At 58.5% G+C, this 112,092-nt stretch carries 115 protein-coding genes, 3 tRNA genes and 1 pseudogene (1 of these 119 only partly in view); 33 read left to right on the top strand and 86 right to left on the bottom strand.

Annotated elements, in window-relative coordinates; all coding sequences use genetic code 11:
* Positions 1 to 1,380, bottom strand: partial view of a PDZ domain-containing protein gene (locus tag K1X75_00595; protein MBX7056529.1) — the 5' portion only. Its footprint begins 468 nt before the window's first position; 1,380 of the gene's 1,848 nt are visible here — the first part of the coding sequence; the start codon lies at positions 1,378 to 1,380; its stop codon lies off the left edge, out of view.
* Between the two features lie 194 nt (positions 1,381 to 1,574).
* Between K1X75_00595 and K1X75_00590 the strand changes: the two genes are divergently transcribed.
* A complete protein-coding gene (locus K1X75_00590; GenBank protein MBX7056528.1) occupies positions 1,575 to 2,276 on the top strand; it encodes a FecR family protein in 702 nt (233 codons plus the stop codon).
* 61 nt (positions 2,277 to 2,337) lie between these two features.
* Here K1X75_00590 and K1X75_00585 read toward each other — a convergent pair whose 3' ends face one another.
* The 4 genes from K1X75_00585 to K1X75_00570 form a co-directional block, all read right to left on the bottom strand.
* Entirely contained in the window at positions 2,338 to 3,372 is a 1,035-nt protein-coding gene (locus tag K1X75_00585) for a hypothetical protein (GenBank protein ID MBX7056527.1), read from the bottom strand.
* Between the two features lie 139 nt (positions 3,373 to 3,511).
* A complete protein-coding gene (locus K1X75_00580; protein ID MBX7056526.1) occupies positions 3,512 to 4,516 on the bottom strand; it encodes a 2-hydroxyacid dehydrogenase in 1,005 nt (334 codons plus the stop codon).
* 40 nt (positions 4,517 to 4,556) lie between these two features.
* Positions 4,557 to 5,375, bottom strand: a complete 819-nt coding sequence (gene murI, locus K1X75_00575; protein MBX7056525.1) for a glutamate racemase — start codon at positions 5,373 to 5,375, stop codon at positions 4,557 to 4,559.
* Entirely contained in the window at positions 5,376 to 6,596 is a 1,221-nt protein-coding gene (locus K1X75_00570) for an aspartate kinase (GenBank protein ID MBX7056524.1), read from the bottom strand.
* Between the two features lie 224 nt (positions 6,597 to 6,820).
* On the opposite strand from K1X75_00570, the gene K1X75_00565 reads away from it, so the two are divergent.
* Both K1X75_00565 and K1X75_00560 read left to right on the top strand, forming a co-directional pair.
* Positions 6,821 to 6,931 carry a macro domain-containing protein gene (locus tag K1X75_00565; protein MBX7056523.1) on the top strand — a complete coding sequence of 37 codons (111 nt, stop codon included), beginning with the start codon at positions 6,821 to 6,823 and terminating at the stop codon, positions 6,929 to 6,931.
* Positions 6,932 to 7,113: 182 nt separating this feature from the next.
* Complete coding sequence (locus tag K1X75_00560; protein MBX7056522.1) at positions 7,114 to 8,271, top strand: hypothetical protein; 1,158 nt, start codon at positions 7,114 to 7,116, stop codon at positions 8,269 to 8,271.
* 94 nt (positions 8,272 to 8,365) lie between these two features.
* Here the strand turns inward: K1X75_00560 and icd are convergent, their stop codons facing one another.
* Positions 8,366 to 9,646, bottom strand: coding sequence for an NADP-dependent isocitrate dehydrogenase (icd, locus tag K1X75_00555; GenBank protein MBX7056521.1), 1,281 nt, complete (start codon positions 9,644 to 9,646; stop codon positions 8,366 to 8,368).
* Positions 9,647 to 9,827: 181 nt separating this feature from the next.
* Here icd and K1X75_00550 point away from each other — a divergent pair, with 181 nt between their 5' ends.
* The 4 genes from K1X75_00550 (at position 9,828) to K1X75_00535 (ending at position 15,366) form a co-directional block, all read left to right on the top strand.
* Positions 9,828 to 10,586, top strand: a complete 759-nt coding sequence (locus K1X75_00550; GenBank protein ID MBX7056520.1) for a hypothetical protein — start codon at positions 9,828 to 9,830, stop codon at positions 10,584 to 10,586.
* A 3-nt stretch (positions 10,587 to 10,589) separates the two neighbouring features.
* Positions 10,590 to 13,211 carry a cation-translocating P-type ATPase gene (locus K1X75_00545; protein ID MBX7056519.1) on the top strand — a complete coding sequence of 874 codons (2,622 nt, stop codon included), beginning with the start codon at positions 10,590 to 10,592 and terminating at the stop codon, positions 13,209 to 13,211.
* Positions 13,212 to 13,413: 202 nt separating this feature from the next.
* Positions 13,414 to 14,247: a universal stress protein gene (locus tag K1X75_00540; GenBank protein MBX7056518.1), complete on the top strand. Its 834-nt coding sequence runs from the start codon at positions 13,414 to 13,416 to the stop codon at positions 14,245 to 14,247.
* Positions 14,248 to 14,442: 195 nt separating this feature from the next.
* Positions 14,443 to 15,366, top strand: coding sequence for a fatty acid desaturase (locus K1X75_00535; protein ID MBX7056517.1), 924 nt, complete (start codon positions 14,443 to 14,445; stop codon positions 15,364 to 15,366).
* Positions 15,367 to 15,385: 19 nt separating this feature from the next.
* Here the strand turns inward: K1X75_00535 and K1X75_00530 are convergent.
* The 5 genes from K1X75_00530 to K1X75_00510 all read right to left on the bottom strand — a co-directional run bounded on the left by K1X75_00530 (position 15,386) and on the right by K1X75_00510 (position 19,070).
* Positions 15,386 to 15,459: transfer RNA gene (locus tag K1X75_00530), tRNA-Val, on the bottom strand.
* Between the two features lie 64 nt (positions 15,460 to 15,523).
* Positions 15,524 to 16,267, bottom strand: a complete 744-nt coding sequence (locus tag K1X75_00525; protein ID MBX7056516.1) for an NAD-dependent deacylase — start codon at positions 16,265 to 16,267, stop codon at positions 15,524 to 15,526.
* Between the two features lie 54 nt (positions 16,268 to 16,321).
* The gene (locus K1X75_00520; GenBank protein MBX7056515.1) at positions 16,322 to 16,981 is read right to left on the bottom strand and encodes a DedA family protein; all 660 of its coding nucleotides are present in this window, start codon (positions 16,979 to 16,981) and stop codon (positions 16,322 to 16,324) included.
* A complete protein-coding gene (locus tag K1X75_00515; GenBank protein ID MBX7056514.1) occupies positions 16,981 to 18,063 on the bottom strand; it encodes a glycosyltransferase family 4 protein in 1,083 nt (360 codons plus the stop codon). The genes K1X75_00520 and K1X75_00515 overlap by 1 nt, the downstream gene beginning before the upstream one ends.
* Before the next feature lie 11 nt (positions 18,064 to 18,074).
* Positions 18,075 to 19,070 carry a hypothetical protein gene (locus K1X75_00510; protein ID MBX7056513.1) on the bottom strand — a complete coding sequence of 332 codons (996 nt, stop codon included), beginning with the start codon at positions 19,068 to 19,070 and terminating at the stop codon, positions 18,075 to 18,077.
* Positions 19,071 to 19,188: 118 nt separating this feature from the next.
* On the opposite strand from K1X75_00510, the gene gmd reads away from it, so the two are divergent.
* Positions 19,189 to 20,166: a GDP-mannose 4,6-dehydratase gene (gmd, locus tag K1X75_00505; protein ID MBX7056512.1), complete on the top strand. Its 978-nt coding sequence runs from the start codon at positions 19,189 to 19,191 to the stop codon at positions 20,164 to 20,166.
* Positions 20,167 to 20,200: 34 nt separating this feature from the next.
* Positions 20,201 to 20,620: an Rrf2 family transcriptional regulator gene (locus K1X75_00500; protein MBX7056511.1), complete on the top strand. Its 420-nt coding sequence runs from the start codon at positions 20,201 to 20,203 to the stop codon at positions 20,618 to 20,620.
* Here the strand turns inward: K1X75_00500 and K1X75_00495 are convergent.
* The 41 genes from K1X75_00495 to rplK form a co-directional block, all read right to left on the bottom strand.
* Positions 20,617 to 21,135 (bottom strand): YdcF family protein, encoded by a 519-nt coding sequence (locus K1X75_00495; protein ID MBX7056510.1) that lies wholly within the window; start codon positions 21,133 to 21,135, stop codon positions 20,617 to 20,619. The two genes, K1X75_00500 and K1X75_00495, sit on opposite strands and share 4 nt — an antisense overlap.
* Positions 21,095 to 21,256 (bottom strand): hypothetical protein, encoded by a 162-nt coding sequence (locus tag K1X75_00490; protein ID MBX7056509.1) that lies wholly within the window; start codon positions 21,254 to 21,256, stop codon positions 21,095 to 21,097. Before K1X75_00490 ends, K1X75_00495 begins: the two co-directional genes overlap by 41 nt.
* 204 nt (positions 21,257 to 21,460) lie before the next feature.
* The gene (gene rplQ, locus K1X75_00485; protein ID MBX7056508.1) at positions 21,461 to 21,985 is read right to left on the bottom strand and encodes a 50S ribosomal protein L17; all 525 of its coding nucleotides are present in this window, start codon (positions 21,983 to 21,985) and stop codon (positions 21,461 to 21,463) included.
* A 33-nt stretch (positions 21,986 to 22,018) separates the two neighbouring features.
* Positions 22,019 to 23,011: a DNA-directed RNA polymerase subunit alpha gene (locus K1X75_00480; GenBank protein MBX7056507.1), complete on the bottom strand. Its 993-nt coding sequence runs from the start codon at positions 23,009 to 23,011 to the stop codon at positions 22,019 to 22,021.
* A 57-nt stretch (positions 23,012 to 23,068) separates the two neighbouring features.
* Positions 23,069 to 23,461, bottom strand: coding sequence for a 30S ribosomal protein S11 (gene rpsK, locus K1X75_00475; protein MBX7056506.1), 393 nt, complete (start codon positions 23,459 to 23,461; stop codon positions 23,069 to 23,071).
* A gap of 17 nt (positions 23,462 to 23,478) precedes the next feature.
* A complete protein-coding gene (rpsM, locus tag K1X75_00470; protein MBX7056505.1) occupies positions 23,479 to 23,862 on the bottom strand; it encodes a 30S ribosomal protein S13 in 384 nt (127 codons plus the stop codon).
* Positions 23,863 to 23,875: 13 nt separating this feature from the next.
* Positions 23,876 to 23,989 carry a 50S ribosomal protein L36 gene (gene rpmJ / locus K1X75_00465; protein MBX7056504.1) on the bottom strand — a complete coding sequence of 38 codons (114 nt, stop codon included), beginning with the start codon at positions 23,987 to 23,989 and terminating at the stop codon, positions 23,876 to 23,878.
* A gap of 26 nt (positions 23,990 to 24,015) precedes the next feature.
* Positions 24,016 to 24,234, bottom strand: a complete 219-nt coding sequence (infA, locus tag K1X75_00460; GenBank protein MBX7056503.1) for a translation initiation factor IF-1 — start codon at positions 24,232 to 24,234, stop codon at positions 24,016 to 24,018.
* 102 nt (positions 24,235 to 24,336) lie between these two features.
* A complete protein-coding gene (locus K1X75_00455) occupies positions 24,337 to 24,909 on the bottom strand; it encodes an adenylate kinase (protein ID MBX7056502.1) in 573 nt (190 codons plus the stop codon).
* Positions 24,910 to 24,942: 33 nt separating this feature from the next.
* A complete protein-coding gene (gene secY, locus K1X75_00450) occupies positions 24,943 to 26,313 on the bottom strand; it encodes a preprotein translocase subunit SecY (GenBank protein MBX7056501.1) in 1,371 nt (456 codons plus the stop codon).
* A 49-nt stretch (positions 26,314 to 26,362) separates the two neighbouring features.
* Entirely contained in the window at positions 26,363 to 26,926 is a 564-nt protein-coding gene (rplO, locus tag K1X75_00445; GenBank protein ID MBX7056500.1) for a 50S ribosomal protein L15, read from the bottom strand.
* Between the two features lies 1 nt (position 26,927).
* Positions 26,928 to 27,110 (bottom strand): 50S ribosomal protein L30, encoded by a 183-nt coding sequence (rpmD, locus tag K1X75_00440; GenBank protein MBX7056499.1) that lies wholly within the window; start codon positions 27,108 to 27,110, stop codon positions 26,928 to 26,930.
* Positions 27,111 to 27,133: 23 nt separating this feature from the next.
* The gene (rpsE, locus tag K1X75_00435; protein MBX7056498.1) at positions 27,134 to 27,649 is read right to left on the bottom strand and encodes a 30S ribosomal protein S5; all 516 of its coding nucleotides are present in this window, start codon (positions 27,647 to 27,649) and stop codon (positions 27,134 to 27,136) included.
* Positions 27,650 to 27,653: 4 nt separating this feature from the next.
* Positions 27,654 to 28,013 carry a 50S ribosomal protein L18 gene (rplR, locus tag K1X75_00430; protein ID MBX7056497.1) on the bottom strand — a complete coding sequence of 120 codons (360 nt, stop codon included), beginning with the start codon at positions 28,011 to 28,013 and terminating at the stop codon, positions 27,654 to 27,656.
* Positions 28,014 to 28,039: 26 nt separating this feature from the next.
* Positions 28,040 to 28,588: a 50S ribosomal protein L6 gene (gene rplF / locus K1X75_00425; GenBank protein MBX7056496.1), complete on the bottom strand. Its 549-nt coding sequence runs from the start codon at positions 28,586 to 28,588 to the stop codon at positions 28,040 to 28,042.
* Positions 28,589 to 28,608: 20 nt separating this feature from the next.
* Positions 28,609 to 29,004, bottom strand: coding sequence for a 30S ribosomal protein S8 (gene rpsH / locus K1X75_00420; protein MBX7056495.1), 396 nt, complete (start codon positions 29,002 to 29,004; stop codon positions 28,609 to 28,611).
* 10 nt (positions 29,005 to 29,014) lie between these two features.
* Positions 29,015 to 29,200, bottom strand: a complete 186-nt coding sequence (locus K1X75_00415; protein ID MBX7056494.1) for a type Z 30S ribosomal protein S14 — start codon at positions 29,198 to 29,200, stop codon at positions 29,015 to 29,017.
* 35 nt (positions 29,201 to 29,235) lie between these two features.
* The gene (rplE, locus tag K1X75_00410) at positions 29,236 to 29,778 is read right to left on the bottom strand and encodes a 50S ribosomal protein L5 (GenBank protein ID MBX7056493.1); all 543 of its coding nucleotides are present in this window, start codon (positions 29,776 to 29,778) and stop codon (positions 29,236 to 29,238) included.
* Positions 29,778 to 30,152 (bottom strand): 50S ribosomal protein L24, encoded by a 375-nt coding sequence (gene rplX, locus K1X75_00405; GenBank protein ID MBX7056492.1) that lies wholly within the window; start codon positions 30,150 to 30,152, stop codon positions 29,778 to 29,780. Before rplX ends, rplE begins: the two co-directional genes overlap by 1 nt.
* Before the next feature lie 21 nt (positions 30,153 to 30,173).
* Positions 30,174 to 30,566 (bottom strand): 50S ribosomal protein L14, encoded by a 393-nt coding sequence (gene rplN, locus K1X75_00400; protein MBX7056491.1) that lies wholly within the window; start codon positions 30,564 to 30,566, stop codon positions 30,174 to 30,176.
* Positions 30,563 to 30,835 carry a 30S ribosomal protein S17 gene (rpsQ, locus tag K1X75_00395; GenBank protein ID MBX7056490.1) on the bottom strand — a complete coding sequence of 91 codons (273 nt, stop codon included), beginning with the start codon at positions 30,833 to 30,835 and terminating at the stop codon, positions 30,563 to 30,565. The genes rplN and rpsQ overlap by 4 nt, the downstream gene beginning before the upstream one ends.
* Positions 30,836 to 30,860: 25 nt before the next feature.
* Positions 30,861 to 31,073 carry a 50S ribosomal protein L29 gene (rpmC, locus tag K1X75_00390; protein MBX7056489.1) on the bottom strand — a complete coding sequence of 71 codons (213 nt, stop codon included), beginning with the start codon at positions 31,071 to 31,073 and terminating at the stop codon, positions 30,861 to 30,863.
* Between the two features lie 47 nt (positions 31,074 to 31,120).
* Entirely contained in the window at positions 31,121 to 31,534 is a 414-nt protein-coding gene (gene rplP / locus K1X75_00385) for a 50S ribosomal protein L16 (protein MBX7056488.1), read from the bottom strand.
* A gap of 30 nt (positions 31,535 to 31,564) precedes the next feature.
* Positions 31,565 to 32,242, bottom strand: a complete 678-nt coding sequence (gene rpsC / locus K1X75_00380; GenBank protein ID MBX7056487.1) for a 30S ribosomal protein S3 — start codon at positions 32,240 to 32,242, stop codon at positions 31,565 to 31,567.
* Between the two features lie 17 nt (positions 32,243 to 32,259).
* Positions 32,260 to 32,595 carry a 50S ribosomal protein L22 gene (gene rplV, locus K1X75_00375; protein ID MBX7056486.1) on the bottom strand — a complete coding sequence of 112 codons (336 nt, stop codon included), beginning with the start codon at positions 32,593 to 32,595 and terminating at the stop codon, positions 32,260 to 32,262.
* The gene (rpsS, locus tag K1X75_00370; protein ID MBX7056485.1) at positions 32,595 to 32,873 is read right to left on the bottom strand and encodes a 30S ribosomal protein S19; all 279 of its coding nucleotides are present in this window, start codon (positions 32,871 to 32,873) and stop codon (positions 32,595 to 32,597) included. Before rpsS ends, rplV begins: the two co-directional genes overlap by 1 nt.
* 24 nt (positions 32,874 to 32,897) lie before the next feature.
* Entirely contained in the window at positions 32,898 to 33,740 is an 843-nt protein-coding gene (gene rplB / locus K1X75_00365) for a 50S ribosomal protein L2 (GenBank protein MBX7056484.1), read from the bottom strand.
* A 13-nt stretch (positions 33,741 to 33,753) separates the two neighbouring features.
* The gene (gene rplW, locus K1X75_00360; GenBank protein MBX7056483.1) at positions 33,754 to 34,050 is read right to left on the bottom strand and encodes a 50S ribosomal protein L23; all 297 of its coding nucleotides are present in this window, start codon (positions 34,048 to 34,050) and stop codon (positions 33,754 to 33,756) included.
* Positions 34,050 to 34,700 (bottom strand): 50S ribosomal protein L4, encoded by a 651-nt coding sequence (gene rplD, locus K1X75_00355; GenBank protein MBX7056482.1) that lies wholly within the window; start codon positions 34,698 to 34,700, stop codon positions 34,050 to 34,052. Before rplD ends, rplW begins: the two co-directional genes overlap by 1 nt.
* Positions 34,701 to 34,702: 2 nt before the next feature.
* Positions 34,703 to 35,314: a 50S ribosomal protein L3 gene (gene rplC, locus K1X75_00350; protein MBX7056481.1), complete on the bottom strand. Its 612-nt coding sequence runs from the start codon at positions 35,312 to 35,314 to the stop codon at positions 34,703 to 34,705.
* Between the two features lie 32 nt (positions 35,315 to 35,346).
* Positions 35,347 to 35,652, bottom strand: coding sequence for a 30S ribosomal protein S10 (gene rpsJ, locus K1X75_00345; GenBank protein ID MBX7056480.1), 306 nt, complete (start codon positions 35,650 to 35,652; stop codon positions 35,347 to 35,349).
* Positions 35,653 to 35,701: 49 nt separating this feature from the next.
* A complete protein-coding gene (gene tuf / locus K1X75_00340; protein ID MBX7056479.1) occupies positions 35,702 to 36,904 on the bottom strand; it encodes an elongation factor Tu in 1,203 nt (400 codons plus the stop codon).
* A 142-nt stretch (positions 36,905 to 37,046) separates the two neighbouring features.
* Positions 37,047 to 39,149 (bottom strand): elongation factor G, encoded by a 2,103-nt coding sequence (gene fusA, locus K1X75_00335; protein MBX7056478.1) that lies wholly within the window; start codon positions 39,147 to 39,149, stop codon positions 37,047 to 37,049.
* A gap of 24 nt (positions 39,150 to 39,173) precedes the next feature.
* Entirely contained in the window at positions 39,174 to 39,647 is a 474-nt protein-coding gene (rpsG, locus tag K1X75_00330; protein ID MBX7056477.1) for a 30S ribosomal protein S7, read from the bottom strand.
* 9 nt (positions 39,648 to 39,656) lie between these two features.
* Positions 39,657 to 40,031 (bottom strand): 30S ribosomal protein S12, encoded by a 375-nt coding sequence (gene rpsL, locus K1X75_00325; GenBank protein MBX7056476.1) that lies wholly within the window; start codon positions 40,029 to 40,031, stop codon positions 39,657 to 39,659.
* 437 nt (positions 40,032 to 40,468) lie between these two features.
* A complete protein-coding gene (gene rpoC / locus K1X75_00320; GenBank protein MBX7056475.1) occupies positions 40,469 to 44,677 on the bottom strand; it encodes a DNA-directed RNA polymerase subunit beta' in 4,209 nt (1,402 codons plus the stop codon).
* 47 nt (positions 44,678 to 44,724) lie between these two features.
* Positions 44,725 to 48,411 (bottom strand): DNA-directed RNA polymerase subunit beta, encoded by a 3,687-nt coding sequence (rpoB, locus tag K1X75_00315; GenBank protein ID MBX7056474.1) that lies wholly within the window; start codon positions 48,409 to 48,411, stop codon positions 44,725 to 44,727.
* Between the two features lie 167 nt (positions 48,412 to 48,578).
* Positions 48,579 to 48,959: a 50S ribosomal protein L7/L12 gene (gene rplL, locus K1X75_00310; GenBank protein ID MBX7056473.1), complete on the bottom strand. Its 381-nt coding sequence runs from the start codon at positions 48,957 to 48,959 to the stop codon at positions 48,579 to 48,581.
* A 119-nt stretch (positions 48,960 to 49,078) separates the two neighbouring features.
* Positions 49,079 to 49,540: a 50S ribosomal protein L10 gene (gene rplJ, locus K1X75_00305; protein ID MBX7056472.1), complete on the bottom strand. Its 462-nt coding sequence runs from the start codon at positions 49,538 to 49,540 to the stop codon at positions 49,079 to 49,081.
* 80 nt (positions 49,541 to 49,620) lie between these two features.
* Positions 49,621 to 50,307 carry a 50S ribosomal protein L1 gene (rplA, locus tag K1X75_00300; protein ID MBX7056471.1) on the bottom strand — a complete coding sequence of 229 codons (687 nt, stop codon included), beginning with the start codon at positions 50,305 to 50,307 and terminating at the stop codon, positions 49,621 to 49,623.
* Positions 50,304 to 50,732 (bottom strand): 50S ribosomal protein L11, encoded by a 429-nt coding sequence (rplK, locus tag K1X75_00295; GenBank protein ID MBX7056470.1) that lies wholly within the window; start codon positions 50,730 to 50,732, stop codon positions 50,304 to 50,306. Before rplK ends, rplA begins: the two co-directional genes overlap by 4 nt.
* Positions 50,733 to 50,958: 226 nt before the next feature.
* Between rplK and K1X75_00290 the strand changes: the two genes are divergently transcribed.
* Positions 50,959 to 52,338 carry a hypothetical protein gene (locus K1X75_00290; GenBank protein ID MBX7056469.1) on the top strand — a complete coding sequence of 460 codons (1,380 nt, stop codon included), beginning with the start codon at positions 50,959 to 50,961 and terminating at the stop codon, positions 52,336 to 52,338.
* A gap of 29 nt (positions 52,339 to 52,367) precedes the next feature.
* Here K1X75_00290 and nusG read toward each other — a convergent pair whose 3' ends face one another.
* The 14 genes and pseudogenes from nusG to K1X75_00220 all read right to left on the bottom strand — a co-directional run bounded on the left by nusG (position 52,368) and on the right by K1X75_00220 (position 63,673).
* A complete protein-coding gene (gene nusG / locus K1X75_00285; protein ID MBX7056468.1) occupies positions 52,368 to 52,910 on the bottom strand; it encodes a transcription termination/antitermination protein NusG in 543 nt (180 codons plus the stop codon).
* A gap of 11 nt (positions 52,911 to 52,921) precedes the next feature.
* Complete coding sequence (secE, locus tag K1X75_00280; GenBank protein ID MBX7056467.1) at positions 52,922 to 53,119, bottom strand: preprotein translocase subunit SecE; 198 nt, start codon at positions 53,117 to 53,119, stop codon at positions 52,922 to 52,924.
* 27 nt (positions 53,120 to 53,146) lie between these two features.
* Positions 53,147 to 53,218, bottom strand: a tRNA-Trp gene (locus K1X75_00275).
* 8 nt (positions 53,219 to 53,226) lie between these two features.
* Positions 53,227 to 53,299: transfer RNA gene (locus K1X75_00270), tRNA-Thr, on the bottom strand.
* Between the two features lie 104 nt (positions 53,300 to 53,403).
* Positions 53,404 to 54,951, bottom strand: a complete 1,548-nt coding sequence (locus K1X75_00265; GenBank protein MBX7056466.1) for a hypothetical protein — start codon at positions 54,949 to 54,951, stop codon at positions 53,404 to 53,406.
* A gap of 174 nt (positions 54,952 to 55,125) precedes the next feature.
* Positions 55,126 to 55,383: pseudogene (locus K1X75_00260) on the bottom strand (hypothetical protein).
* Between the two features lie 112 nt (positions 55,384 to 55,495).
* Entirely contained in the window at positions 55,496 to 56,164 is a 669-nt protein-coding gene (locus tag K1X75_00255) for a hypothetical protein (GenBank protein MBX7056465.1), read from the bottom strand.
* Positions 56,165 to 56,168: 4 nt separating this feature from the next.
* A complete protein-coding gene (locus K1X75_00250) occupies positions 56,169 to 57,278 on the bottom strand; it encodes a DUF1574 domain-containing protein (GenBank protein ID MBX7056464.1) in 1,110 nt (369 codons plus the stop codon).
* Between the two features lie 20 nt (positions 57,279 to 57,298).
* Positions 57,299 to 58,765, bottom strand: coding sequence for an MBOAT family protein (locus K1X75_00245; protein MBX7056463.1), 1,467 nt, complete (start codon positions 58,763 to 58,765; stop codon positions 57,299 to 57,301).
* Positions 58,766 to 58,771: 6 nt separating this feature from the next.
* Entirely contained in the window at positions 58,772 to 59,581 is an 810-nt protein-coding gene (locus K1X75_00240; GenBank protein ID MBX7056462.1) for an MlaD family protein, read from the bottom strand.
* Between the two features lie 54 nt (positions 59,582 to 59,635).
* The gene (locus K1X75_00235) at positions 59,636 to 60,445 is read right to left on the bottom strand and encodes an ATP-binding cassette domain-containing protein (GenBank protein MBX7056461.1); all 810 of its coding nucleotides are present in this window, start codon (positions 60,443 to 60,445) and stop codon (positions 59,636 to 59,638) included.
* A gap of 1 nt (position 60,446) precedes the next feature.
* Entirely contained in the window at positions 60,447 to 61,283 is an 837-nt protein-coding gene (locus K1X75_00230) for an MlaD family protein (protein ID MBX7056460.1), read from the bottom strand.
* Between the two features lie 6 nt (positions 61,284 to 61,289).
* Positions 61,290 to 62,039 (bottom strand): ABC transporter permease, encoded by a 750-nt coding sequence (locus tag K1X75_00225; GenBank protein MBX7056459.1) that lies wholly within the window; start codon positions 62,037 to 62,039, stop codon positions 61,290 to 61,292.
* Between the two features lie 29 nt (positions 62,040 to 62,068).
* On the bottom strand, positions 62,069 to 63,673 hold the full coding sequence (locus K1X75_00220) for a hypothetical protein (GenBank protein MBX7056458.1): 1,605 nt from the start codon (positions 63,671 to 63,673) through the stop codon (positions 62,069 to 62,071).
* Between the two features lie 143 nt (positions 63,674 to 63,816).
* Here K1X75_00220 and K1X75_00215 point away from each other — a divergent pair, with 143 nt between their 5' ends.
* Positions 63,817 to 65,460 (top strand): acetyl-CoA carboxylase carboxyltransferase subunit, encoded by a 1,644-nt coding sequence (locus K1X75_00215; protein ID MBX7056457.1) that lies wholly within the window; start codon positions 63,817 to 63,819, stop codon positions 65,458 to 65,460.
* Between the two features lie 56 nt (positions 65,461 to 65,516).
* Here K1X75_00215 and K1X75_00210 read toward each other — a convergent pair whose 3' ends face one another.
* Positions 65,517 to 66,932 (bottom strand): hypothetical protein, encoded by a 1,416-nt coding sequence (locus tag K1X75_00210; GenBank protein MBX7056456.1) that lies wholly within the window; start codon positions 66,930 to 66,932, stop codon positions 65,517 to 65,519.
* Positions 66,933 to 67,400: 468 nt separating this feature from the next.
* Here K1X75_00210 and K1X75_00205 point away from each other — a divergent pair, with 468 nt between their 5' ends.
* Complete coding sequence (locus K1X75_00205; GenBank protein MBX7056455.1) at positions 67,401 to 67,730, top strand: hypothetical protein; 330 nt, start codon at positions 67,401 to 67,403, stop codon at positions 67,728 to 67,730.
* Positions 67,731 to 67,785: 55 nt separating this feature from the next.
* On the opposite strand, the gene K1X75_00200 is transcribed toward K1X75_00205, so the two are convergent.
* Positions 67,786 to 69,144 (bottom strand): sodium:alanine symporter family protein, encoded by a 1,359-nt coding sequence (locus tag K1X75_00200; GenBank protein ID MBX7056454.1) that lies wholly within the window; start codon positions 69,142 to 69,144, stop codon positions 67,786 to 67,788.
* An 82-nt stretch (positions 69,145 to 69,226) separates the two neighbouring features.
* Here K1X75_00200 and K1X75_00195 point away from each other — a divergent pair, with 82 nt between their 5' ends.
* Both K1X75_00195 and K1X75_00190 read left to right on the top strand, forming a co-directional pair.
* Positions 69,227 to 69,535: a hypothetical protein gene (locus tag K1X75_00195; GenBank protein ID MBX7056453.1), complete on the top strand. Its 309-nt coding sequence runs from the start codon at positions 69,227 to 69,229 to the stop codon at positions 69,533 to 69,535.
* Between the two features lie 53 nt (positions 69,536 to 69,588).
* Positions 69,589 to 70,344 (top strand): keratin, encoded by a 756-nt coding sequence (locus K1X75_00190; protein MBX7056452.1) that lies wholly within the window; start codon positions 69,589 to 69,591, stop codon positions 70,342 to 70,344.
* Positions 70,345 to 70,378: 34 nt separating this feature from the next.
* Here K1X75_00190 and K1X75_00185 read toward each other — a convergent pair whose 3' ends face one another.
* From K1X75_00185 to K1X75_00175, 3 genes are all read right to left on the bottom strand, one after another.
* Positions 70,379 to 71,293, bottom strand: coding sequence for a TPM domain-containing protein (locus K1X75_00185; protein ID MBX7056451.1), 915 nt, complete (start codon positions 71,291 to 71,293; stop codon positions 70,379 to 70,381).
* A gap of 70 nt (positions 71,294 to 71,363) precedes the next feature.
* A complete protein-coding gene (locus K1X75_00180) occupies positions 71,364 to 72,671 on the bottom strand; it encodes a 3-hydroxyacyl-CoA dehydrogenase family protein (GenBank protein MBX7056450.1) in 1,308 nt (435 codons plus the stop codon).
* A gap of 131 nt (positions 72,672 to 72,802) precedes the next feature.
* Complete coding sequence (locus K1X75_00175; GenBank protein MBX7056449.1) at positions 72,803 to 73,945, bottom strand: lactonase family protein; 1,143 nt, start codon at positions 73,943 to 73,945, stop codon at positions 72,803 to 72,805.
* 135 nt (positions 73,946 to 74,080) lie between these two features.
* On the opposite strand from K1X75_00175, the gene K1X75_00170 reads away from it, so the two are divergent.
* The gene (locus tag K1X75_00170) at positions 74,081 to 77,701 is read left to right on the top strand and encodes a hydantoinase B/oxoprolinase family protein (protein MBX7056448.1); all 3,621 of its coding nucleotides are present in this window, start codon (positions 74,081 to 74,083) and stop codon (positions 77,699 to 77,701) included.
* Here K1X75_00170 and K1X75_00165 read toward each other — a convergent pair.
* Positions 77,685 to 78,506 (bottom strand): NRDE family protein, encoded by an 822-nt coding sequence (locus tag K1X75_00165; GenBank protein ID MBX7056447.1) that lies wholly within the window; start codon positions 78,504 to 78,506, stop codon positions 77,685 to 77,687. The two genes, K1X75_00170 and K1X75_00165, sit on opposite strands and share 17 nt — an antisense overlap.
* Before the next feature lie 130 nt (positions 78,507 to 78,636).
* Here K1X75_00165 and K1X75_00160 point away from each other — a divergent pair, with 130 nt between their 5' ends.
* On the top strand, positions 78,637 to 79,005 hold the full coding sequence (locus K1X75_00160; GenBank protein ID MBX7056446.1) for a hypothetical protein: 369 nt from the start codon (positions 78,637 to 78,639) through the stop codon (positions 79,003 to 79,005).
* Between the two features lie 62 nt (positions 79,006 to 79,067).
* Here K1X75_00160 and K1X75_00155 read toward each other — a convergent pair whose 3' ends face one another.
* Both K1X75_00155 and K1X75_00150 read right to left on the bottom strand, forming a co-directional pair.
* Positions 79,068 to 80,069 carry a hypothetical protein gene (locus tag K1X75_00155; GenBank protein ID MBX7056445.1) on the bottom strand — a complete coding sequence of 334 codons (1,002 nt, stop codon included), beginning with the start codon at positions 80,067 to 80,069 and terminating at the stop codon, positions 79,068 to 79,070.
* 11 nt (positions 80,070 to 80,080) lie between these two features.
* Entirely contained in the window at positions 80,081 to 80,761 is a 681-nt protein-coding gene (locus K1X75_00150; GenBank protein ID MBX7056444.1) for a hypothetical protein, read from the bottom strand.
* A gap of 99 nt (positions 80,762 to 80,860) precedes the next feature.
* On the opposite strand from K1X75_00150, the gene K1X75_00145 reads away from it, so the two are divergent.
* Entirely contained in the window at positions 80,861 to 81,886 is a 1,026-nt protein-coding gene (locus tag K1X75_00145; GenBank protein MBX7056443.1) for a tetratricopeptide repeat protein, read from the top strand.
* Positions 81,887 to 81,897: 11 nt separating this feature from the next.
* On the opposite strand, the gene K1X75_00140 is transcribed toward K1X75_00145, so the two are convergent.
* Positions 81,898 to 84,282, bottom strand: a complete 2,385-nt coding sequence (locus K1X75_00140) for a response regulator (protein MBX7056442.1) — start codon at positions 84,280 to 84,282, stop codon at positions 81,898 to 81,900.
* Between the two features lie 97 nt (positions 84,283 to 84,379).
* Positions 84,380 to 85,279: a polysaccharide deacetylase family protein gene (locus tag K1X75_00135; protein ID MBX7056441.1), complete on the bottom strand. Its 900-nt coding sequence runs from the start codon at positions 85,277 to 85,279 to the stop codon at positions 84,380 to 84,382.
* A gap of 183 nt (positions 85,280 to 85,462) precedes the next feature.
* Between K1X75_00135 and K1X75_00130 the strand changes: the two genes are divergently transcribed.
* Both K1X75_00130 and K1X75_00125 read left to right on the top strand, forming a co-directional pair.
* Entirely contained in the window at positions 85,463 to 87,007 is a 1,545-nt protein-coding gene (locus K1X75_00130; GenBank protein MBX7056440.1) for a 2-isopropylmalate synthase, read from the top strand.
* The gene (locus tag K1X75_00125) at positions 87,008 to 87,820 is read left to right on the top strand and encodes a sulfite exporter TauE/SafE family protein (GenBank protein ID MBX7056439.1); all 813 of its coding nucleotides are present in this window, start codon (positions 87,008 to 87,010) and stop codon (positions 87,818 to 87,820) included. It begins immediately after the preceding gene.
* An 18-nt stretch (positions 87,821 to 87,838) separates the two neighbouring features.
* Here K1X75_00125 and K1X75_00120 read toward each other — a convergent pair whose 3' ends face one another.
* Entirely contained in the window at positions 87,839 to 88,651 is an 813-nt protein-coding gene (locus tag K1X75_00120; protein ID MBX7056438.1) for a hypothetical protein, read from the bottom strand.
* Between the two features lie 80 nt (positions 88,652 to 88,731).
* Between K1X75_00120 and K1X75_00115 the strand changes: the two genes are divergently transcribed.
* The 3 genes from K1X75_00115 to dusA are packed head-to-tail and all read left to right on the top strand — an operon-like array spanning position 88,732 to position 92,862.
* Positions 88,732 to 90,051: an MFS transporter gene (locus tag K1X75_00115; GenBank protein ID MBX7056437.1), complete on the top strand. Its 1,320-nt coding sequence runs from the start codon at positions 88,732 to 88,734 to the stop codon at positions 90,049 to 90,051.
* Entirely contained in the window at positions 90,041 to 91,831 is a 1,791-nt protein-coding gene (locus tag K1X75_00110; protein ID MBX7056436.1) for a M28 family peptidase, read from the top strand. Before K1X75_00115 ends, K1X75_00110 begins: the two co-directional genes overlap by 11 nt.
* A gap of 2 nt (positions 91,832 to 91,833) precedes the next feature.
* Positions 91,834 to 92,862, top strand: a complete 1,029-nt coding sequence (dusA, locus tag K1X75_00105) for a tRNA dihydrouridine(20/20a) synthase DusA (protein MBX7056435.1) — start codon at positions 91,834 to 91,836, stop codon at positions 92,860 to 92,862.
* Positions 92,863 to 92,865: 3 nt separating this feature from the next.
* Here dusA and K1X75_00100 read toward each other — a convergent pair whose 3' ends face one another.
* The 3 genes from K1X75_00100 to K1X75_00090 form a co-directional block, all read right to left on the bottom strand.
* On the bottom strand, positions 92,866 to 93,201 hold the full coding sequence (locus K1X75_00100) for a polymer-forming cytoskeletal protein (protein ID MBX7056434.1): 336 nt from the start codon (positions 93,199 to 93,201) through the stop codon (positions 92,866 to 92,868).
* Between the two features lie 89 nt (positions 93,202 to 93,290).
* Positions 93,291 to 93,689: an HU family DNA-binding protein gene (locus K1X75_00095; GenBank protein ID MBX7056433.1), complete on the bottom strand. Its 399-nt coding sequence runs from the start codon at positions 93,687 to 93,689 to the stop codon at positions 93,291 to 93,293.
* A gap of 87 nt (positions 93,690 to 93,776) precedes the next feature.
* Positions 93,777 to 94,424 carry a hypothetical protein gene (locus K1X75_00090; GenBank protein MBX7056432.1) on the bottom strand — a complete coding sequence of 216 codons (648 nt, stop codon included), beginning with the start codon at positions 94,422 to 94,424 and terminating at the stop codon, positions 93,777 to 93,779.
* Between the two features lie 930 nt (positions 94,425 to 95,354).
* Between K1X75_00090 and K1X75_00085 the strand changes: the two genes are divergently transcribed.
* Positions 95,355 to 95,567, top strand: coding sequence for a hypothetical protein (locus K1X75_00085; protein MBX7056431.1), 213 nt, complete (start codon positions 95,355 to 95,357; stop codon positions 95,565 to 95,567).
* A gap of 12 nt (positions 95,568 to 95,579) precedes the next feature.
* Here the strand turns inward: K1X75_00085 and K1X75_00080 are convergent, their stop codons facing one another.
* Positions 95,580 to 96,266, bottom strand: coding sequence for a queuosine precursor transporter (locus tag K1X75_00080; protein ID MBX7056430.1), 687 nt, complete (start codon positions 96,264 to 96,266; stop codon positions 95,580 to 95,582).
* Between the two features lie 134 nt (positions 96,267 to 96,400).
* Between K1X75_00080 and hflX the strand changes: the two genes are divergently transcribed.
* The 9 genes from hflX to K1X75_00035 all read left to right on the top strand — a co-directional run bounded on the left by hflX (position 96,401) and on the right by K1X75_00035 (position 106,235).
* A complete protein-coding gene (hflX, locus tag K1X75_00075; protein ID MBX7056429.1) occupies positions 96,401 to 98,131 on the top strand; it encodes a GTPase HflX in 1,731 nt (576 codons plus the stop codon).
* Complete coding sequence (locus tag K1X75_00070) at positions 98,106 to 98,966, top strand: hypothetical protein (protein ID MBX7056428.1); 861 nt, start codon at positions 98,106 to 98,108, stop codon at positions 98,964 to 98,966. The genes hflX and K1X75_00070 overlap by 26 nt, the downstream gene beginning before the upstream one ends.
* Positions 98,967 to 99,128: 162 nt before the next feature.
* Positions 99,129 to 99,989: a thioredoxin family protein gene (locus K1X75_00065; protein MBX7056427.1), complete on the top strand. Its 861-nt coding sequence runs from the start codon at positions 99,129 to 99,131 to the stop codon at positions 99,987 to 99,989.
* Positions 99,990 to 100,007: 18 nt separating this feature from the next.
* Complete coding sequence (locus tag K1X75_00060; GenBank protein MBX7056426.1) at positions 100,008 to 101,144, top strand: aminotransferase class I/II-fold pyridoxal phosphate-dependent enzyme; 1,137 nt, start codon at positions 100,008 to 100,010, stop codon at positions 101,142 to 101,144.
* A 108-nt stretch (positions 101,145 to 101,252) separates the two neighbouring features.
* Positions 101,253 to 102,464 carry a bifunctional 3,4-dihydroxy-2-butanone-4-phosphate synthase/GTP cyclohydrolase II gene (locus K1X75_00055; protein MBX7056425.1) on the top strand — a complete coding sequence of 404 codons (1,212 nt, stop codon included), beginning with the start codon at positions 101,253 to 101,255 and terminating at the stop codon, positions 102,462 to 102,464.
* A 225-nt stretch (positions 102,465 to 102,689) separates the two neighbouring features.
* Entirely contained in the window at positions 102,690 to 103,052 is a 363-nt protein-coding gene (locus tag K1X75_00050) for a response regulator (protein ID MBX7056424.1), read from the top strand.
* Positions 103,052 to 103,501 (top strand): chemotaxis protein CheX, encoded by a 450-nt coding sequence (locus K1X75_00045; GenBank protein ID MBX7056423.1) that lies wholly within the window; start codon positions 103,052 to 103,054, stop codon positions 103,499 to 103,501. The genes K1X75_00050 and K1X75_00045 overlap by 1 nt, the downstream gene beginning before the upstream one ends.
* Positions 103,501 to 104,274, top strand: a complete 774-nt coding sequence (locus tag K1X75_00040) for an MBL fold metallo-hydrolase (protein ID MBX7056422.1) — start codon at positions 103,501 to 103,503, stop codon at positions 104,272 to 104,274. The genes K1X75_00045 and K1X75_00040 overlap by 1 nt, the downstream gene beginning before the upstream one ends.
* Positions 104,275 to 104,276: 2 nt before the next feature.
* Positions 104,277 to 106,235, top strand: coding sequence for a PAS domain S-box protein (locus K1X75_00035; GenBank protein MBX7056421.1), 1,959 nt, complete (start codon positions 104,277 to 104,279; stop codon positions 106,233 to 106,235).
* On the opposite strand, the gene K1X75_00030 is transcribed toward K1X75_00035, so the two are convergent.
* The 3 genes from K1X75_00030 to K1X75_00020 form a co-directional block, all read right to left on the bottom strand.
* Positions 106,174 to 107,742 carry a PAS domain S-box protein gene (locus tag K1X75_00030; GenBank protein ID MBX7056420.1) on the bottom strand — a complete coding sequence of 523 codons (1,569 nt, stop codon included), beginning with the start codon at positions 107,740 to 107,742 and terminating at the stop codon, positions 106,174 to 106,176. The genes K1X75_00035 and K1X75_00030 overlap by 62 nt on opposite strands.
* Positions 107,743 to 107,827: 85 nt before the next feature.
* On the bottom strand, positions 107,828 to 108,229 hold the full coding sequence (locus tag K1X75_00025) for a hypothetical protein (GenBank protein MBX7056419.1): 402 nt from the start codon (positions 108,227 to 108,229) through the stop codon (positions 107,828 to 107,830).
* 43 nt (positions 108,230 to 108,272) lie between these two features.
* A complete protein-coding gene (locus tag K1X75_00020) occupies positions 108,273 to 109,220 on the bottom strand; it encodes a hypothetical protein (protein MBX7056418.1) in 948 nt (315 codons plus the stop codon).
* A 97-nt stretch (positions 109,221 to 109,317) separates the two neighbouring features.
* On the opposite strand from K1X75_00020, the gene K1X75_00015 reads away from it, so the two are divergent.
* Positions 109,318 to 110,007 carry an aminopeptidase P family protein gene (locus K1X75_00015; GenBank protein MBX7056417.1) on the top strand — a complete coding sequence of 230 codons (690 nt, stop codon included), beginning with the start codon at positions 109,318 to 109,320 and terminating at the stop codon, positions 110,005 to 110,007.
* On the opposite strand, the gene K1X75_00010 is transcribed toward K1X75_00015, so the two are convergent.
* Together K1X75_00010 and K1X75_00005 are read right to left on the bottom strand one after the other, a co-directional pair.
* Positions 110,004 to 111,635: a bacteriohemerythrin gene (locus K1X75_00010; GenBank protein MBX7056416.1), complete on the bottom strand. Its 1,632-nt coding sequence runs from the start codon at positions 111,633 to 111,635 to the stop codon at positions 110,004 to 110,006. The genes K1X75_00015 and K1X75_00010 overlap by 4 nt on opposite strands.
* Positions 111,636 to 111,734: 99 nt before the next feature.
* On the bottom strand, positions 111,735 to 112,092 hold a 358-nt coding region (locus tag K1X75_00005; GenBank protein MBX7056415.1), incomplete at its 5' end, for a PaaI family thioesterase.

Genomic DNA, 112,092 nt, shown 5'->3' with positions numbered 1-112,092 from the left:
CGCCGATGCGAAGATTTCGCTGGCGCTGGCAGACTGCGAATTGATCAACACAATCAAGGGCCAGCGGTCCACGCGCGGATCGCGCAGCGGTCGATTGACCGGGCTGCCATGGGTTTCCGCGCGACCGTCGCCTGTGCGTACCGTAACGACAGCAGCGTGCGGCGGAATAAAAAGCCCCGCCAGACGCACCGCCTGAATCAGATGACCGCCCGAGTTCCCGCGCAGATCGATGACCAGCGCTTTGAGTTTGCCCTCCGCCTGGGCGCGCAGCCGCTGAAACTCCTCCAGCACCATATCATCGGTGTTGCGATCTTTGTAGAGGAATGAGGTAACGCGAATCACTCCGACTTTTCGTTCGGACAGATACTCCGAACTTACTGCGCGCTGCTCAATGAGGCCGCGCTTGATTCGCAGAACAGTTGGCGTCGCCTCGCCCAACCGCTCCACTTCCAATTCGACTATGGAATCGCGCGGCCCGCGAATCATTCGAACAATATCATCCAGCTGCAGGTTAGCGACGGAACGTCCATCGACCTTGCGCACGATGTCGCCAGCGCGGACGCCGGCGGCCAGCGCCGGCGAGTTTGCCAGGGGCGTTTCAATCACTACGTCCTCTGAGCCGCCTCCGCGAAGCAGGGCGCCAATTCCTTCAAAAGAGGAGTTAGCCGCTTCGGAGATGATCTTTTCCCAATCGGCGCGAGTGACGACAGAGCTATGAGGATCCAGCGAGGAAAGGTAACCGTTGATCGCCGCAAAGTAGAGGCGGTGCATGCCAAAGCCACGAAAGGATTCTAGTTGCGCAGCGCCCACGCCTGGCGGGGGCGTAGCGTAGTCCGACCAGCGATTGGAAAGCCATTGCATGATCGCCAGGTACTGGTCGCGTCCGAAAGCCGACTCCTTCCAGCTCTGGTCAATGAATTGCAGAGCTTCTCTCCGCCGCTGTCGCAGTCGATCAGTCTCCTGAAGTCGTTCGGCGGGCGTCATGCGCTCCAAACGCGCCTTGTTGTTGAGCCGGTAAGCGTTCAGTTGCTCTTGCCAGGCGGCATGATCCGGTCGAAAGATCACAAAGTCGCCAGCAATGCCGCTTTCCACCGGCCGGCCCGGGATATCGACGTCGTCGCGAAACTCGCTGCGCCGATCGTAGAAGCGCCGGGGCCACAGCAGAAGCGGATAGGGCAGCGAGCGCAGGGCCGTGTCGGCTGCGCTGGAATAGGCCAGCGAGGGCTGCAAGCGGTCGGGATCGATGTACTTCTGGCTGGCCAGCTCGGCCAGGCGGTCAAACTCCGCCTGGTCGAAGTCGACTGCCACCGTCTGGGCAAAGAGCGGCGCAAAGGCCAGTGCAAAGGCCGCCAGTATCAGGTATCGAAAATTGCGGATCAAGTACCCACCTCTGCAGCGATCATCGGATTGCGCGGCCACAACACTGAGTAACGCCGATGCTCGATATCATTGGACGCAGACAGGCAGCGCAGAGATCGGCGTTGCCAGCACGGACAGTAGAAATTGACGCTTGCCACGGGCTAGAATTTCTTCGCTTGCCCGGGGACTGCGGCCGCCGGAACGATTGCCTGCTGATGCTTTTTTCGCAAAGAATTCCAATCGCGGCGATGCTGGCCGCCGTGCTGGCTTCGGCGTGCCTGTCCTGCGCACGCAACAGCGGCCCCGCCGGGCTCCTCTCGCAGGTGTTCGGACAGGTACGATTGACGCGCGGCGCTGAGACCGCACCGGCGCAGGCCGGCGCCCAGCTGCAGGCCAATGACGCCATCGAAACCGGACCGGCTTCGGGATGTGAGATTGTGCTGCATACCGGGGCCCGCCTGCGTCTGGGACCCGGCGCCCGGCTGCAGACTCTCAGCGACGCCAGTAAGAATGCCAGCAGGCTGCAGCTGGATCGGGGCGCCGTTTCGGCAGAGATCGCTCGCCTATCGGCAGGCAGCGATTTTTCGCTGCGGACCCCGACAACCATTGCCGCAGTACGTGGAACGCGGTTCTTGATGCGCGAATCATCCGCGGGGACCCTGACCGCTTTGTTTGATGGCAAGCTGCTTGTTGCCGATCCAGGCGGACGAAGTATTGCGCTCGATGGGCCCTCCGAGCTTCGGCTGGCGCAGGGCGACAGTCTGGATGGAATGCAGCCGTCGCCCTTGAGCGCGGAAGCGAAGGCCTTGATGGAATCCCTGGCTACTTTCCCGCCCATCCATGCCGCGCCAGCGCCGGCGGCGCCGCCCATTCCAGACCGTTCCGCTGCCGGACTGGAAGCGCCCACGCCCCCCTAGCTCATCAATCTTTTGCGCGTACTGGAAAGCGCATCAGACTTCTGGCATTGCAACTCGACGCTCAAGGCGCGGACGGCGTAACGCTTTCTTGGGGCTTGACCAGCTGACCATTTTGGAATTCACCTCTGACCACCTCGCCGTTGGCGCGCGTTAGCGTACCCTGACCTTGAAAGCGGCCGCCAGCAAATTGACCTTCATAAACGGCGCCGCCTGGAAAGCGGTACATCCCCTGGCCCTGTGGCGCTCCGCTGACGAACTCCCCGCGGTAGAGTGCGCCATCCTGCGTCTTCAGCTCGCCCTGTCCGTGGTAGCGTCCTTCGCGAAATTGGCCCTGATACTCAAACTTCCCCTGCTGAACCAAACGCCCGTGTCCGTGCATTTTTCCGTGCAGCAATCCGCCGCGGTAGACCTGCTCTGCGCTGAATCGCAATTCGCCTTCGCCGCTCAGGTCCACCATGCCGGCGCCATTTGTAGCGTGCAGCTGACCTGTGAATTGGATGCCGCTGGAATACTGGATTTGCACCTGCCCTGCCGGACGTCCGTCAATGAACTGGCCGCGCAAGACTGCGCCATCAGCGAAGCGCATCTCTCCTTGCCCGTGCGGCTTGTTGTTGCGCAGTGCGCCGCGATAGACGACGCCGTCGGCAAATTGCAGTAGAGCATCGGCCACCGCCTGACCGTTGCGAAATTGCGCGCGCAGTACGGCGCCGCCGCGAAAAGTCAGCTGGCCGCGCCCCTGCATCCTTCCCTGACGCCATTGGCCGCGATAGACCAGTCCCGAGGGCCAGTGCATTTCACCCTGACCCTCCGGCAGTCCGGCGCGCAGTTCGCCGTTGTAGCGCCGGCCGCCTGGCCAGATGCGCAATCCGCGGCCGCTCATTTCACCGTTGGCAAACTGCCCGCGGTACTCGTTGCCCGCTCCAAGATGCAGCGTTCCCTGACCATGAAATCGACCATCGCGGAAGCCGCCTCGATAACTGCGGCCGGCCCCCAGGTCCAGAAGCCCTTCGCCGTGCTGGCAGTCGCCGCTACAGCGCGCGACCTGCGGGGTCTGTGCATGCAGCGCCAGCGGCGATGCAAACAACAAAGCGGCCATTACCAGCGGCGAGATTCTGAAAGCTCGCTGCGCATGCCTGGAGCAGGAGCACATACTGCAAGATTGAGGAAGGCGCGGCGCTGTCCAGCATTCGAACGGATCATGCGCCATTGCGAGCGATTCAATGGTATTGGGAAATTTAGCCGGCGGGCGCCGGCGCTTGATGCTGAAGGGGACGACCTGCTTCAAAATCCGCCAGGCTTTGCAGGCTGGTGGCGGCAATTGCACCCAGAGCCTCGCGTGTCAAAAAAGCCTGATGAGCGGTAATGATCACATTGGGAAAAGTCAGCAAGCGCGCCAGAACATCGTCTTGAATTACCTGATTGGACATGTCGCGGAAGAAGAGTCCCTCCTCCTCTTCATATACATCCAGGCCCGCGCCTCCGACGCGACCGCCCTTTAAGGCGACTACCAGGGCCCGACTGTCAATCAGCGCTCCGCGACCGGTGTTGATCACCAGCGCACCCGGCTTCATCCTGGCAAACGCATCCGCATCAAGAATGTGACGGGTCTCCGGGCTAAGCGGCAGGTGAAGCGAAATCACGTCCGCGGCGCGCAGCGCCTCATCCAGGGAAACGTAGCTGAGGATGCCGGCGGCGCTCAGCGCCTGGTCTGGATAGGCATCGTAAGCCAGAATCTGGCAGCCAAATCCCCGGAAAATACGGGCCGCCGTAGCCCCGATATTGCCAGTTCCCAGTACGGCAATGGTCTTACCATAGAGGTCGAATCCTACCAATCCATCGAGCGAGAAGTTGCCTTCGCGCACTCGAGCATGCGAGCGGTGGATGCGGCGATTCAGCGAAAGCAAGAGAGCCGCCGCGTGCTCGGCCACAGCATGCGGCGAATAGGCAGGGACGCGAACCACTGGCAGGCCGAGACGGGCAGCGGCAGCCAGATCTACATGGTTGAATCCGGCACAGCGCAAGGCTATAATGCGAACGCCAATCTCTTTGAGTTTTTCCAGCGCACGCTGATCAAGGCGATCGTTGACAAAAGAACAGACTGCGTCATAGCCCGCAGCCAGCGGCGCAGTATCTGCGTCGAGCCTTGGTTCCAGATAACTGATGGAATGTGCAAAGCCTTGATTTGCGATTTCAAAGGATTCACGATCGTAGTGACGCGCGCCAAAGAGTGCCAAACGCATGCTTGCCTCCTGCCGTGATCGGCGGGTTGAATCCAATCGGTCAATGCGGCGCTGCGGCGGACAACTGGATTTCTTCTACTGAGCTTACAGGTAAGCCGGAAAGTAGTCGTTCCAGATCATTCATCTGCTCGGTCAAATCAGTCAACTCGATGCGCACCTGAGGTCTGGAGTTTGTGCCGGCTGCCAGGCCGGGAGTACTTGCCAGCAAGGATGCAGCCTGGCGCGCGATTTCTTCGCTGGAGTCCACCAGACGCAGCGCTGGATACACGTTGTGGATTGCCTTTTTCAGCAGCGGATAGTGGGTGCAGCCAAGGGCTACGGCGTCCACCTCTTCGCGCACCATTTCAGACAGATACTCTTCGATGACCAGCTGTGTGATGCGCTTTTCGATCCAGCCCTCCTCTACCAGCGGCACAAAAAGCGGACAGGCCTTGCTGAAAATCTGCGCCTCTGGTTTGCGGGCGCGAATGCGCTGTTCATAGACGCCGGACTTGATGGTAGAGCGCGTTCCGATCACTCCAACACGATTGTGCAGGCTGGCCGCCAGCAAAGCGTCCACCCCGGGCTGGATCACGCCCAGAACAGGAATGGCAAGTTCGCTGCGCAGTAAGGACTCGGCGTGAGCGGACGCGGTATTGCAGGCAATCACCAACAGTTTGATATTCTGTTCCAGCAAACGCGCCGCAACTTCCTGGCTGTAACGCTGAATCGTTCGCGAGGACTTGGCGCCATAGGGCAGACGCGCCGTGTCGCCCAGATAAATGTAGGATTCCGCCGGAAGCGCGCGCACCAGCTCGGTCAGGACTGTCAGACCGCCAAGGCCAGAGTCAAAAACGCCGATTGGCCGCGGATCCGCCACTCAGCCCGCCCGGGCGCCCAGTTGAAAGGCGTCGTGCACAGCCTGCAAAGCGGCGCGACCCTGCTCCGGTTTCACAACCACCGACAGCTTGATTTCTGACGTCGAAATCATTTCGATATTTGCGCCGATGCGCGCCAACGCCTGGAACATGGTCGCTGCCACGCCGCTGTGCGATTGCATTCCAACGCCGACGGCGCTGACAATGGCAATCTTTTCTTCCACGGACACGGAGCCGCCGTTCTCAGCGCAGAAGGCATGAACTGTCTCGCGCGCCAGATTGAGCTGTGACTGACCGGCGGTGAAAGAGATCGAGTTCAGATTGTCGTAGCCTGCACTCTGTACAATCATATCGACATTGACGCTGCTATCCGCCAGGCGAGCAAAAAGATCGGCGGCCAGACCCGGCCGATCGGGAATATCCTCCACTGAGATACGGGCCTCGTCGCTCTTCAGCGTAACCCCGCGGACTACAACCTGTTCCATGACTTGATCCTCCGGGACGACCAGCGTGCCGCTGGAATTGTTGAAGCTGGAACGCACGTGGATCACCACGCCAAATTTAGAAGCAAGTTCCACGCTACGACTGTGCAGGACGCCGGCGCCCAGTCGCGCCAGTTCCAGCATTTCTTCATACGCAAGGCGCTCGATTTTGCGCGCTGATGCTACCTTGTTCGGATCGGTGGTATAGACGCCATCGACATCCGTATAGATTTCGCATTCTCTGGCCTTCAAAGCGACGGCCAGAGCCACGGCGCTGGTATCGCTGCCCCCGCGACCCAGCGTATAGATCGTATGCTGATCGTCGACCCCTTGAAAGCCGGCAACAATGCATACCTTGCGCAGCAGCAGTTCTTGCTGCAGTCGAGTGGTATCGATGTCCGTGATGCGCGCGGTGCTGTGCTGGGCGTCCGTTCGGATGCGCACCTGACCGCCCGTAAAGGAGATGGCCGGAACGCCAATGGCTTCCAGGGCCATGGCCACCAGCGCAATGGACACCTGCTCCCCTGTGGACAGGAGCATATCCATCTCGCGGCGACTGGGCGACGCAGTGACCGACGCCGCCAGCTCAATCAGGCGGTCGGTCGTATGACCCATCGCCGATACAACTACGACAACATCGTCGCCGTCATCGTGGTATCGTTTGATACGACTGGCCACATTCTTGATGCGCTCGGCGTCCATCACCGAGGTTCCGCCGTACTTTTGCACAATCAGCGCCATGAGATGGCGGTCAGGGTTGGCAGGCGGGCGCGACCGGCAAACAAAATAGAAAAGCCAGGCCCGGGCGCCAGAGCGGAAAGAGGCTGCGCGCCCTGCCGCTTATGTCGGTCTGCGTGGCATGAGTCAAACGCTGATCGAAATTCGCTTTGGCGACATTTGCACGGCGCCAGTAGATGCCATCGTCAATGCGGCCAACAGCAGACTGCTATCGGTCTAGCTTACAATTGGGGCGCAGTCTGGGGGCGCGCACCATTGCCTTTCCGGCAATTTCCACCGGCGCCTACGGCTTCCCCCCTGGAAGCTGCAACCTCCATTGCGATCGCAGCCGTCCGTAAGGAGCTATCTGTCCCCGGACCGGAGTTGGATCGGCTCATTTTTTCCGTCTACAGTCAGGAGGCAAAGAAATGCTACGAACGTAAGCTTTCTGCCGAATAATAAGACAGTGCCGGTACAGTTTGTCCGGCCATTTGTTTGGTTCGCCGCAGATTTGCACTACAGGCGGATCAGAGGGGGTAGAATGAGCAGAATAGCCAAGCTTGCGACGGCCGTGGCCATCGCCTTTCCGGCGGCTTTGTTCGCCGAAGACGAGCTCCCGCCAGCCAGCGTGGATGTAAGCCTTCAGTTTGTATCCAACTACGTCTGGCGGGGCTACGACCTGTACCAGAACTATGCCTCGCAGCAGGGCCGCGCCTACGGCAGCGCCAGCGGGGCTCTTGCCTTTCAGCCATCGATCACGGTGAATACTCCGGTCGAGGGTCTATACGCCAATGCGTGGATGAGCATTGCCATGCAGGGTCGCCAGGATACAGACACCGACCAGCTCTTGCAGATCGGTCCTGGCCTTAGCGGCAACGATGCCAACGGCAATTTGCAGGGCGCCAATCTCGTAACCCTGAGCCGCGAGGCCGGCGGCGCTTATGGTTTGCCGGAGCTCCAGGCGACCTACGACTCCTTGCTGACGACTGCCGGATTGAATGCCACCGGAGCAACGCTGCTTGAGCAGACTGCCAATGGCGGCCGAGCGCCTGGCTTCCACAAAGAGCAAAACGGCTTGCGCCGCCTCGACGAGATTGACCTTACGCTGGGTTACCAGCGCGAAACCAATGCCGGAACGTTGGGCTTTGGTTTGGTGGCCTACCTCAAACCTAACCCGGTCAACACAACGCCGACGCCTTCCAGCGAGCTGTTCCTTACTTACAGCTTTCCCGATGCGCTGTCCTTCCTTAGCACCGGCATCTATGGCGATATCCAGGCCAATACGCTTTACGTTCCCGTAACGATCGAGTTTGCCCCGGAGCCGTTCTTTTTCAGCCTGAGCGCCGGCTATGGCGTCGCGCCCGGCGTCAACAACTGGCAGGATTTGACCGGCGGCATTGGATTTGCGCTGAGCGGATTCAATGTGGGACTTTACGTAGTTTACCGTCCGACCCTGGCTTTCTTTGACACGGATACTGCAGGCCGCGATGTCCCTGCCTGGATGGTAGGCGGCTCGACGAAGTATGATGGTCTGGTTGCCGATCCTTCGAAAACCAACGGCGCGGTGAATAGCGATCTGAACAATCTGTACAAGAGCTTCCTGACGCCGCAGATAGGCAGCGTCTACAACTACACGCCGCGCCAGAAGTTACCGCGCGTTCTTTACTACCTGAACGTGGGCTACAGCTTCAGCGTTTGATCGCCGTGGCAACGGGGCCAGCCCGGACCGTCTGCTTACAAAAAAGGCAGGACCTTTCGGTCCTGCCTTGCTTTCGGCCGTTGTCGCAGCAACGTTACATGTTCTTGATCAGCGCGTCGCCAAATTCGGAGCACTTCACTTCTTTTGCGCCTGGCATCAAACGAGCAAAGTCGTAGGTTACTGTCTTTTGCGTGATCGCTTTATCCATTGCTCCAATCAATCGATCCGCGGCCTCAACCCAGCCCATATAGCGAAGCATCATTTCTCCGGATAGAATGACTGAACCCGGATTCACCTTGTCCTGGTCGGCATACTTCGGCGCCGTTCCGTGTGTGGCTTCGAAGATCGCATGCCCCGTTTTGTAGTTGATGTTCCCGCCTGGCGCTATCCCGATTCCGCCGACCTGCGCCGCCAGGGCGTCGGAGATATAGTCGCCGTTCAGGTTGAGCGTTGCGATCACATCGTATTCGGCCGGACGCGTTAGAATCTGCTGCAGGAAAGCGTCTGCGATCACATCCTTGACCATGATCTCCTTTCCGCCGGTCTTGATTTTTGTCCACGGCCCGCCGTCGACCAGTTCGCCTTTGTAAGCGCTTTTAGCCAGCCCGTAGCCCCAATCACGGAAGCCGCCTTCGGTGAACTTCATGATATTGCCTTTGTGCACCAGGGTTACTGATTTGCGATCATTGGCGATGGCGTAGTCGATGGCCGCCTGAACCAGGCGCTCCGTTCCTTCGCGACTGACTGGCTTGATGCCAATGCCAGCGCTTCCCGGAAAACGAATCTTCTTGTGCATGGCGGGGAAAGTCTGTGCAAACCATTCGATGAACTTCCTGGCGTCCGCCGTACCTTCCTGGAATTCAATGCCGGCATAAATGTCCTCGGTGTTCTCGCGAAAGATCACCATATCAATCAACTCCGGCTGCTTCACTGGACTGGGCACCCCTTGAAACCAGCGAACCGGGCGGAGGCAAACATAGAGGTCCAGTATCTGTCGCAATGCGACGTTGAGACTGCGAATTCCGCCGCCAACCGGCGTGGTCAAAGGACCCTTGATACCCACCAGGTAATCCTGGAAGGCTTTGATGGTATCGTCGGGCAGCCAGGCCTTGCCGAGATCGGAGGGATAGGTATCTTTGAACTTGTTAAAGGATTTCTCGCCGGCATATACCTCAAACCAGTGGATCTTTCGTTTTCCGCCATATGCCTTCTCGACAGCTGCATCCAGCACTCGCACAGAGGCGCGCCAGATATCAGGTCCCGTGCCGTCGCCTTCGATGAATGGAATCACCGGCTGGTCTGGAACCTGAAGCTTTCCGTTCTGAATCGAGATTTTTTCGCCGCTGGACGGCGCCTTAATGTGTTCGAATGCCATAGGTCGCACTGCCTGCTGGCAATGAACCAGTCAACCAAGAGTCGCAGCAGTCCGGACCTCGCTGTGCACAGAAAGTTGGTTGCCTGCCGCGCAAATGGGGCTGCCGTGCATTACCGGCGCCGCTTCTGAACCGGGCGCTCCATCGATTTGGGCCTGGAAAAGCGTCCTTGGGGTTTGTCCTATGCAGTGGCAGCGTTTTATGGGATTGACGCGACTGTGCGCAGCGCTGGCGGCAGTCATCTGGTTCGCTGTCGCCGAGGTCCGCAGGCTTACGCCGGAGATTGAGTTGGTGCAGGGGCGCTGGAATTTTATTCCCGGGTCGGTCCGGAGCGGCGACACAACACTGGAATGGAACGGCGCTTCACTGGCCAATGCTCGTTTTGCGATTCGCCATCTGGCAGGGTCCTCGCCGGAACTCTGGAGCAGCTTGCCAGGCGGGGGCTTTGTCGCCGCGGCAAGAGAGGGTCGGCTGCCTGGATATCATTCCGGAATTGCGGCAATTGCCGCGAGGCCCATGGCGCTTTGCTTTCGTCAAAAGGTCGACGGCATTGACCTGGCTGACGGGATTACTATTTTTGGCCGGCTGGAATGCTCTGATGGAGAAACAGGCTATCGCCTGCGGTTCTGGACCGCGTCGGATCATCGCCTGAGTTTGCAATTGCGCCTGGAAAACTCGCGATACAATCGTTCCTACCTTGCCTTCGCTTCCCGCGTGACGACCGGTCCGATCAACGGCGCCTCGCCTCCAGTCAACAAGTGGCTGCCGTCACTTTTAATTGAGAACCACGAATCTTTTTTCATTGAGCGGACGGAAAATGGCCGAGGGATCGTCGCTGTATCCTCCAACGAGCTGCGCGCCGGCATTTTGCTCGAACGAGCAGCGGGCAATCAAGCCGCCAATCCGGGCGCGGCGCGACCCAGTCGGAGTCTGATGAACTGAACTATGAACTGGCACCAGTGTAGCACCGAGCAAGCTCTGCAGGAGCTGCAGAGCAATCGCGATGGCCTGAGCAACAGCGAGGCGGCGACCAGGCTTTTGCGTGACGGTCCCAATCGGCTGCGCGGCAAGGGCAGGCGAACACGCCTTGCCATTCTTGCCGATCAGTTCAAGGATGTAATGATTCTGATACTGCTGGCGGCCGCCGTAATTTCCAGTCTGATCGGCGATCACAAGGACACGATTGTTATTCTGGTCATCGTCTTGTTGAATGCAGCGTTGGGCTTTGCACAGGAATTTCGTGCGGAATCTGCACTGGAGGCGCTGAAAAGGCTGGCGGCGCCGGCGGCGCGCGTATGGCGCGATCGGCAGCTGCAAATTGTTCCAGCGGACCAGGTGGTAGCGGGCGACGTCGTCGCCGTTGAAGCAGGCGACATGATACCTGCTGATTTGCGGCTGATTGAATCGCACTCGCTCTTGATGGAGGAGGCCGCTCTGACTGGCGAGTCGCAACCGGTGGAAAAGAGCATCGCCGTCATCAGCGGCGCGGCCCTTTCGCCAGGCGATCGTCTGAACATGGTCTTCAAGGGTTCGACGGTAGCTTATGGTCGCGGGCTGGGCCTGACGGTTGCCACTGGCATGAACACGGAGCTGGGCCGAATTGCGTTGCTGTTGCAAGAAAAGAGCGGCCCAACGCCGCTGCAGCAGCGCCTCGCTGATTTTGGCAAACGGCTCTCGCTTGCTGTCCTGGGAATTTGCGCGCTGCTTTTTGTAGTCGGTTTGATGCGCGGAGAGGCGCCGCTGCAGATGCTGCTGGTTTCTATTTCCCTGGCGGTCGCTGCCATTCCCGAGGCGCTGCCGGCAGTTGTTTCCATAGCGCTGGCGCTGGGCGCCCGCCGCCTTGCATCCAGACAAGCTTTGATCCGTAAACTGCCGGCAGTGGAAACGCTTGGTTCTGTCACCTACATCTGTTCCGACAAGACCGGTACTCTGACGCAGAATCGAATGACGGTTGTGGAAACGTATGCTGCGCAGGGCGATTGGCAGGGATTGCCATGTTCCAGCTGGCTGACCCTGGCGATGCTTCTGAATCAAGATGTTCGCCAGAGCGGCGACGAAGAGATAGGCGATCCTACAGAACTCGCCCTGTTGCGCTACGCCAGAGATCAACGATTGGAAAGCGCCGCAGAATTGCAGCGACATTTGCGCATCGACGAGCTGCCCTTTGATTCTGAACGCAAGCGGATGACCACCGTTCATCGCTACGGCGAGCGCTTCCTCTGCGTAACCAAGGGCGGCGTGGAATCCTTGCTCGCAGCATGTGCAGATGACGCGGGCGCTGCGCTGCTGCCTCTGGCGGAAGATATGGCAAATCGCGGAATGCGCGTGCTGGCCTTCGGCCTGCGTCTGCTGGACCAAGCGCCGGACGATGAGCAGCGCCTGCGACTGGAGAGCGAGCTCAGGCCGGTGGGCCTCGCGGGTATGATCGATCCGCCGCGCGATGAGGCCAGACAGGCAATTGCCGATTGTTTCACTGCTGGCATCACGCCGGTCATGATAACTGGCGACCATCCCCTGACCGCTTCCGCAATTGCTGTCAAACTCGGGATCATGCGCGATCCGGAGACAGAGCTGATCCATGGCCCGCAACTGGCGGCTTTGGATGAAACCAGTTTCGAACAGCTTGTGGAGCGTATTCGCGTTTATGCGCGAGTGGCGCCGGAACAGAAGCTACGCATTGTGCGGGCCCTGCAAAAGAAGGGTCACTATGTAGCCATGACGGGAGATGGCGTCAACGATGCGCCTGCCTTGCGTCGCGCAAATATCGGCGTCGCCATGGGGCGAACTGGAACTGACGTTTCCCGAGAAGCTGCGCATATGGTGTTGCTCGACGACAACTTCGCCACGATTTCCAGCGCCGTGCGCGAGGGTCGCCGAATCTTCGACAACATTCGAAAGTTCATCAAGTATACGATGACCAGCAACAGCGGCGAAATCTGGACCATTTTTCTGGCGCCAGTTCTGGGCTTGCCTATTCCGCTCCTACCGATTCATATTCTCTGGATCAATCTGGTAACGGACGGACTGCCAGGCCTTGCCTTTTCCAGCGAGCCGGCCGAGCCCGATGTGATGCGTCGCCCGCCGCGAAAACCGACGGAGAGCATTTTTGCTGACGGAATGGCCTGGCATATCCTGTGGGTCGGATTGCTGATGGGCGGCGTCTGCCTTGTGTTGCAGGCGTTGTCCATTTACTTCCACGTTGGACACTGGCGAACCATGGTTTTCACCGTGCTCTGTCTCTCACAGATGGGACATGCCCTGGCCATTCGCAGCGATACGCTGTCGCTGTTTCAAATGGGGCTCTCCACCAATCGTTTCTTGCTTGGCGCGATCAGCCTGACGCTCGCCCTGCAACTGGCGCTGATCTACTTTACACCTTTACATTTTGTGTTCAATACACAAAGTTTAAGTCCAACCGAACTAGCGCTTTGCCTTGCACTATCCAGCGTCGTTTTCTGGGGCGTCGAGGCAGAAAAGGCGCTGAAGCGGCGGCGCCGCCGGACGCCGCCTGTGGCATCGGGACAACAACGTCGCGACCTAAGAGCCGGTCCCAAAACCGGCTCTTAGCGAAAGGAAGTCGCGCCATTCGTAAAGCGAATGTGAGGAACGGTTGAAAAATTCGTGCGAATTCTCCAGGGAATTCGCCATTGCCGAAGGCAATGCAGCGAATTTTGAAAACCGTTCCGTTTGTCCCAAAACTCCACGGATGGAGTTTTGGGACGCGCTCTTATTTGATTGACGCGCGACATACAGGGGTCGAAGCTCCGGTATGCTCAAGCGGATTCTTGTCGCTCTGGATCCTTCCACGGAGGCGCACCACGCTCAGCAGCGCGCTCTTGCGCTGGCCGCGGAATTTAAGGCGGAAATCCTTGCCCTTGGCATTGTCGATGAACCGGGCATTACTGAGCCCGAACTTGTGCCGCCGGGCGCAGCCGAATTCCATCAGCAAAAAGTGCATACCCTCCTGCAGCGCGGCGAGGAAAGAGCGCAGCAGCTGATCAAGAACTTCAGCGATCAATGTCAGCAGGCTGGCGTACGCTGCACAGCTCACAAGCTGCACGGCAAGCCGGCGGAAGTCATAGAGGAAGAGGCATTTCGTTGCGACCTATTTGTATCGGCGCAGCATCCGCACTTGAAGCACATTACTCAGGATGAAGCCTGCGACACATTGCCCGCGGCGCTGCGAAAACTGGCTCGCCCGACGCTGATTGTTCCTTCCGTGCAGCACCCCGGGAACGGAGTCATGATTGCAACGGACGGCAGCCCTCAGGCTGCGCGCACCATTCAGCTCTTTGCCCTGTTAGGCTTGGCTAACGGCAGGCAGGCGACGGTCGTATCCATCCACGATGATCAGAGCCGCGCCAGCGCCCAATGCACAGCGGCGGCAGAATACCTGCGTTCTCATGGAGTAGCCGTAACGGAATCGCCCACTGCTTCCAGGGAGCCGCCGATGGACGTGCTTCTGGATCTGGCAAATGCCGCCAGGCCCGAAGCCGTGGTGATGGGCGCCTTTGGCGTGTCCGGCCTGCGCGAATTTTTCTTTGGTTCGGTTACCCAGAAGATGCTGGAAAAATGCCCATCGCCCATCTTTGTTTACCATTGATAGCGAAGGAATGACCGGCGACCGCGCGTAGCCCGGAGGCGAGCGAGCTTATGTCGCCCATCCAGAGCGCCTTTTTTTCAGGAAGCGCTTGCCCCTTGCATCTTCCCTGGGTCATCCTGAAAAAGTAGCGCGGCTTTTTCCGTCTCACATAAAGACGGCTTCGCATTTGTGCGTCGGCCGGCGCGGCGCATGACTATGGCAAAGCCGGGAAGTGAATCGATGCGAGCGTTGATGCGGCCCCAGGGGGCCCTTTCGCTGCTTTACCTTGCGCTGCAATACGCAATCTGGGCCGCCGCTGCCGCCTTGAGCTTCTGGCTCGACCACTGGCTGGCCTACATTCTCGCCTGCTGGATCATTGGCGGACGCATGGTGGCGCTGGCCGAAGTTCTTGGACACGACTCTGTGCATTACAACCTCTTTCGCAAACGGGAATGGAATCGCTGGCTGGAATTCCTGTGGTTTGCGCCAGTTTTTGAAAATTGGAACAGTTATCGTGAGGTGCACAACAATCATCACCGCGGCCTGCTTTCACCCATTGATCCGGCGTGGCAGGATTATCGCCGCTGGGGTTTGCACGAACGCTCGTGGAATCCCGTTTGGGTTTGGTTTATCCGACCGTGGCTTTTCTTTGATACGCTCTACCTGATTCAAGAAGTCATTCGCGGCCTCTTACAGGACAGCGCCTATCGCTGGCGAACACTGGGCTACTGGCTTATTGTGGGAATTGTCTGCTGGTCGATGGGCGCCCTGGACCTTCTCGTTTACTACTGGATTATTCCCGCTTTGTGGACCTATCCGGCGCTGATCTTTTATGGAGAGGTGGGCGAGCACTTCGGCGTGCGCCGCGGACAATCACGCATCACGCTCGGGTTACTGGAGTATTTATTCATCAGTCCACACAACGATCGCTACCATGCGATCCATCACCAGTACCCGCGGATTCCCTGTTATCGGCTGAGGCAGGCGGCGGCGCTGCTGGGCAATCCCAAGGATGCGGAGATCAGCAACGGTTTTCTTGACCTCTACAGGAAGGTTTCAGCCCAGGCGCGCCGGCAGTCCGCCGCGCCAATCGACCGACCGCCGCCATTGGGCGTTGCCGAGCCGGCAAACGGACGTTGAGTTTCAGGGCTCGGAAGTGTGGGAGCTACTGGAATCGAACCAGTGACCTCTTGCATGTCAAGCAAGCGCTCTAACCAGCTGAGCTAAGCCCCCGTTGCAGAATCTCGGTCATCTCTTTTGCCAGAGAACCATGGTCAATTCCCTTTTCAGCGACCAGCTAGCGCAGCTGAAGACCGCTGGCTTCAGCAAGCTGACTGAATGCCTCGGCCGCTGGCATCTTCAGGCAAAAATCCGCGGCCAGACTCAGCGCCGTTTTCTCGATATTGATTTCGGCAAGGAGTGCGCCGTGTTGTTTTGCAAACATGGCAAGCTGTAGGGGAATGGGCACGACGCCGCTGGTTCCGGCGACCAGAACCAGGCTCGCGCCAGCCAAAAATGAGTGAACGCGTTGCATCTGCCCGTCGTCGTAGCTTTCCCCGAACCAGAGCACATCCGGACGGCCGACCCCGCCACATGCGGGACAGCAGGGCGGAAGACTTGAAAGCGGCGCCAGCGGCAGTTCTGTCCGCTGACCGCAGACTGTGCAGCGCTGGCGCAGCAGACTGCCATGGATCTCTTCCGCCTTGCGACTGCCGGCGCGCAAGTGAAGACCGTCGACATTCTGCGTAATCAACAGGAAATCGATAGCTCCCTGCTCCATCGCCGCCAGAACACGGTGCGCCGCATTTGGTCTGGCGCCCATACACAGAGCGCGACGCCATTCATACCACTCCCAGATCAGCTGAGGATCGCGCGCAAATGCCTGTGGGGTCGCCAGATCTTCTGCGCGGTATTGCCGCCACAGCCCGCCGGCGCCCCGAAAGGTTGGTATGCCGCTTTCGCTGGAGACGCCGGCGCCGGTAATTACCGCCAGCGAGTCAGTCCGCTGCAAGGCTTCCGCTAACGCATGGATGGAATTCATCAGGCCCCGATCTTCAAGCGCAAGTGACAGCGGACGCAACCAGCGGACTGTAGATCAGGGTGCAGCTCGGTTGGCGCGGCGCTGACGGCGCCAGTAGAGGAGCAGCGCGATCAGCAATACGATCAAAAAAAGTGACAGCGCCGTGGATGTGTAGAATTGAATCCAGTTCACTGCCAGACGCCAGTTAGCGCCTAGCTGCCGGCCCAGCGATAGGAGCAGCGCATTCCAGACTACGACTCCGGTTCCAAAGCTGACCAAATAACTCAGCGGCGACATGCGCCCCAGACCGGCAACGATGCTCACAAAGTAGCGGATTCCGGCCAGAAAGCGAGAAACCACCACCAGCCAGGCTCCATAGCGCTGCAACGCTGTGCGCACACGCTCCATACGCCGGTCGGAGGATAGATCTTCGAGAAAGCGGTGCAACAAACGGGGACGGCCAATCCATTCATTGACGCGATGAGCCAGAGCGAGGACTGCGGGGCCGCTGCGGTACATGATCCAGCCCCCGGCGAGATTGCCTGCCAGGGCGCAAAGCAGACAGAGCGCCAGACTCGCTTCACCCCCGGCGCAAATGAACCCGGCAAAGATGATAATAGCATCGCCGGGGATCGGCGGAAAAACATTTTCTACCAACGAGGCCAGGAAGACCGCTACATAGACGCTCCAGGCCGGCGCGGACTGAACCCAGACAATAATCGATTCAAGATCCATTACACGTAACGCGGCTGAATGCGATCCAGCAGGCTGAGAATTCGGCTGAGACTGGCGGCCGGGTCGTACCGTTTCATTCGCGCCCTCTGTTGTGCAACGATGGACTCGCACAAATCCGGACGTTGCCAGAACTCGGCAATGATTGCAGCGGCGCGCTCCGGGCTTTCAGCGCCGAGGTCCACGCCAGCATCTTGCATCGTGTCGCTCACGGCGCTGCGCGGGCGGGTCCAGCAAAATACCGGCAAGTCGGCAGCCATTGCCTCCAGCAACGGAGCGCAAAACCCTTCATGCGAAGAGGCGCAAACGAAGGCGTCACACTCCGCATAGAGCGCTTCCAGCTCAGCGCGAGTCGTAAAGCCGCGCCATTCTATTCGGTCCTCAATACGCAACAGGCGAGCGCGATTGCGGAGCGCCGTAGCGTACAATTCCAGTCCGCGCGGGGTATCTCCGGCCAACACCAGTTGGGCGCCTGGCGCCAGGCGCGCCAGGTAGTACATCAGTTGCAGCAAGCGATCATGGCCTTTATGCGGGAGCAATCTCCCCGCAAACAGCAGCCGCAGGCTGCGACCTTGAAAGGGCGCACGTCTCCGGGCCGCTCCAGGCAAATCAGGAATTAAGAGATCAATGCGGTGCGTCGGCCCGATGCTCAAGGCCTCCAATTCGCGTGCGCTGAATTCCGACGCGGCCATCGCCAGCGCGGCTCGTCCGCTCAGCTGACGCAAATCCGATCGTGCGCGCTCCAGTTTGCCGGCCAGGGCAAGATTCCAATCGCGCAACGTTGCCGCCGGGCTCAGGTTTTGATAGTAAATAGCCAATGGCGCGCGCAACGCAAGCAACGCCGGCAGACAGTTCAATGCCATACTGTAGTGGATCAGTATACAATCGCCGCGCTGTCGACGATAGCGCTCGGGCTTTTGAGCCGGCGCCGGCGCCTGTGGATGAATCGCCTCGGCAAAGATTTTCGACTGCGAGAATTCGGCTGAGTAGCCCTGCGCTACGCCGCGATGAATTTCAGCCAGATGTTTGCTGACGGCATCATCCGGATTGATGCCCGACGCAAATTGAATGAGTCTTCCGCTCACAGTGGCAGCCGTCAACTGCGCCGGCAGAATACTGCACTGAGGCTTCCGGTACGAAAGCCCGCCGGAGCAGCGACGTGGCGCCGTTCCAGGCCGTGCAATTCCATGTAGGCGACTAAATTTGCCGGCGCCGGGCAAAGCCATTGGCTGCGCGGCACAAAGGGCGCGGCGCTTACCCCCTCATCAAAGAACAAAAGCAACGCGCCATCTCGCTTCAGGAGACGTCGCGCCTGCGCCGCCAGCAGCGGCAAATCGCGATAGTTTCCAGCGTCCAGGAGGGCGATGCAGGCAAAGCCTCCCTCCGGACCGGGTTGCAACTGCAAGGACTCCGCGTTCATCTCCTGAAAGTCTGCCGGGATTCCTTTGCTCAATCGCAGCCGCATCCCGGAGTTTCGCCCGGAGAGAATCAACCATGGCCCCTCCGGCGGATCGCCGAGAACTTCCAGAAATTGCAAGCAGGCCGCTTCGTGTTCCGGAAGCAGCGGCGCCTGCGCCGCGCCAGCGCGGTCCACAGTCGCGGATGACGCAGGGCCGCGCGCGGCGCGCGCCGCCAGATCGACCGCAGCCTCGATCTCTGTTCGTAGTGCGGCCTGAGATCGCTGCAAGGATAGCATTCCCTGCACCACTTTATGAAACGCCTGCGCCCGATTCTGCATCATTCGCTCGTGCAACCTTGCAAAGATGCTGTAGAGTTCCTGGGCCAGCGAGCGCAAAGGTCCGCGCAGGCGACGGTATTTGGCAGAGCCAAAATCCGGCGGCGGCACCGGTCGTTCAAAACTCTCGATTGCCGCTGCAGCGCTAAATACAAGTTCTGATGCTGTCGCAGCCGGCGCCAGTGTGAGCCGCGCTACGCGATCTACTTCGTCGGCGCTCAGTCCAACGCGACGCAGTCGTTCTTCCACCCGACGCTGAACCGCACTGGAATCTACGCCCGGTGCATATATGTGAAAGCCCTGGTCCACGCTGCCCGACCCGGTAGAAGACGCACTTTCACGTCTGGGGTCAATCATATTCGAGTCCAGGTCTGCGCACGGGCAGCCTCGTGTAAAAAGGCTGGCATGGTTCGCAGTTTGGGAAACCCTGGTCAAGATTTGGCGGCGGCGCCGTCGCCCGGTGGTAGATAAGAACATGGCAAAATCAGCGCTGATTACGGGCATCACCGGACAGGACGGTTCTTACCTGGCGGAGTTTCTGCTCAATAAAGGATACCGCGTTGTAGGCATGGTGCGCCGGGCATCGACGGAAACCTTTGAGCGAATCACGCACCTGCGAGACAGGATAGAGCTGCGCGAGGGCGATCTGCTGGACCAGCTCTCCCTGATCAGCCTGATCGAGTCGGTGCAGCCAGATGAAGTCTACAATCTTGCTGCGCAGTCTTTTGTTCCAACCTCCTGGACGAAGCCCCTGCTGACCGGCGAATTTACGGCACTGGGCGTGACGCGGATGCTGGAGGCAATTCGCTACGTAAATCGTAAGATTAAGTTCTATCAGGCTTCAAGTTCCGAAATGTTTGGCAAGGTGCTGGAAACTCCGCAGTCGGAAATCACGCCCTTTTATCCTCGGAGCCCGTACGGGGTGAGCAAGGTATACGGCCATTTTATCACGGTAAACTACCGGGAGAGTTTCGAGCTCTTTGCCGTTTCTGGAATTCTGTTTAACCACGAAAGCCCGCGGCGCGGAAAAGAATTCGTGACGCGAAAGGTAACCGACGGAGTGGCGCGCATCAAGCACGGTTTGGGCAAGGAACTGCGCATGGGCAACCTCGACGCCAAACGCGACTGGGGCTTCGCCGGCGATTACGTGGAAGCTATGTGGCTGATGCTGCAGCAAGCAACGCCCGACGACTATGTAATTTCCACAGGAGAAACACATACTGTTCGCGAACTGATTCAGATTGCCTTCGAACACGCAGGCCTGGACTGGGAAAAGCACGTCGTAATTGATCCGAAATTCTTCCGCCCGGCGGAGGTCGATCTTCTGATTGGCGATTGCAGCAAGGCGCGGACGAAGCTGGGCTGGAAGCCTCGCGTGGACTTTCCGGGCCTGGTCAAGATGATGGTCGACGCTGACCTTGAGCGCGTGGCCCGAGAGGTCGCGCGATCCTGAGCGGACGCGAGCCGGCCGGAACAGAGCTTGAACCGTGAGGATCACAAGTAAGGGGCGCTACGGCCTCAAGGCCATGCTGGAACTTGCCCGCCTGGGCGATGAACAGCGCCTGCTGAAGACGCGAGAAATTGCGGAGCGTCAGAGCATTCCGCTGAAGTATCTGGAACAGATCATCAATACCCTGAAACGTCAGGGGCTTGTGGCCAGCGTCCGCGGCAGCGAAGGCGGCTATCGTCTGGCGCGCCCTGCAGCGGAGACTACTGTATTTGAGATTCTGCAGGCGTTGGAAGGCGACTTGAGCATCGTCGACTATAGCGATCCTTCCTGGGGCCCTGACCAGGGCGTCTTCTGGACAGAACTCGAAACCCGTATCCGCAGCATTCTGATGATTCCCTTGAGCGAATTCGCGGCGGCCGGTCGAGCGGCAGAAGAGTCGCTGATGTTCTACATCTAAGCTGCAGGCGATCGCCAGAGCAGCAGCCAGTACAACCAGAAGGCAGGAATCTCGCGCGCTACCAGCGCCGGCAACTTCACGATCACCAGACTGGGCAGCGCATACTGCAGCTCCAGTCGTAATCCCAGGCGCAGGCCCTCCATCTCGATGCGCGGCAAATGATAGAACTGGCTGACTGCCACAATGCGCCGACATGAGTATTGACCGGCAAGCTGTCTTAAATTCGCCACGCTGGCCGAGGTACTCAGGCCAGATTCATCGGCCACCAGCCGATGTGCGGCAATACCGCGGTTTGTCGCATAATCAGCCATGGCCTGGACTTCGCTGCGCGGTCCCTCGGCAGGTCCTCCGGAAAGTATCAGGCGCGCTTCGGGATTGGCAAGGGCGTAGTTGCTTGCCGTTCGGATGCGATCCAGCAGCGCCGTGGACATGCGACCATCGGCGTAGGTGCGAGCGCCAAACACAATCAGGCAGTCAGCGTGCGGCGCCGCGCGCCGGCCCCAGGCCGCCGCCATACGTAGCAGCGGCAGCATACACAGCCAGAGACACAAATAGATCGCGACGCTTGCACGGAAGCTCCTCGAAATCCATCGCCGCGATTGCCATCGATTCCAGAGAAGGACGCTCATGCTCCATGAAGCAACCCCGGCCAGCAATGCAGTCCGGACCTTGTCCACAGGCGGCCAGGGAAGCAGCAGTCGCCACGCCGAAACGGCAGGCGGGAAGAGCGCCAAAAGGCCGCCCACGGCCCAGACCAGTCCAGAAACAACAAGGGCCGCAATGCCTGCGGCCCTGATCGAAGTCTTGAGGCGGCCAGCAGCCGGCGCCATCGAGATTCGCCTATTCGAAATCCGTATCCTTTTTCTTGCGACGGAAGCGGTCATACCACTTGCCTTCGCGCTTGCGCGATTCGTCGCGGGGGCCCTGCCCTTCGCCGCCGGCGGCGCGGGTCTTCCGGTCGCGCACGCGGCGCACCTTTTCTTTACGATCAACCAGCTCGAGTATGCTCATTTGCGAGCTGTCCGACTGCCGTTCCGGAAGATGAATGATGCGCGTATATCCGCCGGCCCGGTCCTTGAAGCGCGGGGCGATGTCTTCCAAAAGCTTTTTCAGAATGTCCTGATTGCGTACATGCTTTAGCAACTCGCGCTTGTGGTGCAGCAACTTATGCGCCTCTCCGCTCTGCACGCCGGCCTGGCGTGCGCGCGTGATTAGTTTTTCCGAATAGCTGCGCAGGGCTTTGGCGCGGGCCCGCGTGGTTATGATGCGCTCATGCTCAAAAAGGCTGGTAGCCATATTGCGCAGCATTGCGCCGCGGTGGGCGTGGCGACGGTTGAGCTTTGCCACTGCATTGCGTTTATTCATGATTTCCTACCAAATCCAATCCAGACGCGGCCATCAATCGCGTGTAGCGAAGAAATCGCGCATGCCAAACTCGAGGTTGATTTCCGCCAGCTTTTGACGAATCTCTTCCACGCACTGGATGGAGTAGTGACGCGACTTTTTGAGTTCCTCTTCAGTCCTCTTCACCAGGTCAGCGACATATTCGATTTCGAGACTTTTCAGGACGGAAAGGGAGCGAACGGAAAGATCCAGTTCTTCTACATGCTTCTCCAGGTTGCCGCGCAGCGTTTCCTCGATCTCGCTGGTCTCTTCCTCGACCTCCTCCGGCTCCTCTTCAAAATTGATGAATACCGTCAGATGCTCTTTCAATATTTTTGCGGCCTGCGCCAGAGCGTCTTCGGGGGCCAAGGATCCGTCGGTCCAGAGTTCGAGAGTAATCTTTTCGTAGTCGGTACGCTGACCAACGCGCGTCTCGGCCACCTGAAAGTTTACGCGGCGGACGGGAGAAAAGAGCGCATCGACAGGAATCGTACCGATCTCGTCGATATTCTTCTTGAGCACTTCGGCCGGAACATAGCCGCGGCCGCGCTCAAACTGCAGATCCATGATCAAATTGGCGTCTTCGTTGAGAGTGGCCAGATGCAGATCGGGGTTCAGAATCTGGATCTGGCTGTCCACAGCCAGATCCGCGGCGCGCAGCACGCCGGCACCCCGCTTTTCAATGTGAATGACCTTGGGCTCGTCGCGGTTTTCCGCATCGTAATGCGCCCGAACCTGTTTCAGGTTCAAAACCAGACGCACCACGTCTTCGACTACGCCTTCGATCGTTGAGAATTCGTGAGGCACGCCTTCGATCTTTACAGCGGTAATGGCGCTGCCCTCGATGGAAGACATCAGCGCGCGACGCAAGGCATTGGCCACAGTCATGCCAAAGCCGCGCTCAAAAGGTTCAGCAGTGAAGCGCCCGTATCCCGGCTGACTGGCGTCCTGGGCAAACTCTATCTGGCGGGGGCGTTTCAGTCCGCGGAGCAAATGTTTTGGTGACAACTGCGTACTCCTGTGACCGCGACCATGCGGCGATAATTGCTGATTGAAATCCGACCGTTAGACGCGACGGCGTTTGCGCGGCCGACAACCGTTGTGCGGCAGCGGCGTAATGTCCTTAATAGACCGAATATGGATGCCCTCATTGGCAATGGCCCGGATGGCCGACTCTCTGCCAATCCCCGGTCCTTTTACCAGCACCTCGACTTCGCGAACGCCGTGTTCGCGCGCCTTCTCCGCGGCATCGCGAGCTGCCATCTGCGCGGCGTAGGGAGTCGACTTGCGCGATCCCTTGAAGTTCATGTGGCCTGCGGAGGACCAGGAAACTATATTCCCGCTTGGATCCGCAATGCTGATGATCGTATTGTTAAATGAAGCCTGTATATGAACGCGGCCGCGAACGACGTTCTTCTTTTCCTTCTTGCGACCGCTCTGTTGCTGCTGCTGCGACATCTTCCCTGTGCTCCCGATCAGCCTTTACTTGGCGCCTTTTTCTTACCGGCGACGGTCTTACGCTTGCCCTTGCGCGTGCGCGAATTGGTTCGCGTGCGCTGACCGCGAGCTGGCAGACTGTTGCGATGCCTCAAGCCGCGATAGGAGCCGATCTCCATCAGCCGCTTGATGTTCAGCTGCGTTTCAGTCCGCAGATCGCCCTCTACACGATAGCGGGAATCAATGATCTTTTTGATTGCATTGACCTGCTGCTCGTCCAGATCGCGACAGCGTATTGTATGATCGACGCCAGCGTCTCCGAGGATCTTCCGCGAGGAAGTAGGGCCGATGCCAAAGATATAGGTCAGCCCAACAATGACTCGCTTCTCATTGGGCAGTTCAACGCCTGCAATACGCGCCATATTCTTACCGATCCTACCCTTGCCGCTGCTTGTGACGCGGATTGCTGCAAATGATACGCAAGACGCCGCGACGCCGGATGATCCGGCAATTGCTGCACATCGGTTTCACTGATACTCGAACTTTCATAGTGCGTTCAATCTGGCCGTATCGGCCTACTTCTTCCGGTATGTAATTCGCCCGCGCGTCAGGTCATAGGGAGAAAGCTCAACAACAACCTTGTCGCCAGGCAGAATGCGAATGTAGTGCATACGCATCTTTCCTGATATGTGCGCCAGCACCTTGTGGCCGTTATCCAGCTCCACCCGAAACATGGCATTGGGCAGCGGTTCCACCACTGTCCCTTCGACCTCTATCGCTTCTTCTTTCGCCACGATCGCAAAAACGCCCCTGAGGAGCAAATTTAACCATGAATGCCGGCCCCCTGGAAGCCGTCACCTGGATTCTATTCGACAGACTGAAATTTGAATCTCGACTCAGCCGCCAGCGGCCTTGAGAATCAAATTGATGCGCTCCGTTATCTGGTCCATTCCGCCCAGCCCATCAATCTCCCTGAGAATGCCGTGCTTACGATAGTATTCGATCAACGGCCGAGTTTGGTCATTGTAAGTCTTCAGGCGGCTCTTGATTACAGGTTCCGTATCGTCGGCGCGGCCCTCTTTGCGAGCTCTCTCCAGCAGTCGGCGCACCAGCTCGTCGTCAGGAACCGCCAGATTGAGCGCCAGGTCCAGCTTCTGGCCGGATTCGGCCAGCATTTTGCCGAGGGCGTCAGCCTGTTCAAGGGTCCGCGGAAAGCCGTCGAGAATGTAGCCTTTTTGAGCATCCTCTTCGGCCAGACGATCCTTAACGATGCCAATCACTACTTCGTCGGGCACGAGCTTTCCGGCGTTCATATACTCTTGCGCCTTCTTGCCCATTGCCGTGCCGCTCTTTACAGCAGCGCGAAGAATTTCGCCGGTGGATATCTGCGGGATACTGTAGCGATCGCAAATGAGCTGAGCCTGCGTGCCCTTGCCGGCGCCCGGCGGTCCCATAAACAATAGTTTCATGCTTCTAGCCCCCTGCCGCGAACCGGATGCGCCTCAGGCGCTGCGACCGCGGATCCGACCCTTTTTCATGAAGCCGCTATAATTGCGCATCAACAACTGTGATTCGATTTGCTTCAGGGTATCCAGGGCCACTCCCACGATAATCAGCAGTGACGTGCCGCCAAAGGTATAGGCCAGGCTGCTCACCGTAGTGTTGCTTTGCAGCTTCAACAAGTTCAACACGAAGAAGGGCGCCAGCGCCAGGCCGGCGAGGAAGAAAGCGCCCGGCAGGGTAATGCGATTGAGTACGAACTCAATGTAGTCCCTGGTGTGGCTGCCCGGACGAATTCCCGGAACAAAGCCGCCGTGCTTCTTCAGATTCTCTGCCAGGTCCTGCGGATTGATCTGAATAGCGGTATAGAAGTAGGCGAAAAAAATGATCAACGCCGTATAGATGAAGTAATACGGCAGCTGCTTGTACACCACGGGGTTCAGCGGGTTCATCCATTCCTGGATGACGCGCCAACCAATCCAGCTGGCATTCTCCTGACCCAGGTATTCGACAACGGTTTGCGGGAAAAGCAAGAGCGAGGAGGCGAAAATGATCGGCATCACATTAGCCGAATTCAATTTGAAGGGAATGCTCTGGCTGCGCGCTTGAACCATGCGGCGGCCCTGCATCTTCTTTCCGTACTGAAGAGGAACCTTCCGCACTGCAGTCGTTAAAACCACCGTGAATGCAATCAGCGCTATGAAAACGATAACCAGAATAATGACAGTGAAGGCATTCACTGCCCCGGTCGGATCGTTCATCATCTGAAAGATCATCGCCGGCAGCTGGGCGACGATACCAGCGAAGATAATCAGCGAAACGCCGTTGCCAATTCCGCGTTCCGTAATCTGCTCGCCCATCCACATCAAGAACATCGTCCCGACGGTGATGGTGATGATTCCCAGCGCAACGAAGTAGGCCGCCGGCATTTGCTGCGAGACCAGCGGTTCGCCCAGGCGGTTTGTAATCGACTCCGACGTCTTCAGAATGAAGTAGGCTTGAACGGCGCAAAGAACGATCGTCCCATATCGGGTGTACTGATTGATCTTCTTGCGCCCCTCTTCGCCTTCGCGTTGCAGTCGCGCCAGCGGCGGAATGACAACCGTGAGCAAGTTGATAATAATCGAGGACGAAATATAGGGCATGATGCCCAGACTGAACACCGACAACTTAAACAAAGCGCCGCCGGCAAAAACGTTGACCACATTCAGGAGCGACTGCCCCGGCGGGCGAGCGTTTGCAAGGGCATAGGGATTGACGCCCGGAATGGTTATGAAGGTTCCCAGACGATAGAGGACCAGCAGGCCTATAGTAAATAGAACCTTGTTTCGCAGGTCCGGAATTCTAAAAATGTTGATCAGCGCGCTCATCAAGTTCCTCTGAAGAGAGGCGCGTCCCCCGAGCGACGCACCCGGCTAAAAGTCAGCTGGCTGCTGCTGCCTTCTTTTTTGCAGCGCGCTGTTCAGCGCCCAGCTCACGTTCCGTGCAGGCGCCGCCTGCCGCTTCGATCTTCTTTCTTGCAGATTCGGAAAATGCGTCCGCAGTCAACTTCAGCGCTTTCTTAATTTCTCCAGTTCCGAGTATCTTAATGCGATGCAAAGGATCTCGAATCAGGCCCGCAGCGAAGAGTTCCTGCGGCCCGACTGTGCCGCTAACTGTGGACTTCTCCAGACGATAGAGATTCACTTCCTGGACAATGTCCACGAAAGGCCGCCGGAAGCCGCGTTTGGGCAAGCGCATGCGAATGGGCATCTGGCCGCCTTCAAAGCCTCGCTTGCGCGAGTAACCGCTGCGCGCCTTCTGACCTTTATGACCGCGGCCGCTGGTCTTGCCGGAGCCAGAGCTGTGGCCCCGACCAATGCGCCGTTTCTTTTTACGGCTGCCGGGGACCAGACTGACCTGGCTGGCGGCTGACTTCCGCGCGGGTTTGGCCTTTTTCTTGGCCGGCAGCAAGGATGCGTAGTTCAGGATTTCTTTTTTTGCCATCTCAGGCCTTCTCGACTTTGATCAAGTAGCCAACTTGCAGCAACATTCCCTTGATAGCAGGGGTCGTCTTATGCTTGCGGCTGGCTCCAGTATAACGCAAACCCAGGGCTCGCAGGGTGCGACGGTGCGACGGATGCCGCCCGATGGAGCTTTTCAACAGCGTCACTTTTACTTCTTCGCTCATCCTTCGACTCCGGGCGTCAGAACTTAAAGATCCTGACCAAACAGTTGACGCAAACTGATGCGACGCTTGCCCGCGCTAACAATTGGCGTCTCCAGTTGCTGCAGCGCGTCCATCGTGGCGCGCACCACATTGATTGTGTTTTTCGATCCGACGACCTTACTCAAAATATCATGAACGCCGGCCTGCTCGACGACCGAACGCACTGCTTCGCCGGCGATAATCCCCGTTCCCGGGCTTGCCGGTCGCAGCATAACACGCGTCGCTTTGAAGGCGCCATGCACCTCATGCGGCAGCGTGCGCTTGCGGGTCAGACTCACTTTGCGCATATTGTGACGAGCTTGCTCGATGGCCTTGCGAATGGCATCGGGTACTTCATTGGCCTTTCCCAATCCAATTCCCACCTGACCGGCGCCGTCGCCGACAACGGCCAGTGCGTTGAAGGAAAAGCGGCGGCCGCCTTTGACCACCTTGGAAACACGGTTGATGCGAACTACTTTCTCAACCAGTTCGCGTTCGCTTTCGATACCCGCTTGCATCATAACTTTAGAACTCCAGTCCCTTTTCACGAGCGGCATCGGCAAGAGCCGCCACGCGACCGTGGTATATCAAACCCCGACGATCGAGCACGACTTGCTTGATGCCCTTGGCAAGCGCTCGCTCGGCAATGACTGCGCCCAACGCCGCCGCACACTCTTTGTTCTTCCCGCGTTTGCTGAATCCCTTTTCGGCCGTGCTGGCGGCGGCAAGGGTTTTGCCTGCCAGGTCGTCCACGACCTGGCAATGGATGTACTTGTTCGAACGATTCACGACGAGCCGAGCGCGAGGCGTCTTGGGCTTGATCGCATGGCGCACCCGTTCCACTCGACGCGACTTGCGATTGCGCTTTTGTTCCAGACGATTCATTTCATTCTCCGCGAGTCAGACTCGCCCTACTTCTTACCCGCTTTTCCGGCCTTCCCGGCCTTGCGACGAATGGTTTCATCCGCGTATTTGACCCCTTTGCCCTTGTAGGGCTCCGGCGGACGCAAGGCCCGGATTTCTGAGGCGACCTGCCCCAGCTTTTGCTTATCAATGCTTTTCAGATCAATTTTGGTCTGGTCCGTGACCGTCGCTGCAACCGCAGCAGGCAATGCGTAGCGGACTTCGTGCGAATAGCCAAGTGAAAAGACCAGTTCCTTTCCCTTGAGCTGCGCGCGATAGCCTACTCCGATCAGCTCCAGTCGCTTCTCCCAGCCTTTGCTGACGCCCAGTACCGTATTTTGCAGCAGAGCCCGCGCCGTGCCATGCAGAGCGCGCAGCTCTCGTTCGTCATTTGCACGACGCAACTCAAGTGCGCCATCCTTCTGCTCCAGGCTGATGCCTGCAGGCAGCGGCGACTGAAGCTCGCCCAGCGGACCTTTCACCGCAATTGCGCCATCCCTTAAGGAGACAGTGACGCCCGCCGGCATGTTGATCAGGGCTTTCCCTACCCGAGACATAGAATCACTCCCTTTCCCGCTTACCAAACCCGGCAGAGAACTTCGCCGCCGATATTCAATTTACGCGCTTTGCGCCCCGTCATTACACCCTGAGAGGTGGAGATGATCGAAATGCCCAGATTATTGCGCACAGGCCGCAGCTTTTCAGCGGCAGTGTAGAAACGTCGTCCAGGTCTGGAGACGCGTTCAATCTGCCGGATTACCGGGCGCTTATCGGCATACTTCAGCTTGACCTCGATATCGGTCTTGTTGCTGGCCTTGCGCAGCTGGTATTCGTCGATAAAGCCTTCCTTCTTCAGGATATCCAGGATCGCGACCTTCAGCCGCGAACCGGGAAAGCTTACCGAGGGATGACCGGCGCGACTGGCGTTCCGGATTCTGGTGAGCATATCTGCAATTGGATCTGCGAGACTCATTCTTCGCCTCTTACCATGAGGATTTCAACACGCCGGGAACCTGGCCAAAACCGGCAAGTTTTCGGAAACAGATGCGGCACATATCGAAACGGCGCAGGTATGCCCTGGGCCGACCGCAGAGCGGGCAGCGATTGTAGGCCCGCACCTTAAACTTCGGCTTCCGCTTGTGCCGCTCAACGACTGATTTCTTTGCCATACTGCGCCTGGTTCCTCAAATTACTTTCTGCATACCTACTTCTTCTTGAACGGCATTCCGAGGCGGGTCATCAGCGAACGCGCTTCCGCATCGGTCTTTGCCGTGGTAGTAAAAGTCAGGTTCAAACCATGATAACTATCGACTTTATCCACATCGATCTCTGGAAAGATAATTTGCTCCTTGATCGACATGTTGTAGTTTCCGCGGCCATCAAAGCCGTCGGGGTTGATGCCCTTGAAGTCGCGCACACGAGGCAGCGCTACGAACACCAACCGCTCCAGGAATTCATACATGCGCTTACCACGCAGCGTAACTTTAGCGCCGATTGCCGAACCCTCGCGAAGCTTGAATCCAGCTATAGACTTCTTGGCCCGCGTCTTCACCGGGCGCTGCCCGGTGATCAGGGCCATTTCTTCGATGGCCGTCTCATAACCCTTCGGATTGGCCGGAGCATCGCCCATGCCAATGTTGAGCGTAATCTTCTCCAAGCGCGGCACCTGCATCACTGAGCCGTACTCAAACTCTTTGAACAACTCGGGGGCCACTGCCTCGCGATACTTTTTATAGAGAACGCTCATTACTTCTCAGCCTTTTCCTTAATCTCACGCGTCTCTTTTTTGCTGCGAACGACGCGTTTGCGCTCGCCCGCTTCACGAAGATAGCCAACACGCTTCCCGCTTTTTGTCTTCGCATCGTAGAACATTACATTGGAGATCGGGATGCCAAACTCCATTTCCAGAACGCCGCCTTTAGGATTTTCCTGCGTGGGACGCTGAAAGCGCTTCACCTTGTTCAGGCCTTCGACGACCACGCGGTCGCGCTTCTTATCTACGAAGCGAACGGCGCCGCGCTTCCCCTTTTCTCGACCGCTGATTACGATCACTTCGTCGCCAGCCTTGAGCCGCACTTTACGGCGCTTTTTGGCTTCCATTTCTCTGCTGTCTAGTGCCATGTCCGTTCCCGCCCTGCGTCCCTAGAGTACTTCCGGCGCCAGCGATACGATCTTCATAAACTTCTTATCGCGCAATTCACGGGCTACGGGCCCAAAGATGCGCGTGCCTCGCGGATTCAGCTTTTCGTCAATAATAGCACAGGCGTTGTCGTCGAAGCGAATGTAGGAACCATCCGTTCGCCGAATTTCTTTGCGCGTCCGCACAACCACCGCCTTTTGCACGGCCTTGTTGTGCACCTTCTTGCCGGTTCCGTCCTTGAGGCCGTAAGCCGGGATCGCGTCCTTGATCGCGACGACGATGATATCGCCAACAGTTGCATAGCGACGCCGCGTTCCGCCAAGAACCTTAATACACTGCACGCGGCGCGCGCCGGTGTTGTCCGCTACGTCCAGAAAGGTTTCAACCTGAATCATGCCTCGGCCTCCGCCTTTTCGATGATCTTCAGCAGGCGATGACGCTTGTCAGCGGACAGCGGACGCGTCTCAATTGCCTGCACGAGGTCTCCGGACTTGCATTCATTCTTCTCGTCGTGGATTTTTACCCGACGCGAACGACGCATAGGCTTGGACAGATAGGGGTGCGTGCGCACCGTTTCGACCAAGATCACGCGCGTCTTGTCCATCTTATCCGAGACCACCCGCCCCTGGACGATGTTTTCTCGCTTCTGCTTTGCTTCCGACATCTTACTCTGGTCTCGCTCTTAATTGCTATTTCTTCTTCTTGCGTCCGCTGGAGGCCTTTTGCGTAGCCTTACCCTGTGCACGCTCTTGAGTGACAGTGAGGATCCGCGCGACGTTGCGCTTCAAGCGACCAACGCGCGCCGGGTTGGGCAGCGACCGAGCGACAGCAAAATTGAAACGAAGCTCCATCAATTCGCGCCGCGAATCGACCAGCTGCTTCTTCAGTTCTTCGTCACTCATTTCGTGGAAGGGGCTGCCCATAGTCAATGTCCGTCTGTATCCTTGCTCTAGATGACTTCTTTCTTAACAAAGCTTGTGCGCAGCGGCAACTTGTGCGCTGCGAGTTCCAGCGCTTCGCGCGCCGCCGCTTCGTCAATGCCGCTCATTTCAAACAGCACCCGACCAGGATGGATTCGCGCCACCCAGAATTCCGGAGCGCCCTTGCCCGAACCCATGCGCGTTTCGGCCGGCTTTTTGGTGACCGGATAATCAGGGAAAATCCGAATCCACATCTTACCGCCGCGCTTTACGCGACGGGTCATGGCGCGACGCGCAGCCTCGATCTGACGAGCGCTGAGATTGCCGCCGGTCATTGCCTTCAGACCGTATTCGCCGAAGGCCACGGTGCTGCCGCGGTGGGCCTTACCCTTCATACGGCCGCGTTGCCGTTTTCTATATTTTACTCGCTTTGGCGCCAGCATGACTGCTTATCCTTCTTATCGCTTTGCGACTCAGCCCGTTCGACGGCGAACTGCGTACTGATCCTCTTCTTCTTTCTCAACCCCTGGCAGCAGGTCGCCGTGGTAGGTCCACACTTTCACCCCGATCATGCCGTAGGTAGTCTTGGCTTCGCTATGAGCATATTCTACACGACCGCGCAGCGTATGTAGCGGAACTCGTCCATCTTTGTATTGCTCGGCGCGGGCCATATCGGCGCCGTTCAAGCGTCCGGAAACGCCAATCTTTACGCCGTCCACGCCGCCGCGCATTGCGCCGCGAAGCGCCTGCTTCATAACCCGGCGGAAGGGCATCCGCTGCTCCAGCTGCTGTGCAATCGTATCAGCAATTACCTGCGCGACGGTTTCTGGCTTCTTGACTTCGACAATGCCTACAGCGATCGGCTTCTGGACGCGCCTTTTCAGCTCGGACTTCAGCTGCTCGATGCTTGCTCCTTTCTGCCCGATGATCATACCGGGACGCACAGTGTGAATGCTTACATTGATTTTTTCCGGGAAGCGCTCGACAACAATGCGTACAATGCCCGCGCGCTTGAAGCGCTTCTGGATCAAGCGCCGCAGCATCAGATCCTCATGCAGGTTCTTGCGGTATTCCTCTTTGGAGAACCAAACCGAATCCCAGCTTCGGGTAATGCCAACTCGCAGACCAACTGGATTTACTTTTTGTCCCATCTAAGATTCCTCGCGCCTTACTTGTCGCCAAGCACCACAGTGATGTGACTGGTGCGCTTCAGTATGCGCACCCCGCGCCCTTTGGCGCGCGCCCGCCAGCGCTTCATCACCGGTCCGCCGTCGATATAGAGCTTCTTCACAAATAGCTGATCATCGCGCACCGCATCGCTCTGCACACTGGCGTTAGCTCGCGCCGATTTCAGCGCCTTTTCCAGCATGCGCGCGCCCTTCCGCGGAATGAAGCGCAGGATGTCGACAGCCTCAGGGTATGAAAAGCCGCGTATTTCGTCCGCTACCAGGCGGACCTTTCGCGGACTGATCATCAGAAAGCGCGATACAGCCTTGCTTTCCATTATTTCTTCACCTTCTTGTCCTGCGAGGTATGACCGCGAAAGGTCCTGGTCGGCGAAAATTCGCCAAGCTTATGACCCACCATATTCTCGTTGATATAAACAGGAATGAACTTTGCCCCGTTGTGCACCAGCACGGTGTGACCGATCATTTCCGGAAAAATAGTGGAACGACGCGACCAGCTTTTGAAGGGCTTGCGGTTGTTCTCATTGTTCATCTTCGTGATGCGAGCCATCAGATGCTCTGCCACGTAGGGTCCTTTTTTCAATGAACGGGCCATATGCTTCTACTTCTCAGGTGTTGCTCAACGTCCGATGCGCTTATTCACGCGGCGTTGAATGATAAAATTGTTCGATGGTTTATTCTTTTTGCGCGTTTTGTAGCCGCGGGTCGGCTGGCCCCAGGGCGTAACCGGATGACGGCCGCCAGAGGTCTTGCCCTCGCCGCCGCCCAGCGGGTGATCCACAGGGTTCATGGCGACGCCGCGCACGTGCGGCCGCCGTCCCAGCCAGCGCTTACGTCCGGCCTTACCAAGGCTCACCAGGTTGTGTTCGCGATTGCCGACTTCGCCAACCGTCGCCCGGCAGCGGCAATGTACGCGTCGTGTTTCCCCGGAGGGCATCTTGAGAATACTGTAGTCGCCATCGCGGCCGGCAATCGTGGCGAAGGATCCCGCAGAGCGAGCAATCTGCCCGCCTCGCCCTGGCTGCATTTCGATATTGTGCACAGAAGAACCGACCGGGATTTTCTCCAGCGGCAGCGCATTACCTGGACGAATCGGCGCATCGTCAGCCGAAAGCACGGTTTGGCCGCGTTGCAGTCCATCCGGCGCCAGGATATAACGCTGGTCGCCATCGGCATACTTGATCAGCGCAATATTGGCGGAGCGGTTGGGATCATATTCCAGGGTATCCACAACGCCGGCGACGCCGATCTTGTTGCGCTTGAAGTCGATCTTCCGATAAAGGCGCTTGTGTCGACCGCCACGCCACCAGATAGTGATGCGGCCTGCGCTGTTACGGCCTGCGCCGTAGTTCAGACTTTCGACCAGCTGCTTGTTTGGTCGAACCTTGTCCAGACCGCTAAAGTCCAGAACAGTCTTGTAGCGCAGCGTCGGTGTATGCGGTTTAAATTTCTTTACGGCCATTCTTCGTCCGCCCTCAGGCGCCCTTCACAAGTTCGATCGATTGACCCGGCGCCAGAGTCACAATTGCCTTCTTCCACTTCGGAAGCTTGATGCGATCAGCCCGGAAGCGCTTCTTTTTGCCCGGCACGACCATCGTATTGATGCGCACGGCCTTCACCTTGAACAGATGGTGCAGCGCCTGCCGAATCAATTCCTTGTTGGCCGAAGGATGAACGCGAAAGACATAGCGATGCACGTCTTTGCGCGGCTCCTTTTGGCCCTCCGCTTTTTCAGTGATCAGCGGAGCGATGATTACCTGGTGCAGATCCATCAGGCCGCCCTCCCGCTGCCGCTCTTGCCAAGCGTCTCACTCAAGATACGCAAAGCGCTCTGCGTAATGACCACTGCTCCGGAATACAGAATTTCGGGCGCATTCAAGCGCGAGGCATGGATCAAGTGCAGATTGCCAATGTTCCGGGCCGAGGCGCGAAGCTTCGCATCATCGCTGCCGACGATCCACGCAACGGAAGGTTCTTTGACGAGGCCCATAGCCTTAAACACTTCGGCTACTGCGCGAGTGCTGTAGCCTTCGACTTGAACATCTTCCAGTACGCTGATCGCGCCGCTTTCAGCTTTCTTACTGAGCACGCCACGCAAGCCGGCCTGGCGTATTTGCTGCGGCACTTCCATACGATAACTACGCGGTTGCGGCCCGTGCACGATACCGCCGCCGCGCCATTGCGGAGCGCGCGTCGATCCCTGGCGCGCGTTGCCTGTGCCCTTCTGGCGCCAGGGCTTCTTGCCGCCGCCGGACACTTCGTCGCGGACTTTGATCTTGTGCGTTCCCTGACGGCGGTTGGCCAGCTCCGCGCGCACCACGGCATGAATGGCCGCCGGGCTTACCTTTGCGCCAAAGACGGCTTCTGGCAACTCGGCCTGCCCCTTGAGTTTTCCGCTACGATCGTACTGATTCACTTTCATGATCAAAGCGCCTCGATCTGCACTATTGCGCTGCGCGGTCCCGGCACTGCACCTTTGATCAGGATCAGGTTTTCGACAGCGTCGACCAGAACCACCTGCAGATTGCGAACCGTGACATTGGCCACGCCCATATGGCCGCCCATGCGCTTGCCTTTGAATACTCGACCCGGATAGGTATGCGCTCCCAGCGATCCCGGCGCGCGATGAAAGCCGGAGCCGTGCGTGGCCCGACCGCCGCCAAAGCCATAGCGCTTGACCGGCCCTTGAAAACCCTTGCCTTTGCTGACGCCGATGACACGCACGCGATCGCCTGGCGCAAACACATCAGCGCGGAGTTCCTGGCCAAGCTGATAGTCGCCGGCATCGCGAAACTCGCGGAGAATGCGCAGCGGATTCTCCGCTCCCTTCTGATGACCCCGTTCAGCCTTGCTGACGCGACGGGCGAGGGATGGAGCGAAACCGAGCTGAATCGCCTCGTAGCCCTCCTTTTCCGCCGACTTGACCTGCAGCACGCGGCAGGGACCGGCGCGCAGAACGGTAACCGGCAAAGAATTGCCAGCCTCGTCGAAGACGCGAGTCATCCCCAGTTTTTGCGCTATGATTCCCTTAGCCATGATCGTCGACCGCGTTCCCTATGCCTTCCAGATCAGCTCTTAATATCGACGCTGACGCCAGCCGGCAGCTGCAGCTTCATCAGCGCATCCACCGTGTCTGGATTTGTATTCATAATATCAATCAAGCGCTTGTGCGTTCTCACTTCGAACTGCTCGCGTGATTTTACGTTAACATGCACCGAGCGGAGCACCGTGAAGCGCTCCACCCGCGTTGGAAGCGGAATCGGCCCGGAGATTTCAGCGCCGGTTTTCTTGGCCGTCGCTACAATTTCAGCGGCGGACCGATCGATCAAACGGTGATCGAATGCCTTCAATTTTACTCGAATTCTCTGGGCCATATCTCTTCTTCTAAAAGTCCGGCCGGCGCCGCAGCGCCGGCCATCGGTCTTACTGAACTACCTCAGCCACAACTCCAGAGCCCACCGTTCGCCCGCCTTCACGGATTGCGAATTTCAGACCCTTATCCATAGCGATCGGCGTAATCAGCTCGACCTCAATGGAGATGTTGTCGCCCGGCATCACCATCTCGGTGCCGCCCGGCAGCTTGATCGTTCCCGTAACGTCGGTCGTCCGAAAGTAGAACTGCGGACGGTAGTTATTGAAAAAGGGAGTGTGGCGTCCGCCTTCGTCCTTGGTCAGAACGTAGACCTCAGCCTTGAACTTGTTGTGCGGTTTGATTGATCCCGGCTTGGCCAGAACCTGACCGCGCTGGATATCCTCTTTCTTAACGCCGCGCAGCAACGCGCCGATGTTGTCTCCAGCCTGCGCATAATCGAGCAGCTTGCGGAACATCTCGATTCCGGTGATAACCGTCTTGGTCGTATCCTTGATGCCTACAATTTCAACTTCATCGTTGATGTTCAGCTTGCCCTGCTCCACGCGACCGGTGGCCACGGTGCCGCGACCGGTAATGGAGAACACGTCTTCCACCGGCATCAGGAAGTCCTTATCAATGGCGCGCTTGGGCTCGGGAACATAGCTGTCCAGGGTTTCCATCAGCTTGAGCACTGCGCCCTCGCCAATTTCGGACTTGTCGCCTTCCAGCGCCTTCAGCCCGGAACCCATGACAAAGGGAGTTTCCGCCGGATAGCCATACTTAACCAGCAGGTCCTTCACCTCCTCTTTTACGAGTTCGACCATTTCTTCGCGCTCGCCCTCGTTGATCATGTCGACTTTGTTCAGGAAGACCACAACGTAAGGGACGCCTACCTGACGGGCCAGCAGGATGTGCTCGCGCGTCTGCGGCATGGCGCCATCGACCGCAGAACAAACCAGAATGGCCGCATCCATCTGCGCGGCGCCGGTGATCATGTTCTTCACATAGTCAGCATGGCCCGGGCAGTCTACGTGCGCATAGTGCCGATTGTCGGTCTCGTATTCCTGGTGCGAGGTGGCGATGGTAATACCGCGTTCGCGCTCTTCGGGAGCGTTATCAATCTCGTCGTATTTGACGGCCTTGTTCTTACCGCCTTTGGTGCTTGCCAGTACAGTAGTAATGGCTGCCGTCAGCGTTGTCTTGCCGTGGTCAACGTGGCCGATGGTGCCTACGTTTACGTGCGGTTTACTGCGTTCAAATTTTTCCTTACTCATCTCCCAGCTCCTCGGGTCCCTCTAGCTCGGTTGGTTCGTGTTCGTTTCAAAAAAGATCGAAGATTTTACCACTCCCAGAAAAAGGGCCATCCGGTAAAGCGATTTACCCTGCGGCCCGCCCGAGAGCGTCGAATCCCCTTGTTCAGACGGCCGCCTTGGCAACCACCTCATTGGCAATACTTGCCGGAACTTCCTCATAGTGCTTGAACTGCATCGTGTAGGCGGCCCGACCCTGGGTAAAGCTGCGCAGGTCCGTGGCGTAGCCAAACATCTCTGCCAGCGGCACCTCGGCGCGAACGGCGCGGGCATTTCCACGCTGCTCCATGGAGCCAATGCGGCCGCGACGACGGTTCAGGTCGCCCACCACATCGCCCATGTAGTCTTCGGGGGTCACAACTTCTACATCCATCACCGGTTCCAGCAACACCGGCTTAGCGCGCTTACAGCCGTCCTTGAAGGCCATAGAGCCGGCGATCTTGAAGGCCATTTCGTTGGAGTCGACATCATGGTAGGAGCCATCATAGACTTCCACTTTGATATCCACCACGGGGTAGCCGGCCATCACGCCGTTGTTCAGCGATTCCTGAATTCCTTTGTCGATGGCCGGAATGTATTCCTTGGGCACCACGCCGCCCACAATGCCATTCTTGAACTCGTAGCCCTTGCCCGCTTCGTTCGGCTCGATGCGCAGCCAGCAGTGACCATACTGGCCGCGACCGCCGGTTTGTTTGATGTACTTGCCTTCCGATTCTACCTTCTGGCGAATCGTTTCGCGATAGGCCACCTGCGGTTTGCCGACGTTTGCCTCAACCTTGAACTCGCGCTTGAGACGATCGACAATGATCTCCAGGTGCAGCTCGCCCATGCCGGAAATGATCGTCTGACCGGTTTCGTGGTCAGTCTTGACGCGGAAAGTCGGATCTTCTTCGGCCAGACGCATCAGCGCCGTGCCCAGTTTTTCCTGATCGGCCTTGGTCAACGGCTCGATAGCCAGGTCGATGACCGGATTGGGAAATTGCATGCTCTCCAGAATGACGGGATGCGCCTCATCACACAGCGTATCGCCAGTGATGGTTTCCTTGAGTCCAACGGAGGCGGCAATGTCGCCGGCAAATACCTCTTCGATCTCTTCACGATCGTTGGCGTGCATCTGCAGCAGGCGACCGATGCGCTCTTTCTTGCCCTTGGTGGCATTGAGCACGTAGGAGCCCTTCTTCAGGCTACCTGAATAGACGCGGAAGTAAGTCAGCTTGCCCACATAGGGGTCGCTCATGATCTTGAAGGCCAGAGCGGAGAACGGCGCCTTGTCGTCGGCGTGGCGCAGTTCTTCGACTTCCAGATCGTCGACCTTGTGACCCTTGATGGCCGGAATATCCAACGGCCCCGGCAGAAAGTCGAGCACGCCATCCAGCAGCGGCTGCACGCCCTTGTTCTTGAAGGCCGATCCACAGAAGACCGGAAAGATCTTCATCGTGAGCACGCCCTTGCGAATTGCGCTTTTCAATTCGTCAACGGTCAGCTCGCCGGTCTCCAGATATTTTTCCAGCAAGGCGTCGTCGCACTCAGCAGCGGCATCGAGCAGCTTGGTGCGGTATTCCTCGGCCTGCGCTTTCAGATCATCGGGGATGGGCTTGTATTCAAATTTTGCACCCAGCTCCTCGCCGCCCCAGACGATGGAACGGTTTTCGACCAGATCGACAACGCCTATGAATCCGGACTCGCGACCAATCGGCAGCTGAACGGCAATGCCATTGGCGCCCAGACGCTCGCGAATAGAGTTCAGGCAGAAAAAGAAGTCCGCTCCGGTGCGGTCCAATTTGTTCACAAAGCAGATGCGCGGCACCCCGTAGCGGTCCGCCTGGCGCCATACCGTTTCAGTCTGCGGTTCTACGCCAGCGACGCCGTCATACACAGCCACCGCGCCATCCAGCACGCGCAACGACCGCTCCACTTCCACGGTAAAGTCGACGTGGCCAGGGGTATCGATGATGTTAATGCGATGCTGTTCGCGGTCTTTGTCGCCGCCATTCCAGAAGGTAGTAGTCGCGGCAGAGGTGATGGTAATGCCGCGCTCCTTCTCCTGCTCCATCCAGTCCATCTCGGTGGCGCCCTCATGCACCTCCCCGATCTTATAGGTCTTTCCGGTATAGTACAGAATGCGCTCGGTGGTGGTGGTCTTGCCGGCGTCGATGTGCGCCATGATCCCGATATTCCGGGTGCGCTCCAATGGAATCTTGCGACTCATCTGTGAATTCCTGCTCCTCGGATCTTACCAGCGATAATGACTGAAGGCGCGGTTAGCCTCAGCCATGCGACGTGTATCGTCGCGCTTCTTGATTGCGCCGCCCTGATTTTTGGAGGCGTCGATCAGTTCGTTAGCCAGACGGGCCGCCATGCTGTGCTCCTTACGTTCGCGAGCGTAACCCACCAGCCAGCGGATGGCTAAGGCGCGCATGCGGGCTGGCCGAACCTCAACGGGCACCTGGTAGGTGACGCCGCCGACGCGACGAGAGCGAACTTCCAGCTGTGGAGCTACATTTTCCATTGCCTGACGGAAGACTTCCAGGCCCTCGTTTCCGGTCTTTTCTTTGATCGTGTCGAGCGCGCCATAGAACAGACTCTCAGCCACCGACTTCTTGCCGCTGTGCATCATATAGTTGATAAAACTGGACACAGTGGTGTCGCCATAACGGGCATCCGGCATCACCGGACGACGATTGATTGCTCCGCTTCTACGTGACATCTACAGACCTCAAGCCTTTGGCCGCTTGGCGCCATACTTTGATCGCCCCTGGCGCTTCTTCTCTACGCCCTGGGTATCGAGCGCGCCGCGCACGATGTGGTAACGAACGCCAGGCAAGTCCTTCACACGACCGCCGCGCACCAGCACCACGTTGTGCTCTTGCAGGTTGTGCGTCTCGCCGGGGATATAGGCGGTTACTTCAATGCCCGTAGTCAAACGCACGCGCGCGACCTTGCGCAGCGCCGAGTTTGGTTTTTTCGGCGTGAAAGTCATCACGCGCGTGCAAACGCCGCGCCGCTGCGGACAGGCCATCAGCGCCGGCGACTTGGTTTTGGTACGCGATTGTTCGCGTCCGTGGCGGATCAACTGGCTGATCGTAGGCAACTTCTTGCTCCTCTTTACTTCCCTTGGCTGCACACCCCGCGTGCAAGCCTGACCGGAAACGCCGCAGCGTTCAAAAATGGCTGAGCGCTGCGGCAATATGTCAGCCGGGACCCGAAAAACGGGCCGGTGAACAAGTTGCCCTTGCGGGCGCTTCAGCCAAACAACTGGATCGGGCAGCCAACCTATCGCCCCATCCTGTGGGAGACGGTTTTGGCAACCGGGGCCCGCATAACGAGCCATCCAATAGACCGGTGCTGAGACCACTTCCCGCAAGTGCCCTGTACGATCAAGGCAAAACGGCTGCGTCGCAATGCAGGACGAATCGCTCCAGACTTATGTCGCATAATCGGCTGAAGCGAAGTTTGGATAACCGCGACGCAAAAGAAAACCCGGCCGCGATTGCCGGCCGGGTTTCCGCTGCAAGTGATCGCGATTGCTCAATCTTCCATGGAAACGGGCTCAGCCGGTTTGTTGAAGAGCTCGCGCGCGGCCTCCTCCAGACGCTCGCGTTCGCTGCGCTGGATATCGCCGTACTTCTCTTTGTAGATGCCGATGGCGCGATAGTACTTCAGACCGGTGCCGGCCGGTATCAAGTGACCGATGATCACGTTTTCCTTAAGTCCAAGCAAGGGGTCCTTTTTGCCCTTGATGGCCGCATCGGTCAGGACCTTGGTCGTCTCCTGGAAGGAGGCCGCCGAGATGAAGGACTCGGTATTCAAGGATGCCCGGGTTATGCCCAGCAGTACCTGGCGTCCCTGCGCCGGAACGCCGCCTTCGCTCTCCACACGCTCGTTTTCGTCGGCAAAGACAAAGCGATCGACCTGCTGATGCGCTACGAAGCTGGTATCGCCCGGATCGGTGACTTCCGTTTTGCGCAGCATCTGGCGGACAATAATTTCGATGTGCTTCTCGTTGATGTAAACGCCCTGCAGACGGTAGACCTCTTGAATCTCAGAGATCAGGAATTCGTGCAGCGCCGCCAGGCCCTGCACCCGGAGGATATCGTGCGGATCAAGAGCGCCTTCGTCCAGCTGGTCGCCCTGCTTTACGTAGTCGCCGTGGCGAACGCGCAGCCGCTTGGTTACCGGGATTGCGGCGCGTACGCGCTCCTCCTCGGCCGTTTCCGGAACGATGTAGATGATCTTCTTCTCTTTGACCACCTCATTGTGGTCTTCGATTCGTCCGTCGCTTTCGGCCAGCGTTGATGCATCTTTGGGACGACGCGCTTCGAAAAGCTCCTCCACGCGCGGCAGACCGCCAGTGATATCGCGAGTTTTTTCCGCCGCCGTCGAAATCTTCAGCAATACATCGCCGGCTGACACCTTCTGGCCTTCGCTGACGGTCAGAATCGAGTTCAAGGGAAGATGGTACTCGCGATCGCCAACAAAGACGCGCGGCGCCAGCTTCTCGCGCTTGTATTCGAAGATGCGCAGAGCGCCCTCTTCGTCCTTGCGCAGGTTCTTGCCCTCGTGCACGTCCTGCAAGCGTACCGTGCCTGCGTTTTCCGCAACCACCACATCATTGTAGGGATCGAAGGTGGCCATCGTATCGCCGCGTTTGACAAAAGCGCCTTCGCTGATTTGCAGTACAGCGCCCGCCTTTACCGGGACGACAGCCTGCTCTTCGCGGATCAGGAAGGTGTTGTCGCGAATTTCGACCACTCCGGCCGCCTGTGCGGTCAGCGCGCCTTCCTTGCCATCGTAGCCGCCGGCAATGATCTCGCCGGCCACGACCGACTGGCCGTTTTGCACGCGAATGTTCATCAACTTATTGGCTTCCAGCAGCTGATTTACGCGGCTGGCGACGATATTGCCGCGCGAGGTAAAAATGATATCGCCTTTGGGCGAGTTCACACGCTGTCCGCTGATCTGCTGAACAATGGCGTCGTAGGGCAGGCGCACCGAACTTTCCTTTACCTGTACGTTAGTGGCAACGCCGCCAACGTGGAAGGTGCGCATGGTCAGCTGTGTTCCGGGCTGGCCAATCGATTGCGCGGCAATGATGCCGGCGGCCTCGCCCATCTCTACCGGCTTCAAGCGCGCCAGGTCCATTCCATAGCAACGCGCACAGATGCCATAGCGCGTCTCGCAAGTGAGCGCCGAGCGAATCTTAACGCGCTCCACGCCGATGCCGTTGATGCGCAGCACCAGCTCTTTATCGATCATTGCTCCGCGCGGGATCACCTCTTCGTTGGAGACCGGGTCCATCACAGCCTCTGCCAGCACACGGCCAAAGACGCGATCGCCCAGAGTAATGATGGTCTTATCGCCCTCGCGTACCGCGGTCATGACCACGCCCTCTTCGGTGCCGCAGTCGCCTTCGGTGATGATCATGTCCTGGCTGATGTCCACCAGACGACGGGTCAGGTAGCCAGCGTCGGCAGTTTTCAGCGCTGTGTCGGCCAGACCTTTGCGGGCGCCGTGAGTGGAGATAAAGAACTCCAGCACGCCCAGTCCTTCGCGGAAGTTGGAGCGAATGGCCAGTTCGATGATTTCACCCGAAGGGCGGGCCATCAGGCCGCGCATTCCGGCCAGCTGACGAATCTGTTGCTTTGAACCGCGGGCGCCAGAAACCGCCATGGTGTAGATGGGATTGAACCCGCGCTGATCTTTTTCTAGTTCAGCGAACATCGATTCGGTAATCGCTTCGTTAGTGCGCGTCCAGATCTCAATGACCTTCTTGGCGCGCTCGTCATTGGTGATGACGCCATTCTTGTGCGCCTTCTGGGCATCGCCCACCTCGCGGTTGGCCTGCTCGATCAGGTCTTTCTTCTTGGGGCTGACTTTGATGTCACTGATGGCAATGGAGGGCGCGAAGCGCGTGGCATAGCGAAAGCCAAGCTCCTTCATTTTATCGAGCATCTCGACCGTAGCGCCGCTGCCAAATTTGTCGTAGCATTCGGCGATGATGCGGTTCATCTCCTTCTCAGTCACCGAATGGTTCACGAAAGCGTGGCCTTCGGGAAGGATATTATTGAAGAGCATGCGACCGGCGGTTGCTTGAATCAATTTGCCATCGCGCAGTACGCTGATCCGGGCCCGCAAGCCCAGCGATCCGCTGTCGACTGCGTAGCGAATTTCGTCGAGATCGGAGAAGCTTTTGCCCTCGCCAATGTCGCCCTCCAGCTGCGAGCTCAGAATGTAGATGCCCAGCACCATATCCTGCGTTGGTCCAACGATTGGCGCGCCGTTGGCGGGATTGAGCAGGTTGTGCGGGGACAGCATCAGCATCCACGCTTCCAGCTGCGCCTTGGGCGAAAGCGGCACATGGATCGCCATCTGGTCGCCGTCAAAGTCGGCGTTGAAGGCGTGGCAAACCAGGGGGTGCAGTTTAATGGCTTTGCCCTCTACCAGCACCGGCAGGAAGGCCTGGATGCCCAGACGGTGCAGAGTGGGAGCGCGGTTGAGCAATACGGGATGCTCCTTGATTACCTCGTCCAGCGCTTCAAAGACTTCTTTCTCTTCGGCCTCTACCTTCTTCTTGGCCGACTTGATGTTCGGCGCCAGTTCGAGGTCGACCAGGCGCTTCATGATAAAAGGCTTGAAGAGTTCCAGGGCCATCTTCTTGGGCAGGCCCATCTGATGCAGCTTCAGGTCGGGTCCGATTACGATGACGGAGCGGCCGGAATAGTCAACGCGCTTGCCCAGCAAATTCTGACGGAAGCGGCCAGTCTTGCCCTTCAGCATATCTGAAAGCGATTTCAGCGGGCGGTTGCCCTTGCCCTTGACGGAGCGTTTGCGGCGACTGTTATCGAAGAGCGCATCGACAGCTTCCTGCAGCATGCGCTTTTCGTTGCGCACGATGATCTCCGGCGCCTTCAGAGCCAGCAATCGCTTCAGGCGATTGTTGCGATTGATTACGCGACGATAGAGGTCGTTCAGGTCGGAGGTGGCAAAGCGTCCGCCCTCCAGCTGCACCATCGGCCGCAGTTCGGGCGGAATCACCGGAATCGTATCCAGCATCATCCAGTCAGGACGGTTGCCGGATTCCTTGAGCGCCTCGAGCACTTCCAGTCGCTTCAGCAGACGACGGTCGGAAATACGCTGCTTGTCCTGGATGCGGGCGCGGATTTCGCGGATCTCGCCTTCCACGTCAATGCGGCTGAGCAGTTCTTTGACGGCATCGCCGCCAATCATCGATACAAATTTGTCGCCGTATTCATCCAGAAACTCGTGGTATTCCTCTTCATCGATCAGCTCGCCCTTCTCACGACCGGAATCGGCTGGCTCGATGATGACATATTTCTCGAAATAGAGAATGCTCTTCAGCTGATTGATGGTCAGATTGAGCAGCAGGCCCATACGGCTGGGCACGCTGCGGTAGTACCAAATATGCGCTACCGGGCTGGCCAATTCCACGTGGCCCATACGCTCGCGTCGGACCTTGCTGTGCGTTACTTCCACGCCGCAACGGTCGCAGATCACGCCCTTGTAGCGGATCGACTTGAACTTTCCGCAGTAGCACTCCCAATCCTTGGTCGTTCCAAAAATACGCTCACAGAAGAGTCCATCGCGTTCCGGACGCAAGGTCCGGTAGTTGATGGTTTCCGGCTTCTTTACCTCGCCAAAGCTCCAGTCGCGAATGCGATCGGGCGAGGCCAGCATGATGCCGATGGAATCGAAGTCGGTGGCAGTCCGTGTGGTCATGGTTCCTTCCGTTTGTCGTTCCTGTGCGCCTGAACTCTGACGGCGCCTCAGATAATGCGTTCGATCGTCTCGAGCTTGATGCGGTTCTTGCGTCCGCCGCGATTCAGCTCGTCATCCAGATCGGTAAGCTCGATGCGCGAGCCCTGGTTGTCGTAGAGCGCCACATCCAGCGCCAGTCCGCGCAGTTCCTGCATCAACACATTGAATGATTCAGGAACGCCCGGCTTGATCGAATGGATGCCTTTGACAATCGCTTCGTAGATGCGCGCGCGTCCCAGCATGTCGTCGGATTTGACGGTCAACAGCTCTTGCAAGGTGTAGGATGCGCCGTAGGCTTCCAGCGCCCAGACCTCCATCTCGCCCAGACGCTGCCCGCCAAACTGAGCCTTGCCGCCCAGCGGCTGCTGCGTAACCAGCGAGTACGGTCCGGTGGAACGGGCGTGGATCTTGTCATCGACAAGGTGCGCCAGTTTGAGAATGTAAATCTGTCCGCAGAAGACCTTGCCTTCAAAGGGATCGCCGGTGCGCCCGTCGTACAGTTGAAACTTGCAGTCTTCAGGCAGCCCGGCTTCTTTCAGGTAGCCCTCAATGTCCGCTTCGCGGGCGCCATCGAAGACCGGAGTCTCAAAGCGAATATTCAGCTTCTGCCCGGCAAAGCCAAGCATCGTTTCCAGAATCTGCCCGATGTTCATGCGCGAGGGCACGCCCAGCGGATTGAGGATGATGTCCAGCGGCGTGCCGTCTTCCAGGAAGGGCATGTCTTCTTCGGCCATCACCCGGGCCACGACGCCTTTGTTGCCGTGTCGGCCGGCCATCTTGTCCCCAACCTGCAGCTTGCGCTTCTTGGCCACGTAAACCTTGACCAGGTCTTCGACACCGGCCGGCAGTTCGTCGCCGGCCTCGCGCGTGTAGCGCTTTACGTCGATGACGATGCCTTCCGATCCGTTGGGCATGCGCAGCGATGTATCGCGCACCTCTTTGGCTTTTTCGCCAAAGATGGAGTGCAGCAGCTTGTATTCGGGGGTCATGTCGGATTCGCCCTTGGGCGTCACCATACCGACCAGAATGTCTCCGGCTCGAACCTCGGCGCCGATACGAACCACGCCGTTCTCGTCCAGATCGCGGAAGGCCTTATCGCTCAAATTGGGAATGTCGCGAGTGATTGTTTCCTGACCGAGCTTGGTCTCGCGCGCCTGGATCTCATACTCATCGATGTGAATTGAGGTGAAGACGTCCTCTTTGACAATGCGCTCGCTGATCAGGATGGCATCTTCAAAATTGTAGCCTTCCCACGGCATGAAAGCGACCAGTACATTCTTGCCCAGCGCCAGACGGCCATTGTCTACAGCCGGACCGTCGGCCAGCAGCGTAGCGGCGCGCGTCAGTCGCCCCTGTTTGTCGCGCTGCTCGCCAAAGACCTTCTGCCCGGCAAGGGTGTCGCCGTAGTGAACTGATTGTCCGACTTTGACGAAAGCCTCAAATTGAGTGTCGCCATCTTTAAGAGCGTACTTTTCTACGACGCCATCTTCCAGGCTGAGCTCCAGACTGTCGGCGCTCACCTTGGATACTTTGCCATCGCCCGGAGCAAAGAGCATGCGCGCGACCAGGCTCTGATTGAGGCAGGTTCCCTGATTGGAGCGCTTGAATTTGATCAAGGGATAGGTATCGATCTCTTTTGTGGCAGCAGAGCGCACCTTAATGCTGTCAGCGCTGATCTTGACCACGACGCCATCGCGACGTGAGGTCACGCAAGTGCGTGAATCATAGGCCGCACGCGCTTCCATTCCGGTGCCGACGTAAGGCTCCTCGTTGGTCAATAGCGGCACCGCCTGGCGCTGCATGTTGGAACCCATCAGAGCGCGGTTGGCGTCGTCGTGTTCCAGGAAGGGGATCAGGGCCGTAGAAACGCTGACCACCTGCATCGGCGCCATGTCCATATAGTGGACTTCTTCCGGAGCGCACAAGGGGTAGTCGGCGCGGCGACGGCAGCTGATCATGCGCGTCTTGAAGGCGCCGTCCTGCTCTACAGGAGAATTGGCCTGCGCAATATTGTAGTGTTCCTCAATATCCGCAGTAAGATACTCGATGTCCTGCGACACCTTGCCTTTGGCCGACTTGCGGTAGGGCGTTTCCAGAAAGCCGTACTCGTTTACCCGGCAGAAAGTAGACATGGAAACAATCAGACCGATATTCGGGCCTTCTGGCGTCTCGATCGGGCACATGCGGCCGTAGTGGCTGTAGTGTACGTCGCGCACCTCGAAGCCGGCTCGCTCGCGCGACAGACCGCCGGGTCCAAGGGCGTTCAGGCGTCGTTTGTGGGTCAGTTCCGACAGCGGATTGGTCTGATCCATGAACTGTGAAAGCTGGCTGGATCCAAAGAACTCGTTGATCACTGCCATGATCGGCTTGATCGAAATCAGGGCTTGCGGCGTGATCACGTCGATGTCCTGAACCGTCATGCGCTCCTTGACCACGCGCTCCATGCGCGAAAAGCCGACCTTCAGCTGATTCATCAGCAGTTCGCCAACGCTGCGCACGCGGCGGTTGCCCAGGTGGTCAATATCGTCGAAGTGGTATTCAGGGACTTCGTTGATCAGGTTCACAAAGTAGCGAAGCGTCTCGACGATGTCCTCGCGGCGCAGGGCGCGACTGTCAACGTCCGTAAAGTTCTTTGCGTTGTGATAGCGGAACTTGTTATTGATTTTGTAGCGGCCAACGGAGCCCAGATCGTAGCTCTTCTCCGAAAAGAAGAGGCGATCAAGTTCGGCGCGCGCATTGTCCACATTGAAGGGTTCGCCGGGGCGCATGATGGCGTGGAATTTCTGCAGCGCCTGCTCGTGCGTTTCAGCCCCGTCCTTTTCCAGACAGTTGATGATCGTTGCGTCGTCCTTGCCGGCCGGAAAGACGATCAGATCGATTTGCTTCACCTTGAGGTCTTTGAGGATATCGAGGTTGTCTTCATTAATGCGTTCGCCAGCATCCAGCGCCGCCTCGTTGGTTTCCGGATTGTTCACACTGGAGGCCAGGCGACGGCCAATCAGTTTCTTGATATCCTTGCCCTGCAGCGCCGCCAGCTTCTTGGTTTCAACTTCATAGAAAAGCCGCAGCACTTCGCTGTTGGACTGAACGCCCATCGCCTTCAATAGGAGAGTGGCCGGGAACTTTTTCTTGCGGTCGATGCGCGCAACCAGCAAGCCCTTGGTGTCCATTTCCAATTCCAGCCAGGAGCCGCGATAGGGAATCACGCGCGAAGAATAGACGCGCTTCTCAGCGTCGTGGAAAAAGAAAATGCCGGGACTGCGATGCAGCTGTGAAACCACAACGCGCTCGGCGCCATTGATAATGAAGGTTCCCTGCTCGGTCATCACCGGCAGGTCGCCCATATAAACGACCTGCTCGCGGACGTCGCCAAGCTCCTTGGGAATCAAACGAATGACTGCCTTGAGCGGCAGAGCGTAGGTAACGCCGCGATTCTTGCATTCCTGCACATCCCACTTCGGTTCGCCGAAGGAGAAGGACATGAATTCCAGCACCATGTCTTCATTGGGGCTTTCGATTGGGAAGGTCTCGCGAAATACTGCCTCAAGACCCTGGGCCTTACGCTTGCCTGCGGGCGCATCTTTTTGCAGAAACCATTCGTAGGACCGAAACTGGATATCGATCAAATCGGGGATCAGATCGATGTCGGTGATCCTGCCCAGATTGACAATTTTACGGGCATTGCGCTGCTGCATGGAATCAAGAACCTCGGCCAGTAATCAGTGCAGGCTCGGCAAGCTCCGGGAGCTGCGCGAGCGAATCGGAAATTTCGCAATGCAGGCCGCCACCGGGCAGCAGCCTGAAAGCGAAGAACGCCGGGGCCGCCTTTGATAGCGACTCCCGGCGATTTGCGCGACAACGATCAAACTGCTTGCAGTTCGACGGTGGCGCCAGCGTCTTCCAGCTTCTTTTTCAGTTCGCCAGCTGCATCTTTGGAGAGCCCTTCTTTCACAGCCTGGCCGCCCTTTTCCACGAGGTCCTTCGCTTCCTTCAGACCCAGGTTGGTGGCTTCGCGGACAATCTTGATCACATCGATCTTCTTGTCGCCGTGAGCCTTGAGCACCACATTGTAGCTCTTTTCTTCTTCGGCTTCTGCAGCGCCGCCGGCAGGCGCCGCCGCGAACGCCATGGTCGGCGCAGCAGTGGAGATGCCGAAGCGATCTTCCATTTTCTTAACGAGATCGGCCGCTTCTACAAGCGTCAGCGATCCAATTTGATCGAGCAATGCGTTTACGTCTGCCATTGTGTCTTCCTTTCCCTGTCCTGGCGGTTCCGAGCCCTTCGCTCAGCTTCCATTCTCCCGCCGTTTTGCATGCATATCGACTGTAATCAGTCCCTCTAACTTACTTAGCTGTTTCCAGCTCAGCCGTTCTTCTCGCCGACAGCTTTGATGCCGCGCGCCAGACTGGCCATGATTTGATTGATACCGGTTGCGATCTTGGTGGCCGGAGTGTTCAGGCCGCGACCAATGATGCTGAGCAGCTGCTCGCGGGATGGCAGGTCGGCAATCTGCGCCACAGCCTTTTGATCCAGCGGGCGGAGCTCGAAGCATCCTGCCATGATCTTGACTTTGTCATTCTTCTTGGAGAATTCCAGAATCGTCTTGCTGACTGCCGGCAGATCGCCTTCGGTAAAGGCTACGGCAATCGGACCGTGAAGGACGTCCTTCATCATGGGCGCAACGTCTTTGAAAGCCGGGTTGGCCTCCAGGGCCTTGCGAAACAGATTGTTCTTTAATACGCGGATACGGGCGCTCTTGGCGCGCACCTGCTCGCGCAAATCATTCATCTGCTCGATAGATAGACCGCTGTAAGTTGCAATCACGAAGTCCTGGCTCTTTTCCAGCACTTTGGCGATGGCTTCGAATTTCGCGATGTTAGCTGCAGAAGGCACAATAGACCTCGTCAGGACGCGAGCGACCGCGTGTTCAATTTGATACCGGGCCCCATGGTGGGCGCAATGTAGAAGGAGCGAATGTATTCGCCTTTGGCGTCCGATGGCTTGTCGCGCATCACTGACTGAAAAAGCGTCCGAATATTCTCTTCCAGCTTGGCCGGCTCAAAGCCGACGGTTCCGACGCGCAGATGGATGACGCCGGTCTTATCCGGCTTGTATTCCAATTGGCCGCCCTTGAGGTTCTTTACCGCTGTGGCGACATCGGTAGTTACCGTGCCGGCCTTGGGCTTTGGCATCAGCCCCTTACGACCAAGGATTGGACCCAGACGGCCAACATCCTTCATCATGTCCGGCGTGGCCACACAGGCGTCGAAGTCGGTCCATTCCTCTTTCTGAATCTTTTCAACGAGCTCGGCGCCGCCAACAAAATCGGCGCCAGCTTCTTTGGCCTCCGCCGCTTTATCTTCGCGACAGAATACCAGCACGCGCACCGTCTTGCCGGTGCCGTGGGGGAGGCGCACAATTCCGCGAACGTTTTGCAGCGACTTGTAGCCCACTTTGATGGAGGCTTCTACTGTTCCTTCGAACTTCGTATAGCTGACTTCTTTGATCAGTTCAACCGCTTCGGACGGAAGGTAAGCGCGTTCCGCCTCCACTTTTTCCGCTACAGCACGCCACTTCTTACCGCGCTTCATTCCGCAACCTCCACGCCCATCGAACGGCAGGTGCCGGCCAGCACGCGAACAGCAGCGTCGACATCATTGCAATTGAGATCTTTCTTTTTGATCTCCGCAATCTTCTTCAGCTGCTCAACCGTGATCGAGCCGACCTTGGTCTTGTTTGGAACCGCGGAGCCCTTGGGCAGCCCGAGTTCCTTGAGAATCAGCAACGGCGCCGGCGGAGATTTAGTGATAAAAGTAAAGCTGCGGTCGGCATAGACGGTGATTACCACCGGTAACTTAATGCCTGCCTGCGCCTTAGTCCGCTCATTGAATTGCTTGCAGAACTCCATGATGTTCAGGCCGTGCTGACCGAGGGCCGGCCCCACCGGGGGCGCCGGGTTTGCCTTGCCGGCTTCTACCTGGAGTTTGATTTGGGTGACTATTTTCTTCTGGGCCATGAAAGCGGCTCTTGAATCCGGGAAACAACGGAGCCTGTCACTCTTCCCAAAAGGCCCATGCCGAAAAGAAAATTTCCTGAATTTTGCCGTACCCGGCACAATTTTTTTGGCAGGAGCGCTCCATTGCACGCCGTCTCGGCCCTCAGGGGACATTTTGCCTTTTTTCTGCTGCTCCCGCGCGTAATGCTGGTCTTCCCGCACCCTTGCCGGAAATGGACGTACTATTATGCGACGGCCGAAAGCAGCGGTCACACGAGTCTTGCTGGCGGGATTGCTGATCCTGCTTGGGGCGCCTCTGGCCGCCGATACGCTCTACTTGCGTTCCGGCCAGACGGTTCGCGGCAAGATCGTGGCTCAGACCCGCACCGCCATCAGTATACGCAACGAGCAAGGCGTGCGCAGCTTCCCAAAAACGGAGGTTACACGGGTTACTTTTGAACCTTACGAGCCGCCGGCGCCGGCCGTAGAGCGACCGCCGCAAACCGCGGAAAAGCCGCCGCAAACTAACCAAACGCCCGCCACTGAAGAGGGTCCATCCTGGTGGCAAAGACTGGGCGATATGGGGCAGTCTGTCGCGGGAGCTTTCTGGAGCGATCCCCGGCCAGAGCGCCTGGGTTTATGGGCGTCCATCGGGCCGCTGCGCAGCGACTATCAATCCGCTTTTGATGGACTTCGCAATACAATCAAATTCGTTTCAACCTTTCTCAATGATAACCCACAACTGCAGTATGGGGCGCCTTTTGGTAACCGCCGCCTGGACGGCTACCAGCTGGAAGGCGGCGCGGCCTGGAGCAATCTGCGCTTATTTTTCAGCTACAGCGACATGAGCGGCCAAAGCGAATTTGCAGACGGACAGCTCAGAGTTGAAACGAACTCCGGAACGACGCTTGCCGCCATTGGATATTACAGCCTGAAGCAGACGCTTGGTCTTCGCCAGCAAAACCGAAGGATCGGTCTGTCGTACTCTATTTTGCGCAGCGAGGATCATGATTTGCGGCTGGCCGCAAGCTGGATGCGCATGGACTACCGCTTCGACAGCAACCAATGGACCGGCGTTAGCGGCTACGACGCTACGCTTAACCTTCTGGGCGTCGGCGCCATCGCCCTGCCGGGCAGTAGCTTCCAGGTTTATCAGATCGGCTACGCCCCATCTGTACAGTGGGAATGGAAGTTCATTGCGGACTGGAGCCTGGGTGTGGAGTGGATGCCGCCCTTCCGACGCCGCGGCGATATGCACAGCGTTAGCTTTGAAGGTTACGCAGTTACGACGCCGGCCGAGCAGCGCGGCCGGGTCAATAACTCAATTACTGATCTGGTCTTTATTACTACGGAGAGCGGGCTTTCCGCGGCGCTGCAGTATCGCATTGGCAACGGGCTCTCTGCCTTTGGCAGCTACAGCTATCGTCGTTCCTACTACGATGTGCAGAGCCTGAGCCTGGGGAATACGGACTTCGATCTGGGCAGTGGAGTTCGCCTTGGCACCGGCCCAAACGTCCTCCAGGAGATCTTCTTCAGCTCGATACTCAGCCCGATCTTGCAACCGCAGGAACTGGAGCGTCAGTATTCTCTGGGTCTGCGCCTGGAACTGGACCTGGCCAATCTCTAGATCCTGGCTGGCAGTGGGCGATCGCTGGATCAGCCGACGTTGCTTGCGACCTGTAGATAGTCCAGTTCTACTGGCGTAGCCTGACCGAAGATCTCGACTTTGACGCGCAACCTGCCCTTGTCCGGCATAATCTCGTCCACTGTGCCGGTGAAGTTTGCAAAGGGACCATCAACAATCTTGACCCGCTCGCCTACTGAGAAGAGTATGCGAGCGTGAGCGGGCGTCTCTTCTTCCATGGAGGCTTCGCCCTGCATCAGGTTGCGCACCTCATCTTCGGAGAGAGGCTCCGGATCGGGCGAACCGACAAAACCGGCCACTGACGGCAGCCGTAAAATCAGGTACTGCAGCTCATCATCCATGGCCATTTCGGCCAGCAGATACCCGGGCATGAATTTCTTTTCGACGACGCGCTTCTTGCCGTTCTTCATCTCGGCAACCTTGATTGTCGGGATGCTCACCTGACCGATGCGGCCCTGCAGGTTGCGATTCTGGACCAGCTTTTCAATGCTGGTCTTGACCTTATTTTCGTGACCGGAGTAGGTCCGAACTACATACCATTTCAGCGCCGCCATGCTTACGCTCCTCACGACGGACGGCTTCCGCCGGCCATTCGTAGTATGCCGTCAAAGATCGCCTCAAAGGAACGATCAATCCCGAACAAGACCGCCGATATCAGAAACACTGCCGCCAGCACTACGATGGTCATATTCAGCACCTCGTCACGCGGGGGCCAGACCACCTTCTTGAGTTCTTCGCGACTTTCACGAAGGAATTTCAACATATCTACATCACCATTCCAGCGAATCTGCAGGCCGGGGGAGAATCGAACTCCCGCCAAGGGTTTTGGAGACCCCTATACTAACCACTATACGACCGGCCTGTTCTCTGAGCCCTCTACCAGGATCGAACTGGTGACCTCATCCTTACCATGGATGCGCTCTACCTACTGAGCTAAGAGGGCAGCCGGATACCTCCGCCCATGGGCGCGAGGGCTAAGGGGCCCATGTTTGGGCGCTGGGGCGCCTGGTCAAATGATAATTAGACGCAAGCCCCGGCCAGCGCCGCTCAGGGTGCATAGGAAGACGCCATCAATTTCTCGGAATACTCAAACACCGGAGCAAGGAGGTCCATGATTCGCTGCTTCAATGCCGCGTCGGTGATCTGCAGCAGCGGGATTTTCAAACGGGACATCATGCTTTCCGCGTCCCAGACGTCGTCATTGAAAAGCAGTCGAATCTGCGGCCAGATACGTTTCAGGGCTTCTACGACCGGCGGCGGATTGCTGCGTATTCTGACAGTAAATTCATTGAGCGCCTGTTGCATCTGCTGGAAGCGCCTCAAGCGCTGATGCAATTCCGCCACTTGTCCGGCTTCCAACCCCATGCGGCCGGCAAGGTTGCTGTATTCGCTGCTCCATTGAAGCGGCGACTGACGATGCCGCGCCTCAAGGTTGCGCAGACCTACCTGAGCGCGAGCCCCCTCGCCCAGGGTGGCAAACCAGCGCTTGTATCCGTCTTGATCGCCCTTGCTTTGAAACTCCTGCAGCAGGCGAAGCACTGCAAGGTACTCCTGAAAAATAAAAGGAATTGGTTCAAGGTCAATCTCATCGACTTCCGAGGGATCTTCATCGGCTTCGCTTTGGTCCGACAGAAGCGGCGCCTCACCCGAAGTCTCTGGAACGCCGCTCTGAGGCGCCAGCCGTCCTTGAGCAGTCAAGACGCCGCCATAAAGCTTGATTACTTGCTCAAGAATAGAGGCTTCCTTCACGGCAACTGTGGCTTCGGCTTGCGGCGGGCTGCGCGCAGCGACGCTCTGCACCGTTGGCCTGGCAGCCGGCCGGTCCGAAGGCGCTGTCGGCGATTCCTCGGCCCCGCTCTCTTCAGCGTAGTCGCGCGGAACAAGCGTCCCTTCCGCCTTCAAGTCCCTGCTGAAGCGGTCCAGGACTTCTTGAAGGATTGATTGCTCCACCGGAGGCGGCGCGACCGACGGAGCAGGCGTTGCAGTGCGCGCAAGCGGAGCGACGCCAGGTTTTGCCTGTGGCGCCGGGGACCTGGCTGCCGTATCCGCTGTTGCCGCCTCTGCGGGCGCCACAGCCTGCCCCTGCAATTCGGACGCGTAGCGACTCAGCGCCTCGCCTGCCGGCCGCAGCAGTTTAAGAGCGCCCATTTCCAGTTCTTCAAAGCGATCCGATTGCTGCATCAGCGTACCACAGACGTTGAGCAACTCCTGCAGGAATAGATCGCCCCTGGCTTGCGGCGGGACGGCCGGCGACTTTGCTGGCGCCGAAGGCTCTGCTGCTGGAAGCGAGGCCTCCGCATGACGTTTTTCGCGCAACTGGCGCTGCACTGCGTCAAGCGCCGTCAACAGGTTGGCGCCAATGAATTGGGCCAGGGCTTCCTGTCGCACGCCAAGCTCGCGGGCAAAATCTGGTATTCGTTCGAGATAGTCGTCGGGCCTGGCAAGGTCCTGTGCGATAGCCTTGACCCGGGCAAGCGCCGAGGCCTCTTGATCTGGAGGCAACGAGCGCTTCTTCAGCACGGCGCGAAAAATCTGCAAATAGGCGCGGAAATGAGCTTCCAGTTCTTCGCGGTCGGCGCCGCCGGCTGCGGACATCACGCAGGGAGATAGCAGGCAGAGCGCCTGGTCAAGCCCTTTCGCCCGGCCAGTGCAGAGCGAAGGATTGCGCGCCTGCGATCAGCCTTCGACCTCGCCCAGCGATTCGCTGCGAACTTCGCTCATTTCCAGCGAAGCAGGCGCAACATCCGCTGGCGACTCCAGCGCTTCCTCAACGATACGATAGCGGAGGTAGGTGTTGCAGCTGGCTTCTTGTGTGTAGCGCACAAGATCAAAGTCGACGCGCGGCGAAATAAAAAAATTGGAGGCGCGCAGGCGTTCGCGTATTTCTCGTTTGATGTGAGCGCGGGCTTCCGATCTTCGGTGGTATGTAGTCGGAACAAGCATGTCATTCCGGTAAACCAACTTCTTGTCTTTGTAGACGGCGACTGTGAGTTTGATTCGAAAGCGCGTGGACAGTGACGTGAGCATTCCTCAATCCCCGGTGCTGTACAGGTATCGTCGCCGACCGGCTGTGAATTGAAATGACGATTGTCGCTTTCTCTGTTCGGCGGGCGTTTATCGCCGGGGGCGACTCGCCGCTTTATGTCGCCAGTTGCTGGAGCGTTTGGAGCACGATGTTCTGTAGCGCGGCGGAGCACGCAGCGTAGTTCCGCCGCCACTGTTCGCTGCCCTTCGGACCGACGTGGTTGGTGATTGCCAGAAGTGCGCTGAAGGCGGCGCCGTGGAGTTCTGCGGCCCGCGCCAGTCCATAACACTCAAGATTTTCAAATTGAAGACCTTCCTGCAAATAGAGCTCGGCGTGATCGAGCGATACTGCATCCGGACAATTGACTGTCCCTTCGTGCAAGATGAATGATTCAAATTTCAAGCTACGCAGGCGTCGCGCAAAGTTTCCCGGATTTTCCGGAATCGCTGCAAAGAGCCGCGGCGGCAGCTTCGAATGACCTAGCAGCAAGCCAGCCTCGCGCTTGTGGATGTGCGTTGGGATCACCGCGCCCCCCAGCCAGGGAGCGGGAAACTGCTGGTCGCAGGCCCCGGCGGAGCCCAGAAAGAGCGTTTCACATTCCGAGCTCAGCCCCCGTTCACACTGCCAGCGCTGCCAGGCAAGCGCCGCGTCGATATTGCCGATTCCACATTCGGCCACGTGGATTGCTGTCGCTTCGCCGCCGACCAATACGCTGCGCCCATTCCACGCTTGCAGGCGATCGATTTCGCCGCCAAAGGCGCCACACAGCAAAAGCGAACGCACAAAGTTACTGCGGCGGATTCTGGAAAGCCCCGCGACCCATCGTGGCTTCCACGGAATATATCAAACGCGCCGCCGCCTCCGGTGCGCAACTCTGCGCAAAGTGGATTGGATCTATATACTCGTTGCAGTGCATGCGCCCTGTCTGGTTCAAGCGCAGAAAGTGTGCGCCGCGGTCGCCAAGGCTGCGCTCCAGTCGCTCCCACTGCGTGGGATCAACGCTGCGTTCGGCAACTTCACGCCAGGCTGGATGCTGCGGGGGGGACCAGAAAAACAGCGGAATTCCAAGCTCCCGGCAGCGCTCGGCAATCAGCTGCGCGTAGCGAGCCAGGTTTGGATCAATTCGAAAGGCGGCGAAAAGTTCTACTTCTAAAATCTGCGAGGCTCGCAGAAAAATCATTCTCTGCAGCGGGGGCTCGGCGCCCGGAACAAAGCCGTGCGAAAGTACAAGATTCTCGTCACGCTCGGCAGTGGAGGCGGCGCTGAGTTGCCTCATTGCTTCGTCCCAGACATCGGCTCTGGATTCAGATCTGCCAAGGCGATAGCGCGACATGGCAAAGAGGCGGCTGCCCAGAATGGTATGGAAGTGTTCCCAGGGCATCTGCAGGGCGTGATCAACGGCAAAAGCAACGGGCACGCCAAATTTCAATTCTGTCACTGACCAGCGCGTGCGACCATTCATCAGAGCCGGGTCCAGCTCCACCAGCACGGCGTCCGGTCGCAGTCCATGGTCGGTCCACTGCGTAAAGCGCACGTAGGAGGTGAGCAGCGAGGCGCCGGGGTAGGCATTGTTTACCAGTTCCCAGCGATCCAGAAAGTCCTTCTCTCGCGGCGAGAGAAAAGGATCCGATGCCAGCTGTTTGCGCGTAGGCGCGGCGTAAAATACCAGCGATCGCGAGGAGCCAAAGTTCATCGCGATGCGTCGCCCCTGGCGGCGGGCGCGCTCAATCATTGCTGATTGATCAAAACGCGACTCAAGAACTGACTGAAAAGTCTGCGCCGATCCTGCGACCGTGCAGCATTGGCGTACAGCGGGGATATATACGATTTTGTCGACGGCAATCAGCAATGCCGCCAGCGCCACGGGCAACCAGACCTTTTTTTTTCCTGCGAACATAGCGCGACATCGCCTCCGGATTAGAATACGAAATACACGAAGGGAATATCGCCGCCAACCTTCCAGCTGCAGTAAAACAGCAAAAGGATTGCCGCCGGCGCCGTCCACCAGAGACGTATCTGGCTGAATTTTGCATAGCGAGCGCTGCCCGGAAAATAGTCGTTGAATTCGACAAAGTGCAGGCCCAGATACAAGGCGATTGTCGCCAGGTGGCCGCTATGAAAGGCAAAGCGTTTGGCGCCTGGAGCGAGAAAAATAGCGCGCAGCATATCGACGCCGCGATCCGGATCGACGCCAGCATTGAAGAAGACGCCCACCAGGCACATGCCGGAAAACAAAAGAAAACATTTTACAACATTGTAAGCCGTGCGTACCGCAAAAGCGGGATTGGTTTCGCCAGGATAGAGCGACCACTGCGCCGGTTGTCCAAGCTTCCCGCTGCGGTAGAGCGCCCGTTCCACGGCTAACGCTACGCCATGAAAGCCCCCCCAGAGGGCAAAGCCCCAGCCTGCGCCGTGCCACAATCCGCCCAGCAAGAAGGTGGCAGAGAGGTTGAAGTAGGTGCGCCACTCTGATACCCGACTTCCGCCAAGCGAAATGTAGAGGTAGTCGCGCAGCCAGTTGGTCAACGTAATATGCCAGCGCCGCCAGTAGTCCTGAAAGGATAGCGCAAAGAACGGGCCGCGAAAATTGACTGGAAAATCAAAGCCCAGCAGCAAGCCAGAACCGCGCGCCAGGTCAGTGTAGCCAGAGAAATCGCAATAGACCTGAACGCCAAAAAAGAGGCAGGCCGTGAAAACAGAAACTGCGTCGTACTGCAGCGGCTGCGTTGTGATGGCCGCCACTGGCGCTGCCAGGTAGTCGGCTATGATCGCCTTTTTGATGATGCCCACGGCGATCAGCGCCAGGCCTCGTGAAACATCAATCTTATCCGGGTCTTTGGGAGCGTCGAGGTGCGGCAGAAGTTCATTGTGCCGCACGATAGGCCCGGCGATCAACTGCGGAAAGAAAATGATAAAGAGCGAAAAGTTAACAAAGCTCGGACGCTCTGGCAGCTCGCCGCGGTAGGCGTCAATATGCATGGCGGCGAGCTGAAAGGTATAGAAGGAGATGGCCAGCGGCAGAATGATTTCCGGGAAGGCGCTGTTCTTATGCAATCCAATGGCAAGGACCGAGGGATCATGCAAGAGACGACCCGTGGTCTCGGCCGCAAAGTAGAAGTACTTGAAGAAGCTGAGATTGAGAAAGTTCAGCAAGAGCGCGAGTGTCAGCCAGGCCTTGCTGCGCTTCTCGTAAATCTGAACAAAGAACGGATAATTGAGAGCCAGTACAAAGGCGAAATGCAGCAGAAATTTCCAATCCCAGCTCAAATAGAACAGAATGGAAGCGAGCAGCAGCGCCCACTTGCGCGCGCGATGCGGCAGGGCCCAGTAGCATAGCAAAACAATCAGCAAAAAGACAAAATACAGGATACTGTTAAAGAGCATGAAGCCTTACCAGGCGGTCAACGCGGCGCGCACAAAACTGGTTACCGGCGCCTGCTCGCGCGTATCTTCGAGGCTCTCGCGCAGGTCCTTCACCACCGTTTGCGCGTCGGTAACCAGCGTATTTGCATTGCGATGCAATTCATCATCGTTTACCAGCAAGCCCAATGTGCCCTGGCCGGTATTGATCTTCTGGGTGATATCCCGAATGTTCTCGATGGTCTCGCGTACATTCTGGCGGTTTTCGCTGATCAGCTCGGCAATGCCGGCCACGGGATCGCCAGAAGCCACGCCTTCCAGGCGAACGCGGCCGCCTTCGCCAGCCGCCAGATAGCGCTCCAACGCTGTTTGATCATTTTCGCTGAGCTCGCCTGGCGATGCGGAGAAGACCTCAACCAATTCCGCCGACTCGCCGCGCTCGTTGGCGCGCGCCGATCCGGGGTCGATGGAGATCACCTTGCCGGCAATGAGCGATTCGTTCTTGATTGCGACCCGGAAATTTTGATAGAACACCACTTCTTTCTGTAACTCGATGGTGATTGCGACGCGCTGGCCGACGCGCTCTGCGGAATCAGAAGCTACGGGATGATTGGCCTGATCCACGGCCACCAGATCGACAGAATCCACCAATCCGGATGGAACGCCAAGCACGGTCACTCGCGAACCAGTTTTTACGCCTTCGGCATTGTCAAAAAACAGAACGTACTGGCGACCGCGCGCAGCAAAGGGTCCGCTTTGCGAAACGATGGTGAAAAAACCGACCATCATCAAAGCGCCGAAAAAGAGTAACCCGACCAATAGATTCTGCAGCCACTTCATGAGCCGAGCCCCCAGCATCCTTCGGCGTCCGCCGAACGTCTTTCAATTCCTTTTTCAGTCGCCATTGTTGCGAGCCTTGCGCGTAGTCGGGTCCTCGGCGTCGATAACCATCGGTCCCTGCGTGCGGCCATTGATGAACTGCTGCAAAATAGCATTGGAGGTATTGCGCACCTCGTCGGGCGTACCCACAAACTCTACTTTTCCCTGGTACAAGAAGGTGATGCGATCGGCAATGTAGTAGGCTGAATTCATGTCGTGGGTTACGACGACCTGGGTGACGCCCAGCTCCTTTTGCAAGCGTCGAACCAGTTCGTTGATGACCTGGCTCATCACCGGGTCCAGACCGGAGGTTGGCTCGTCATACAACAGAATATCCGGATTGGTAGTCAAGGCGCGCGCCAGACCAACGCGCTTCTTCATACCGCCCGAAATGCTGCCAGGCAACAAGTCGCGCGCCGGCAAGAGCCCGAGCCAACGCAACTTCTCGGTAACGACGGCATCCACTTGATGATCCGGCGCCCGATGCAATTCGCGCAAAGGCAGTGCGACATTTTCGTAAACAGTGAGCCAGTTGATCAAGGCTCCGCTTTGAAACAATAAGCCCATATGTGCGCGCAATTCAGCCTTCACATCGTTGCGACTGTAGCTCATTTGCTGATTGAACACATGCACTTCGCCTTCGTCGGGATCCAGCAAACCTACGATGTGCCGGATACTGACCGACTTGCCGGTGCCAGAACCGCCCAGCAAGACCATGACCTCGCCGCGTCGAACGTCAATGTCCACGCCGCGCAAGATCTCACGCGCTCCAAAGCGTTTCTTGACGCCGCGCATTCGAATGATCGTTTCTTCGGCTTTTGACATCTTAGCCGCCCACAAAAGCCCCGGCTACTGTGACCAGAACGCTGAGAAAATCGATGTAGGCGCGCGACTCGCGCAAATCCTCAACGCCAGCCTGCGCATCGCCAACCAACGAATTTACATCCGTCAGGAAGCGATTGGTCCCGTCCGCGAGGCGGGCGTCATTGACCAGAAGTGCGATGTTGTGTTCGCCGTAGTTGAGCTTTTCGGTAATTTCGCGAAGGCTGGTGGTAATTGCCAGCACGTCATTGCGGTTTTCACGCAACACCTCCGCCACCAGATAGATCGGATCATCGTAGTTCGTGGCCGAGACCATCGGACGATTGTCCTCAGGGAGCTTTCCGCTGGCGCGGTAAGCGGCGACATCCGTGAGGCTCAGTTCGAGATAGTCCAACGCCAGATGACGGGGGGCGCCGTCGTCAAAAGCTGTCCCAGGATTCAGTTCGATTACTTTGGCGCCCAGAATTGACAGGTAGCGAGAAATGAGACGGTAGTTGGGATAGATTGTGGGGCGCTCTTTGAATGTGAGGATGGCGATGACCGTCTGCCCGTGCGAGGGTCCTGCTTCGCGCCACGGACGCAACTCGCCGCGCGGACCAAGCGTTACGTAGTACAGAGAATGAACGCTGCCAGCCTCCACGCCGTTTACATATACCGGCGTGCCGCTACGAATCCCTTCGGCGCTCAACAGACGAACTGGTATGCGCGTTGCTCGATTCTCCAATCCAATTTCCGAAGCAATGATGGTGAGAAAGCCCATCACCGCCATGAAACTGTAAAAGGCCAGTCCGACCAGCAGCGAGCCATATTGCCTGCGAAACTTTTCTATGCGCGTTCGCATCAATTGTCACCGGTAGAAGAGGGTTGTCACAAAATAACCAAGCACCAGTACAAACAAAAAGGACTGCACTACCGATTTGCGTACCGCAATGCCCACGCCAATAGCGCCGCCGCGCGCCGCCAGGCCATGGTAGCAGGAAATTGTAGAAACGGTAATGCCGAAGATCAACGCCTTCAATTCTCCAACCCAGATATCCTTGAGTCCCGTCTTACTCTTGAGCACATCCGTTACGATATTGAAATAGGTTACATATTCGACATTGAGCTGGGTATTGGCGACCAAACCGCCGCCCAGCACGCCCACCAGCGTTGCATAAGCGGAGAGCACCGGCACCATTATGGTAAAGCCGTAGATGCGCGGCAAAATCAGGTAGCGCACAGGGTCAATGGACATCACTTCCAGCGCGTCAATTTCCTCGGAGACCGTCATTGTTCCAATCTCAGCCGCAATGGAGGAGCCCACTGCCGCCGCCAGAATCAGAGCCGTCATGAAGGGACTGAATTCGCGGGTCAGCGTGATGACAATTCCCTGGCCGATCAGGTCCTGCTGGCCGAAATCGCGCAAGGCCAGGCCGGCTTGCAGGCTGATGATCATCCCCGAAAACGCGGCAACGATACTGACTACAAAGAGCGACTTCACCCCGGCAACATACATCTGGCGCAGGGTCTCGTGTCGCTTGAACCACAGGTGTGGCGCCGCCAGCGCCGCCCGCCCCAGCAAAATCAGCGCATCCCCGGCGCCGCGGATGGGCTGCATTGCTTGTTCCAGTTTGGAGCGCAAATAGTTCATAGATCGCCAATGGCCAGACGCAACTCCGCAGGCGCGCCCAGCGGCCGCAACAGCGTTTCTGTAGTTGCCGGCGGCGGACCGCCAAGCGGCAAATCGATCCAGAAGAGTTGCATCGTAAAGTAGGGATCGCCGCCTGCTGGAAAATCGCGACGCAAGCCAAACAGACCGCCCAGGAAACAAAAGTTCCAGTAGGCCGGCGTATTGTGCCATTCAAAGCCAATGAAAAAATGATGCTCTTCATTCTCATTCCAGTAGCGAGAATAGAGCCGAAACAAGAGCGAAAAATAGCGGTCGCCGTTTTCATAGCGACTCCATTCCGTCAGCGCGTAGAAGACGCCCCAGTCCCGTTCAAATTGGTCGGCGCGGAAGGGCCAGAGTACCAGCGATCGAAATTCGCTGCGCCCGCCGCTGGTCTCTGTAATCTGGAAGAGGGGCCAGATTTTCAGGTGCCAATCGCTCTCCCGTTCTTTGCGGAAATGGCGCGTGTTATTGGTGTAAAAGGGAAACAGATAGGTATACTCAGAATCTACGACGGCGGAGCTGGCGTGTAGCGCCGCGAACAACGGCGTGATAAAGAGCGCCTCATTGTAGTAGGTTTCTGCATCATCATCCGTGTTGCCAAAGCGGTAGTAGCCGTAAAAAGGGAAGATCACATGCTTGCTCAGGTGCGGATCGTCGCTGCGCTGGTATTGATAGATGAACCACAATGCATTGAAGCTGAATGAGTTTGTCTTTTTGTCCTCGCCCCAGGCGACAAAGCCGCCCAGAAAAGGCAGCCACAAAAAGGTCCAGGCGTTCAACTGACCCTGATCGGACCACTTGCGGCCGACCAGCGGGAAGCTGAAGAAGTAGTGCCGCGGTTCGACCTTGTCGAGCGCTTCATCGCCCCATTGAAAAAAGGGCCACAGCAAGGTGCGGCGATCGTACTTGCCGCGGTGTATTTTTTGCGAGTAGAATGGAAAGATACGTAAGTCGTCGCGATCATCGCCGCCGCCCCACATGGTCAGCGGCCAGAGAATGCCGCGTGCGTGGTAGTCGCGATAGGACCAGCTGGCATACAGCGGGAAAAGAACATAGTTGATTTCAGAGTAGCCGAGCTTGTTGCGCAGCCGCCCGTAGAAAGGGAATACGCTCCAGTAGTCTTCGCCGGCGCCGCCGCCCATCTGGAAGAAGGGACTCAGCAGCCAATCGCTGTCGCCCTCGTCAGCTTCTTCACGATATACGTCATCGCCGCTGAAGAAGTAGAGCATCGTCCAGTGGTTCCAGTGATTGGTGCCATGCGAATAGAAGATTGGATAGAGCGCACGCCGATAGGAGTAGGCTTTCTCCTGATTTTCGTAGACGCCGTAGAAGGGATGCCAGATGCGCTCGATCTGACCGGGCGCCCTGGTAGATTCATAGAAGAACAGGAACTGCCAGTATTCGCGCGGCGCCCGACCTTCGACGCGCGTGGGCAAGCGGGCCAGCAGCGCTTGTGGCGCCAGCGCTACAATTCCCAGTACGATTGCCAGGGCCAGACGACCGTACAGGCCAGGGCGGAAAAGTCGAGAGGTCTGGCAGTCGGCGCCCATCAATGGTAACGAGCTGACGATTGCGGCCACAAGACGCAATGCAATTTCAGACGCCGGACTGGCCCTGCGTTTTCTAGAGCTTTCGCTCTGGTATTAAGCGAAAAATCGATTTCGCTCCCTGCAAGACATGGAGACTTGCCGCCAGTGCGCGCACTGGCGCTCGTCGGATATTTATGAACAAAGTGACGCTGGATAACCCCTTCCAATCGCCGTCGGCCGCAGCCGCAGCGCCGGCCAACGCCTACGAGGAGTCTCTGGCCATGGGCCACGACTTGATTGCCCGGCCCTTGCGGGGCGGCGGTAAGGCGCGCGTTACTGTCCAACACGCCAAAAAGCGGATGACCGTCTGGGAAAGGATCAAGGTCCTCACTGAGCAGGCGCCCAATGTTTTTTTCCAGAACTGGGGTCGGCAGCTGGACGGCGCCAGCATTGTTACCGGAATTCTCAACATAAAGGGTCGCGACGTTGCCGTCTATGGCCACGATTTTACGCAGCGCGCAGGATCGATGGACGCCACCAATGGCGCAAAATTGGCGCGCCTGATCCACATGGCCGGCGAGCACGGTATTCCGCTGATTGGCATGAATGATTCCGCCGGCGCCTACGTCCCCGCCGGGGTTGGCGGATTGGACGGCTACTCCGAAGCATTCTATGCGCTGCGCAAGATCTCCGGAAAGGTTCCAAGCATCATGCTGATGTTTGGCTTCAATGCCGGCGGCGGCGCCTATCTACCGCGCCAGGGCTCTTTCATGATTCAGCCCAATGAAACGTTCTTTGGCCTGACCGGTCCTACCGTGGTGAAAGAGGTGCTTGGCGAGAACATCACGCCAGACGAGCTGGGCGGACCAATGGTCCACGGCAAGAGCGGCGTCGTCGATATCGTCGCTCCGGATGAACTTGGCGCGTTACGCAAGTCGTTGCGCTTGATGAGCTACCTGCCGGACAACAATCACAGCCTGGCGCCCTTCCATGCCACCAGCGACCCGATCGATCGCAAGACCTACGAAATCGAAATATTGCTGCGCCGTACCTTTACCAGCCCCAGCGGCTTCAATACGCCCTTCGACATGACGCTGATCATTCAGCAAATATGCGATCATGGCGCTTTCTTTGAAATTCAGCCGCAACGAGCGCGAAATCTGATCTGCGCTTTTGGGCGCTTGAATGGCCATGTGGTCGGATTCATGGCTAACAACTCGGCGGAAGCCTCCGGTCAGATCGACATCATGTCCGCCTACAAAGGATCGCGCTTTGTCCGCTTTTGCAACCTCTACAATATCCCGGTCATTTTCCTGGAGGATACGACAGGCTTCCTGCCCGGACGCGAACAGGAATCGAATGGCATTGTCCAGGCCGGACGCGCGTTGCTCGATTCGATCATTGATCTGCGCACGCCGCGCATCTTGCTGATCGTGCGCAACGCCTTTGGCGGCGCCTACGCCGTCTGGAACAGTCATTTCATAGGCGCCGATCTGGTATTTGCCTATCCGACGGCGCGCGTCGCTGTGATGGGACCGGCAGGCAAGGAATACGTATATAAGGAAGAAATGCAGGCAGCGCGCGCTAAATTTCGGGAGGCCTTGAAGGCTGGAACGCCGCAGGCCGAAGCGCAGAAGGCGCTCGATCAGACGCTGGCATCCCTTAACCAACGTTATGAGCGAGAGTTGATGAATCCCAAGGAAGCGCTATCGCTGGGCTCGATTTCCAGCGTGGTAATGCCCGAAGATACGCGGGCTCGCCTGGCCGAGTCGCTCAGCTATTTGATGCGTCGTTACAAGGCCAGCGCTTACAGCGATGTACAGCGCGAGTTTCACTGATTCGGGCTGCGCGGTGGCGTCGCTTCTGGCCCGGCATACATCGACTCAGTTGCGGCTCAATCGCTCGGACAGCTGACATTGATTTCGCCGCTGGCGCGAGCGGACATGCGGCTGTACCAGGCGCGAAGGTGTAGTTCCCGCCATGGCGCGTTGAGCGAACGCATGATAGAGTTTGAATAAGCGCGATAGTATCCGTGCTTGCAGTAATTAGCGCCTTCAATCACTCCTGCGCCGCTTAGCTCGCGCCATTTGACTCTCGCAGGGCTGCTCTCCATGGTAATGTTGGCCGCCGGCGGTTCGCGCTCCGGGGTGCAGTGTTCCTTGCCATATTCGTATTCGTCAGCCAGGCCGGCGTAGGTATGCCCCAGCTCATGGGTGATGACCCCGGGCGTCGCCCAGTTGTGCGTTGCGATGGCCATCGCCCCGCCTGATCCGCCAAAGCGCTGGTCATTGATCAATACAATCACAATGTCACGCTGATTGTACGGGCTGCGCGCGCGGATCGTGTCCCAGGCCCTCCGGTAATCCAGGCAAGCAAGTCGACTCAACCCCTGGCAGTTCAAATAAGCGCCCAGCGAATTCTGCTTTGTCCAGGGCCTGCCCCAACCAGCGCCGCTCTCAGCGCTGACCAGGTCCATTCGGTGCACATTAAAATAGTCGCGAAACATGCAGAATGGATTTTGCTGGAACAGTTGCTCCATCAGCTGTTCGGCGTCCGCATGCCAGCGCTGTTGTTCTTCTCGCGTGTAGCCTTCGCCAACAAGCAAGACATCGAGCTTTTGATCCGGCGCGCCGCTGCGATGCAGCCATTCGGTCGACGCGCTTGAATCCCGGCTCAGCGGCGCTGAAAAATTGTTGGTCCGGCCACGCTGCAGCGACTGCGCTTGAGTTGCAGGCAAACGAATGCGCTGGATCGCGCGCCAGCCATATCCCTCGCGGCCATGCTCGTAGATTACAAGCGTAGTTGCGTGTCGCGCCAGCTGCTCCGGCGTTCCGGGCCAGTCCAGAGCAAAGCGCAGCGTTCGGTAGCCGGTAGCCAGGCGCGTCCGCGACGATGGCGCATTCCTGTCGCCATTTTCAAGCGGCTGCTCCAACCACAACCAGCGCGGATCCAGAACCACCGCCTGGGCAAATACCTCGCCACGATCGTTTTCAGCGCGCACCAGCAAGGCGCCCGGATCATCGGGATGTGCAAAGGAAGGCGCTCGACCTGCGCCCGACGCAAGGATGCGCATGCTTTGTGAAGCTTCCAGTCGAATACCTTGAACGCCAGACTGTGCTGATCCCTGCGCCGCTGGCGGATTGGCCGTCTGACCGGCGGACGCCGAAGGAGACGTAAGATCTGAAACCTCGCCGCTCCATGCTCGCTCTTCGGCCAGGGACTCCGTCGGCAGATTCAGTTCCGCCTCCAGGTAGCTGAAATCTGCCTGTGCCTGCGGCGACGCATGGGCGCAGGAAAACGCTAACGGCATGAGCAGGACCAGGCCTGCGCCAGCGGCAAAAGCAAGCGGCCAGCGGGAGCAAAAATAGGAAGCGCTTTGTCGCATACGATTCTTTGACGATTCGCCAGATTTACAGTTCAAAACTGGCGCAGGCCAGAGCATCTGGCGCCGGTCAGATAAAGTCGACCGAACTTTGTAATGGTTTCTTGCATTTTTTTCGTCGCATCGGCAGTCAGGAGGCGACAGAGCGGACAAAGCTCTGGCGCAGCAAAATCTGAATTCTCTGCTTCGATGAAGCGAGATTGGCGCACCAGAAACTGCACGCCTGATTCTTCTTGCAGCGACGCCGAATACGATCAGCGCGGCGCTCAGTTTTGCGGCGCACACCAAAAATTGTTTTTGAAAAGGAAATAAATTCTTTGCGCTCTTCTTCAATGTGCCACGTCTGATTCCAGAGCGTCGCCCCCAAGGGCGTCGACCAACGGAGAAACAAATCAGATGAAAACCCGTATAGTGGGAATTGTTGCGCTGCTGGCGATTGCTACCACCGCACTGGTAGCTGCCCCGAAGCGTCTCACGGTTGTGAACAAAACTTCTCAGAGAATTGACTACATCTACGTCTCTGAAGTTTCCAACGATAGCTGGGAAGATGATGTGATGGGTGCAAGCCAAACACTGGCCCCCGGCGCACGTATCAACATTACCTTCAACGGATACGATCCAAGTTCATGCATGTGGGACTTCAAAGCTGTTGATAGCAATGGCGAAGAGTACTATCTGCGTAACGTGAACCTCTGCCAGGTCAACGTGATTAACATCACCGAATAAGGCTCCCCTCTGGCTGCGGCTGGTCCGGCCAGCCGCAGACCATTCTTTTTGCGATTCACGCGGTCTGTTTGCGATCGTACTGCCTGGTGATCGTCGCCGCAACCCCAGACAGCGCAAGCAAGCCAATCAAATTGGGAATGGCCATCAGGGCATTCATGGCGTCGGAAAAGTTGATAACAGAATCCAGCTGAAGCAGGCAACCGGTGAAAGCCAGAATTGTAAAAGCCGTGCGGTAAATGAATCGGACCTTCATTCCAAATACATACTCGGCGCACTTCTCGCCATAGTAGCTCCAACCAAGCAGCGTTGAATAAGCAAATAGCGAGAGACTGATGGCGACTATCCAGCCGCCCGCAGTGGCGCCAAGCCCAGCGCTGAACGCCGCACGCGTTAGCGCCTCTCCTTGCAGATTGTCGTTCAGCGAAACGCCGCTGACCAGAATCACCAGGCCGGTGATGGTGCAGACCACGATCGTATCAATAAAGGTTTGCGTCATTGATACCAGCGCCTGGGCGACGGGATGATTGGTGCGCGCCGCGGCTGCAGCGATAGGAGCGGAACCGAGGCCGGACTCGTTGGAAAACATTCCCCGTCGCATTCCATGATACAGCGCTTGCAAAAACGCGCCGCCAAGAATTCCGCCGCCTGCAGCCGAAGGCGAGAAGGCCTCGCCAAGGATCCTGGCAAAGGCGCCGGGAATGCGGTCGGCAAAGATTGCAAGCACGCCAACTCCGCCGGCTACATAGAGGATAATCATTGCCGGTGTTATGACCTGCGTTACGCGAGCCAGTGAACGAATCCCGCCGATCAGCACGGCGCCGGTGGCCAGGGCAATCACGATTGCCGTCAGCAGCACCGGAGTTCCAAAAACGCCGGCCAATGCGCTGGCTGTCTGGTGGGCCTGCGACATATTGCCTATGCCGAAGGAGGCCAGAGCGCCAAAGATCGCAAAAGCCAGAGCGGGCGCCTTGCCCCAGGACAGCCCGCGACTCAGATAATACATGGGTCCGCCAAGCATGCGACCGTCCGCGGCCTGCACCCGAAAATGAACCGCCAGCACTGCTTCGGCGTATTTTGTAGCCATGCCCAGCAGGCCCGTCAGCCACATCCAGAACAGGGCGCCGGGACCTCCGGCCTTCAATGCAATTGCAACACCGGCAATGTTGCCGACGCCAACGGTTGCGCTGAGCGCGGTCATCAGGGCCTGAAAATGGGTGATATCGCCGGGGCGATCATCGGATTCCTTACGTTTGACAAAGCCAAGATAAAAGGCGTGAATGAAATGAGTAAATTGAACCAGCCGCAGACGAACGCTCAGGAAGATTCCGACTCCGCCCAGCATCAGGACCAGCGGCGGACCCCACAGCGCGTCGGCGGCGCCTTTCAAAAGCGCGCCAAATGCATTTGCATCCATGCGCGATGGATGCGCGCCAGACAGGGACGTCACTCAAAAAAGAACTTGCGAGCGCGCCAGGTTCAGAAGTCGCTCAAGGCTTATGAATAGCAAGGGGCGCCCCGAGTCCGAGGAGCTGCTATTGCTGAAGCAGCGCCTGGCCCGCTTTCTGGAGATCCATTTGAAGACGCGTCTACTGGAAGCCAATGACGGCGCGCTGAAGATGCAAACGCTCTTTGCTCGTAACAACGTAAAATCGCGCCCCAAAGACAAACTGATCAACTATCTGCTGGCCGAGGTTCAAAAGCGCCTGCTGGATGGGCCTTCGCCCGATCGCCGCGACTTGATCATCTGCGAGTTTCTTATTGAAGAGCTGGAGAAGTTCGTTGCTGCCAGCCTGAAACGCCCTTGATCCGTCGCTGTGTTGCTCTGGACGCCGCAAGCTGTCCGCCGCGCACTGTCAAAATGCCCCGCGATTTCTGGCGGCTGTCGGCGACGATTGCACTGCTAACGCTCTTTTTCTGGCAAAGCGCGCTGGCAGCGGAAGGCGAATCCGGATATTTTGATTGGACTGATATTTTTCTGCCCGCATCCAGCAGCGGCGACCAGCAGTTGCGCCGACGACTGGAACGTCTGGAAGGCGAAATTGAAAGCCTGCGTTCCCTGGAACGCCAGCTCCAGCAGGAGCGGGAATTGAATGTTCGCCAGCGGAGCGAGCTGAACCAGACGCGGCAGGCGCTGACGACGCTGGAACGAGAAGTGCAGATTCTTCGACGCTCGAACGGCCGGGCGCCAGCCGGAGCGGGTGCGCCCTCGTCCGGCGGCAGCCTCAACATCACCCCGGCGCCGCAGAGCGGGACGACCGACGCCGAGGCGATTCGTTGGAACGCACTCTATCCTGGCATGGGTCACATTCGTCGCGACTATGAATGGCGCGGCTGGGGTTATGCCATCGGCTTTGGTCTCAGCAGCGCGTTGACGCTCTGGTCCTATTCGCAGGAACAGAGTCTGCGCTCGCAGGCGAGCACGCTGGACCTGTCCTATTTTGATCATCAAGCGCAGTACCAATCCGCTCGACTGCGAACACAAAGGTTTCTGCTGCTGAGCGCAGGAATTTACGCCATCAGCCTGGCGGATGCGGTCTGGACATTCAGCGCGCCGGTCGCATTTGACGAACAAGGCGCGCCTGTGCTCCGCCTGCAGTTGAGCGCTCGCTTCTAACGGCGGCCAGGCGCCGTAATTTGCAATGCGATCCTTACCAGCTGCTGGAGGCCCCGCCTCCGGAGAAGCCCCCGCCTCCGCCGCTAAAACTGGAACCGGAGGAGCTGCTGCTGGACCAGCCCCCTGAGCCTCCCGAACTTGTAGAGACCCAGTTTCCGGCATTGGATCGCCAGCGCGCGCCGGCTTTTGTTTTTGGAATAATCAAGCGCAGCAAGGGGACGCCCAGCAGATAGATTGCCAGAGCTATGAAGTTACCCGGAACACCGAGCGGGATGGCTGGAAATATGGCGTAGAAGGGAATCAGAAAGAGATACAGAAACCAGGTGAACTCTTTCATGATAATGAGAACCCAGGTGAAGATCCCGAGCACAAAGAAGATCAAGAGTCCGGAGAGAATTCGCACCAGGATCGGGATGTCGCCAAAACCGCTGTCTGACTGCTCGCTTTCATCCGGAGGAGTGTACTCGCCCTTGATGACGCCAAGAATTGCATCCACGCCGGCCTGCACGCCGCCGTCAAAATCGCCCTGTTTGAAATGCGGTTTGACCACCAGATCCAGGATGCGACGACAGATAGCGTCGCCCAGTGCGCCCTCGAGCCCCTGACCTACTTCAATGCGCATCAAGCGTTCATCGCGGACAATCAGAAAGAGAACGCCATTGTCCACGTCAGCGCGACCAAGCTTCCAGGTCTCGGCCACCTTCAGCGAGTATGTTTCCAGGATCTCGCCCTGCAAAGAGTCGATGGTAAGAATCGCTACCTGGTTGGAAGTTTGCTTTTCCTGTTCTGCAAGCTGGGCTTCAAGCTTTTCAACTTGCGCCGCGCTCATCATATGAGCGGTATCATTGACCCGTCCGCTCAGGTAGGGAACTTCACGCGCAGCTAGCGCCGCAAAGGGAGTCGAGCACAAGGCGCCTGCCAGAATCAGGCGCTGCAATTTCCTGCTCATGCCAATCCCTCCTCTGCGGTTCTGCGCACCTTTTCAGCCGCACGCCGCCGCAGGAAGCGCAAGGCTACAATCAGCCGGCGCGGAACAGCTGACGGAAGTCCAGTCGATCGCGCAACTGGTAGAAGGGAACTCCATTGTTCCCGGCCAGAAAGGGCGGGACCTCCAGCTTCTGCGATTCGATGAACTTGCGCGTTGCGGCGGCGCCGCCCAGCAAATCGACCCAGGCCGATGCTGGAACCCAACTGAAGCCAAAGCCCATGGCGCCGTCTACGCCATTCTGGTCCGTCACCTCTGGAATCAGTGAAAGCGAATAGGCGACGTAGCGCGCCAGAAAGTGGCGGAGCAAGTCGGCCTCGAATCCCTTCGCCTCCAGAAACACGCGCCCCAGACCCTGGTAGTCGGAATCCTTGATGGCCGCCACTGCATCCTTCTTGAAGGGTACGCTCAGCGCCGGCAAATCGACATAGTCGTTCTTCTTGATGTCGTAAACATGTTTCAGACGCTTGCCGTCCGCGGTCTTGCTGCGACGGTAGAGGCCCTTGCCGGCCTTATCGCCCATAGCGCCTTGATCCATCAGCTTTTGAAAGTAGCCCGGCATCTGGAAGGTGGCGTGGGCCCCATCTTTTGTATTCTCGTAGATATTGTCCACAATGGCCTTGTGCACATCCAGGCCCACCAGGTCGACGGTGGCCAGCGGGCTCATGGCCCGCCCGGTATAGCCGCCCAGAATAGAATCTATCAAATGGATGCCGCCTTTGTCTTGATGGGTCTCGGCCAGCTGAGCGGCCTCGTTCATCAGCTGGAAGCCGATGCGATTGCCGGCGAAGGCCGGAGTATCGTTAGTAAGTACTACGTACCGAAGGAGCTTTTTCGTGAGGTACTCGCTGAGTTCCTGGCTGAGTTTCGGATCATTGCCGGGGTGGGTCACCAGTTCGCAGAGCGTCAGCTTGTAAGGCGGATTGAAGAAGTGGGTGCCATAATAGTGTTTTTGTCCATCGGCGTCGAAGTGTGAAGCAAGACGGGCGATAGACAGGCCGGAGCTTACCGTAGAGACGATGGTTCCCGGCTTGCGCGCGGCGGCAATGGCCTTGTTCAACGGCTCCTTGACCTCGTAACTTTCGGCCACACATTCAAAGACCCAGTCGCTTTCAGCAACGGCCCGGGCAAGGTCGGCATCGTAGCTGCCCGGGATCATGCGCGTGGCAATCACGTCGGAGCGCACCGAAGCAACGGCCGCGTTGATGCCTTCCCTGGCCTTTTCCACGGTGCGCGCCAGGGCATAGACTTTCGCGTCGCCAAAGGCGGCTACAATGGAGGCGGAACCGGCGCCCATTGTACCATTGACGCCAAGGATGGTTACGGTCTTGATTTCTTTCATAGTACTGTGATTGTCCTGCAGCCGGAGCCAAGGCCGGCGACCTGAAAACTCGGCAAAGTCCTGTGCAAGCAGCGTGGGGTCAACCAGGAAGCTGAAGTGGGCCAGGCAACAGACGCGACGCCAGGGTCCGATCAGTAGCGGTCAACGCTTGCCGCACAGCTGCGTCCAAGATCGCCAAGCGGCGCCGACGCCACAAAGCTAACCACGCCCGCCGTGCTAACACGGAAGGCGTAGATTTGCTCCGCAACTGCGCCATCGTCGTAAGCCGTCAGATAAAGAAAGCGACCGCCTGCTTCCACACAGGCACTCTGGAGGTCATTGCTGATAGGCAATTCGGCAATAGCGCTGAGCGTACCATCCGAAAAAATACGGTAGGATACGATCCTATTCCCGCCGCTGATCGCAAAATAGAAGCGCCCGCGCGGATCAATGATCCCGTGCGAAACATTGAAGCCCGGCGTAAAGAGATTGAGCAGCGTCAGGCTCCGGTCGCTCTCCACTCGCAGCACGGCAATGTGCTGACTGTTGTCCGTGCCGGCCAGGGCCAGGTTCCCATCCGGAGTAAAGGAGATCGGCGATACGGTATAGGCGCCGCCAAGGTTGGTCGCGCCCAGATCGCTCATCGCGCCGCTGCCATCAATGGCCAGGCGTCGGATACCCTTGACGCCAAAGTCAGCGCTGAGCACAAGATCGCCGCGCGGGCTGATGGCCGAGGCCTGCGAGTTGCCTGCGAAGCCGGTTGCCAGCGCCAGAACATTTCCCGTTGGAATTCCCTGTGCATCCAGCATGCTGCGATAAAAATCCGTGGCGCCCTGAACGCGACTGAAGTACACAGCATCGCCTGCTGGCGTTGCAAAGACACGATGCGAGAAATCATTGCCCGGACCCAGCAGCTGCGTATTGGCAAAGCTGAGAGCGCCGCTTTCGTTGTCGTAGCGGTAGCTGGAGATTCCGCCGGGAGTTTGATTGCGGCTCACATAGACAGCGCGATAGATCGGATTGGTTGCCACCCAGAGCGGCGGGGCGCCGCTTACCAGCGCGCTGGAGACTTCGTTCAATGCGCCGCTGCCAGCATCAATGCGGTAAGCGTGCAGCGTGGCGTTGGTCGTCGAAACAGCAAATACGAATCTACTGTAGAGCGGGAAATAGTCCAGCAAGAACAGGCTCAATTCTGGCTTTGAGTCAGTCCGGGCGTCGTAGCAGGAACTCAAGCAAAGGCAGAGCGCAATTCTGCCGCGGTAGCTCCAGGCATTTCGGACAATTCTGCACATCATGGATCGATCAGGTCCAAGCTTTCGGACCATTTGGCCTTAAGAGCAGGCATCCTCAAGCTGAAAGCGCTGGCCGCCGCACGCTCGGATTGAAAATATGATGAAGTCCAGGCCGGAAAGGTCCGCGCAGGGAGTCGCATGTCTGAAGCAAAGGGTTGGCGGATCTGGATTGATCGTGGCGGCACCTTCACCGATTTCGTGGCTCTGGCGCCCGACAATCAGCTGCATTGCCTGAAGCTGCCTTCCGTATTTCCCGGCCGCTATGCTGATGCAGCGCTGCCAGGGATACGTCAGCTTCTGGGAATACCAGAAGAGGCGCCCTTGCCGCCTGAGGCGATCTCTGAAATACGCGTTGGCACGACGATTGGAACCAATGCACTGCTGGAACGGCAAGGCGATCGCCTGGCTTTGTTCACTACCGCTGGCTTCGGCGACGCTCTTTCCATCGGCTTTCAGAATCGCCCGGACATCTTTGCGCTTGAGATCCAGCGTACTGAGTCGCTCTGCCTGGATTGCTTCGAGATCTCCGAACGAATCGGCGCCAGCGGCGAAATCTTGAAGCCGTTGGATGAGGCCTCAGCTGGCGCCGCCGTGCAGCGCGCCTTGGACGCCGGTTACAGTCATGGCCTCGCGCTCTTTGTACATTCCTGGCGCAATCCAGAACATGAACTGCGCTTTGCGCAGCTTGCAGCACGGCTGGGATTTACCTCGCTGACGCTCTCCCATCAGGCAAGTGCGGCGATGGGCTTTGTTCGGCGGGGCGACACGGCCGCCATTGATGCCTATCTACAGTCGCCCATTGCGGCCTATCGGAACGCCCTGCAAACGGCGCTGCCCCGCTCGCCGCTCTCCTTCCTGCAAAGCCATGGCGGATTGTGTGCTGCGGAGCAATTCCGCGGCTGCGACTCGCTGCTCTCCGGTCCGGCCGGCGGCGTAATTGGCGGCGCCGCCGTGGCCAGTGAGCGCGACCTGCTTCCGGTCATTGGCTTCGACATGGGAGGAACATCGACCGACGTCTGGCGCTACGAAGGAGAGTACGAGCGCATCGAAGAGAGTGAGATCAGCGGATTGCGCCTGCAACGACCGATGCTCTGGATTCATACCGTTGCCGCCGGCGGAGGCTCAGTGGTCAGTTTCGACGGCGAGCGCCTGTTGGCCGGGCCTCGTTCGGCGGGCGCCGAGCCCGGCCCGGCAGCCTACGGACGCGGCGGGCCGGCCACCTTGAGCGATGCCAATCTACTGCTGGGCCGATTGGCGGCAGAACTTGTTGGAAAGCATTTCGGCCAGAGCGGCGATCAGGCGCTCCAGCTTGAGAGCTCGCGCTCCGCCTATTCCGCGCTGGCCGATCGTATCGCGGAGGCTGGCAAACAGTCGATGAGCGTCGAACAAATTGCTGAGAGCGCCCTCGAGCTGGCCAACGATCAAATGGCCAACGCCATCCGACGAGTCTGTCTGGCGCGCGGCTTCGACGCAGCACAGCACACTCTGCTTTCCTTTGGCGGCGCCGGCGGTCAACATTGCTGCCAGGTCGCCGAAGCGCTTGGGATCAAACAGATCCTGTGCCACCCGCTGGCCGGCGCCTTATCTGCACTGGGGGCCGGTCTGGCGCGCAATGCTTCGATCAAGGAAATAGTCGTCGATCGGTTGCTCGATGAAGATCTGGCGGCAGAGTTGCGTCGTGGCTTCGGCAACTGGGTCACGGAAGACGGCAAGGAACATCGCTTACGCGCATTCCTGTCCTACGACGGCGGCGACCAGGAGATTTCGGTCGAACTTCAGTCTGCCGGAAGCATGCGCATTGCTTTTGAAGCTGAACACGCCCGGCGCTTTGGCTTTACCCAGGACCAGCGCAAACTTCGACTGCAGCGGTTGCAACATGAAAGCCTGGAGGGCGCCCGGCCGCCTGTACCTACCTCCGCCACGCCGTTCGATCCGATTGTGTTGCAGGCCAAAATCGAAGCAGACTGGCAGATCTATTTCAAAGACGCCTGGCTTCCAGCAAAGCGCCTGCAACGGGAAAATCTAAAGCCCGGCAACGTAATCCAAGGTCCTGCCTTGATAGTCTCTGCGCTGGATACTGTTTTTCTGACCCCCGACTGGAGCGGAGCAGTACAGGAGGATGGCGCAATGCTGCTTCGGATGAAAAGACCGAAAATCGATCCAGGCGGCGGCATGCTGTCGACCGACATGGCGCGCCGCCGGCAAAAAGGACCGCGCCCGGCCAATCCAGCGCAGCTGCAGCTATTTGTCCGTCGCTTTCAATTCATTGCCGAGGAAATGGGAGCGGCGCTGCAACGCAGCGCCGTTTCGGTCAACATTCGCGAGCGTCTGGATTTTTCCTGCGCGATATTCGACGCCGACGGCGAGTTGATCGCCAATGCGCCGCACATTCCCGTGCACCTGGGATCCATGGCGGATAGCGTTCAGAGCGTGATTCGCATCCAGGGCGGCGTATTCCGGCGCGGCCAGGCCTTTGCCATCAATGCCCCCTACCAGGGCGGCACACATCTTCCTGACATTACTGTGGTTGCACCTATCTTTGTTTCCGGACAACTTTTCGCTTTTGTAGCAGCGCGCGGACACCATGCCGATGTAGGCGGCATCAGCCCTGGCTCAATGCCGGCCAGCAGCCGCACCATCGAAGAGGAGGGAGTCCTTCTCAATGGACTGAAGATCCGCGATCAGGGTCGATGGTTGGAGGAAGATTTGCGCGCTGCTCTGGGCGCCGGGCCCTGGCCGGCGCGCAACATTGAACAGAACTTGGGCGATCTGAAAGCACAGCTGGCCGCCTGTGAGCGCGGCGCAGCAATGCTGACCGACCTCGCAGCCCGCGAAGGATCGCAGCTGGTGCAGCTGCGCATGAAGGAAAGCATCGACGCCGCCGAGCGCCTGGCGCTGACTGCATTGTCCGGTGTTCTACCAGGAACATCGCTCATCGAAATAGATGAAGCCCGGCGCATTGCGGTCAGCTGTCGCCTTGACCCGCAAACCCGAAAGATGATCTTTGATTTTCGAGGATCCTCGCCGATGGATGCGGGCAATTTCAATGCCCCGCTGCCTGTGGTGCGCGCCGCTTTGATGTACGTCCTTCGCCTGGCAAGCGGCCACGATGCGCCGCTCAACGCCGGCTTTTTGCGCGCCTTTCGGATGGTTTTGCCGGAGGACTGCTTGCTGCAGCCAAGACCGCCGGCAGCAGTCGTCGCCGGGAACGTAGAAGTCTCACAGGCGATTGTCAACGCCGCCCTGCTGGCCATGGGTCTGCAGGCTGCCTCCCAGGGAACCATGAACAATCTCAGCTTTGGCGATGCGTCGCTTCAGTACTACGAGACCATCTGTGGAGGCGCAGGCGCCGGACCCGGCTACGACGGGCAAAGCGCCGTGCAGACACACATGACCAATTCCCGAATCACCGACGTTGAGATCCTGGAGGCGCGCTTCCCTGTGCTGGTTGAAGAATTTTCCCTGCGCCGCGGCAGCGGCGGAGCAGGAAAACAGCGCGGCGGCGACGGCGTCATCCGCCGCTTGCGCTTCCTGCGCCGGATGCAAGTTTCGATGCTCTCCAGCATGCGCGCCAAAGGGCCTCCAGGACTGCATGGCGGCGGGAGCGCTCTGCCTGGTGAAAACTGGCTGACGACGGCCAACGGCGAAAGGTCGTCTTTGCCAGCATCCGTCGAGCGCGTCTTCGAACCTGGCGAAACGCTGGAGATCCGAACGCCAGGCGGAGGCGGCTACGGAAACGGATTCAACGACCGGGTCTGAAGGCCGTCGCCGAAGATTGCAGTTCGTGGCGGCGTTCATCACTGATCTTGCCATCGGCGTCGAAGCTGCGTTCAAAAAACTCGAGACGACCGTCGCCCTTGATCACGGTCGTGCTGGCCCGCGTACCATAGCCCGGCAGGCGAATGAAACGGGCAGACAGGGCCCTTTCAGCCTCCAGCGGAATTCCGGTTCCAGGCAGCTCCGAGTCTGCCGCGCGCTGTTCATTGGAGAGTAAAGTTAGCAATGCGGAACGTAAGGCGAGGCGATTGGACTCCAGGGGCCCGCCCTGCCCGACGCTGGCAGCCTGCAGCGCAAGCGCCATCTCCGCTTTGCCGTGCTCAACTTTTGGCCACGGCGTATCCAGACTGGCATTGCTCAATCCGTAAAGGCCAGGCGTCAATTTGCGCAAATCATCATCTTCGCTGCCGTAAAACCAGAGGGCATCGCCCTCCCCTGCCAGCAGGTTGAACGCGTTGTATTCGCGGCGCTCGGCGCGCAGTGCACTCAGCAGCGACGAAAGCGAATCCTTTGACCGGAGTAGATTGGCTACAATAGCCCCGCGCGATTTTCTTCCATCTTTGTGCAGTTGTGGATCACGATAGTTGGTGACACAGGCAAAACGGCCGTCGCGCCGTAGCGCAAGCCAGCCCCCGCCCTCTTTCAAATCACGTCCGCCCAGAATCCCAGGGTCTGAGGTCCAGAAATCCGCAGCCAGCGCGGGGCGAGCGAAAAACTCGTCACGATTGGCGGCCACGACCAGCGGCCAGGGCCCTTCTGGATCATGGGAAACGAAGATCAGACACATTTCTTTGCTTCGAGGCCCAGCGACTGCGCCTGCCTATTTTGGTCGCTGGCGCTGTGCACTGGTTTCTTTTTTTGAGATGCGCCCTTGCTTGGTTTGACGCTTGGACCCCGCGCCGACAGTAGGAATGCCCATGGATCTGGAAGTCTACCGTATCTTGCACATTGCCTCTGTCGTCGGCGTCTGCGCGGCCCTCGGAGGCGTGGCGCTGTTTACAATCAATGGCGGCCAAAAAGCCAACAACGCCTGGCGTCGACCGATTGCACTCTTGCACGGCATTGGCCTGGCGCTCCTGATTGTCAGCGGCTTTGGCATGTTGCATAAACTGGGCCTTGGCGGAATGCCGCCGCTCTGGGCGTGGTTGAAAATAGTACTGTGGCTGCTCCTCGGCGGCGCGCTGGCGATGGCCGGCCGTAAAGCTTCGCTGGCAAAAGCCCTGCTGTTTGCTTTGCCGCTGATTGCTGCGCTGGCCGCCTACCTGGGCATCTACCGTCCATTTTAAGCGACGGCCCGCTGCTTCGCTTCCCGGACTCTACTCTGTCCGCCAGCGGCGCGGGCCGCAATTCAGAGTCCGGAGTGCAATCCTTGTTGGGCTTCGGCAAAACGCGATAGGCGCACGGCCATTTCGCGGGCGCCGAAGCGCATTTGGCGTCCGGCGTTGGACCGGGTGATGCGCACGCTGTTGTCGGAGGCCCAGATCAAAAGATTCAGGTTCTTCACCCGATCTTTGCGTGAAATGGACAACGAATCGGAAAACTGAACAACACCGTTGTTGGGGTCGATGGCGCGAACATCAAGACCCATATCAACGATCAGTTCCAGATTTTCCCATTCCAGACCGTAGCCCCAGAAGGGCGAGTTGAGCGGAACCCAGAAAGCGGCGCGTAGCAAAGCGGACCAGACGTGGTTGCGCAAATCGTCATTGCGAATAAAAAATGATCCGACGAGGACGATTGCCCAGAGCGGAACCTTCCAGTAACTGCGTTCGTTGCGAATCTCGAAATCAGTCAGGTCGCCAAGTACGATCAAGTCAATGTGGAGCGTGTGTGCGGCTCGTAGCATTGCCTGCGCCGCATCGAGTCCTTCCGCCTGCGCAGTATGCATAGCAGCCTGCATGGCAAAAGTTGGTACGATCTCAAAACGACCCGATTGAAATAGCTCCGTTTCCATGGTTTCACGCAGGATCAGCGCCGCATCCTGCCTGGCCGGCGTCTGTTCGCTCTCCGGTCCGGCGCTGGTCGGAGGCTCTGCTGCATCGTTCGTCTCACTGCCTGTGGCCGGCGCACTCCCGGCGGATGCAGGCGGGGCCTGAAGGCCGCCCGGCTTCTGCCCGCGGTCCAGGACGAGCCCGGTATAGTCTCCATCCGGGAGGATGGAGAAGCTTTCTATGTTAGCGGAATTGCTGAAGTCGGCAACGAAAACGCGCAACTTGCGATACGACTCAGGGACCGGCGGCTGAGCTTGAACCTCGGCCTCCAGTTGCTCATAGCTTGTATCCGCCGCCGAAGCGCAAGCAGAGAGCAGCAAAAGCAGTACAGACAGACCGCGCCGAGCCAGGGCTTCCATCACGGCCCTGCTCAGTTACGTGGAATCCGCTGAACCATTCGCTCGACCAGATCACGCATCGCGTAGCGCAAGAGCTGACCGCCGCTGGACTGCAGGACGCGAGTTTCCGTGCCGCCGCCAATGAACAGTACGTGCGCTGCGCCGGACGAATCGGTGCGACGATTCTCGATCGAATCGGCATCCAGCAGCCTTGCATCGGGCACGGAGACCAGCCGGTAGTCGATTCCCGTTTCGACAATGTACTCGCGGCTCTGTCGCTGGGCGAGAAAGAACAGTACGCACCAACCCGACTTTTGCTCCCGTATTTCAAAGTTGGTCAAGGTCCCGGTGAGAAAGTACTGCGCTCCGAAGCGCTCTTGTAAAATGGCCAGTTTCTCAGGCGTGATATCCTGCTGATTGCGAATCACAGAATCAACCAGCGAGGGCTCAATCACATCAAAATAGCCGCTGCGAAACATCAGCGTGGTCAGTTGTGCCGTAGCCGGCGATACCAGGAAGTCGCGGTTGGTCAGGTTGCGAAAATTGATCAGCGCCACTTTGACGCGCGGCGTGCCAGGCGGCGCAATTGGCGGCTCTATGCTGCTTTCCACCGTCTCATACTGCGTGGGCTCCGGAGTCAGCAAGCAGGCCGGCAAAAGTAACGGCGACGACAACAGCAGGCAGATCGTAAGATGCTGAAGCTTGACAGGCATGGTTCCTTCTTCCCTCGCATAAAAGTGCGGACAAGCCTTTTTGACGCCGCGCGGGCTTGACCGGTTCTCCAATTTGCCGAAATATATAAGAAGAGATCTATGAGCGTACCCTCCCGCCTGTTCCGATCTGGCGCCGCGCCACTGCTTCTAGCATCGAGCCTGCTTCTCTGCGCCATACACGTTGCTGCCGCACAGAGTCTTTCCAGCGATGAGCCTGATGCTGACACCCTGGTCCGGCCGCTTGACCTTGCCCCTGGCGAACAGGCGACAGCGGGAACCTTCCTGCTCGATGGGCGCGATTTTGTTATCTGTCGAGGCGCACGCTGGCAGGGCGAGCCCCCTGATTCGCGCTGGTTTCGCGTAGTGCAGTCAGGCGGCCTAGAGACCAATCCGGGAAGCTTCAACAATCGTCTGGTCGAACAACTGGGCGCCGTCGACCTTGCCAGCAAAGACCTGTTGCAACAAGCTGCGGCATCGCTGGAAAATGGCCTGCGCCAGGACGCCCACTTTTTTCCCTTCGCCTTCAATGCCGGTCGTCTTTATCTGATTCTCAACCAGCCGCAGAAGGCGATCAGTCGCTTGCGGCGCGCTCGCGCCCTGCTGCCGCGCCTGGCGGCGGCGCACTACTATCTGGCGCAGGCCTATGAACTGGCCGGCGAGGAGCAGGCAGCCATCGCTTCCTATCGCGAAGCAGCCAGGCGCGACCCCGGCGATTTGAGACCGCTGATCGCGCTGGGCGATTTCTACCTGGAGAAAGATCAGCCAACGCAAGCCGAACGTTACTATGTGCTGGTCCAGCGCCTGATGCCGGATAGCGTCGATGCTCGATTGGGCCTGGCGCGCCTGGCCATGCGACGCCGGGATTGGCCCAGCGCGCGCGTCATTCTGGAGAGCATTGAGACGGTCGAGCTAGACGGACAGGAGAAGACCGGCTACAATCGCGAGCTGCATCTTTATCTGGCGCAGATCGCTATTGAAGAGCGAGACTACGCAGTAGCCGTAGAGCAGTACGGGCGATTGCTGGCCCATCCTGAAGACCCCTTCTTCCTCCGCCATGGTCGCCGCGAAATTGAACGTCGACGGCAAATTGCCGAATCATTGGCCCGCACCAGTCGTGGCGAATAGCAGCGTGGCGCTCAAGCGCCCGGCGACGCTGCGCTGGCGCCGCGCAGAGCATGATGCACAGCGGAGACAAGGGCGACGCGCGGGGTTGGCTTGGTAAGTATTTCCTGAAAATCGCTGCGCTTCGCGCGTTCGTACTCATCGCCCATGGCAAAGGCGGTGATTGCCAGCACCGGCAGCGGCGCAATGCTGCCGGACCTCTGCAGTTCGCGCAATCGGCTGAGGCATTCAAATCCGTCCATGCCCGGCATTTGCAGATCCATCAGCGCCAGATCGATGCGCTGCGCAAGCAGCGCCTGAAGGGCTTCTTCGCCATCGCTGGCCAGAACGCACTCCGCTCCGCATTTTTCAAGGAAGCGACTGAACAGGGCGCGATTGTCTACCGCATCGTCGACAATCAGAATGCGGCGCCCCTGGAGCAGGCTGGCATCATTACCAGCAAGAGAAACCGCGGAGGCCTGCAGGGCGCCGCCCCGCCCCTGCCAGGCCAGAGGCAGACAAAGGGTAAAGACGCTGCCTTTTCCCGGCTCGCTTTTTAGTTCAAGCTCGCCGCCAAGCAAGGCGGTTAGCTCGCGGGCAATCGATAGACCCAGGCCGGCGCCGCCGCGCGGTTCGCCCGCCCCCTGCTGAAAACGCTCAAAAATTCTAGTCTGCATTTCGACGGAGATGCCTTCGCCGGTATCGCTTACGGCGATGGCAGCGGCTGGCGCGCCCTTCCTTTCTGCCATTGAAACGCGGAGCGACACGGCGCCGCGCTCCGTAAATTTGAGAGCATTGTTCAACAGATTGATCAGAATCTGCCCCAGCCTCCCCGGGTCCGTAACCAGGCTACCCGGAGCGTCCGCGTCAAAATGAACTTCAAGCCCTATGCGCCGCGCTCGAAATGCCGCCTCGTGCATGGTGGCCAGAGCTGGAATGATTTTCCTGAGGTCTACCTCCTCCGGCTGAACTTCCATGCGCCCGGCCTCGATGCGCGAAATGTCCAGGACATCGTTGAGAATGCGCAGCAAAGCGCTGCCGCCGCCGCGCACCGCCTCAACATAGCGCTTCTGTTCCTCGCTGAGCGTCGTTTCTTGCAGCAGCTCAACCATGCCCAGGATGGAATTCATCGGCGTGCGAATCTCGTGAGACATGTTAGCCAGAAAGCGAGCTTGAGATCGCGCCGCCTCTTCCGCACGTCGCTGCGCTGCAACCCGCTCATTGACTTCGACGGCCAGCGCCTCGGTGCGCGCGCTTACCTCGCGCTCCAGCTCGTGCTGCCGAAGCGTCTGCAAGCGGCGCATCCGATCCCCCATCATGATCGCGATGATGGCCGCCTGGACCAGCGTCGCCGCCTCGATGGCCAGGTCGGAGAGCAGACTCTGGCGAGCGAAACCGATATTGGTCAGAACAAAGTACAGCGAGAGACCCATGGTCACAATGCTGGCCAGAAAGAAGGAGCGGCCGTGATCTCCGCCGCCGCGCCAGTAAAGCCACGCAGCCAGGCTGGCAGCGACGGGCGCGGCTGTAGCCCAGATGTAGACGATTCGATTTGCCGTGTAGGGTTGCAACAGGTTGAATAACAATAGAGCAATCGAGGTCCAGAATAGAGCGCCGACAATGCGCGCCGCAACAGCCGAGATTCGCTCGAGGTCCAGAAACATGAGCTGCCAACGAGCCAGGCTGAGCAGCGATCCAAGGGCCAGGGCAATGGACAGCCGCAAATACTCCTGACGTAAAATGGATGAATCGCTTAAGAGCAAAGGGAAGCCTTGATAAAAGCTGCGATAAATTCCAAACAGCAAGAGAAATATCAAGAACCAGAAGCCGCCTTCAATGCGTGCGCGAAGCGCCAGCAGAATGGTCCATAGCGCAACGCCGCCCGTAAGCCCCAGGCTCAAACCGAAAAAGTAGTTTTCGATACGCGACTCGCGCTGCGCCACGAGACGCGGCAAGAGCGAGATGGATCCGCGAATGGGCGATCGCGATTCAACGCGCACCAGCATATGGCGCTCTTCGCCGCGCTGCAGATCGAGGTCCAGGGCCGGAACTCGATCGTTGCGACGGGAGCGCAGCCCGGCATGCACAATTTGCGGCGTTTGCTGGGCCCCGGGAGGAAAAACCAGAAAGTCCACAGTCTCCAGAAAGGAATTGCGAATCGTTAGTCGGTATTCGCCGGCCTCTGCCGCGCGCACACAAAGCGAGAGCCAGGTAGCGCCGCTGCGAAAGCCGCTATTCAGCGCCGCGCGATCCAGCGGCGCAAAATTCGCCGATTCTTCCAGTGGCGCCGATTGTCTGCTGTGCTGGTCTTCGCGGTAACGAAGGACGCCTGCTAGCCGGGGTCGCTGGTCTCGTTGCAGTTCTATGCAATCGGATTCTGTCGTCGGCCTCGCCAGCAATGGAGAGCAGCCAAAGCTCAACAATCCCAGCCAGCAAACACTCGCGCAGATTTGTATGAGTCGTCGGCCTCGCATCTTCTGCACTAACGCTATTCGCTTTTCCGGTTGAGGCGTCTGCTCAAGGTTGCGACTGCTCGCTGTCTTGCAGGGCTGTGGCAGCGCTATAAGGCTTCAGAGCGTAGGTCAATTGCCGCCGAAACATGGCGTCGGGATCGCGCACCAAACGCTTCTGAATCGTATAGCGATCAAAGATGGGCCGAAAGGTCTGCGTCACGTCAACCGGGCGCGCGTCCGTAGTTAGAACCAATTCGTAGCCGGCGCGATCGATGCGGCTTTGCAAATCAGGACTGTGGTAACCAAAGGGATAAGCAAAGGTCCAGATTTTCAGCCCGGGAATGTTGCGCTCCAGCGATTCACGGGAGAGTACGACTTCGCGATTCACCCGCGCACTGTAGGCGGCAGCGCTTTCGCCTGCAGCGGGATGATCGAAGCGCGTATGCGTCCAGGAATGGTTTTGAATATCAAATCCCTCGCGATGCATACGCTGCAGGTCGGCCCAGCTGGCGCCCTCCCGCGGATCGTCAGCGATCTGCGAGATGTAAAAGAAGAAAGTGGCCGGATAGCCGTACTCGCGCAGAATGGGCGCCGCAACCCGGGCAATGTTTTTGTAGTCGTCATCGATGGTAATGACAATCGAGGGATGGTCGAAGAGCCGATTGTGGCGGGCGTGTTCGAATAGAGTGCGTAGCTCGATTACGCGCACGCCGGCGCGGCGAATCGACTCCATGTAGGCGCGAAACTCCTGTCTGGTAACAGCGTAGGGTCCAGGCCCGTCGACGTTGTGAAAGCAGAGCACCGGCGCCAGATGAAAGCGCGCACCGCTTGATTCGCCGCCGGATGCCAGGAGTGTATCGGCCGGCGACCCTCCAACGAGCCCTGGCGTCAATCGGAAGGCGACGGCAACAGCCAGGCAGGCCAATAGCACTGCCAGAGAGATGATTAGATTCGAGCCGCGCACAGAATTGCCTTATCTTCAGTTTCGGCGTCGCAGGCGGCCAGATGCAAGCTCTCTCTATCCCCTTTTTTTGGAAGGAAACCAATCTCAAAATTGTGACGGACGGGCCTTTTTGTTTTACGGCAGAGGGCCTGCGACATTACTGTAGTAGGAAGCCTCCGGCTGGACATCCCGCGGAAGGGAAGAATGCGCGATACGATTGAAATAATGGATACTACGCTGCGCGACGGCGAGCAGACCGATGGCGTCAGCTTTTCGGCCTTCGAGAAGCTGCAAATTGCGCGCATCCTTCTGGAGCAGCTTCGCGTCGACCGTATCGAGGTTGCCTCAGCGCGCGTGTCGGCAGGCGAACTTGACGCGGTAAGCGACATATTTCGCTGGGCCGCCGAGCGAGGGCTGGACCAGCGCGTTGAAATACTCGGATTTGTCGATGGCGGGCGTTCTGTGGACTGGATCCGACAGGCGGGCGGCCATGTGCTCAATCTTCTGACGAAGGGTAGCGAGCGGCACTGTAGACTGCAGCTGGGCAAGACCGTCGCCGAGCACCTCAGCGATATCGAAAAGACCATTGGCATTGCCCACGACCAGGGGCTGCGCGTGAATGTATATCTGGAGGATTGGTCCAACGGTCTGCTGCATTCGCCGGAACATGTCCGCGAGATGTTGCGGGCTCTGAAATCAATGAACGTGCATCGCTTCTTGTTGCCGGATACGCTCGGCATCCTGGCGCCCGAGGAAACCTATGCCGGCATTGAAGACGCTTTGCAGCGCAATCCGGGAATTGAGGTGGATTTTCACGGTCACAACGACTACGCATTGGCGACCGCAAATTGTCTGGCGGCCGTGCGCGCTGGCGCCGCTGGCGTCCATGTTGCTGTGAACGGGCTTGGCGAACGCGCCGGAAACTCCCCGCTGGAATCAGTAGTCACCGCCCTCCACGATAAGCTGGGCGTCCGCACCGGCGTAGACGAAAAAGCGATGATGGCAGCTTCGCGCCTGGTGGAAACTTTCAGTGGCAAGCGCGTGCAGGCAAACTATCCAATTGTTGGACAGGACGTCTATACGCAGACTGCCGGCATCCATGCCGACGGCGATCGTAAGAATAACCTCTACGCCAATCCGATCCTGCCCGAGCGCTTTGGCCGCCAGCGAGTTTACGCCTTAGGCAAGCTGGCCGGCAAGGCTTCCATAACCAACAACCTGAAGACCCTTGGCATCGAACTGCCCGCCGAGCAGGAGCAAGCATTGCTGGAGCGCATCAAGCAACTTGGCGACCAGAAGAAAATGGTATCCGCCGACGATCTGCCCTTCTTGATCCAGGATCTTTTTGGTCTCGATACCGAGCAGAGTTTTCGCATTGTAGATGCGGAAGTACAGACGCCCTGGCAGGGTCGCCCGCGAGCCACGCTGAGCGTCGAGTTTCGCGGACAAAAATTGCAAGGGGCCGCCGAGGGCGATGGCGGCTACGATGCATTCATGAATGCTCTGACTCCGCTCCTGCAATCGCTGGGCATTGCCCTGCCACAGTTAACCGACTATGAAGTTCGGATTCCGCCGGGCGGAAAAACGGATGCCCTGGTAGAAGCAGTTATTACCTGGCAGCGCGGCGGAGACGGTCGCAGCCTGCGTACCAGCGGCGTGGATCCGGATCAGGTCAAGGCGGCAATCAAAGCGACGGAGAAAATGATAAACCGTACGCTGACGCCGTTCATGGTCGCGGCCAAAAGCTAGGTGGATCTAAACAGTCTTCTGGAATGGCTGCGTTCGCCGCCGGCCTCGCAGCTCTTGTTGTTTGCCCTGGCGGCCCTCGTTGGACTTCTGGCTGGCGTCATCAATACCCTGGCCGGTTCCGGTTCCTTGCTCACGCTGCCAGTGTTGCTGTTGATGGGCCTCAGTCCGCACGAAGCAAATGCCTCCAATCGCATCGGCGTAATGATGCAAAGCGTAACCGGAGTCATTTCGTATCGTCGGCATGGCGGCGACAGTCTAGAACAGTGGCCGTGGTTCATCCCGATCAGCGCAGTCGGTGCGACCCTGGGGGCATGGCTGGCGGCGGCGCTTGGCGCCCGTCAGTTGAGCTACGCCATCGCTGCAGTGATGGCCTTCTTGCTATTTCTCCTGCTCTTCAATCCGGCGCAGTGGTTGCGATCGCACAGCGAGGCCAACCTGCGCCACCGCTCGCCGCTCACTCTGCTTTCCTGCCTGTTGATTGGCTTCTATGGCGGCTTCCTGCAGGCCGGCGCCGGCGTAATGATTCTGGCATTGATGAGCCTTGGCCTCCGAAAAACGTTGAGTCAGGGCAACGGTTACAAATTGCTGATGGTTCCCTTCTTCACGGCGCCGTCGCTGGCTATCTTTCTCTACTACGATCAGGTGCGCTTTGCGCCGGGATTGGCGCTGGGCGTGGGTCAGATGGCCGGGGCCTGGTATGGCGCGAAGTTTGCGGCAATCAGCAGCGCTGCCAATCGCTGGATTCGCACCTTGTTAATTATCGTTTGCTCTGCGGCGCTGCTACGCCTGCTCGTTGACTTGAGCGGCCAATGAAGAAGGGCTTGCTTCCGGTCAGGGAATCGGAATCTCAATGCTGAAGATGGTCGAAGCCCCGGCGGATCGGTACTGAATCAATCGGGAAAAGACGATTTCAGATTGAAAGGGTCGGTAGCCTTCTTTGAGAAAAAGGACGATGCTGCGCAGGCCGGCGCCAAAGCCGCCGCCGCTGTGATCTTCGTGTCGATCGTAGAGCTGGACGGAGGCCTCGTACTGGCTCTTCTGGGCGTCGATTAAATCCTGCTTGATCTTGTCCAGGTTGTATTCAACTCGATCGCGGTCGATCACAGTAATCGGCGAGTTGTTGATGACGTTTATGACCAGCTGACGCCGTTCCGCTTTGCGCCGAACGCGGAGGGTCAAGTCGATGCGCTTGTTGAATTTCTCGGATAGCGCAAAGGAGTTGGTCTTGTGCATCTCAATCAGCTTCAAGATAGAAGCGGTCAGATCCACCTTTTCCAGACCGTACTTTTTGAGCAGGTCCGTCTGGTTGTGCTGAATGGCATAGTCAATATCGCGGTAGAGTGCGTCGTCCTCGGCGGACGGGTTATCCTTCTTGATGCGCTGGTGCAGCGCCTGCCGCAAGACCGCCCAGCGATTGTTAGCCTTGTTCGCATTGTTGATCAGTTCGCCAATCGACCAGAAGACGGCTTCGGCCAGTAGTTCACGATCCGTGATTGCACTCTGGTCCGATTGGTCGCCCTGAAACAGCGAGTAGATCGTATTGCGCAAGCGGCGCTCGATCCCGGGAATGTAGTCGCGGCCGATGGCAAGAGCCTGGTCCTGCGCCTCCAGCTCTTCCGCCTGAATCAGGTCGACCGCACCCATTGCCGGAATCAAACGCTAAAAGTGATGGCGCCACAACCATTTTTTTCTATTTGTGGCCCCGGCGCTGCGAATCATGGGCCATGCGTAACGCTGCCGGCGCCGGCAATCGGCTCCTACTTCTTTTGATCCTGTTTCTGGACCTGGTCGGGTTCACCGTAATCTTTCCGCTCATTCCGCGCTTGCTCACGCACTACCTGGAGGAAACGCGCGCCCAGGGCGTGCTCTGGCTCGACGCGCTGGAGCGCATCATGCATGCTGTGCCCGGCGCACAGACCGATAATCGCGCGGCCATTGTGCTGCTTGGCGGCGCTCTCTCTGCGGTCTATGCCTTGTTCCAATTCCTGGCCGCCCCCTACTGGGGCAGGCTTTCCGACCGCATTGGGCGCCGGCCGGTCTTGCTGTTGACCAGCACTGGCCTTGCCCTCTCGCATCTGGCCTGGCTTCTGGCCCCCAATTTTCACTGGTTCATTGCCGCCCGCCTTTTCGGGGGATTGATGGCCGGCAACATGGGCGTCGCCAGCGCTGCCATGGCTGATATCAGCGCGCCCGAGCAGCGCACGAGGGCCATGGGTTTAGTGGGCGCGGCCTTTGGGATGGGCTTTATCCTGGGTCCGGCGCTGGGCGGCCTTTCAGCGCGCCTGGATGCCGCCTCGATGCCGCTGGTCGGAACGCATCCCTTCGTCTGGCCAGCTGCACTTGCACTGCTGCTATCGCTGAGCAGCGCGGCGCTCAATGCCCTGTTTTTTGTGGAAACACGCGCCGGAAAAAGCAGAGGTCATTGGGTGGAGCATCCGATCCGCGCGCTGTCCAGCCGTCTGCGTCGACCTGGCCTGGGCCCGATCCTGGGACTGAATCTGCTCTTTATATTTGCATTCTCCGCCTTTGAATTCACCTTCACTTTTTTCTTCGACCTCGCTTTTGGTCTCAGTCCCTTTCAAATAGGCATGGTATTTCTTTACATTGGCGTCGTACTGGTTCTTGGTCAGGGAGGCCTGGTGCGCACGCTGAGCAAGCGCATGCCGGCGCTGCGCATCTTGCGCATCGGATTGCTGCTCCTGCCGCTACCGGCGGCGCTGCTGGCATTTACGGCGCCGGACTGGCCGCTGGCAATGCTCTGCCTGCTTCCCATCGCCCTGGGCTCGTCGCTGGTTCAGCCGGCCGTCGCTGGCCTGACCAGTCTGGCCAGCGAGGAGCAGGAGCAAGGTTACAATCTCTCACTCTTGCGATCGGCGGGCTCGCTTGGACGCTTTGCCGGTCCGGCCATCGGCGCGTTGCTCTATTTCTACTTAGGCGTACGCAATGCATATGCCGTGCTGGCTTTGCTGATGGCAATCGCGCTGGCGCTCTCGCTGAAACTTCCTGAGTTCAAGATGCCGGACGGAGAAGGCCATGGCAGCTAAGCCTGCAGCGTTGCATCTGCTGCCTGTTCTCCTCGCTGTGAGCGTTATTTCCTGTCAGCCGCGGCTTTCCCCGCAGCCAGATGCCAGCGATTCCGCCTGGATCGTTAGCCAGCTTGCTTCCAATTCGGCAGGCGGCCGGCTCTCTGGCGATATCAGCGGACGACGCGCCGCTCAATGGATCGCCGACTTCTATCGGCAGCATGGATTTTTTCCGGCTTTTGGCGGCAGTTTCATGCAATCATTCCCCTTTGACGCCGGCCTGATCCCATCGACGGAAAGTATGCTGCAATGGCAAAGTTCCTCTGGCACAGTGCAAATCCCGGCCCAGCCCTTTCCGCTTTCGGCGCCAGGCAAACAGAGCGGCAAGGCCGTGTTCCTGGGCTTCTGTCTGAAAGATGAGACGCAACAGCGCGACGATTTTGCCGGGCGTGATCTGCAGGGAGCAATTATCTTCTGTCTGCGCTACGCGCCTGGCGGACGGGGGAATTCACAATTCGTTCGCTCGATGAGCTTCAACGAAAAGTACCGTGCAGCGCGCGCGGCCGGCGCGGCGGCCGTTGTCTTCTTGAATTTGCCTGCTGGCCCGCCCGTCGAGCCTGGCGCCTTTGCCCCGCGCATTTCCAGCGGACCGCCGGCGGTTTTTGTCGAATCGGAATTGCTGGAACAATCGTTGCCCTGGTTGACCTCGGCCAGCGCTGATGATCGCGTCCTGGAGCAACGCCTGGGCCAGCGGCTTGGCCCGGCCACGGTTCGCTCGGAGTATGCTCTGCGACGTCAGCAGGGCCGCAATGTCGGCGCCTGGTTGAGACCGCCGCGCGAGGGACAGCGCAACATCATGATTGCAGCGCATTTTGACCACCTTGGCTACGGAAACTTTGCCGCGCTGGATCAGAGCAACGCTGTCCACCCGGGCGCCGATGATAATGCCTCCGGAGTCGCTGCTGTGATGGAGGCCGCCGGCGAGCTACAATGGCGCGACAACCAGCACAGTGACAGTGCGGTGGCCGCCGAAAGTAATGTACTGTTCATCCATTTTGACGCCGAGGAGCGCGGCCTGTTGGGCGCCACGGCCTTTGCAGCATCTCACGAATTTCGCAGCGCTTCTTTTGCTGCAATGCTCAACCTGGATATGGTCGGCCGACTGCGCAAGGGCAAGGGTCTGATGTTGCAGGGCGCCCAGAGCGCAGACCCTTCCTGGCGTGCGGCGATTGAGCATTCTTTTCAGAACGCCGGTTTCCCCGGCGCACTGGAACTGCGACTGCTGCCGGGCGGCAGCGGGCCAAGTGATCACAGCGTCTTCTATGCTCGCCACATTCCGGTGGCGATGTTCTTTACTGGCGGCCATCGCGAGTATCATACCGCTGCCGATCGTCCCGATACGCTCAACTACGATGGCATTGCCAGGATTGCACAAATGGCCGCCAACCTTGGCAGCGCTGCCAGTCGCCTGAATCCGGCGCCAGTATTTCAGCGAGCGCCGGCGGAGCCTGCGCGCAGCGGCTTTGAATTCAAACTGCGTCTGGGTATCATGCCGGCTAACTATGATCGCCGCGGCGACGGCGTTGAAGTCGGCGACGTCCATCCCGAGGCGCCGGTGGCGCGCACCGGCCTGCGTGCTGGCGATCATATTGTCCAGCTCGGAGATGTCGAGGTGCGCACCATTGATGACTACATGCGCTTCCTTGAGGACGCCCGCGGCGGTCGCAGCTACCGAATTGTTTTTGTCCGCGACGGACGTCGTATCAGCGGCGAAACCGCCTTGATTGCCGGTGAGGACTGATCGTGGCGCGGCGACCAACAACCGGGCCGCTGTCAGTAGCGCCGATGATGGATTGTACCGACAGACTATTTCGGCAGCTGTTCCGTCAAGTCAGTCAACGCACGCTGCTCTATACCGAGATGCTGCACTGTCGCGCCGTTCTGGGTCGCGATCGCCAGCGACTGCTGCGTTTTTCGGAGCAGGAGCATCCCATTGCCCTGCAATTGGGGGGCGACTCGCCGCGCGAACTGGCTGAAGCGGCTCGCATTGGCGCCGATGCGGGCTACGATGAAATCAATCTGAATGCCGGCTGCCCCAGCGAACGCGTCCAGAGCGGCGCCTTTGGGGCCTGCCTGATGGCGGACCCGCAGCGTTGTGCGGAACTGGCGGCCGCCATGCGCGCTGCGGTAGCGCTTCCGGTTACCGTAAAGCACCGCACAGGTATCGACAGTCTGCAGGGTCTCCCGGCTTTGCTGCGTTTTGTTGCCGCTTTGCGCTCCGCTGGCGTAGACCGGGTGATCATCCACTCCCGCATTGCAATTCTCAGCGGCCTCAGTCCGCGGCAGAATCGCAGCGTTCCGCCGCTGCAGTACGAGCTTGTGCACGCCGTCAAGCAGGCCTTTGCAGATTTGCCGGTGGAGATCAATGGCGGCATAACCGACCTGGATGCCGCCGCCGAACAGTTGCGCATGGTGGATGGCGTTATGATTGGGCGCGCCGCCTACAACAATCCCTGGATCTTTGCCGAAGCCGACGCTCGATTCTATGATAGTACAATACAATATGATTCGATCGAGCAACGCCGCCGATCGTTTGCCGGGTACATGCTGCAGTTGCTTGCAGAGCTCAAGGCGCCAGCGGAACAACGGGCGCTGCTGCGACATGCAGCTGGCTTTTTTCACGGCATTCGCGGCGCTGCTCAATGGCGCCGGGCGCTGAACGCCGCAGCGCGCAGCGCCGATCCGGCGGCGCCGCTGCAGTCTGCGCTGAGCTACAGCATATCTGCATTGGAGCCAACTGCCGCACCCTCGCGGCAGTCAGCTACAGCTTGAGGCTTAGATATAGGTGAGGCGACCGCTGAAGCGGCAGCGTTTGGCCAGCTCGATGTGCGGGGCTGCGATGTCGCCATTGAGCGTGGCCGTTTCGGCGACGGAAATGAGTTCCGAGGCGGTTATGTTGCCATTCAAAGTGCCGATGACCTGCACAGTGCCGCCGCGGATATCGGCGCTGACGTCTGCGCCTATGCCAATGACGACTGTCTTGCCGCTGGCCTCGATGCGCGATACGTTGACCTTGCCGTAAATCAGGAGGTCGTCTTCCGCTACGATGTCTCCGCCGTTCAGCGTGATCGTCTTCAAGAGGCGGATCTGTCGTTTTTGTGTTTCGATCATGTGTTAGTACCCCGGGATGGAAGCTCCCGGGGCCAGAAGGAGATCAACCGATCGATTTTGGAAACTCTTTTCGAAAACGACCGGCAACTTCACCAGTTCTTTTTGGCGCTGAAAACGTCTTTGCTGAGCCGGGAGAAACTGAAACGAGGCTTGCGGCTGGCCGGACGGGCGGCAACCATCGCCGGCTGTTTGGTGAAGGGATTCATCTGCATGCCGGCCTTGCGCGCCTTTACTTCGCGAAAGGCCAGAGTTCCAAGAAACGGAACCTTTACGCGTTCGCCGCCAGCTGCAGCTACGGCGCCCTTCTCGAAGGCCGCTTCCAGCGCCAGCTTCACATCGCTACGCTTGAGCTTCACCTCGCCCTTGCGAGTTACTTCAGCTGAGTCCAGAATACTGGCCAGAACCTCGTCGAGGAAGGAGAACTTCCCGCTGGAGCTTCTTGAGCTTGATTTCTTGGATGCTTTCTTGGCCGTTTTTTTCTTTGCCATGCAGGCGATCTCCTGTCGTGGCGTTACCAAAGCGAGTACTTCAAGGAGGGCAAGAATATTTTTTGGTCCAGAGAAAAGGGCCGAAAATCACTCAATTTCGTAGACTCGCGCGCGCGAAGCTCCGGGCACTCCGGACCGTTGGATTTGCTCCAGGGCGGCCTGTGCAGTCGCGGCGCTTCGAAAGCAGCCGGCGAAAACATTCTCCAACTCGCGGCGTCCTGCCGCCCCCACCCGAAAAGCAGCGCCGCGCTGACGGGCGGGTTCCTGAACTCCCCTGCAGGGCGTCGTCGCTACGCTTTCCAGGCCGGCAATGGCATTCAGCCGATCGCTAAGCCTCGCCGCCTCGCTACTACGAAACGATCCCAGTTTGATGATAAAGCGTCCGGCTTCTGGCTGGTTGGCAAGTACGCTTTGGGCGCCGCCTGGTCGGTCATTGACAGCAGCCGGTTGCGGGGCAGAGCGCTCCGGGGCTGGCGTCGCATGCGGCGGCGGGGCTGAGTTTCGTCTGCCGTCGGGATAGCGGACTACGGTCTCGTCCAGGTTTTTCAAGCGACCAATCTGGATGCCGGCCACCAGTCCGAGCGTAAAGATCAGTATTCCGCCGGCAGCAAGCGCCACAATGCTACGATTGCTGCGACGCAAGTCCAGAGCGGATGAAGGCGCGGCGGGCGCCTCCGGCAGGCTACGGATGGATGATGCGCGCCGCAAGCGAGGACTGAAATCCACATTCTGCATGGAAAAAATGCGCGGCCTCCAGAGAGCAGAGGGTCCAGGGAAATTATCGGTCGAAGTCCGACGCTCGCCGAAAATTTACCAATGAAGGGCCGCAGGAGCAGCAAGGCGCCACGAGGGGCCGGTCTGAAATGGATGCTGCCCTTTCTGCTGACGCTGAGCGCCTGCCAGCCGCAGCCAGCTGAGACGGCTCTGGTCACAATTCGGTTTCAACTCACGCAGTACGAACCGCTAAGCCGCGATCGCCAGGCGCTGCGCAATGCAGCCGTCGCCGCGGCGGCCGAAGGGAAGACCTACTTTCTGGTCAGCGGCTTTGCATGCGACACCGGCGGCTTCGCTGCCAGCCGATCCATTGCCGATCGTCGAGCGCGACGCGGGGCCGAGATCGTTCTGGCAGAAGCTCAACGCGGCGGAGTGCAGGCGGCAATTGCATCAAGCGCCAATGGCGCCGTTCTTATTGAAACGCCAAGGGAGCCGCACCGTCGCATCGAACTTCGCGCCTACGCCAGCGCCGCCGACCTGCGTCTTGCGCTGCAGGCGGCTAACCAGGCTGCGGCCGATGCCAATCGGCGGGCGCAAACAGGCGAGAGCGCGGGCCGGGAAGCGGGACCGCCCTTCTGGATCTGGCTTCTGGTCGCTCTGTTGATTGCGGCCCTGGTCGTACTGATCGTCGTCTGGCTGTTGGCTGGCAAGCGCGACGCCAAACGCTTGCGGCATCAGCTGAGTGTGGCGGAAGCCCAATCGATCGCCGCGCTTACCGGAGGTCAGATCGTTCCACTGGCGGCCGCCGAACCCGAAGCGGGCGAAGGCGCGCGCCACGGCCGTCTGACTCGCAGCGAAGGCGTTCGCGGAATCATGAATCAAATGAGGGAGAAAGAAGCCATGGCGGCAAAGAAGAAGAAAAGCGCAACTCGCGCGGCGAAGATTACGCCAATTTCCATTCGGGGCGCAGTGGACAAGCCCTTTGAGTCCATGACGCTCAAACAGTTGGCCGGCAGCCCGGTGCATGCACTGGAGGGTCTCACCCCGCGGCATGCCCGCTTGCTGGAGGAAGCCTTTGGCATTCGCAATCTGGAAGACCTGGCGCGCTTGAAGTATGTGGAAATTGCACGAGCCATTTGCCTTCTGGCGCAATACGAAGACTGAGTGGGAACTACCTCACTCCTCAAGCGAAAAGGGCGTGAAGCGCGTATCGCGATCGTAATAGTCCTCGTTTTCAACGCGCTTCAAAAAGCGTACGGCAATGTAAGTGACCGGCGTCATCAGCGCCTCGACGCCCACTTTGAGAAAGTAATTCACGATCATTACTTCGAAGACCTGGGCCGGCGTCCAGAGGGCCCAAAAGGCCAGCGGATAAAACAACAGCGAATCGACCGCCTGGCCTACGATAGTAGAGCCAATGGTCCGTACCCAGAGAACGCGGCCTTCCATCCGAACCTTGATCTTTGCCAGGACAAAGGAATTGGCAAACTCCCCGGCCCAGTAGGCGATCAATGAAGCCAGCGCAATGCGCGGCGTCTGACCGAGAACAGTAACAAAAGCTTGCTGATCGTTCCAGCCCGGCGCAGGCGGCATAGCCACAACGATCGCGCTCATCAGCGAGGCAAAGCCGAGGCCGGCAAATCCCGCCCAGACCACGCGCCGGGCGCGAGCATAGCCATAGACTTCAGTAAGGATATCGCCAAAGATATAGCTGAAGGGAAAGAATACGACGGCGGCGCCGAAGGTGAAGCCAAAGAGCTGCGAAATCTTAGGCGCGCCGATTACGCCGGAGCACACCAGGACGATCACAAAACCGGCCATAACCAGGTCAAAGTAGCGGTAGTGACGTCCTTCGGGCTGCATAGCGATGGCTCAGGGCGCAGCCTGCTTCCCATTCGGCAAGCGCGAAGTCCGCCAAGATTGCGAAAACGAACGGCCTCTGCTTCCGCGCTTGACAATTCGGCGACGCAACCTATACTTCTGATCGAGGCCACGCCATCAGTAGCATCAGCGGCAACGTCCAAGATCTCAAGAGCAATCAACGTCAGCGCCTGGAGCGCCTGGCCGATCGTCGGATCCGCGGCAATGCCGTCATTACACAGGAGTTTGCTCGCGCCCTCGGCGAACTTTCACGGGAGATCGGACGCCAGCTTGGCGTGTTGATCGACCGCTCCGGCTACATTACACACCTGATGGTAGGCGACGCGGGTCGCATTTTCATTCCGGAGCTGGACCGCTCGCGCGCAGCGCGCCTGCGAGGTTTGCGCCTCGTGCACACTCACCTCCGGGGAGAAGAACTCAGTCAGGAAGATCTCTACGACCTGACCTTGTTGCGCCTGGATTACATCACGGCCGTGGCTATCGACGAGGAGGGCCTGCCCGCTCGGTTCCACAGCGCTCACCTTATGCCGGGCCAGGCGCATGGTTATATCAGGGAGGAACCTGCCCTGCCCGGCCAGTTGCCTGAGAATCTGCGCGAAACCATTGAAGACATGGAGCGCGCCTTTCGCGAACACGACGCTCAGCTGAAACGCGCCAGCGGCGCGCCGCGAGCATTGCTGGTTGGCGTGTATACGCCGGCGATGCGACGCCGCCGCAATCCTGAACAATCGCAGGCTGAACTACAAGAGCTTTGTCGCACCGCAGGCGTTGATGTAGTCGGCGCGATCTCACAGCGGCGCAACGCCCTGGATCCCTTGACGCTCGTCGGCTCCGGAAAGGCGCGGGAGATCTCCATCGAGGCCGTGCAGCGCGACGCGGAGATGATCCTCTTCGACCTGGAACTGAGTCCGGCGCAGGCTCGACGCTTTTCACAAATCACGGACTTGAAGATTCTGGATCGAACCCAGCTGATCCTGGATATCTTCGCCAGAAATGCGCGCAGCCGCGACGGAAAGCTGCAGGTTGAGCTGGCGCAGCTGCGCTACCTCAAGGGACGACTGTCCGAAAAGGACGACAACATGTCGCGCCTGACCGGCGGCATTGGCGGCCGCGGACCCGGGGAGACCAAACTGGAGATCGGACGGCGTCGCGTGAATGAGCGACTGGCTCGCCTGGAAAAGGAACTTGGCGGACTACGCCAGCGGCGCGAGTTGAACCGTCGAACGCGCGCTGATAATGATATTCCCGTCGTTTCCATCGTTGGCTACACGAACGCTGGCAAGTCGACGCTGCTCAACGCCCTGACGCGCAGCGAGACGAGGGCCGAAAACCGCCTCTTTGCCACGCTGGATCCCACGACGCGACGCGTGCGTTTTCCAAAAGAGCGGGAAATCATTCTGGCCGATACGGTCGGCTTCATCCATGACCTGCCGCCGGAACTGGGACGCGCTTTTCAGGCCACCCTGGAAGAGTTGCGCGATTCCAGTTTGCTTCTGCATTGCATCGATGCGGCCGACGATGCGCGCGAACAAAAGATCGCGGCCGTCGAGGAAATTCTTGGCGACCTGGGCTTGCTGGGCATTCCAACCATTCGCGTTTACAACAAATGCGATATGCTTGATGCCGACGCGCTGCGCTTTCTGGAACGACCGGGAGACGCTTTGATTTCCGCTCAGGCTCGTCGCAACCTCGATCATCTGCTGGAAGTCATTGAAGCGGCGGTCTTTGCCGCGCGTTCAAAAGCGACTGGCGCAGCCGGCCAGGCGCAGGGCGAAGATTTACAATTGGCGGATAAGAGCGAGAATCGAAGGCCGGGTCGGTTTGGAGCCACTTCAGGAATTGCTTGAAGAGATGGAGTCGGTGCGCGCCGGCGAAAGCTGGCAGCTAGAACTCGACTACGCGCTCGAATTGCTTGGAACGGATCGTCAGCGCTACTACCGCTTCCTCTACTCTCGACGGCATACGCCTGGCTGGTCGGAAGAGCTTGTTGATTTTTTCGGTCCGGAGAATGTCGCCGACCTGGTAGATTTTGCCGCCGCCCTGGGCCTGCCTGGCGCTGCCGCCGCCTTTCAGAGCGCCGGCTTCCACTTTGAAGAGGAGCGTCTGCTGGAATGGATTGAATTCTTCCAATCAGTCAGCATGAGTCGCATGCAAAGCGACGAAATCGACCGCGATCTTCTGGAGACGGCCGTCGCAGGCTGCCAGCGTTTTAGCGACGCCGCCGAGTTCTATTGTTTGAGTCGATTTGATCTGGACGAATACGTTCGCTTTGCCAGCGGACTCTACCTGAAACAGCTGCATGTACAGGACCACCACCTGAGTCGTGCGTTGTTGCATGGCTATCTCGGAGAACAATTCAAACGACGTACCATGCGCTGGGAAGACGTCTGTCTTGGGTTGTATGATCGACTGCGTCAGCGCGCCGAATTCTGGGAAATCCCAATCGTTGACGCCGACGAACGTCGTCTCTTACTTCTGCCTCCGGAATTGAGCGCCGCTTTACGCGAAATGGAATACTCCGGATCAGAACTGCCTGATCGCGAAGATCTGAAGCAACGCTATCGAACGCTGCTGAAAAAGTACCATCCGGACGTCAATGCCATGGGCAAGGACCGCTGCCAGGCGATCATCGCCGCATACGCCCACGTTATCAGCGTCTACCCGGACCAGGCGCGCCGCTAGCGATCCAGGCCGGGGAACAGCGCCAGGCCGTTGTCCATAGGAGCGCGTCCCAAAACCCCATCCGTAGGGTTTTGGGACCGGCTCTAAACCAGATTGTCGGGGATTGAACAAAAAATTCTACCCAGGGCGGCGGGTTGTTATCTAATCTGCAGGAGAACAGTCATGGATAGCGCTCCAGCAGCCAGATGTATCTTCCCGCGGCTCCTGCTAGTCGTGGCGATGGCCGGCCTCTCCCCGCTTTCCCTGAACAGCCGGCCGCAAGATGCAGACGGGCAGATCAAGGAAGCCCTGGAGCAGGCGGGCCGGAATCAACAGCCACTGATGCTCGACTTTTATGCTGATTGGTGCGGCTACTGTCGGCGACTGGTGGAGGATGTTTATCCCAATCCGGTCGTCCGCGAAATCAGCGTTCGATTTTTGCAACTGCGCGTAAATGGCGATCGCTTCCGGGCCATCAGCCGTCGCTACCGCGTGCAAGGATTTCCCACGCAGGTCTTCTTGAATGCCGACGGCAGCGAGATCGATCGTATCGATGGCTACTTGCCGGCCGGCGAATTTGCCCGCCGTCTGCGGCAAATCTACGCACGCAGTGCAGCCGCCGCCAGCGGCCTACAAAATGCGGGAGGCGCAAGCTCCCCGGACGATGCCGCCGGTCTGCTGGCCCGCGGCGAGACGGCTTTTCAACGCCACGAATGGCAAGTCGCCTACGATCTTTTTATGCAGGCCCATCGTCGGGCGGAAGCGGGAGCAACAACGCTGCGCCAGGAAGCGCTGTTCAATGCCGCCGTAAGCTCCATGCAACTGGATCGCGACCAGCAAGCAGTCTCGTTGTGGAGCGCCTATTTGGCGCTACGACCGCAGGGCGATCACCAGCATGGTCTCGCGCGATTGTACCGGGCCAGCAGCTTCCATGCCCTTGGACGCAGCGCCGATGCACGCGCCGACCTGTTTGTTGCATTGCGCGCGCTGCGGCCCGGTCGCGAGCGCCAGCAAGCGGAGATGTTGCTTGCCGACCTGCACTGAGACCGTGGCCTGACCGACATGGAACCGGTTGAGTTTGCAAGGGCGCATATCCGCTCCATGCAGAGTTACACGCCGGGGCTGCAGATCAACAGCCCGGATGTCATCAAGCTGAACAGCAATGAGAATCCCTTTCCGCCTTCGCCGGCGGTGCTGCAGGCGCTGCACAACGCGATCGATCACGATCACCTGGAAAAATATCCAGATCCTCGTTCCAGCGCGCTCCGCAAGCGATTGGCCGAAGTGTATGGACAGCAGGCCGAACGCTGCATTGTAACCAACGGCTCCGATGAAGGGCTGAGCCTGCTGTTTCGGACCGTGCTCGAACCAGGCAATGCAATGCTCAGCGCTCGCCCAAGTTATTCGCTCTATCCAATCCTGGCGGCAATGCAACAGGCGCGGCATATTGAGGCGCCGTTAGGTGAAGACTGGCGGATGGATTTTGTAGCGTTGCGTCAGCTCAGCCGGGAGGCCCGACTTACGATTCTTGCCAATCCCAATGCGCCCACTGGCATCGCCGAAGATCGCGAAGCACTGCTGGATTTTGCCGGCCAGAATCCCGGGTTGACGCTGATTGATGAAGCCTACGTAGCCTTTGGCGGACAGAGTTGTGCCGCCTTTGCCGGAACGGAAAGCTACCCGCGGCTGTTGGTGATGAACACTTTCAGCAAATGGGCCAGCCTCGCCGGCCAGCGCATCGGCTGGATGTTTTCGCATGCCAGTTTGAATCAGCAATTTGATAAGCTTCGCGATTCTTACAACGTAAGCCGACTGGGCCAGGCGGCGGCGCTGGCCGCGCTCAACGACGAAGCAGAGCAGTCACGCCGCCTGCACGCGATCCGGGAGAACCGCGACCGCTTTGTCAGCGAGCTTGCCAGCCTGGGCTTTGACACGCTGCCTTCGAGCGCCAACTTTGTCTTCAGCGAGCCGCCCGATTCGATGCGCAGCGGCTTGCTTTCTGCACTGCAGGTACGCGGTGCGGCGGCCCCGCCGGAGGCCAGCTGCGCCGAACTGATCCTTTTGTTGCTGCGTACCGAGGACATTCTGGTGCGCTATTTTCGCGAAGCGCCCTGTCAGAAGCGCATACGGATTTCCATTGGAACCTGGCCGCAGATGGATCGTATCCTGCGGCTGCTCTACAGCCTTTCACGCAACTGAGAAGCGCCCTCGCGCAGACTCTAGCCCGGCATTGACAGAGCGACCGCACCCCAAAAAAACTGCCGTCAGCAGCCGTCCAGTTGCGTCCTTGTATTCAGGCAGGATCCTATGCTCCATACCATTCCGGAAGCGATCGAAGAAATCAAACAGGGCAAGTTGATCATCGTGGTCGATGATGAAGACCGCGAAAACGAAGGCGACTTTGTCACCGCCGCCGAGAATGTTACGCCGGAGATCGTGAACTTCATGGCCACTCACGGGCGAGGATTGATCTGTGCGCCGCTCACCGATTTACGCTGTCGTGAACTCAATCTGCAAATGATGGTCCAGGAGCAGGCCAATACCGCCGCCTATGCAACGCCCTTTACGGTGTCCGTTGATTTGCTCACTCACGGAAATACTACCGGCATCAGCGCCGCCGACCGCTCGCGGACGATTCGGGCGCTCGTCGACGAAACGACGCGACCGGAGGATCTTGGTCGACCGGGGCACATCTTTCCGCTGCGCGCTCGCGATGGCGGCGTCTTGCGTCGCGCCGGTCATACCGAAGCGGCCTGCGACCTGGCGCGGCTGGCTGGCAAGCAGCCGGCCGGCGTGCTGGTGGAAATCATGAATGAAGACGGCTCCATGGCGCGTCTGCCGGACCTGCTGCAGATAGCAGAAAGGTTCCAGCTCAAGATCGTTAGCATCAAGGACCTGATTGAATACCGTCTGCGCAATGAGAGCCTGATTGAGCGCGTCGAAGAAGTCGAGATGCCAACCGAATACGGTTCTTTTCGACTGCGCGCCTATCGTCAGAAAAACAGCGACGAGATTCATCTGGCATTGATCAAGGGCGAATGGCGCGAGGGCGAAGCGGTGCTGGTGCGCGTTCATTCCAGCTGCGTTACCGGCGATATTTTCGGATCGTGTCGCTGCGACTGCGGCCAGCAATTGCACGCTGCGATGCAGATGGTCGAGCAAGCCGGACAGGGCGTGGTGCTCTACATGCAACAGGAAGGTCGCGGCATCGGTCTGGTCAATAAGCTGCGCGCTTACCGCTTGCAGGAAGGCGGCATGGACACGGTCGAAGCGAACCTGAAGCTCGGTTTCAAGATGGACGAACGCGACTATGGAGTGGGCGCGCAAATCCTTAAAGACCTGGGCGTACAGCGCATGAAATTGATCTCCAACAATCCCGCAAAGCGCGCTGGCATCACCGGTTATGGACTGGAAATCGCAGAGCGCGTCGCGCTGGAGACGCCGCCCAACGTGCACAATGCCAATTACTTACGCACCAAGCGCGACAAACTGGGCCACGAGATCCTGCGCAACAGCTGAGCCAGCGACGCATCTGCGTAGCGCTACGGAGACGCAGGAACATTCTGTCTCCATCTTGTAGCACTCTGCAAATGTGAGGCGGCGCCTCCGCGTTGCACGCTTCGTTTTTTGTAATTCGATTGCGCATTAGCTTGCAGCTCCGCAGGCGGTTAAAACTGCTGCGAGGGTTGTCCGGCAGAATGCAATGAAATTTGATTCGCAATCGCAAATTCTAAGGGGGCTCATGTGAAGCTCTTGATCGTCGATGATTCCAGTATCATCCGCCGCGCTGTGCAGAAGTACCTGGACGAATTTAAGCTGGAGATTGTCGGCGAGGCCGGCGACGGCAAAATCGCGGTGGAGATGTTCCGCAGCCATTCGCCGGATCTGGTCACAATGGACATCACAATGCCGGAAATGGACGGGCTGGCCGCGCTGGAAGCAATGCGCTCTATCAATCCTGCCGCCCGTATCTTGATCGTCACCGCACTGCGCGATAAGGACACTGCGCTGGAAGCATTGCAGAAGGGCGCCAGCGGTTTTCTGGGCAAACCCTTCACTGCAGAACAGTTGCGCGGCGAGATCGCCCGTTTGATCCAGGAGGCCTGATGAAAGACGTCGATCTGAAGATCTTTGTTGAAGGAGCGGTGCGCTACTTTTCGCAGATTGCCGGCGACCGCGTGGAAATGGCGGTTCCCTTCTTGAAAAAGCCAGGCGAAACCGTGGCCCTTGATTGCACGGGCGTCATTGGCATTTCCGGCAATCGCAAAGGCATGATCTATTTCACCTCCGGCAATGCGATGCTTGGCGAACTGGTGCATTCCATTCTGGGCGGCAGCGGCGACGACGCAGCAGCGCGCATCGACCTGGCCGGCGAGATTGCCAACACCATTGCCGGCAATGCTCGCGAACAATTTGGAGCGGACTTCATGATTTCCATTCCGGTCGTCGTCGAGGGCGCCCTGAAAAATATCACCACGCCCAATGACGTCCCCGTGTATGTAGCGCCCATCAAATGGCGAAGCTACACCGCCTATCTGGTCATAGGAATTCAGTGATGCAGCTGCCCGTTGAACTGGACACCAATCAGGCCATCGAGATTGCGCCCGATGTATTCTGGGCCGGCTACTTCATGGCCGATGAGGCGCTGCATTGCAATCCCTACCTGATCAAGAACGGCGAGGATTCCATCCTGATCGATCCCGGTTCGGTTCCGGATTTTCCCGTCGTCGGACGGAAATTGTTTTCGATTGTGAAGCCGCAATGGATCAGCACGATCATATTGAATCACCAGGACCCTGATCTTTGCGCCTCGGTTCCCATTTTCGAAAGCCTGCGCGGATCCTATGACTATCGGGTGATCGCCCATGCCAAGACGGTCTACTTGCTGAAACACTATGGAATACAGGGCGAGTTCTATCGCATTCAAGAGGACTACCTCCACTACACGACGCCGGGCGGCCGCGAGCTACAATTCATTGTGACGCCCTTCGCCCATTTTGCGGGCGCCGTTATGACCTATGACATCAAGTCGCGGACGCTCTTTACCGGAGACATTCTGGGCGGCGTCGGCCCGGACTGGGAGCTCTACCATACGGAGGCGGCCTTGAAGAATACCATCGCTTTCATGCAGGGCTTCATGCCCTCCAACGTTGCTTTGCGCTACGCGCTGCAGAAAATCCAGAGCGTGGATGCCGAGGTCTACGCTCCGCAGCATGGCCAGGTTATTCCGCGCGCCCAGTTGAATTCGATTGTCGAGGCACTGTGGAACCTGCCTTGCGGTTTGGATTTAATCGATGATCCAATGATGCAGAAGGCCAGGTCCGCCTGATCATGGCCTCCTTGCTGCATGTAGCAAGCGATCCGCGCTACGCGCGCGATGAAGAGTACTACCGGGCGCTGGGCGAAATCACGCTCTACAAGCACCGCGAAAAGCTGATCAATGAACTCCTGACCTATCTGGCCAGCGTCATCGGCGATCTGGAACGAAGCGAACACCGCATTCGCGCTATTGTCGATACGGCGGCGGATGGCATCATCAGTCTGGATCAAGCGGGGCGCATCCAGTCGGCCAATGCGGCGGCAGTCCAGATTTTTGGCAGCGACAATGGACGGGTCACGGGGCGGGAACTTGCCGAATTCTTTGCAGATGTAAAGGAGTTTGGCGAAGCCTTGCGTCTGGCGGCGGAGAGCGGCGCATCCAGCCGCGAGCTGCGCGGGCGTCGCGTCGATAGCGCAGTTTTTCCGGCGCACCTGGCAATCGCCCGCCTGCAATTTGAGGGCAGTCTGATGTTTACGGCGATCGTCCGCGACATCACTGAACAGAAGCAGGCCGAACAGCTGGTCGCTCAGGCCGCCGCCAAGCAGGAAACGGACAAAATTCTGAACGCTATCGATCAGGGCCTCTTCCTGATCTACCAGCGTGAAGGAGATTATTTTGTGAGCGGGCAATACTCGCAGGCGACAGCTTCTTTGCTGGGCGAGGATCCGTCGGAGCGCGATTTCTTGAAGCTGATTTCCGCGCATATTTCGGAAGCGGCGTTGAAAAGCGCACAGAGTTATCTAAAGCTGATGTTTGACCAGAAGGTCTTCGCCGGCAGTCTGGAGCAGCTCAATCCGCTGTCTGAAATTTCCTTCAGCCATGGCGCGCCAGGCGAAGCCCCGGAATCGCGATTGCTGCGCTTCAGCTTTCGCCGAGTATCGGAAAACGAATCGATCGCCCACCTGATGGCTACGGTCATCGATGTTACTGCCGAAGCGGCGCTGCGCGAACAGCTCAAGGCCAATGAGCGCAAGGCCCAGTCGCAGATGGAGCTGCTCTTCCGTATTTTGCACGTCGATTCGGCGATGCTTGCAGAGTTCATCGATGAGGCGCGCATCGAGCTTGATCTGATCGATGGCATCCTGAAAGAGGCCGACAACAATCGAAGTCTGCCTGCCAGGCTGCAGGCGATCTTTCGCTCCGTGCACAAGATAAAAGGCGACGCCGACCTTCTGGGACTGGAATTTCTGGCGCAGCGATTGCATCAGGTGGAAGAAAAGGTTTCACAGGCGATCCGCAAACCAGACCTGAATGCCGGCGATTTTTTTCCGTTCCTTGTGGCCTTTGGCGAGATTGTCGGTTTGATCGACGAAACCAGCCAGCTGACCGAACGCTTGCTGGACTTTCGCGATCGCTTTGGCGAAAGGCAGCCACAACGAGAGGGAACGGATACCCTTCAGCGCTCTTTTCAGGGCCTTGTACAGAAAATCAGCGAAGAGCTGGGCAAGCAGGTCAGTTTTGACTGCAGCGCATTTGAGGCCTCGCTGCTGGCCAGTGCGCAACGTATGCCTGCCAAGGGGCTGATCGTCCAGCTGCTAAAGAATGCGCTTGCTCACGGCGTTGAAAGTCCCGAGGAACGGCTGAAAGTTGGCAAACCACTGCCGGGTTCCATTCGCCTGAGTTCTGCCATTCATGACGACCGCCTGGAAATTTCGGTTAGCGATGACGGGCGCGGACTGGACCCGGCGCGTTTGCGCCGCGTCGCTGTTGAATCTGGACTGCTCAGCACGGCGCGCGCCAGCGAACTCAGCGATCGTCAGGCGGCTGCCCTGATTTTTCGCTCAGGCGTTTCCAGCGCTGAGAAGGCGCACCTGCATGCAGGGCGCGGCGTGGGCATGCCGATGATCCGTGAAATTGTGCGCGCCATGGGCGGCAAGCTGCGACTGCGTTCGTCGACCGGGCGGGGGCTTACGGTAACGGCTTCGCTGCCGCGCCTGGCAGCGGATTCACCGGCGCGCCAGCCGGCATGAGCGGCGACGGCGGGGTCGCAGGCGCCGACGCGGCCGGCGATGTACGGATCTCTTTCATATAGAAGATTTCGACCTTTTGCATCTTGCCACGAACGCGGTCCAATCGAACTCGCTGCAAACGAACGCGATCGCCCAGCAATCGGCGTGTTTCTCCGTCCAGCAGGATGTCTACGCGCGCCATCTTGGCGATCGACTCCAGGCGCGCCGCTAGATTCACAGAATCGCCAAGCACCGTAAATTCCATGCGTCGCACGGAACCGGTGTTTCCGGCAAAAACTTCGCCGGTGGCAATGCCGATGCCAAATTCCACGGGCGTCGGCAGGTAGTCGGGACGCACTTCATTGAAGACCTGCATGTAAGAACGCACCTGCTCGGCACAGCGCACGGCATTCATAGCGTCATCGCCGGTGGCAGTGGGCACGCCAAAGGTGGCCAATATGCCATCGCCGATCAGCTTGTTCACCGAACCATGATTGCCATAGATCAAGTCCATAACATCAGTATGGATCATACTGAGAAATTCGGCAAAGACATCCGGGTCTAGCTGCTCGGCAATGCCGGTGGAGCCGCGCAGATCAAAAAAGAGCGTAGTAGCATTGCAGCGTTTGCCGCCGAGCCGATCGGAGATTTTCTTCTCCAGCACCTGGTCCAGGATATCTCGCGAGAAGAAGCGCTCCAGAGTCTTTCGCTCTTTGATGCTCTTTTTCAGGGCCTCGACGGTCTGCGCCAGTTCGAGTTCCACGCTCTTGCGATCGGTGATATCGCGATTGCTGCCGCGACGTCCAATCCACTCCCCGTCCGAGGAGTACACCGGCTGGCAGACATGCTCCAGCCAGCGCACCTCGCCATCCGGTCGAATAATGCGATAAACCAGAGCAAGGGGATCATCGCGCTCGCTGTCAAAACTGCTCAACAAGTGTGCGCGAACCTTTTGCTGATCCTCTGGGTGTGCGATTTCCACCACCAGTCTGGGGTTCTCCATGAAATCTTCGGGACTGTGTCCGGTAATGCGCTCGCACGAAGGCGAATTGTAGACAACACGACCGTCAGCGCCCAGCCAGTATTCCCAGTCGTATGTGAAATTGGCAATGGTGCGGTACTTCAGCTCGCTATCGGCAATCTGCCGCTCCATCGCGATGCGCTCGGTTATATCGCGCCCCAGAATGACAAGGATCTGCCGGCTGCCATCGGCATTGAACATCGGCGCCTTTAATACATCAAAAGAACGCGAGCTGCCATCCGGCCGGACGATGGTCTCGTCGCCGCGAGTCAGCTCTCCCGAGCGCCAGGCGGCTTCGTCGCTTGTTCCGCAATACTCCAGCGCCGGACCGAAAAAAGGAACCAGCGCCGCCAGTTCCAGGTCGCTCTTTCCCCTGTAATCTTGATTCTCAAGATCAAAAATTCTCAGGGCCTGCGCATTGGCCAACAGCCAGCGACCCTGACCGTCTTTGACAAACACTGCGTCCGGCATCGCCTCCAACAGCGTATCAAGGATTTCGTTGCTCATAGCTCAGTAGCAGTACGGGGGAATCGTTTCGTGCTACTGTCATAGTATCAACAGTAACCGTTTCTGTCCAGAAAGGATCGCCCGCTTATTTTCCAGAAGATTGCAAAATGCGCAGGGCAGCCTCGCGCAGCTCCGGCGCCACGGAGACTGGAATCATCCCGCTGGCATCCACTTGAACCTCTGCTCGTTGGCCCAGACCGAGACTGCGGACTGATTCCGGACGGAGCTTGTCTTTTCCCAACCATTCGCCAAGGGCCCCGATCATGCGCCGATGCAGATCAGCAATCTTGGCCTCCGCGCCCGCCCGACGGTAGTAACCGTAAGCCAGCAGCGGCAGCCTTCGTTCGTACATATAGTAGTCGCCCAGCCGGATCAGGCCGTCCTTGTAAGCGGCCCGCGTAAACAAATCGCGCGCTTTCGTATAGTCGCCTTCGTTGAAGGCCTGGTTGCCCTGTCGAACCAGTTCGGCGCGCTGCGAAGAATCCATATGCTTCATTTTCGGTCGGGCGGCGGGACGACTGCGCACATTTTCAGTAGCTCTGCTGCAGTCCAAAAGCCTCGCGCCCCGGAACCGGCCGGTAATCGAGATCAGGATACAGGCGCTTCAGACCCTCGGCCACCATCTCGGCGATGGCCAGCGGCGTATGCATGCCAGCTCCCAGATCATTGGAGCCGGCATCTACCAGCACAACCTTGACCCCATCGACTTCTTCTACGCACTTGATGTGACCGCCATGATTGGGCCGAAAGGCGAAGGGTTCGCGTTCCAGCTGCTTGGATGTTTCAAGGTGCGGCTTGGTGCCAATGGTGAAGTACATCGGTTCGTGGCTGCTGTCGCGCGGAATAAAGGCCACATAGGTCATGTGTTTGCCGCTATGCAAAGAGCGCAGCGCCTCGCCAAATCGTTCCAGGCGCACCTTATTCCAGTCGGTCTTCTCGCGATGACGACCAATGCGGAAACGATGCTGGATGGTCACGAATAGCGAGCGCAAGCTTTCCTTCCTTTTCCAGTCCTTAATCTGCGAGGGGGAAAAGGCGCGGCGCACAAATTGCGTTATTTCATTGCGCAACTCTGGATGTTCTTTGTACAGACTCCAGCCGGATAGAGTATCCAGAGCCTCGCGAGAAAGCGGATCTTCGCCAAATACTGAATCATACTGATACAATTGCTCGCCGGGACCGGGTCGAATGATACCGGCCTCTGCCAGGTACTCATGTTGAACCAGATCGATGACATCCTCGACCACGAAGCTCTGGCCGTCTTCCTGCAAGCGAACAAAGCGTCCCTGCTGATCCTTGCCGGGCGCGCGCCGGCGCACAATTGCGCCGGACTGCAATTGCTGGAGTTCGGCAACCGGCGTAACGCAATCGGGCAACTGCTCCGCCTCCGGCGCCGTCTCCTCCACAGCGTCGACGCCGCTGCTGAAGCCGCTGGCCGGCGGGGCCGATTCATTTTGCAAGCCGTCTTCCTCTGCCATGGACCAGTCTGCACATTTCGCTGTGCAAAGGTCAAAGCAAAAGAGGCTGGCGACAGAAAGAAGCGGCGGCTACTCATCCAGGGGCGAGGATAAGACAATGCTCAATTGGTTCACCCGGCGCCGCTTGCAGGCGCACGGAAAGGGCTTTCAGTTGCGCGGTCTGCTTGCGGCGCGTCAGCAAACCCGTCGCTGCCTGCAACAGATTGCCAGATCCATTGCACCGGGCATGCTGGAAGCGGAGGCTGTAGCCATGGCTGAAGCGCTGCTGCAGGAGTCTGGCGCGGAGCGCTGCTGGCACCCTCCGCAGGTCCGTTTCGGTGAAAACACGCTGCTGGCCTGCGGAATGCGATCGGCGCCGGATCTTCGCCTGGATAAGGAGGGAATCTTCTTTCTTGATATCGCTCCAGTGTTCGATGGCTTCGAAGGCGACGCTGGCGATAGCTTTGCAGTGGGAGAAAACGAAGAACAGCGCCGCTGTGTACGCGATGTACGCCGGATTTTTGGCGAGGTGCGCCGGCACTGGCTGCTCGGTCGCATCAGCGGTCGCGAACTCTATCAGTTGGCAGCGGAATCTGCGCGCCGACGAGGGTGGCAATTGAATCTGCAAGTGGACGGGCACCGCATCTCAATGTTCCCGCATCATCATCATTTTCGCGGCAGTCTTGGCGATATCGACTTTGTCCCCGACTCCGGCGCCTGGGTGCTTGAAATTCAGATTCGGCACCCCGCGGCAAAGTTTGGCGCATTCTATGAAGACCTGCTGCTGGATGATGAAGCTGCGACTTAGCGCAGATAGGGAACATATGCGCGATCCGATTCCATGATGTGGTGAGTCAGCCACTCAGTCAAGAGCGTCATCAAGCGCGGCCCCAGAGTGGGGTCGCCCTGGCCAAGGGCCTCGCGAAACTCGAGAGCGCGATCACGAAATGCTTCATGTTCTGCTGTGTGCTCTGTCGCCTGGGGATACTTGCGTTTGGCAAATAGTTCTTCTTCGTAGTGAAAATGATTCACTGTGTATTCCAGCAGACCGTCCACCAGCCTGGCAATGTCTTCGGCCTCGCTGCCAGATGACATCGATCGATACAACTCATTGATCATCTGCACCAACCGCTGATGCTGCGCATCGATTTCAACAATCCCCAGCACAAAGAGCGGGCTCCAGGGCAGCAGATCGCCGTCTTTGAGCCGGAAACGTGCGCTCATTCCGGACACCAGCGTGCCAGTCATCTCGATCTGGTGGATGCCGCGAACCAGCATATCGGAGGCGCGCGCCAGCGACTCGGCATCCAGCGAAAGCGATTGCACAGCATCGACGATCTCTTCAATAGCCGCCTTCTGCTCCGCGGCTGCCTGACCGATTCCGGCGCCTTCCTCAAAGACAGTACGCGCCGCACTGTCGGCGTTTGCAGCAAATTGATCTACCATCTGTCCCGCTTCTTGCGCTGCGGTAAACTGAACGCGCATGGCGCCGGCGCTGGTCACGATCTCACGCAGCGCGATTTCGATTTTACGCCCAGCCAGTTCCGCGCCTTTGCTTGTATTGCGCGTGTCGTCGGCCAGGCGATTGATTTCGCCCATCCGCCCGGCAGTCGTCCCGGCCAGTTTGCTGATCTCATCGGCGACCACGGCAAAGCCTCGCCCGGACTCGCCGGCGCGCGCCGCCTCAATGGAGGCATTGAGCGCCAGCAGCGTCATCCGTTCGGTCACTTCGGAGATGAATGCGGCAATGGAAGCCACCTCGCGCGCATTGCGCAGGGCGTGCGAAAGAGATCCAGTCAGCGTACTCAGATCCGACTCGCTGCCGGCGGCCTGCGTTTCCAGGCTGCGCGCTGTCCCCGCGCCTTCGGCCAGGGCGCTGTTCGCACTGCGCACCTGCTGGCGCAGCTCTGTAGTGTGCGCTGTGATCTGTGCAATGTTCTTCTGTTGTGCGCCTACGGAATCGGTGATGCTGTCTACGGCCGCCAGCACCTGTTCCGAGGTCTGTGTCAGTTGCTCGGTAATTGCCGCAGCATTTTCGATGCTGCCAGAAAGTCGTTCGGAGGCGTTACGCAGTTCTGCCAGCAGCTGAGCCAGGCCGCGGGCTACGTCGCGCAGCTGCACGATATTTGAAGAAAGTCGATCGAGGAAGAAGTCCAGATGACCGCCGAGGAATCCCAGCTCATCGGTGGCAACCAGTCCAGTCCGCTCCGACAGAGCCTTGCCTGAAACCGCCTGTCGCGCCCAGGGCGTCAGCGCCCGGAGGTCCTGCGCCATGCGCCGCTTTTGCAAGAAAATGAATGCTGCTGTAAGGCTCTGCAGACCGATCGCCGCAAGCAAAAGCGGGAAATGCCAGGCATTCAGCAGGATCGCAGCCATGCTCAGTACAATCCCGATCAAGGAAGTGACGAGCGCCAACAGGGCATTTCTACGAAACATCTTTTAGCAGTTTACAAGCATTCCTCCGCCCTGTCAATAATTGCCAGCGCCCTGGCGCCGGCCAACTGAGGGCATCCGGCGGTCCAATAGATCGGCGGCTCAGGCCGCGCCGCTGCCCGGCAGCCGCGCCAGAACGTAGCGGTACTTTCCCTGGGCGCTGCGTTTGCCGGCTTCATTGAAGAAGTCGCAAACAAACTCCAGCTGCCTGCCGCGCTTTCGAAGAAGGCGCGCCTCGGCGCGCACCGTGTCGCGATCCACGGGCCGCAAATAGCGAATGGAAGCGCTGATCGTCAGCATTCGTTCGTCGCGATGCTCCACATGAAACATGCACATAATGGCCGTAATGGTGTCGCCCACTGTAAACAGGCAGCCGCCGTGCATCAGGCCATGCAGGGCGCGATTTTCCTGCGCATAGGGGATTGTAGCAGTCGCCTGCTCCGGCGCCAGACTGGACAGA

Source organism: Leptospirales bacterium (assembly GCA_019694655.1).
Classification (GTDB): domain Bacteria; phylum Spirochaetota; class Leptospiria; order Leptospirales; family Leptonemataceae; genus SSF53.
Note: the sequence above shows the minus strand (reverse complement) of the source record. Positions and strands in the feature narration are given on the sequence as shown.

What these genes read in the sequence shown, in the direction of transcription:
- rplF (MBX7056496.1), bottom strand. Translation starts at nt 28,588, where the DNA reads ATGTCTCGGGTAGGGAAAGCCCTGATCAACATGCCGGCGGGCGTCACT.
- K1X75_00210 (MBX7056456.1), bottom strand. Translation starts at nt 66,932, where the DNA reads ATGCCGTTAGCGTTTTCCTGCGCCCATGCGTCGCCGCAGGCACAGGCA.
- rplV (MBX7056486.1), bottom strand. Translation starts at nt 32,595, where the DNA reads ATGGAAAGCAAGGCTGTATCGCGCTTTCTGATGATCAGTCCGCGAAAG.
- rplD (MBX7056482.1), bottom strand. Translation starts at nt 34,700, where the DNA reads ATGAAAGTGAATCAGTACGATCGTAGCGGAAAACTCAAGGGGCAGGCC.
- K1X75_00130 (MBX7056440.1), top strand. Translation starts at nt 85,463, where the DNA reads ATGCGCGATACGATTGAAATAATGGATACTACGCTGCGCGACGGCGAG.
- fusA (MBX7056478.1), bottom strand. Translation starts at nt 39,149, where the DNA reads ATGAGTCGCAAGATTCCATTGGAGCGCACCCGGAATATCGGGATCATG.
- K1X75_00265 (MBX7056466.1), bottom strand. Translation starts at nt 54,951, where the DNA reads ATGTCCGCAGCCGGCGGCGCCGACCGCGAAGAACTGGAAGCTCATTTC.
- rpmD (MBX7056499.1), bottom strand. Translation starts at nt 27,110, where the DNA reads ATGAGCGAAGAAGTAAAAGTGACGCTGTTGAAAAGCTCCATCGGGCGG.
- K1X75_00195 (MBX7056453.1), top strand. Translation starts at nt 69,227, where the DNA reads ATGAATAGCAAGGGGCGCCCCGAGTCCGAGGAGCTGCTATTGCTGAAG.
- K1X75_00160 (MBX7056446.1), top strand. Translation starts at nt 78,637, where the DNA reads ATGGATCTGGAAGTCTACCGTATCTTGCACATTGCCTCTGTCGTCGGC.
- rpsE (MBX7056498.1), bottom strand. Translation starts at nt 27,649, where the DNA reads ATGATGCAAGCGGGTATCGAAAGCGAACGCGAACTGGTTGAGAAAGTA.
- K1X75_00540 (MBX7056518.1), top strand. Translation starts at nt 13,414, where the DNA reads ATGCTCAAGCGGATTCTTGTCGCTCTGGATCCTTCCACGGAGGCGCAC.
- K1X75_00145 (MBX7056443.1), top strand. Translation starts at nt 80,861, where the DNA reads ATGAGCGTACCCTCCCGCCTGTTCCGATCTGGCGCCGCGCCACTGCTT.
- K1X75_00100 (MBX7056434.1), bottom strand. Translation starts at nt 93,201, where the DNA reads ATGATCGAAACACAAAAACGACAGATCCGCCTCTTGAAGACGATCACG.
- K1X75_00115 (MBX7056437.1), top strand. Translation starts at nt 88,732, where the DNA reads ATGCGTAACGCTGCCGGCGCCGGCAATCGGCTCCTACTTCTTTTGATC.
- rpsC (MBX7056487.1), bottom strand. Translation starts at nt 32,242, where the DNA reads ATGGGACAAAAAGTAAATCCAGTTGGTCTGCGAGTTGGCATTACCCGA.
- K1X75_00165 (MBX7056447.1), bottom strand. Translation starts at nt 78,506, where the DNA reads ATGTGTCTGATCTTCGTTTCCCATGATCCAGAAGGGCCCTGGCCGCTG.
- K1X75_00175 (MBX7056449.1), bottom strand. Translation starts at nt 73,945, where the DNA reads ATGATGTGCAGAATTGTCCGAAATGCCTGGAGCTACCGCGGCAGAATT.
- K1X75_00055 (MBX7056425.1), top strand. Translation starts at nt 101,253, where the DNA reads ATGCTCCATACCATTCCGGAAGCGATCGAAGAAATCAAACAGGGCAAG.
- K1X75_00120 (MBX7056438.1), bottom strand. Translation starts at nt 88,651, where the DNA reads ATGGGTGCGGTCGACCTGATTCAGGCGGAAGAGCTGGAGGCGCAGGAC.
- rplQ (MBX7056508.1), bottom strand. Translation starts at nt 21,985, where the DNA reads ATGAATAAACGCAATGCAGTGGCAAAGCTCAACCGTCGCCACGCCCAC.
- K1X75_00080 (MBX7056430.1), bottom strand. Translation starts at nt 96,266, where the DNA reads ATGCAGCCCGAAGGACGTCACTACCGCTACTTTGACCTGGTTATGGCC.
- rplC (MBX7056481.1), bottom strand. Translation starts at nt 35,314, where the DNA reads ATGGCTAAGGGAATCATAGCGCAAAAACTGGGGATGACTCGCGTCTTC.
- rplO (MBX7056500.1), bottom strand. Translation starts at nt 26,926, where the DNA reads ATGGCAAAAAAAGAAATCCTGAACTACGCATCCTTGCTGCCGGCCAAG.
- rpmC (MBX7056489.1), bottom strand. Translation starts at nt 31,073, where the DNA reads ATGAGTGACGAAGAACTGAAGAAGCAGCTGGTCGATTCGCGGCGCGAA.
- K1X75_00030 (MBX7056420.1), bottom strand. Translation starts at nt 107,742, where the DNA reads ATGAGCAACGAAATCCTTGATACGCTGTTGGAGGCGATGCCGGACGCA.
- K1X75_00035 (MBX7056421.1), top strand. Translation starts at nt 104,277, where the DNA reads ATGGCCTCCTTGCTGCATGTAGCAAGCGATCCGCGCTACGCGCGCGAT.
- rpsK (MBX7056506.1), bottom strand. Translation starts at nt 23,461, where the DNA reads ATGTCGCAGCAGCAGCAACAGAGCGGTCGCAAGAAGGAAAAGAAGAAC.
- gmd (MBX7056512.1), top strand. Translation starts at nt 19,189, where the DNA reads ATGGCAAAATCAGCGCTGATTACGGGCATCACCGGACAGGACGGTTCT.
- icd (MBX7056521.1), bottom strand. Translation starts at nt 9,646, where the DNA reads ATGGCATTCGAACACATTAAGGCGCCGTCCAGCGGCGAAAAAATCTCG.
- rpsQ (MBX7056490.1), bottom strand. Translation starts at nt 30,835, where the DNA reads ATGTCGGAAGCAAAGCAGAAGCGAGAAAACATCGTCCAGGGGCGGGTG.
- K1X75_00545 (MBX7056519.1), top strand. Translation starts at nt 10,590, where the DNA reads ATGAACTGGCACCAGTGTAGCACCGAGCAAGCTCTGCAGGAGCTGCAG.
- K1X75_00240 (MBX7056462.1), bottom strand. Translation starts at nt 59,581, where the DNA reads ATGAAGTGGCTGCAGAATCTATTGGTCGGGTTACTCTTTTTCGGCGCT.
- rplA (MBX7056471.1), bottom strand. Translation starts at nt 50,307, where the DNA reads ATGAAGCGCGGTAAGAAGTGGCGTGCTGTAGCGGAAAAAGTGGAGGCG.
- rplN (MBX7056491.1), bottom strand. Translation starts at nt 30,566, where the DNA reads ATGATTCAGGTTGAAACCTTTCTGGACGTAGCGGACAACACCGGCGCG.
- K1X75_00110 (MBX7056436.1), top strand. Translation starts at nt 90,041, where the DNA reads ATGGCAGCTAAGCCTGCAGCGTTGCATCTGCTGCCTGTTCTCCTCGCT.
- K1X75_00585 (MBX7056527.1), bottom strand. Translation starts at nt 3,372, where the DNA reads ATGGCCGCTTTGTTGTTTGCATCGCCGCTGGCGCTGCATGCACAGACC.
- K1X75_00290 (MBX7056469.1), top strand. Translation starts at nt 50,959, where the DNA reads ATGCGACGGCCGAAAGCAGCGGTCACACGAGTCTTGCTGGCGGGATTG.
- K1X75_00590 (MBX7056528.1), top strand. Translation starts at nt 1,575, where the DNA reads ATGCTTTTTTCGCAAAGAATTCCAATCGCGGCGATGCTGGCCGCCGTG.
- K1X75_00020 (MBX7056418.1), bottom strand. Translation starts at nt 109,220, where the DNA reads ATGGCAGAGGAAGACGGCTTGCAAAATGAATCGGCCCCGCCGGCCAGC.
- K1X75_00065 (MBX7056427.1), top strand. Translation starts at nt 99,129, where the DNA reads ATGGATAGCGCTCCAGCAGCCAGATGTATCTTCCCGCGGCTCCTGCTA.
- rpsS (MBX7056485.1), bottom strand. Translation starts at nt 32,873, where the DNA reads ATGGCCCGTTCATTGAAAAAAGGACCCTACGTGGCAGAGCATCTGATG.
- K1X75_00415 (MBX7056494.1), bottom strand. Translation starts at nt 29,200, where the DNA reads ATGGCAAAGAAATCAGTCGTTGAGCGGCACAAGCGGAAGCCGAAGTTT.
- K1X75_00155 (MBX7056445.1), bottom strand. Translation starts at nt 80,069, where the DNA reads ATGGAAGCCCTGGCTCGGCGCGGTCTGTCTGTACTGCTTTTGCTGCTC.
- K1X75_00250 (MBX7056464.1), bottom strand. Translation starts at nt 57,278, where the DNA reads ATGTTCGCAGGAAAAAAAAAGGTCTGGTTGCCCGTGGCGCTGGCGGCA.
- rplP (MBX7056488.1), bottom strand. Translation starts at nt 31,534, where the DNA reads ATGCTGGCGCCAAAGCGAGTAAAATATAGAAAACGGCAACGCGGCCGT.
- K1X75_00185 (MBX7056451.1), bottom strand. Translation starts at nt 71,293, where the DNA reads ATGAGCAGGAAATTGCAGCGCCTGATTCTGGCAGGCGCCTTGTGCTCG.
- K1X75_00490 (MBX7056509.1), bottom strand. Translation starts at nt 21,256, where the DNA reads ATGGAGCATGAGCGTCCTTCTCTGGAATCGATGGCAATCGCGGCGATG.
- tuf (MBX7056479.1), bottom strand. Translation starts at nt 36,904, where the DNA reads ATGAGTAAGGAAAAATTTGAACGCAGTAAACCGCACGTAAACGTAGGC.
- rplW (MBX7056483.1), bottom strand. Translation starts at nt 34,050, where the DNA reads ATGGATCTGCACCAGGTAATCATCGCTCCGCTGATCACTGAAAAAGCG.
- K1X75_00520 (MBX7056515.1), bottom strand. Translation starts at nt 16,981, where the DNA reads ATGGATCTTGAATCGATTATTGTCTGGGTTCAGTCCGCGCCGGCCTGG.
- K1X75_00245 (MBX7056463.1), bottom strand. Translation starts at nt 58,765, where the DNA reads ATGCTCTTTAACAGTATCCTGTATTTTGTCTTTTTGCTGATTGTTTTG.
- K1X75_00580 (MBX7056526.1), bottom strand. Translation starts at nt 4,516, where the DNA reads ATGCGTTTGGCACTCTTTGGCGCGCGTCACTACGATCGTGAATCCTTT.
- rplR (MBX7056497.1), bottom strand. Translation starts at nt 28,013, where the DNA reads ATGAATCGTCTGGAACAAAAGCGCAATCGCAAGTCGCGTCGAGTGGAA.
- K1X75_00225 (MBX7056459.1), bottom strand. Translation starts at nt 62,039, where the DNA reads ATGCAGCCCATCCGCGGCGCCGGGGATGCGCTGATTTTGCTGGGGCGG.
- rpoC (MBX7056475.1), bottom strand. Translation starts at nt 44,677, where the DNA reads ATGACCACACGGACTGCCACCGACTTCGATTCCATCGGCATCATGCTG.
- nusG (MBX7056468.1), bottom strand. Translation starts at nt 52,910, where the DNA reads ATGGCGGCGCTGAAATGGTATGTAGTTCGGACCTACTCCGGTCACGAA.
- rplL (MBX7056473.1), bottom strand. Translation starts at nt 48,959, where the DNA reads ATGGCAGACGTAAACGCATTGCTCGATCAAATTGGATCGCTGACGCTT.
- K1X75_00550 (MBX7056520.1), top strand. Translation starts at nt 9,828, where the DNA reads ATGCAGTGGCAGCGTTTTATGGGATTGACGCGACTGTGCGCAGCGCTG.
- rplX (MBX7056492.1), bottom strand. Translation starts at nt 30,152, where the DNA reads ATGGCACTAGACAGCAGAGAAATGGAAGCCAAAAAGCGCCGTAAAGTG.
- K1X75_00090 (MBX7056432.1), bottom strand. Translation starts at nt 94,424, where the DNA reads ATGCAGAATGTGGATTTCAGTCCTCGCTTGCGGCGCGCATCATCCATC.
- rpoB (MBX7056474.1), bottom strand. Translation starts at nt 48,411, where the DNA reads ATGCAGCAGCGCAATGCCCGTAAAATTGTCAATCTGGGCAGGATCACC.
- K1X75_00535 (MBX7056517.1), top strand. Translation starts at nt 14,443, where the DNA reads ATGGCAAAGCCGGGAAGTGAATCGATGCGAGCGTTGATGCGGCCCCAG.
- K1X75_00560 (MBX7056522.1), top strand. Translation starts at nt 7,114, where the DNA reads ATGAGCAGAATAGCCAAGCTTGCGACGGCCGTGGCCATCGCCTTTCCG.
- K1X75_00525 (MBX7056516.1), bottom strand. Translation starts at nt 16,267, where the DNA reads ATGAATTCCATCCATGCGTTAGCGGAAGCCTTGCAGCGGACTGACTCG.
- K1X75_00045 (MBX7056423.1), top strand. Translation starts at nt 103,052, where the DNA reads ATGAAAGACGTCGATCTGAAGATCTTTGTTGAAGGAGCGGTGCGCTAC.
- K1X75_00495 (MBX7056510.1), bottom strand. Translation starts at nt 21,135, where the DNA reads ATGGCGGCGGCCTGGGGCCGGCGCGCGGCGCCGCACGCTGACTGCCTG.
- rplB (MBX7056484.1), bottom strand. Translation starts at nt 33,740, where the DNA reads ATGGCCGTAAAGAAATTTAAACCGCATACACCGACGCTGCGCTACAAG.
- K1X75_00510 (MBX7056513.1), bottom strand. Translation starts at nt 19,070, where the DNA reads ATGATTGACCCCAGACGTGAAAGTGCGTCTTCTACCGGGTCGGGCAGC.
- K1X75_00215 (MBX7056457.1), top strand. Translation starts at nt 63,817, where the DNA reads ATGAACAAAGTGACGCTGGATAACCCCTTCCAATCGCCGTCGGCCGCA.
- K1X75_00010 (MBX7056416.1), bottom strand. Translation starts at nt 111,635, where the DNA reads ATGTTTCGTAGAAATGCCCTGTTGGCGCTCGTCACTTCCTTGATCGGG.
- K1X75_00200 (MBX7056454.1), bottom strand. Translation starts at nt 69,144, where the DNA reads ATGGATGCAAATGCATTTGGCGCGCTTTTGAAAGGCGCCGCCGACGCG.
- K1X75_00235 (MBX7056461.1), bottom strand. Translation starts at nt 60,445, where the DNA reads ATGTCAAAAGCCGAAGAAACGATCATTCGAATGCGCGGCGTCAAGAAA.
- K1X75_00015 (MBX7056417.1), top strand. Translation starts at nt 109,318, where the DNA reads ATGCTCAATTGGTTCACCCGGCGCCGCTTGCAGGCGCACGGAAAGGGC.
- rplK (MBX7056470.1), bottom strand. Translation starts at nt 50,732, where the DNA reads ATGGCCCAGAAGAAAATAGTCACCCAAATCAAACTCCAGGTAGAAGCC.
- K1X75_00455 (MBX7056502.1), bottom strand. Translation starts at nt 24,909, where the DNA reads ATGAAACTATTGTTTATGGGACCGCCGGGCGCCGGCAAGGGCACGCAG.
- K1X75_00150 (MBX7056444.1), bottom strand. Translation starts at nt 80,761, where the DNA reads ATGCCTGTCAAGCTTCAGCATCTTACGATCTGCCTGCTGTTGTCGTCG.
- rpsJ (MBX7056480.1), bottom strand. Translation starts at nt 35,652, where the DNA reads ATGGCCCAGAGAATTCGAGTAAAATTGAAGGCATTCGATCACCGTTTG.
- K1X75_00060 (MBX7056426.1), top strand. Translation starts at nt 100,008, where the DNA reads ATGGAACCGGTTGAGTTTGCAAGGGCGCATATCCGCTCCATGCAGAGT.
- rpsG (MBX7056477.1), bottom strand. Translation starts at nt 39,647, where the DNA reads ATGTCACGTAGAAGCGGAGCAATCAATCGTCGTCCGGTGATGCCGGAT.
- rpmJ (MBX7056504.1), bottom strand. Translation starts at nt 23,989, where the DNA reads ATGAAAGTTCGAGTATCAGTGAAACCGATGTGCAGCAATTGCCGGATC.
- K1X75_00570 (MBX7056524.1), bottom strand. Translation starts at nt 6,596, where the DNA reads ATGGCGCTGATTGTGCAAAAGTACGGCGGAACCTCGGTGATGGACGCC.
- K1X75_00180 (MBX7056450.1), bottom strand. Translation starts at nt 72,671, where the DNA reads ATGAAAGAAATCAAGACCGTAACCATCCTTGGCGTCAATGGTACAATG.
- K1X75_00040 (MBX7056422.1), top strand. Translation starts at nt 103,501, where the DNA reads ATGCAGCTGCCCGTTGAACTGGACACCAATCAGGCCATCGAGATTGCG.
- K1X75_00230 (MBX7056460.1), bottom strand. Translation starts at nt 61,283, where the DNA reads ATGCGAACGCGCATAGAAAAGTTTCGCAGGCAATATGGCTCGCTGCTG.
- K1X75_00205 (MBX7056455.1), top strand. Translation starts at nt 67,401, where the DNA reads ATGAAAACCCGTATAGTGGGAATTGTTGCGCTGCTGGCGATTGCTACC.
- rpsH (MBX7056495.1), bottom strand. Translation starts at nt 29,004, where the DNA reads ATGAGTCTCGCAGATCCAATTGCAGATATGCTCACCAGAATCCGGAAC.
- rplE (MBX7056493.1), bottom strand. Translation starts at nt 29,778, where the DNA reads ATGAGCGTTCTCTATAAAAAGTATCGCGAGGCAGTGGCCCCCGAGTTG.
- K1X75_00095 (MBX7056433.1), bottom strand. Translation starts at nt 93,689, where the DNA reads ATGGCAAAGAAAAAAACGGCCAAGAAAGCATCCAAGAAATCAAGCTCA.
- secE (MBX7056467.1), bottom strand. Translation starts at nt 53,119, where the DNA reads ATGTTGAAATTCCTTCGTGAAAGTCGCGAAGAACTCAAGAAGGTGGTC.
- rpsM (MBX7056505.1), bottom strand. Translation starts at nt 23,862, where the DNA reads ATGGCGCGTATTGCAGGCGTTGAACTGCCCAATGAGAAGCGAGTCATT.
- K1X75_00170 (MBX7056448.1), top strand. Translation starts at nt 74,081, where the DNA reads ATGTCTGAAGCAAAGGGTTGGCGGATCTGGATTGATCGTGGCGGCACC.
- K1X75_00190 (MBX7056452.1), top strand. Translation starts at nt 69,589, where the DNA reads ATGCCCCGCGATTTCTGGCGGCTGTCGGCGACGATTGCACTGCTAACG.
- K1X75_00025 (MBX7056419.1), bottom strand. Translation starts at nt 108,229, where the DNA reads ATGGATTCTTCGCAGCGCGCCGAACTGGTTCGACAGGGCAACCAGGCC.